Here is a 115,343-nt window from a genome sequence, read left to right on the forward strand (position 1 = left end):
TCAGCATCATTGAGCTTGGCAATCAGGGGTTCAACTGCTCGTGCATCCTTAATTTCCCCTAGTGCCCCTGCTACAGCTTGCTGGACATCGCTATCAGCATCATTGAGCTTGGCAATCAGGGGTTCAACTGCTCGTGCATCCTTAATTTCCCCTAGTGCCCCTGCTACAGCTTGCTGGACATCGCTATCGGCATCATTGAGCTTGGCAATCAGGAGTTCAACTGCCTGCTTTTCACGTTCGTTACCTAGAATTCTGCATATTAGAGCCAATGCTTGTGTATCAGATGTTGGATTTTTGATCAAAGAGATTAATAGTTCCTTCTCTTTTATTGATGGTTGCCAACGCTTGCTATTACTACGAAAATCAAGATTTAATAATCGCAGTACTCTAGCCGCAGCATGGGAAGTTGGGGGGCTATCCGTAAGCATTTCTAGCAACGGATCTACCATTCCAGGCACATCATCAAAAAATATTTGATTAATTGGGAAAAGTATAATTTGCTTCAAAAGTATTTTTTCAATGATGAGAGCTGCCTTTGTTGACTCCTCTTGACTTAACTTAAGACGAGATACTTGTTCCAAATAACATTTATGAATAATTTCCGGTTCGTTTGACATCGATGCTGTAGCAATCATTCCCAAAAGATTGCCACAATCCTCGCGAACTTTTGCTTCTCTTCGTTGAAATTCTTGAAGAAGGATCGAACACAGTATCTCTGTCCACTGAGATTCAGCCAATTCTAAAGCAGCTGTATCTACACTAGTTTCCGAAAACGGTGCATTGCCGTCAGGCTCACCAACATTCCTAACAAACTCTTGTAATATCTCCTGTGCCATTTGTTCACTAACATTAGGTTCATCAGCTAAACACAGAGCAGCCAGCACTGCACGGGGACGAGCCGTAATCTGAGCGTCTTCTGTTTCAAGTGGTTTGAGGATAGCTCGCAAAACATTGTCCACATCATCATCATTGCTTGCAAGAAGCTACGCAAAGACGTAGTGCCTCTCGCCAGTTTTCAGTTACCACTACTTCTTGCTGAGTGCGAACGCTAATAGGATGATCTAATTTCACTTCATTAATTTGGGCAGCAAGTGGGGCTACATAGTCAGCAAGGTTGAGAGAGCGATCGCGGTTAGGAAAATGACCTTGCACAAGTGCCAAGCCTGCCAAGTATTCTTGAAATGTGAGGTGACGAAATTCAAATACAGGAATGTCTCTGCCATTATGTGGAATAACACCCGCTTCTACTAAAATACCTGTGCGACGCTCCAACAAACTCAGAAATTCTTTAGGTGTGTGTTTTTTTACCTCATGAAGATTGGGATACTCTTCTCGGAACTTTTCAAATAACTCTATCACTTCATCTTTGCGAAGCTGCTGTACTCCTCTATCACACATGGCATAGGCAATATACTCTAACTGCGGCCATGCTTCATCTTCATCTATAGGTTCGTCTACTTCAGAGCGCCAATTTAGTAGTACATCTACTGCTTGTGCGTATAACTTATGTCGGCGAGTCGGTAGTTTACCAACTTTACGCTTAACCAACGCCATTGTAGTCAGCAGCATTGGATTCCCAGTAAGACGCTCAATGCGGTCAGCACTATGAATGTCTTGAATCAACTCTGTTTTTGCCTTCTCTTTTCGCTCTGGTAATTCGGTAATATCACACCAGCGACTAGCAAAATCATCTTTATCTTCTTTTATCAGTTCGGCTACTGTAACATGCTCAAACTGCCGCCCTATGCGATGCGCTACTTCATAGCCAGCTGCTCGAATTGGTTCCCCTAATTTTTCGGCAAATTCCTCTTCTCCCTTTGCATGAGCTATGAGAACCTGCTGAAGTATTTTTTTCATTTGATAGCTCTTAGTAAATCAGATATACCTTTAGACCGGTCTTTAATTAAGTCAGCATACTTGATATCAGCCAAAATGGCAGGGGGTTGGCCTCCTGTCAGTAAAACAGGTAAAACTTTAACACCGTGTCCACTGAGTTGCTTCGCCAAAACCGACATCCATTCACGGTTTACCCACGGCGACATATCTGAGGAAGAATAACACAATACTAAATAACTTAGCCCTTCCAGCCCCTCATTGATGCGCTCAACAATTGAATCACCAACATTAATTTTCCATTCAGCAAACCACACTTGATGACCAGTATGGGCAACTTCTGAAGCAAGTTTTTCAGCTAGCTCGGTATCAATTTGTCTATAGCTTATAAAAACGTTAGCCATAACATAATAAGTTAATATTTAATTTATACTTCATACTTAAATATAGTTGGCTAATTTAAAAACTTATATCTAGTCAAATAAATAAAATGTTAAAATTTAAAATAAGCCTTTACTTTCACTTCAACCTTGACGGAAGGCAATTTAGTAAGTAGCTATTTAAATTACAAAATATGTAATTGTACCCCAATTCCCTTACAAGTCCAATCACATCATACTGTCAAGCGATCGCACTTCTAATTCGCAAAGTGCGATCACTGGAAACTTTACACATACACTAATACCAGAAGGCAGCACATGCTCTGTGATATTTGTGGAAGTGAAGGTGTCAAAATCCGCCAAATTACTAGAACCTATTGTAAGGGTAAATAAACTGATACTGTACTGAGAAAGTTTTGGTAAGACTAACTGCAATCTTTGACTGTGCAACGAATGTGCAATACCCATCTATTGCCAAACGTTCTTCTGGTATTGGTGGAACAAAAACCGATGTCCAATTAAAAAATTAAGTCTGTTAGTAGCTGAAGATCAACTGTTTTCAATACTTGTCAAAATTAAGAATCTGATGGAAAGTTGATTTTCACATCTAGGTTTAACAGTTCAATCAAGCTCGCGTAGACTAAATAGCCCTGACAATTGGGCTGAACCAGAAAATGTAACTGTATTGTAACGGTAGCTTTAGCTGCCGTTTTTTGTTGACGTTGCAAAAGTTTACATTTAGAATAGAATCGTCAAAATTTGATAAGTATTTATTCTTATTTATCCTGAAAATTTGACATTTAATGAGTATATGTTCTTAGCTTCATCAAAAATTTAATATTTTATAGTTAAAGAATGTTTACAAAAGTATTAATTACTTAATATAGTTAAATTAAAAGCGATAAGGTAAATTGATTGTCAGAAGTGGTGAATGCTATTGAATTTCCCTGGCTAACAGCCATAATCCTCTTACCCTTGGTGGCTACCTTAGCCATCCCCTTAATCCCAGACAAGGAAGGTAGAACTGTGCGGTGGTATAGTCTGGGAGTTGCGATCGCCGACTTTGCACTGATAATTTATGCCTTTTGGTATAAGTACGACTTTCAGAGTTCAAGACTTCAACTTATAGAAAACTATCCTTGGATAACGCAGTTGGGTTTGCATTGGGCTGTAGGGGTTGATGGTTTATCGATGCCCTTACTGCTTCTAACAGGCTTAATAAATACCCTCGCAATATTCGCGGCTTGGAAAGTTAACACCAAGCCGCGATTATTTTATGGTTTGATGTTAGCGATGTACAGTGCCCAGCTTGGCGTATTTGTTGCCCAAGATTTGCTGTTATTCTTTCTGATGTGGGAAATCGAATTAGTGCCGATTTACCTGCTGATTTCCATCTGGGGAGGACAAAACCGCCGTTATGCCGCTACCAAATTTATTCTTTACACAGCTGCTGCATCAATATTTATCTTGATTGCTGGTTTTGCACTTGTCTTTTCTGGAGATACCGTCACTTTCGATATGGCGACTTTAGGAATGAAAGAATACCCCAAAACCTTGGAATTGTTGGTTTATACAGGTTTCTTAATTGCTTTCGGTGTGAAAATGCCGATTTTCCCTTTACACACTTGGCTACCTGATGCTCACGGTGAAGCATCAGCACCCGGTTCGATGATTTTGGCTGGTGTGTTGTTAAAAATGGGTGGTTATGCTCTGATCCGCTTCAATGTGGAAATGTTGCCCAATGCCCATGTGACTTTTGCCCCAGTGTTAGTAGTTTTGGGTGTGGTTAACATTGTCTACGGTGCTTGCTGTGCCTTTGCTCAAACCAATCTCAAACGCCGCTTGGCTTACTCTTCAATTGCCCACATGGGGTTTGTGCTGATTGGGATTGCCTCTTACACAGAGCTGGGTATCAGCGGTGCAGTGTTACAGATGGTTTCCCACGGGTTGATTGCTGCTAGCTTATTCTTCCTGTCTGGCGTGACTTACGATCGCACCCATACCTTGATGATGGATAAAATGGGCGGTATGGCTAAGGTAATGCCCAAAACCTTTGCTTTGTTTACCATTGGTTCAATGGCTTCTCTGGCTTTACCCGGAATGAGTGGTTTTGCAGGTGAGTTAATGGTGTTTCTGGGTATCGCTAGCAGTGATGTTTACAGTTCCAGCTTCAAAGTTGTAGTCGTGCTGCTGTCAGCAGTTGGCGTGATTTTGACACCGATTTATTTACTGTCGATGCTGCGTCAAGTGTTTTACGGGGAGCAAAATAAAGAGTTGCACTTGGATGCTGTAATATCTGATGTCAAACCCCGCGAAATATTTATTACTGCTTGTTTGTTATTGCCAATCATCGGAATCGGGTTTTATCCAAAATTAGCAACGCAGACTTATGATGTGAAAGCAGTAGAATTAGCCGCCCATGCTCGTCAAGTTCTACCAGTTATTGCTCATCAACAACCATCAAGTCTGTACTCGCGTGTTTTCTCTGCACCAACACTGGCGACTTCTCAAGTTGAAAGTTCGATTAAAATTTCTGAGTAAATTAACTTTCCATTAAAAGGCTGCAAGTAAATTCTAAATATTAGGAGAATAAAGGGGTGGTTTCATAACCACCCCTAAAATTTTGGCATTATTGAGTTGAAATAGATTTTTAGGTAAGGGCAATTCATGTAGACGCATTCCCAAAGCGCCTAGAACGTGAAGAGATTATAGTGAAAGCAAGTGAAGTAGCCAAACAGCAATTATGACCACCAACTTACCTGTAGTCACAGAAATTATACCAATGGTCTTGCAATTGCAACCTGCGATCGCATTAACCGAAGATCAATTTTACGAGTTTTGTCAGTTAAACCCCGACTTTCGTATCGAACGCAATGCTGTGGGAGAATTAATGATTATGCCATCTACTAGTTCCGAAACCGATCAGCACAACTTTGATATTATTGTTCAGTTGGGTATTTGGACAAAGCAAGATGGTACAGGTGTAGGCTTTGGTTCCAGTGGTGGGTTTACTTTGCCTAATAGTGCAGTGCGCTCGCCTGATGCAGCGTGGATAAAACGTGATCGCTGGGAAGCCATACCATTGGAACTGCGAAAAAAATTTGCATCGATTTGTCCTGAGTTTGTGATTGAATTGTGTTCTGAGAGCGACAACTTGCGAATTTTGCAAGACAAGATGCAAGAGTATATTGATAATGGTACACAACTTGGTTGGTTAATTGATAGAAAACAAAACCAAGTTTTTATTTATCGTCCTAATATTCCGATTGAGAAATTAGATAATCCTAAGACACTTTCTGATGAATCGTTATTACCTGGCTTTGTTTTGGATTTAAGTCACATTTGGTAGGATTATCTCTATTTACCTGTTTTTTAAGGGGGTCGCCGCAGGCAGGGGGATCTTATCCGAATCGGATTTTAACACCAAGCGGCATATTAAATCGCTATACTCTTATTTGTTGCCTTGAAACTGCTTAATAATATTGCTAATTAAAGGTAACTGTTCCAGTACAATTTTTGTCAAATCTACAAAAGATTTCTCAGAAAGGCGGTCATCTTGACGGAGTTGTAAAACGCCTATTAAGACGATAAATATTGCTGTACCAATAATTGCTAAAGCTAGATAATGAAACAGTAGCGAACCACCAAAAAATGCAATTAGACAAAATACAACTACAAATACAAATAAGTAGAACATTCCATTTCTAAACGCAAACGGAAGTTTAACTATGTCTTCTGGCTGAGAATTTTCTTCCTGTTTAGATGGTTCTGTCATAAAATTATTCTCTTGCTTTGATGGCTGAATTACATTATTAATTGTTACAACGACATTTTCCCTTCTTGTCTCTGAGGGATTAGGGAGAAAATCACCACTCTTGTGCTGTTCTGCTTTCAGGAACTCCCTTTTATCCATCACATCATCAATTAAGCCTAAAACATCAACCATTTGATAGCTTTTTTGACATTGAATGCCCTCTTGCTTATCGGCTACAAACTGTCGCAATCTCTCAAAAAAGTAAAAGTGTGGCTCTTGGCTATCTTTGCAGGTGTGGCAATTACAGGGGATTAACTTGTTGTACTTTAGTCGTTGGTAGGAGTCATGAATTTTATCGAGTTCATGTGTAACTATGGTCATCAAATCTCTTTTGTGAAGACCTGAAACTCGAATCTTAATCTCCCGCTTGCCGTAATATTCAATTACCTCTGCCTTCGTCTGGTCTTTGCTCAGAACAACGCCGCTTTTCCAGACACATTGTTGTTCATTCATCAACTCATGCATGGCGACGATGAACTGGGTGATGATGCCTTTGGGCATGAACTCGTAGGTGTAACGCAGAATCAGGTTGTTGGTTTCATCCCAGTTATAAAAGGGTTGATTAGCAGATAGCAGCTGTGGAGCAATATATTTTCCTTGGCTTCTAGGAATTTCGTAGCACAGCTTGAAGTTGATCATCAGGCGCAAGAGTTCATCCTGCATTGTGGCGTATTCGTATTCACACCAGATGTTTGCCAAGTCAGAGCGAGAGAAACTGCCCAGATTACGAATTACCTTTTCATTATCTAGCACCTTGTAGACTGCATCAGTTCCCCACTTGGGTTTGAGGATGACGGTTTTGTTCAAAAGTGGGTCTTCCTGAAAGTGCAAGCATACTCCCAAATCGTGCAGATAGCTGCTCAACTGCAATTTGTCATTTCTTTGGGTGAACCCATTTTGTTGGCAGATGTTCAGGTATTCATCTAAGCCGATGTAATTGCGTGCGTCACTCTCCAAAGCTTCCCGGACTTTAACCCAGGTTTTTGGGAGCGGACTGCCAATATGAGGTAGATTTTTAACGTAATGCTTGATTTGTTCTAAAATTTGTTCTAAACCTCTGTTATCAGCAAGGTTTGTTGGTAAAGTCTCCTTCAAATTAGTAAACTGCCCTCGTAACTGGAGTTCATTAATCTCCCGGTGGCGATTTTGCTTCTCATTTTTGATGATTAGCAGTGGACTGTTATCGCTCAACAATTCCACCACATTCAGCCAGTAATCAAAATCTGTGTCTTCCTTGCGATTATCTGCCACTAAAACGTACAGGGAACGCTTGGTTAGGAAAAACTGGTGAGTCGCATGGTAAATTTCTTGTCCCCCAAAGTCCCAGATATTAACTCGAAATTCTCGCCCCTTTTCCATTGGGAAACGCCACTGTATAACCTCAATTCCCTTTGTAGAGTCTTCCTCTCGAAGTTGATAATTTTGGTCTTCAATTTTCTTCGCCAGTGTTGTCTTCCCTGCTCCTCCTTCGCCAACAATTAGTAACTTTGCTTCATACAGATAATCTGTGCCTTCTACTTCCAATTGTCGAAAATAATTCTTAATTGCCTTAATATCTTGTGCAACAATTTCTGGTGGTGGCTTTTCGATGGGGTTATCATTTAAAGTCAGTAAAGTTAAGTTTTGCAGGCGAGTAATGGCTTCTGGCAACGTCGTTAATTGGTTGTTTGTTAAATACAGCGCGGTTAAGTTTTGCAGATGAGTAATGGTTTCTGGCAACGTCGTTAATTGGTTGTTTGTTAAATCCAGTACAGTTAAGTTTTGTAGGCGAGTGATTACTTCCGGTATCGTCATTAATCGGTTGCCACTTAAATACAGCTCAGTTAAGTTTTGCAGGCGGGTGATTACTTCCGGTATCGTCATTAATCGGTTGAAGCTTAAATTCAACCCAGTTAAGTTTTGTAGTCGAGTAATAGCTTCCGGTATTGTCGTTAATTGGTTGAGCCCTAAGTTTAGCCCAGTTAAGTTTGGCAGGCGAGTAATAGCTTCTGGTATCGCAGTTAATCGGTTAGCCCTTAAATCCAGCCCAGTTAATTTTTGTAGGTGGGTGATGGCTTCTGGTATCGTTGTTAATTGGTTGTAGTTTAAATACAATACCTTCAACCATTCCAGTTCAAACACCTCAGCAGGAATCTCTGTTAAGTTTCCCTTTGCACCACCACTTAAATCTAATTCTTTAAGCTGTTTCTCTTTCGCTTCTTGTATTTTTTCAAGGAAATGTTGAGGCGTATTTGCCATACTGAGGTTCACCTGTCAACGAAAGTTATATGTAATGCCCCTGAGTCGCTGGACAATCTCACAACTATTAATATTTTGCTCTAATCCCAGCAACCGCCACAGGTTAGAAACCTATGGCTGATAGCGAAAGTCCTCTTAAGAGGACTAAATTTTTTCCACACTTAGGTTTTAGTCTACTTGAGTGGCTTTGGCTATTGGTTCCTAGAACTTCGAGTTTCAGGCGATCGCAGGTGCTAATTGAGAATGCTACAAGATATCAAAGCAAACTACTATCCTGTATAGCACTACATGAGCGCTAATGATTTTTACGGAATCTAAAAAGAATTTATCATTACCAATGGCTCAGATTTGCTTGTAAACAAGTCTTTAATACTCATTGATGGGGCTATGAACTCCGTTAATGAGTCTTTGATACTCGCCGATGAGTCTTTGATACTTGTGAATGAGTCTTTAATACTCGCGGACGAGTTTTTGATACTCGCGGACGAGTTTTTGATACTCGCCGATGAGTTTTTAATACTCGCGGACGAGTCTTTGATACTCGCCGATGAGTCTTTAATACTCGCGGACGAGTCTTTAATACTCGCGGACGAGTCTTTGATACTCGCTGATGAGTCTTTGATACTCGCGGACGAGTCTTTGATGGTTCTTTTACTTCTTTAGCCGTTTTTTAGGCGACTTCTCCAGCTTGAAAAATCTGTTCAGCAGTTAAATTCAACTCTGGGAACGCTGGCGACTGAATGCGGTCATTTCCCTTAAATTGCCTAACCTGATACTCACCTTCAATTAGTTGGTAAATCGAGATAGTTGATTGTTTAGGATTGCCAATAAAGCGCCTACCACCTAAACCTAGATAATCTACAATCCAATATTCAGGTATTCCAACCTCTTCGTATTTACCTGCTTTGGTAAAATAGTCGTCTCGCCAGTTGGTACTTACCACCTCAATTACTAAAAGAATTGATGCCGCTTGGCTTACAGTAGATTCTTTTTTCCACAGAGATTCATTTACTAAATTAGAGTTATTCAACAACAGTACATATGGTGAGTAAGCTGCTTCGCTCTGAGTCGGTTTAATGAATGCTGTTTTGGGAATGAAATAAGATAGTTTTAAACGTTTGTATTCTGTAACTATTTCCCCAACTAAAAATCCAACAATCTAGCCACCTAAATTACGCGACTTCCCCAGCTGGAAAAATCTGTTCAGCAGTTAAATTAAACTCTGGGAACGCTGGCGACTGAATGCAGTCATTTCCCCTAAATTGCCTAACTTGATACTCACCTTCAATTAATTGGTAAATCGAGATAGTTGGTTGTTTAGGATTCCCAATAAAGCGCCTACCACCTAAACCTAGATAGTCTACAATCCAATATTCAGGAATACCTAAAGACTCGTAATCTTCTAGCTTCAAAGCATAATCATCACTCCAGTTGGTTGAAACAACTTCTACAACCAACTTGACGGAACTACCGCGCGTAATGATAGATTCTTTTTTCCAACGAGGTTCATCCATAACAGCTTGTCTATCAAGAACGATTACATCTGGTTCATAACCTGAATCAGTGTTAACTGACTTGATGACGCATTCTTTTGGGATAAAACAAGGAATAGACAAACGGGTGATTTCAATAAACAAAGAACCATTTATAAATCCAGCTATCTCTGAGTGCTTCCCTGTTGGCTTAGGCATTTCAACAATTACCCCATCATGTAGTTCATAATGCCTGTCTGAAGATTCGGGATACCAGGCGATAAATTCATCAAATGTTACTTGTTTGGTTAAGGCTTGAATCATACTTTGCCCTCTTGTTTTATGTCAAATTTGACCCCTCTCCAAGCCTCTCCCCGAAACGGAGAGGCTTAATCAGCGAACTGAGGTTAAACTTTCGCCACACCAACACTTGGTAAACTGACTTTCAATCGCTTAAACATCGCTTCTCGTGCTTGTGCAGCGAGGCTGTCGTCAAAAGGTGTTAAGGTAATTTCCTGCTGATACTTTAGCCGCAGCGCTGTTTGAATTAACCAATCGGCAACAAAGGGATTTTTCGGTAACAATGGGCCGTGAGAATAAGTAGCGATCGCATTCTGATAAAATGCTCCTTCTGTCCCATCTTCACCATTATTTCCCAAACCGTACACCACTCGCCCCAAAGCTTCCACTTTTCCCAGTTTGGTGCGTCCGCCGTGATTTTCAAAGCCTACTAAATATGGTGTGCTACCTGTCATCTCTTTTAAATCTCGCGCCAGACGAGAAGCTGTCACTTCAATTACTAAGTTGCCAATACAGCGCTTAGTATTTTCACCAGGATGCACAGATACTAAATCGAGTATTCCCAAACCATCAATTCGTTGTCCCAAGCCTGGTTCATAATAATGTCCCAGTAATTGGGGTGAACCACAAGTAAATACTCCTGGTGTTCCATTTTCGATTTTATCGCGCATTGCATCAGCTTTCGCACCTTGCAAATCACGCATGACAATCTCTTGCTGGCGGTCTTGTGCGCCACCACCAACTATGACATCGACAGTTTTAATATCTGCGGCTGTGGAATTTTGATCTAAGGGTAATACTTTCACATCGTATCCCCGCCATTGAGCGCGACGTTCTATAGTAATTACATTACCGCGATCACCATAAGTACTCATCAGCGTCGGATAAAGCCAACCTATCGTTAATTCTAAATTTTGAGAATTCATAATTTTAGTGAATGGGGCATGGGGCATGGGGCATAGGGCATGGGCTAGGAAAAAACTCTTATCCAATGCCCAATCCCCAATGCCCAATGCCCAATTTAAAGAATTTTCCGACCAGTTAGAACTTCTCGCACTTCTAGCATGGCTGAGTAGGTAGGCAGAATATGCAAAGTTTCATTCTCTGGTGTATGCTCTAATGCAGTAGCGATCGCTTGTCGCAAATTTTCTTCGACTATTAAATTTAAGTTACTCTCAGGGGACTTTTGGCTGTAACGTAGACGTAGTGCCATATCGTAGACGCGATCGCCACTCACTACTAAAGTCCCGCCGCGTTCGACTAGTTTCTCGGTATCTACGTCCCAAATCCAGGATACATCAGTGCCATCGGGTGTGCGATCGTTCAATACCAGCAGTGTGGTTTTATCTGTGCTTTGAGTAACTACGCGAATAGTTTCATTTGTTCCCACAGGATTTTTGGATAACAATATTCGCACTCGTTTACCATTAATTACTAAATCTTCAGCCCGACCAAAGGCAGCTTGAAAATTGTTAATAGTATCTCTAATTGTTGCTTCATCAACCCCTAACTCAATAGCCGCAGTTACAGCCGCCAAAGTATTATATTTGTTGTACAAACCAACCAGAATTTGCGACCATTCACTACTTTCGAGAGTCGGTTTACTTTTACTAAAACCACACTTGGGACAAGTAAAATCTCCCAAATGAGACAAATAAACACCCTTATAATCTAGGGAATGTCCACATTTGGGACAGTAAATAGAATCAACAGCGTGAGGAATAGCTTCTAGATAATGTTCTGGTTCATTCAAGCCAAAGAATAACACCTGTTGCGGTAACTGCTGACCGAGGTTAGATAAAGTTGGGTCATCAGCATTGGGAATTACTACCGTTTCTGCTGGTAGGGTAGAAATAACTTTTGTCCAACGCTTACTAATTGTGTCTACTTCGCCGTACCTATCGAGTTGGTCGCGGAACAAGTTTAAACAGAGAATGATTCGCGGTTGAAGTGGGGTTAATACTCTTGGTACAATATTTTCATCAACTTCCAAAATGGCATAATCAGTATTTAGCGTACCTAGTAAGTTGGTGCTTTCTAACAGCGCCGTCATTAAGCCATTTTCCAGATTTGCACCTGTAGAATTATGAGTGATGCGAAAACCCTTGCATTCTAATATCGTGCATAAAAGCAATGCTGTAGTAGTTTTGCCGTTAGTACCAGCAATTAAAATTACTCCGTTTTTTACTTGCTGACTCAATAATTGTAAGAGTCGGGGTTCAATGCGACGAGCAATCGAGCCTGGTAACACACTAGCAGCACCCAGACGCAGCGATCGCACTATAAACGTCACACTTTTTGCCACTGACACCGCGAAACCCAATCGCAGTCTATCTATGAATTGTATTTTTCCCACATCTCTACCCTAGCCTTTTGGCGGTTGCTAATTAAAAGTGCAAATTTAATCTTGTGAGTTTAGCGAATCCTGGCTGAAAAAGCCAGCGATCGCAATTTTGAATTTTTAATTTTAGACTTCGACTTCTCTTTGAGACGCTGTTCGCATTCGCTCAGTTGAACGATTTTGGATTCTTGAGCCTTACGGTTGCACTACTTTATCTCTGTTTTGACTTGCGCGTAGCGATACCAGCCACTTGCGAGAGATAATCTCAGTAAGCGTTATCTTAAAGAATAGTGTGTGGGCGTAATTACATATCTAGCCCCGCTTGCCAAATTAAGCACATCCCAACAAGTAGTAGCTTGCAAGGTTCCTTTTGATGAATAGTACAAAGTTCCTTTTTTTACATAAACAAATTACTGGCTGGCAAAGGTGGTTATCCAAATGCCTGTTGTTGCTTGCAAGTCTTTTCATTATAAGTATGCAACCTGCATCTGCTGGTCTTAATAATGATTTATATGATGGCAATATCTTTGTCGTTTATGCAGGCAATGGTTCATTAGTTCCTCCCAGACAGACATTAGCACAGACTTTAGCGGAACATAAACCCGTATTTTTGGCTTTTTATCTGGATGATAGCAGCGATTCTAAAAGATATGCCATTTCCATTTCACGCGTACAGGAATTCTATGGTCGGGTAGCAGAGATTATGCCGATTAGTGTAGATAATATTCTGCCTAAAGACACCTACGACCCTACAGAACCAGGATATTACTATACTGGCAGTGTTCCGCAAGTAGTGGTGTTAAATAAATCAGGTGAAGTAGTTTTGAATAAAAAGGGTCAAGTACCTTTTGAAGAGATAGACGATCAATTTCGCAAAATATTTGATTTATTACCACGCACTGAAACAGCACAGCTAAAGCGGCGAGCCTTCAATGAGTTCAGTAGTGAGTTAGCTAAATAACTTTTGGGGTAGGCCAAATTGGTCTGCCCTAATTTTTAGTGCTATCTGTTACTACATTTCTGCCGATGCCAAAGCATAATATTAAAATATCTGGGTTAACACTTTAGGAAATTAATTTATAGTCTATAGTCCGTAGTCAAAGCCCAATACCCAATAATTAACTAAAGTGTATTCTGATGTCAAAAGTTTACACCACCCAAGAGCTAATTCAAATTTTGGCAGCCGAACGCCAAGCTTGCCTTAAAGGGAAACGTTTAAAATTAGAAATAACAGTCTCTGGCAATCCTGTAATTGACCAGTTTATCAGAACTGATGGACTGCAACAGTTCACTGCCTATCAAGATTTCAAAACTGCAATTCACGAGTATCAAAGAGAAAATCGAGTTTCTGGTATTATCTGGCGGGAAATGACAGTTAAAGGAAAAAGTTTGCGCTATCCCGAAATAGATACCGAGTTAATTGCCCTCGCTAGTGACTTAGAGATATTAAAAGCTGCTAAGAATTCCATCGTAAAATTTTGGTGTGAAGTCACTGTGGGGATGGATTTATACTTGAGTTTTAATAATAGTAAACAACACCAACAAATTGTCACATCTGATGTTGAAAGAATTGTTCAAAGAACAGAGTGGGCAAGTTTGTGCAAGTGGGAAAATTCTAACTTTTTAGAAATGATTTTGCAGCTAGGATGGGGTAAACCAGAAGAAGCTTATTATAAACGAGGAAGACCGCGATCGGGTAGTGAATATATTCATGCAGTCAATCCCGGAAATCGCCCTATTGGTTGACGTAATAATTTTGTATTTTGGGTAACTTCTCATGTATAGCAAAGTGCTGAGTGCTGTTAGCGTCAGCGGGGCGTTTAGCCTGTGTTGAGTAAAAACCCAGTTTTGTCAAGGCTTTGAGCGATCAACACTGTCCTAACCTATATGACTACGGCTATATAAAGGTGCGTTAACGAAGTGTAACGCACCCCGACATAAATATTCCCGAAATCAGGAAATTGCCCGAAAATAGAAAATATGATTGACTTTTGACTTCTCAATTAGCGACTCTATCTATAATACTGAATAGAAAAGGGAGTATCATTAGAAGCAGAAATGTTAAATGTTAAAAAAATCTTGCATATTATAATGAGATTTTTATCAACTACTTCCCTAAACTTCACGCAATAACGCCCTTTTCAACTATAACTTGATGACCTTGATGAATAATGTTGATTTTTTTGCAAAATACCTTCAGAAAAGCGTCTATGCCAATTTTTGTTTCCTGCCCTGCATCTACGCTGTTGGGAAATTTAAAATCGTAGTCATCAAAAACAATGAGCCCTCCGATCTTGACAAGTCCCCAACCTAAAACAGCATCCGTAAGGACATCACTTGCTAAGTGAGAGCCATCAATATAAAGCATGTCGTAACTTTTAAGAGGGAGCGATCGCATCACATGTTGCGAACTACCAACAATTTTCGTTACTTTCTCTGATACTCCTGTTTGGGAAATATTGAAATCAAATTTTTCCTCAACAGATTTTATGTAACTATCGTTATATTCAAGTTTGTGCTCAATGCTTCCCTCAAAAGTATCTATACACGTGATTCTTGAGGATTTGTGAGTGAGGATGTGATCTAGTAGCCAGCACGCAGACATACCTTCCCAACTACCAATTTCTAGAATATTAATTTCAGGCTTATTAGCTAAGTGTATTAGATACTCTTCCCAGATTGGGAGATTTTGACTAAACCAATCTTCTGTGAACTTATACCCTTTCACTTTTTTCCAGGCTTCACTCCGTGCAATAGCCACATACCCGTACATTTTACGGGCAGACTCAAAGTCAAGGACTCCTTTGTATCTGATAGCTTCTGCTGTTAGCACTTCAACTAGATCTAATGTCCAAGTATTAACTTTTTCTATGTCTGCTTTCTCTAGAATAGATAGCCAAATAGCCATAGCCTCTGATTTTTGTTCCTGAAGCAATAGTGCTAAACATAGATACCAATAATTAGACATTAATGTAGGATCAGTTTCAATGCTTTTCTTATAGAAAGCTATTGCTTCACTATATTTATGTTGAGCTAGATATTTAGCTCCATTTGAAGAATATCTTTCTTCTAAATTATTACTCATATTTTCTAATCTCATCTCTACTATATTTTATGAATTCTGGAATCTATTTAAATTTTTTATATACATTTGTTCTGTTCTAAAATCTTCAGTATAAATTTTGTTGCCTTTTCAGAGTATTCTATTTCTCTAAACTTTTTTTTCCATGCTTCTAATCGCTGCTTTAACAAAAAATCATTTTCTATTTTCTCAATAAAATCCATGATCAGATTAGCAGATGTATTTTTAATGTTACCAACTACACCTAATCTATGATATTCTATTCTTTCTGCATTTTCTGGTTGATCGGAACTCACAGGAAATACTATCATTGGTACTCCAAAAAATATACATTCTTTAATAGTACGTACTCCTCCATGTATGATTGCTAGAGATGCTTTTTCAAGAAGTGCTAATTGTGGTGCTCTATTAACGATTATCGTATTTTCTGGGACAGAGTGAAAGTCTTCAACATTAATATGGTCGCTTGCTGAGACGATTAATTGGTATTCCTTTTTGAGAGATACAGCATCAATTACATTTTGAAAAAATTGTTTGACTTTTTTTATACCTAAAGTTTCAAAAGTTTCTCCTGTAGTTCCCAAAGAGCAATAAATTAGAATTTGATCCTTATTCAGTTTTGACCAATCAAAAGATGGCTCTTCTCTTTGCAAATCTATAGAAGCTTCGGCATAATAGCATCCTTCTCTAAAAGAGTCAGGAAAATCTAGTTCCTCTGGGCATAAAAACAAGTGTGGTAATTTCAAAGGAAGATTTATAGAAAAATCTAACAATTCTAAAGGAATTTTACTCTTAACAGTTGCAAGTTTTCTAATAATATCTTCATCTAAAGTTCTTCCAATCAACCAACCCAAATTTCTTTGAAATGCTTTGCTCCAATTTTGAAATTGATATTTATAAAATGTTTTCAGAAAGTTATTACTTAAATTACTATTTTTCTCTTGCTGGATTAATTTTTTTGGTGGTGGTAATTCTGTAAACATATCTGTTAAATAAATAGTTGATATCTGGCACTCATAAGCTATGAATGCTATCAATGAAGCTTCAAAAGAGCAAGATGTACCTATCAATAGTAAATCAGTATCTATTTTTTTTATTACATTATGTATTTCTCTATTTTCCCCTTTGTATAAGGAATAAATTAAAGAATTTATAATTTTCGTGTATTTTCTGTACTCTAATAATAACCTTAATCCGCTAAAGTTTAGTTTATTATAGTCTTCTTCTTGGTAAAATCCTTTGGGAAACCATTTTTCTAAAATTGGTAAAAATGAAAAGCCATATTTAATAACTTTTTCTTCTGAATCTAGCATTCCTAAATAAAATATTTTGTGCCCAAGTGATTTGAGCGTTTTTGCTAGCTTGAGAGTACTATTAAATTCGTTTTGTAAAAAACTAATATAAAATACAATATTTGCCATGTTCATAACTCCAGTAAAACTATTTTTATTATCCTGAAAGCTGGTGCTTAACCAAAAGCTATTGATGCACTAAAAGTAGATAAAAGCTTGATATTTAATATGTCTAAAAATTATGTTTCAACGTCACTTTGACTAAACGACTGACGCAATACTGCTTAACTTCCTCTAAAGATAGCTGAGTACCTAAGTTCCAAGCTGCCATTACAGAACTGTTTACCTTACAGCAGAAATGGCAATTAGTTAGAGAATCTTGGGTAATCATGTTCACTTCCTTGAAAACGATTTAAAGTTTCTGTTACACTCAGCCACCGACTACTCTGCATCGGCATCATAATCTGGCAAGATGATTTCTACCTCACGCAACACACGAAAGGCATATCCACCTAAGCCAATCACTAACATGCATAGCGAAGAAATGACATACAGCAGTGCTATGCCTGCACCACTTCCCGTGCCAAATATCCAACCCAAGATGGGGGCAAGAGTACCATTAGGCTTCATTGCTGGTTCAAAAACACCATCAGCTAGTGGCCCAGCTATCAAGTTTGCTAAGGCCCTACTAATCGGCATCACCATAGAGCGAATTGCGAAAACACGTCCCTGTAACTCAGGTTTTATCTTGCTTAACCATATAGAGTCGTGGGCACTGCCCATTATTGGGAAATTGAGAGATGAACACAATTGGGCAGGAAACCAAATTAACGGTACTCTCCCCAGACCAAACACTGTTTGGCTCAAACCAGCACCCGCCATAGCTAGCAAGATTGCATGTATTCGGGGCTGGAAATTACCCCTAACGCTTACGAGCAACGCTCCAATAATGCCGCCCAACCCTGCTATCGAAAATATAACACCTAATACTTTAGTATCATTACCAGTGCGTGCCAGAATTAAGGGAGTAACAAGTGATTCGACTAATTGATCGGCAAAAACGAACAGCAACACTAATATTAGCATAGCAAGCAGTCCAGGGCGCACGGCAACATAGCGCCAGCCAAAATAGAGATCCTGCTTCAGCTTTGTGCTATCATGCATACCCGCTTTTGTGACCGTAGGTTGCGGGATATGTACTAGTAGCAATGTAAGTAAAGCGATCGCAAAAGTAGTGATATCGATAATTAAGATGCCAACAAGACCAATGACTGCGTAGAGGGCACCTGCCAAGGCTGGTGCGATGATAGTAGAACTAGAAGTTGCCAGGAAGCTGATGCTGCTAGCGCGACTGTACTGATGCTTTGGCACCATCATTGATACTGATGCCGAGAATGCAAGTGTTTGAAATTGCTGAAAAGTCCCTTTGATTCCTACAGCTAAGTATAAATGCCATAATTGCAAATTATGAGTTATGTAAAGCAGTAAGACAATTATGGTCAACAGCCCGCTTACTGTGTCACCAACCATCATTAAATATTTACGGTTAAAGCGATCTACAATCACCCCAGCTATGGGAATAATAAAAATTTGCGGTACTTGTGCAAATAAACCAAACAAGGCTAAAGACGTAGCCTGACCCGTCAGTTCCCACACCCAAATAGTGAAAGCAAATCCGGTCATGTTACTGCCAACGATAGAAACTATTTGACTGAGCCAGACGATAATGAGAGTACGCACTTGTATCAATTTTGGATTATAGATTTGCGGTGATTAGCTATCAGTTAATTTCAAAGCTTCTTTGATAGTTTTAAGACAGGATCTCTTCTACTAGTACAGCAAGGCGGAAATAACTATAGCAATCCTAAATCATTTGTGAGAGAGTAAAAGGCTGAAAAGCGTATAAATACGTATTTTTAATCTCCGTATTTTCTCACAATTCAATTCGGATTGCTATATCTAGTTCCAAAAGGTTAAAAGGAGAGTGTTAGAGTGGGATCAAAAGGTCACTGAAATTGTGCCCTGTAGCGTAAATGGTGCTTGGGGGAAGACAAGAGAGTCGTTTGATTCGTAATATTTGACATTGAAGATATTTTTAAAGTTGAGCGCAGCCTGCCAATTATCCCGTTTGTAAGCGATTAAGGCATCGATTGTGACATAAGACGGTAGAGTAAACGGATCATCGAGGTTGGCAGTGCGATCGCCTTTAAAGAACAATCCCCCACCCAACTGTAATCCTTGCAAGTTACCCTTTTGAAATTCATAAGTTGTCCAGAAACTCGCGCCATGATAGGGTGCATTTGTCAGATGGCGACCTTCGGGAAGTCCGGCATAACCTTTGCTAACATAAGCATCATTGAGAAAACCAGAGGCAATCACTTTCCAACCCGGTAAAATTTCCCCGGCTACATCCAGTTCAATTCCTCGACTTTTCACTTCTCCGATTGCGATTGAGAATTGGTCGTTGTTAGGGTCTGTAGTGGGGATACTTGTTTTAGCAATGTCATAGTATGCAAGGTTTACTGAAAGTCGCTTGTCTAAAAGTTCAGCTCTGATGCCAGCTTCATACTGTGTACCATAGGAAGGCTCTATTTGAATCCGGCCTACCTTTAGAGTCCCTAAGTTGGATGCAAAAGAGCGATTGTAGCTGGCGTACAGCGAAATTGGTTCGATTGGTTGATAAACGATGCCTACACGCGGTGAAAAGGCTTCAGAATTAGCACTAGACTTTTGCGGTTCGTCAGGGTTACTTAAATCTTCACTGCTTGTGTCAAAATAGTCATATCTCCCGCCTAGAACCAACTTCAGATTGGGCAACAATGTTATCTGGTCTTGCAAGTAAATTCCTATGCCGTTACTTGCGCTGTTACTATCGCTATAGATGCGCTCAGGCAGTGGAACGTCATAGTTTGGCTCAAAAATATTTATCGAAGGAAAATCATCAATATAATAGCCGCTGCTATAAGATATATTCCGGTTCCAGTCCACACCTAACAACAGTTTATGGGCGATCGTACCCGTGTTGAATTTCCCAATTAAGTTGGTTTGCAGAGCATAACTTTGTAAATAATTCGGACCATCACCAAACTGTTCTCGCGGCAAAGTTCGACCATCCTCTAAAAGATCAGCGCCGATTTGGGTGACTTTTTCACTATTTTCATCAAATTGTGCGGAAAATCTACTTCTCAACCGCCAATTTTCACCAAACTGCTGATTGAGTGTTAGCCCGACACGATGGCTTTCAGTATTGAAAAAATCGTCGGGTTGATTTAAAAGGCGATTTCTGGGCAATGTAAAATAGGTTGCTGGTGGTCTAAATATAAAGCCTCGGTCGAATCCTTGTTTAGAATTTAGATATTCATAGGCGAAGTCTAAGGTTGTGGCATCATTAATTTTGTAGGTGATAACTGGAGAGAGATATAATATATCGTTTTCAATGTAATCCCGATAGCTGCCAGAATTTTCATAGGAAACATTCAAACGATACAATAACTTTTTATCGGTCGTTAGTGGCCCAGATAGGTCGATTGCAGGATTATAGTAATCGTAACTGCCAGCCGTAAAAGTAGCAGAATAATAGGGGGTGTCTAAAGGTTTTTTCGTTACATAATTTATTAGACCACCCGGATCTCCTTCTCCATACAACACTGAAGCTGGACCTTTAAGCACTTCTACCTGTTCAATATTGGCACCATTGGCAGGAAGTAAACCAGCAAATCCATCTACTAATTGACCGCCACCGAAACCGCGAATTCTGACTTCACCGAAAACATTGCCATAGCCTGCTCCGATCTGAGTACCAGATACATTGCGAACCGCATCCACAATCCGCGTGATTCCTTGATCCTTGATTACCTGTTGGGGAATCACCTGAATCGACTGAGGAATATCACGTAAAGGTGTATCAGTTAAAGTTGCAGTACTTGCATCTAACACAGTGTATCCATCTTGTTCGCCCGTCACTACAAGCTCAATCGGCTCATCACTTTCTGCTGATGGTTGACTAGGCTGCGTCTGAGTTGATGGCTGCTCTTGCGGCGTTGGTTGCGTTTGAGGCTGTTGTGCAGAGGGTGCAGAACTAGCCACAGAAAAGATAATACCCTCATCCGGACTGTCAAACAACTCAACAATCGGTACACCTGCCTCACCTGTCACACTCACCCGGATAGTCTGAGCATCAAAGTTCGTTACCGTTATTTCGCTAACACCTGCAATTGGAGAAGTTGAGCGAAATGTAAAAGCGTCACCATTGGGTAAACGCAGTTGAGCATTGGGAATATCAGCAATAAAGTTATTACCCGAACTGCGATTGACTACTTGTAATTGTTGCCCAAGGGATGTCTGTAAAATCACCTCCACACCCTTAGATGTGGAGTTTGCCTTGACTGAAGTCACTTGTATAACTTCACCCCCTTGATTTTGGGCTGGTAAAGGGAGATTCTGCTGTTCTATTTGAGCAAACCATTCTTTGACTGTTTTTGCAGAACGGTCTAGTTCTTGCACACGATAAATTTCAGTTACTTGCTTTGCCTGAGTTGGTTGTATAACCACAGCAATAAAAAACCAGGAAATAAACAGCGATCGCAACACTTTCATCACTCCACACACCTAATAGTACTTCTTAAAACAAAGCCGACCACTGTATTGATCCAGATAGACATTGCTCATGCCGTATTCCTCCCTTTCTTGGGGAAGCTTCATCCATAATCGCAGAGGCGCTTTCGGATCTGTCGTTAAGTCAATGCTCTGCAATGCTCCGTCGGGTAGGGCAAGTTGAGCCGTTTTTATCTGCTGGCTCAGAGGTAGAGGAGATTGACCTGCTAACGGCACAGAGAGAAGCTCAGGCAGCGAAGGACTGAAGGTAATGGTACGAATCAGAGGGTCAATATAGCCCAAATTCCAGGCAAATCCAGTGAAAAATGTGAACAGTAAAAATATGGCGGTAGTAATAATTGCCCCTGTATAAGGATTGACGTAGACTTCTATCCAATCGTTGCCCAAAATTGAGATCACGACATTAAAGAAATCATCCAGTTTAGTTGGGAAATAAACACTTTGCAATGCCATTTCTGGCAGATTGGCATAGGCGGCTTTGACAATATCCAGAACAACTTCCAGAGATATGCGATCGCCCTGAAAAATAATAGCGCTAAACTGTTGATGCAGTTGAAACTCGTTGATTTCACGCTGGAAGACGATCAGACTCTCAGTTATGCCAACTAGGATGGCAATTAATCCGATCGCAAAACCCAGGATGCGATGCAGAATAAAGGTCAGATGACGGAGCTTTTTCGCGGACATGGTAGAGACTACTTGAGCAAAAACAACAGCATATTAACCAGCAGAAATCAATAGTCAGCAAAACCTCACGGTTACTGAATCTGATAATCGTAAACTTGCACGATTTCTTCAGAAGACGCTGTTTATTATGTTGGCGACTGCACTAATAACAATTGGTCGCTCTTGGCTGGATTCTCTATCTCACTTACTTGCCGAATTTGTCGGATTGCTTCAACAGTCTGCTCTTTGATAATCAGGCGTTTTTGCTGAATAAAGCCTTTGTTAGCGTCGGTGGACACTGTACTTTTATGAACTAGAAGTGATGATATTTCCTCACTTCTAGTAGGTTCTGTCACCAACACCACGAGTGTACCTGTCAGCAATAGACCGAGAACAAACTGTTTAGACTTCATTATTATTTTTTGACTCCGTTACACCACTCAATATCTAGTTGACAACTACTAGCATTTAAAGAGTATTGAAATCTATTTGCATTAAAAAAGCAAGCTTAATAAAATAAAAACAAATAATAATTTACACAATCAAAGGAAAATTTCAACAATTCAACTGCTAATAAATAGTATTAATTTATACAAAAAATATTGTAGTTTCAAGCTATATTTTGATATTTTGTACCTAATCGTATATAGCGATCGCCTGAATCTATAACTAGCAACGTTGGGTTAATAGCTGCTTTAGTGACTACAAAGTTATCTCTCCCAGTTATCTCCTGCTAACAGATAGACATTATTCTTGCACAAAAAATGTAGCCTTATCTCCTTGACTTGGCTCCTTATCTTTTCAGTCTACTAGGACGTGTGATCAATTAGGTAAACTGGAATCAGAACTGCTGAAAAAGAATACCGACAACGAATATGCGATGATTGACAAGGGCGGTTGTCCGCGCCCATCAACACAGCGCTGGTGCTCTGCATGGGGGATCCGTCTACAGAAGCCATTGGTCGCAGCAAAGGCGGATTAAGTACCAAGATTTATGCTGTGGTCGATGCCTTAGGGAACTCAGTAAGCTTCCACTTGACACCTGGCCAAGCCTGCGACCTTGATGGAGCCGACCAACTGCTACCCAAGATTGTTGCTAACACAGTGTTAGCAGACAAAGGCATCAGATGCGGATGAGCAAGTAATTGAGCGGCTGATTCGGCACAGAGTAAAACCGCAGTGATTCCCCCCAAGCGTAACCGTAATAACCCTCATGACTACGACCGGGATTTATACCAAGCCTGTCACCTGATTAAAAACTTTTTTGCCAAACTCAAGCAGTACCGAGCGATCTCTATATCTCTACAACGGGCTATGACAAACGCGTTGCAAACTTTCTAGGTGCAATTTATCTGGCTGCTTCTGTCATTTGGCTCAATTGATGACACGCCCTAATTCTGGTTATCATTTACGATAATAGACGTTTCTGAGCCACAATGAATAGAGAGCTTCCAAAAGGTTTGTATGAGAAAAATCTATTTTCAAACACTGTTAATCGATATAAAATCTCGTTAATAATGAAATGAGGTAATGAAACATCAGAGGAAATCTTTTTTGTTCCATATCGGAGTCGAATACGTTGTACGGCTCGAACGATATAAATGAGCGGGGAAAGGAGAAATGGCCAAAACAGAGTTGTGTGTATTGAGAACAGATGAGACGGGAAAAACGTAGGAATATCGTTTTGATTTACTCTCGTCGAGATACCAACACTTATATCATGAATGCCACGAAATGCTTGCCCTGAAGGAAGATTGCAGAGTACATATCCGTTTGGAGTTAACGCGTTGTAAAACTGATGAGCAACATCTTCTCGCTCGGTTTGAGAGAGAAAGTAGAGCACATCATTACAGATAATACGGTCGATCGATTGAGGCGCAATTCGTTGTGACATCTCTTGTAAGCTACTAAGCTCAAGCGAGATACCTTTCCTTCGCGCATAGTCGATAGCGTTGGGAGATATATCAAATCCACGAAGCTGATAGTATCCATGCTGCTTCAGAAAGCTGAGCAGTCCTCCTGTTCCTGCACCTGCATCGAGAATGGTAACTCCTCTATCGTTCGATAACTTTAAAAGTGCAGTGAGTACCAATTCATGGAGCGCTCGATACCACCAGAGAGTTTCCTCTGTTTCGGACATCTTTTGATATTCGATCTCATTTTCAATCATACGTAAATGGCAGTAGAACTTATCTCAAAAGCCTCTAAAACAAATGGTAGCGGCTAGTTGTACGAAAGCGAGGAAGTTTTCAGTGTAGTAATCGTATCTTTCATTAAAAATACATTAGATTCTCTTATCACTCTCATGACATCTTCATTGTTCATATGGGAACCTATGGGTAGACTCAGAACATCTTTAGCCATTTGTTCTGTAATAGGAAAACTGCCTAAATGCTGTTCTTCTATATACGCATCACATAAGTGAGGTGGAACAGGATAATGAATTAAAGTGCCAATTCCCGAATCTTTCAGGTGCTTCTGGAAATCAGAACGTTTTGAATGACGTACTACAAACAAGTGCCATACTGGCTCTGCCCAGGCAGGAACAAAAGGTAGGGTTAAATCTGTTACAGTGGAGAGTTTTTCAAGATATTGGTTAGCTACCCAAGCACGGCGAGCATTCCACTCATCAAGCCTAGTTAGCTTCATCCTTAAAAAGGCAGCTTGTAATTCGTCAAGCCTGCTGTTAAAACCTTTAATTTCATTAAAATATTTAACACGAGAACCATAGTTTCGGAGCAGATTAATTTTATCTGCTAGTTCACCATCATTTGTTGTTACTGCTCCACCATCTCCTAATGCTCCCAGATTCTTCGTTGGATAAAAACTAAAGCCTGCTGCATCTCCTAAACTACCAACTCTTCTACCTTTGTAACGTGCGCCATGAGCTTGTGCAGCATCTTCAATTACCTTAAGTTCATATCGTGCAGCAATCTCGTTAATCGAATCCATATCAGCAGGTTGACCATAAAGATGAACTGCTAAGATTGCTTTTGTTTTAGAAGTAATTGCTACTTCAATATTCTTTGGTTCAATATTGTAAGTTTTTTCATTAGGTTCTACAGGAACTGGTGTAGCTCCTGCATGAGAAATTGCTAGCCAAGTCGCAATGTAAGTGTTGGCTGGAACAATTACTTCATCACCTAAGCCAATATTCATTGCTCTTAATATCAGATGTAGTGCATCCAAACCGTTTCCCACACCAATACAATACTGGACATTACAATAAGAGGCGAATTCTGCTTCAAAAGCTTCTAACTCTTGCCCAAGAATGTACCAGCCGGACTCTATAAATTTTCTATAGGCTTCGTCTAATTCTTGTCTTATTTCTAAACAAGATGTCTTTAAATCAAGAAACGGTATTGTCATGATATGCCTTTTATAGCTTTCATAAAATCTTTATAGTTGCGATAATAATCAGATTCATCATAGAAATCTGATGCCAAAACCATACAAACTGCTCCCGGCGAAAAATTCTCAATTTGGCACCAGATCATCGAGCCGAAATAAAGACCAGAGTGTGAGCAATTCATGTGATATTTTTTCTCTTGATAACCGTCATTGATTTTTATATCGAAGCTACCTGATATTGCCACTAAAAACTGCTGTAACTCACGATGAGCATGTCCGGCTCTTGCTGCGCCAATAGGCACATCATAAAGATAAAAAACCCTTTTGATTTCAAAAGGAATATGTTTATTCGCTTCAACAAAAGTCAAATTGCCACGAGGATCAGTAATTTTTGGCAAATCAATCAATCGATATTGCTGAATGCTAGTCTGATTTTCTTTCAAATCGCCTGTAACTTTCATTGTCTCGTTACCTCCCTGAACGGTTACTTAAATATAACCTTGATGCACTGCTGTCCTTACTATCCGAATACTGTCTAATAATATATAGTGGTCTTCTTTTTGTCTCATCAAAAGTTTTTCCTAAATAAAGACCAATGATTCCTAAAAAAGCAATAATAATTCCGCACAGAAAATACAAAGAAACAATCAGGCTAGTCCAACCTGTAACGGTTGTTCCGTAAAGTAAGGCAGAAATCAAAGTATAAGTACCATATAGAAAAGCTAGTAAAGATATTAATAAACCCAGCTTGATTGATAATCGCAGAGGTTTATCAGAATAGGCAACTAAAGTTTCGCTTCCCAGTTTCCACAATTTCTTAAAAGTGTATGTACTTTTTCCGGCGAAACGACTACCATGTTCAACGTCAATACTAGCAGTGGGAAAACCAATCCATTGTACCAAAAGACTAAAAAATCTTAGTTGTTCACGCAAGACACGAAAACTATCTACAACTTTCCTAGAAACAATACGAAAGTTGTTAACTTGTCCATCGTAATTAATATCTGCTAGATAGTTGAAAACTTTATAAAATAGCGAGGAAGTAAGGCGCTTCAAAATGTGGTCTTTTCGCTTACCTCTCCTAGCCAATACTATATCATAGCCTTCTTGTGCTTTAGCGTATAAACGAGGAATTTCTTCAGGACGATCCTGCAAGTCACAGTCCATAATTACAACCCACTCTGCATTACAGTGATCTAAGCCAGCTGTAATACCATATTGCTCACCAAAGTTGCGACTAAATTGAATTCCTTTAATTCGTGGATCTTTATTAGCTAACTCTAGTATGATTTCCCAGGAGCGATCGCCTCCACAATCCTCAACTAAAATTATCTCAAAGTCTTGAGAAATCATTTCCAGAGATGCTTTTAACCTTTGATAAAGCTCATGTAGAGAATCTTCAGCTTTATAGACAGGTATGACAACAGAAATATAAGTCAATGTTAAATCCTCCGTATTTTTTTCTTTTGCAAACAGTATTTTGATAATTTATATTTTTTCTTCGTCTTATTTACTTGTTGGAAAAGTAAATATTTATTTAATATATATGATTATAAGTTAAAATGAAAATTTCTACTACAAAAATATTATTTTTATAATTTAAAACTTATTTTAATAAAAATACTTATAATAAGTAAATAATAGCATAAACTCATATAAACTTAAAAATTAAAGTGTTATTTTTGTTTTAAAACCTATGAAAACTATATGTTTAAAGTTAAATAATACCCTACACATAGTTGATGTAAAAGTGCAGCTTTCATAGCTGATATTTAGCAAAATTAACAGAGTGAATATCAAGTAGCCAAGAAGTGTATTTATTTCCCCTACTATCAGGAATTTTACAAACATTGTTGAAGGATAATACATAAGCTTAATTCAAGAAAAACTCATCCTGTTACTAAATATCCGGCGAGCCAACCAACTATTATTTCTTTGATAGCTAACGCTAACTCTAATTGTGCCACTTTAAGATGCATTGCTCGTGCATTTACTTCAAGACAACGTCTTCTGGAACGCTAATATATAATGATTCATCCCATTTATCATCATTCAACCATGGTACTTCACCATAAACCCAAGGCTTAATAAAAACAACTTTATACCCAGGTATGTGAAGATCTTTAATTGAAAGTATGACTGCCTTTTTTTCATTAATTATTTTCTGAATTTTGTTAGCTTCATTAGGGTATGCTTGTTCAAGTTTAGGGAAATACAATGATGATATTTGAACTCTTTGTAAATTGTTAATAACCATAGCAACAGAATCTCCTGTATAATTTACTATGTAAGGTACATAATTATTTTCTGATATTGTTTGATAGACTTCTTGATAAAAATCATAGTATTTCTTACTCAAAACTTTTCCTTTAAAAATACTAATTTCAGTTGTCATAACTCCTTTTCCTGTTAAAACATCCAATTTCCACGGGAAATATACAGAGCTGGTTTCTGAAAAAATAATACTATTTCCCCAAATAAAACAGATAGAAATTAATGGTAATAGAATGATTAGTTTAACTTTCCGATTAAGCCGTTGAGACATTCTAAAAATAGTATAAATAATAACTCCAATACCAAGAGACGAACTATTGACTAATCTGAAAACTTCATAGAAATGAATTGCATTTAAGTATCCAAAAATCGTAACTAAGCAAAATACTATTAGAATACTTTCGTGTTTAGTTAAAATTTTATTTAATAATAGTTGATACAAAATATAAAATAGTGTTGCAAGATTCCATAAAAAAATAATTGTAAAGAAAAATAGTCTGGAATCAGAATTAAAAGTCTCTCCATTAAGTGTAAAAATAGTTGTTAATAGTCTTGGTAAAAAATTTAAAATTGTAATGTTTCTTTTCGAGTATGACAACATAACTTGATTTTGAATTAAAAAGTCGTTTAAGGCATTATGATTAATTAAAAAGAATAAAAATAACAAGAGCGGAACTAAAAATCCTAAACTAAAAAATAAAATTTTTGAAAAAGTATCTTTTTCAGTTTTTTTGAAAATAACGTTATAAACAAAAAAGAATAAAAACGGAGGTATTATCGCTATACTTGATGAGTTTCTAGACAATAAAGATAATCCTAGAAATAATCCGGCTAAAAAAATATATTTTTTTTTGTTAGTACTAAAACTTATTAATAAGGATAATAATAGAAATGTATATGAATAGTAATTTGACCATGGATAGATAATATATGCATGCAATAGAAAAATCAAAAAAACTGATAAGTAAGCTAAATATTTAGGTAGGATTTTCAAAAATAACTTATATGAAAACAAAATACTTGTAGCATAAAAAATACCAGTCATTATCCCTATAGATATCATTCTTTCTCCAAAAAAAGATAGAGAAATATTCTGAATCAAACTTGTTACAATTCCATAAGCATTGAATGTTTCTTTATAGGGAATTAAGCCTCTTTTTATATCTAGGGCTTGTACATACATAAATCCCCAATGATGGCTATCAATATTAACGCTTGATTCAATACAGCTAAATCCGAAACTTAAGCAGCATATTAGCAATACTGTAAAATCAAAAACTTTACCATTTCTGAAATTTATAAATTCAAATTTTTGTCTATATTTGTTAAAAGCGATTTCAGAATGAGTCATAATTTACATCTTCCTTAAATTTTCACTTTTACTTTGAATGCAAATTAAACAGACTGGAGTTGGAAAGCAAGTATATCAATACCAAAATGACCATATGACAAACAGTAAACGCAGAGTATGAAATGCGACAACAACCAAAAGAAGTTAAAAAGCTTAAGTTCTCAGCGTTGATGGCAACCTCCTAGTTGTCGCGTTGGTAAAACAGAGCCGCATCGAATCTGTTATAGGCAGATATCTTGTAGTCGTGCGGAATAAATTTACTACCACAGTGATCTAAGCCAGCTGTAATACCATATTGCTGACCAAAGTTACGACTAAATTAAATCCCTTTAATTCGTGGATCTTTTTTAGCTAGTTCTACTATAATTTTAAAGCGATCGCCTCCACAATCCTCAACTAAAATTATCTCAAAGTCTTCAAAAATAATCTCAATAAAGGCTTTTAACCTTTGATAAAGCTCATGTAGACAATCTTGCACTTTATAGACAGGAATGACAACAGAAATATAACCCAATGTTAAGTTCTCCGTAATTTTTACTTTTTGCAGATGGTATCTGGATAATTCACCTTTTTCTTTGTTCAAGTTTGGAAAAAACAAATATTTTATTTAATGTATATGAGACTAAAGCAAGAGGAAGTAAAATTAAAGCTTCTGCTACAAAAAGATTAATTTTGTAAGACAATAATTGTTTTAGAAAAAATAATTGTAAGAAGTATATCATAGCATAAACTAATATAAATTTAAAAATTAGTTTATTATTTTTGTTTTTAAAAACGAAAGTTCCTATAGTTTTAAAATTAAATAATACTCCGCACATAGTTGATATTAGTACTGCAATTTCATAACGAAAATTTAGTAAAATTAACATAATAAATATTGAGTAACCAAAAAGTGTATTGATTCCCCCTACTATCAGAAACCTTATAAATTTTTTTGAAGGATAATGCATAAACTTAATTCAATATATTTTTTCATAATTAACGGTTGAGTTTTCAGATAGTCACCTTTTCAGATGAAACTGGAATAACTTTCTCAGAACTTTCCCAAATGGGCTGTATAAAGGGTGGGTTATTTATAAGTAAGGGGTGAGTTAAATACTCAATAACATGAGTAGCTGGAGTTGCCATCAAAAGTGGACAAAATTGTTTTGATCGAGATGTTACCCATAAGTCTTTAATAATTTGCTTTCGATTATTTGAAGGATAGAGTCTCAATCTGAATGTAAAATGAACTATCGGCTCTTGTACTTGTTGTTTAAGTAAGATATACAACAAAGCACCCAGTGGCATCCAAAGTGCAATTATTCCTAGACAAAAATGCAGGACTTCAACGACATTCCATTGAATTGACACTAAGTAATAAAATATTGCAATTAGAGTAATAGTAACGGTAGTTATAGTTAAAAAACTTGATTGCTTTTGAGAGATTACCATGACAAAACCTCACTTTCAAAAATAATGTTGTTTTGAGGCTATCTATTGATTTCCCAGATAGTTACCTTTTCTGATGAAGCTGGAACAACTTTCTTAGAGCTTTGCCAGATGGACTGCATACAGGGTGGGTTATTTATCAATAAGGGACGAGTTGAATACTCAATAACATGGGTTGCTGAAGTTGCCATCAGGAGTCGGCAAAATTGTTCTGATTGAGATGTTGACCATAAGTCTTTAATAACTTGCTTTCGATTATCTGAGGGATAGGCTTTCAATGCTAGCTCGCTTAGATCCTCAAACGTGTGTTCTAGATAAGCTGCCCTTCCTGTAAGACTGGTGAATAAGAAATTAGACTGATCAACATACTTATCCGTTAAAATAACAGAGTTTTGTGGCGTATTGTCATGAATATAAGCCAGAGCCATTTGTTCGCTAGCATTTATTGTAACTCCAGCAGAATATACATTAGTCATCCATAAACTTGGTCTAGCAAGCTGTTGAGCAGCTAGAGATAGCACGACAAAAGCGATTACTAAACTAATCTGCGTTGGTCTAGTTAAGGATATATGAGACCGTAAAAAACAATAAACCTGATATAGTGCAGGAATCATTAATAAAAATAGATACCAACGTGGTGGAAATAGCATTTGTCCCCCAACGTCGAAATTTTCATAACCAGTTGCCAGACACATTGCACCTATAGTTGATACAACTATCATCCATACAATCAGACTCGTAAACAGGATAAACTCTTGGCGTGCTGGTTTGCTTGAGAGGTAAATACTAGTGATAACGAGCAAAGGAATACCTATCATATTCAAGGCAACAAAAGCAGACATTGATACTATTTGCCAAACCCATTTAAATACTGTCGAGTTATGAATTAAATGGCTTAGTAAGTCATAGATTTTTGTAGAAAATGGCCAAGCATTAATCCAGTTTGTCCATTCTTTGGGATCTGTTAAATTATTGAAGCTTAACTTGAGACTCGCACTACCAGCTAAATAGTATGATGATTTCATCTCCAAACAAATTACTAAACTTAAAGCCACAGCAAGACCAGCAGCAACAAGGTATGCCTTTTGCTTAGTGCGTTTCCAACTGTAGGCTGTCAATAACAAAAAACCTGGTAGCATTGGTAAAAATATATGAATCCGAAAGCGGCTCATTGCCGCTACCATGATTGCGGTAGTCATGAGAACTACACCTACAGGTTGTTTTCTGTAGTAACGAATAGAAATGAGTAAAATTCCTAAAAGAATTCCATAAGCGACTAACATTCCACTATACGCTTGTGGGCTGCCTTGAGCGCTATGATCTATTCCACTACTAACATGAGGAAACAAAGTAAAGTAAAACAAGCCCCCAAACTTGTCTTCTATCAAAGGGGGATATGGGATAGCTGTAACATACATTGCTGCTGTTGCAAGATATGTGGCGACTCTACTGTTCGTCAAAGTTTTGACGATGCTATATAGTGCCAGACACATCCCAATTTCGATAATCATGTAATGATAAACAGCGTGTACTCGTAGCATATCTGTCTGACCTGTGAAGCGCGAGAACAACATAGTTGTCAGATGGGGAAACATGTGATAAGCGCGTTCAGGTGTTCCGGCTCTGCTAGGTTGCTGTAGAGGTGGTACGTGTCTGGCCAATTCGTATGCCTCACCCACAAAGTAATAACGATCCTCATACAATGTCGATTTATAGGTGTTAGTTGTCGGGTTATATTCCCAAGCTATTTGGTAAGGAATATTAACTACTAAACTCACCGCAATCAATAAAGCGAGTACCCAATCAAACTGCCGCCAGATCAAAGAACTATTCTGAATGTTTAACCAAAACTTTTTGCGGATTGAGTAAATAATCAATCCGATAAAAATCGTAGCTTGCCCAATATAAAATAATAGCTCTGAATGAAATACAGCTAATCCAAAATAAATTAAAGTTGTCAGTGTATAGCTAGCGATCGCACTGAATGTAAAACGAACTATCGGCTCTTGTACTTGTCGCTTTAACAATAGATAAAACAACGCACCTAGAGGCATCCAAAGTAAAACTGAGCCTACACAAAAACGCAGAAATTCGACGATATTCCATTCAGTTTTAATTAAGTAATAAATTATTGCAATTACAGTAATAGTAACGGTAGTTGTAGTAATAAAAGTTGATTGTTTTTTAAAGCTTGTCATCACAAAATCTTAATTTAAAAATTATGCTTTTTCTAAATTATCTATTGATTTTCCAGATAGTTATTTTTTCAGATGAAGCTGGAATAACTTTATTAAAGCTTTCCCAAATAGGCTGTATACAAGGCGGGTTATTTACAAGTAAGGGATGAGTTGAATACTCGATAACATGAGTCGCTGGAGTTACCCTCAGGAGTCGGCAAAATTGCTCTGTTTGAGATGTTGCCCATAAGTCTTGAATAACTTGCTTTCGATTATCTGAGGGATAGGCTTTCAATGCTAGCTCGCTTATCTCTTTAAACGTGTGTTCTAGATAAGCTACCCTTCCTGTAAGACTGGTGAATAAGAAATTAGACTGATCAACATACTTATCCGTTAAAATAACAGAGTTTTGTGGCGTATTGTCATGAATATAAGCCATAGCCATTCGTTCACTAGCATTTATCGTAACTCCTTCAGAATACACATAAGTCTTAGTTATAGTTGGTATAGCAAGCTGTTGAGCAGCTAGAGATATTACGACAAAAACGACTACTAAACTAATCTGTGTTGGTCTAGTTAAAGATATTTGAGGCTGGAAAAACTTGTAAATATAATAAAGTCCAGGAATCATTAATAAAAATGTATACCAACACGGAAAAAACAGCATTTGTCCCGCCACGTCGTAACTGTCACCATAATCAGTTAGACACATTGCACTTAAAGTTGACACAACTGTCATCCATACAATCAGGCTCGTAAACAGGAGAAACTCTTGGCGTGCTGGTTTGCTTGAGAGGTAAATACTAGTGATAATGAACAAAGGAATGCCTATCATATTCAAAGTAACAAAAGCAGACATCGATAATATTTGCCAGACCCATTTCAATACTGTCGAGTTATGAATTAAACGGCTTAGTAAGTGATAAACTTCTTCAGAAAATGGCCAAGATATAAACGGCCAACTGAAACCCCACTTTTGGGGATCTGTTAAATTATTCCAGCCTAACTTAAAACTTGCACTACCAGCTAAATAGATAGGAGATTGTATCTCTAGATAAACTAATAAACTTAAAGCCACAGCAAGACCAGCAGCAACAAGGTATACTCTTTGCCTAGTGCGTTTCCAACCGTAGACTGCTAGTAAAACAAAACCTGGCAGCATTGGTAAAAATATATGAACTCGAAAGCGGCTTGTTGCCACTATCATGATTGTGGTAATGATCAGAACTACATCTATACGTTGTTTTCTGTAACAACGAACAGAAATTAGTATAACTCCCAGAAAAATTCCATAAGCGACTAACATCCCACTATATATTTGTGGGCTAGTTAGAAGAGCTGGCTCTATAGCATTGGTAAAATGTGGAAACCAAGTAAAGTAAAAATGATCAAAATCGTTTTCCACCAAAGGTGGATATGGGATAGCTGTAATGTACATTGTTGCTGTTGCTAGATATGCGGCTATCCTACTGTTAGTCAATATTTTAACGATGCTGTACAGTGCCAGACACATCCCAATTGCAATAATGATGTAATGATAAACAATTTGTACCCTCTGCATATCCATTTGACCTGTGAAGCGCGAGAGTAACATCGTTGACAGATGGGGAAACATGTGATAAGCGCGCTCAGGTATCCCTGCTATGCTAGGTTGCTGTAGAGGTGGTACGTGTCTAGCCAGTTCGTATACCTGACTTGTAAAGTAATGACAATCACTAAACAAAAGTGATTTATAAGTGTTAGTCGTGGGGTTATACTCCCAGGTTATTTGGTAAGGAATATGAACTACTAAACTTACCGCAATCAATAAAGCAAGTACCCAGTCAAACTGCCGCCAACTTAAGGAATGAATCTGAATGTTTAACCAGAGTTTTTTGCTGATTGAATAAAAGCTCAACCAAATAAAAATTGCAAATTCTCCAAGATAAAACAATAACTCCAGATGGAATACAGCTAAACCAAAGTAAATTAAAGTTGTCAATGTATAGCTGGCGATCGCGCTAAATGTAAAACGAAATATCGGCTCTTGTACTTGTCGCTTTAACAACAAATAAAATAATCCACCTAGAGGCATCCAAAGCCCAATTATTCCAATACAGAAGCGTAGGACTTCCACAACATTCCATTGAGTATTAATTAAGTAATAAACTATTGTAATTACAGTAATAGTAATAGTAGTTATAGTTATAAAACTTGATTCTTTTTTCAAGGATGTCATAACAAAATATCTCTTCAGTAGATAATGCTTTTTGAAGCTATCGATTGATTTTCCAGATAGTAACCTTTTCTGATGAAGCTAGAATTTTATTAGAGCTTTCCCAGATAGACTGCATACAAAATGGATTATTTATAAGTAAGGGATGAGTTGAATACTCGATAACATGAGTCACTGGAGTTGTTGTCAGAAGTCGGCAAAATTGCTCTGATTGGGATGTTGTCCATAAGTCTTTAATAACTTTTTCTCGATTATCTGAGGGATAGATTTTCAATGATTGTCGATTTAAAGGATCTTCGTCGCTCGTCAATTCTAAATAAGCACTTCTCCCAGTAATACTACTTGCTAGTACACTATAATCATGAATATACTTATTAGTTAACATAACAGAATTTTGTGGCATATTGTCATGAAGATAAGCAAGTGCTAGCTGTTCGCTAGCACTTATCTCTAACTTCTGAGAATTGTACGTCATACCTAATTTATTTGGTTTGGTAAGCTGTTGAGTAGCCAGAGATAAGACGACAAAAGCAACCACAACACATATCTGTATTGATTGAGCTAAATATAGATTAAGCTGAAAAAATCGATAAACTTGATAGAGTCCAGGGATTATTAGTAAAAATAGATACCATCCTTGTACGATCAGTAATTCTGACCCAAGTGAGGAACCGTCATAATCATTTGTTAGACATATTGCGCCTAAAGTTGATGCAACTGGCATCCACACAATCAGACTTGTAAAAAGAAGAAACTCTTGACGTGCTGGTTTGCTTGAGAAGTAAATGCTGGAGATAATCAGCAAAGGAATACCTATTATCATTAAAACAACAAAAGCAGACGTAGATATTATTTGCCAAACCCATTTCAATACTGTTGAGTTATGAATTAAACTGTTTAGTAATGCATAAATATTTGTAGAAAATGGCCAATCATTAATCCAGTTAGTCGAATATTCAAAGTTAGTTATATTATTAAAGCCTAGTTTTAAACTCGCACTACCGCTCAAATAGATAGGCGATTGCATCTCCAGAAACATTACTAAACTTAAAGCCACGGCAAGACCAGCAGCAATAAGATATACTCTTTGTCTAGTACGTTTCCAACTGTAAGCTGTTAGTAACACAAAACCTGGCAGCATTGGCAAAAATACAATAGCTTGAAAACGGCTTGTTGCCACAACCATGATTGAAGTAACAAGCAAAACTATACTTACAGGTTGTTTCTTGTAGTAACGAACAGAAATCAGTAAAACTCCTAGAAAAATTCCATAAGCAACTAACATTCCACTATACATTTGTGGACTAGTTACGATGGTGAACTCTATTGAATTAGTAAACTGAGGAAACAAATTAAAATAAAAGTGAAAATAGCCAAGTGCTTTTTCTATCAAAGGAAAGTATGGAATAGCTACAATATACATTGTTGCTGTTGCTAAATATCCAGCGACCTTACTGTTAGTTAAAATCTTGACGATGCTGTACAGTGATAGACACATCCCAATTTCAATAATGATATAATGATAAACAAGTTGTGTCCGTAGCATATCTGTCTGACCTGTGAAGCGTGAGAGCAACATGGCTGTCAGATGAGAAAACATATGATAGGCTCGTTCAGGTATCCCTGCTCTAGTGGCTTGTTGTAGAGGTGGTACGTGTCTGGCTAATTCGTAGGCTCGACCGACAAAATAATTATAATCAAAATTCAGTAGCGATTGATAGGTATTAGTTGTAGGACTATATTTCCAAGTTATTTGGTAAGGAATGTTAACGACTAAACTCGCTGCAATCAATAAAGCAAGTACCCAGTCAAACTGTCGCCAACTCAGAGATTGAATCTGAATATTTAACCAATTTTTTCTGCGAGTTGAGTAAATAATCAATCCGATAAAAATTGCAATCTGTCCAATATAAAATAATAATTCCAGATAAAATACCGCTAAACCAAAGTAAATTAAAGTTGTTAGTGTATAGCTAGCGATCGCGCTGAATGTAAAACGAACTATCGGCTTTTGTACTTGTCGCTTTAACAACAAATAAAACAAAGCACCTAAAGGCATCCAAAGGAAAATTACACCTAAACCAAAGCGCAATAATTCAACGACATTCCATTGAGTTTCCCCTAAATAATAGACCAAAGCAAACAAAGTTATAGTAGCTAAAATTATAGTAATAAAAGTTGATTTTTTTTGAGTTATCTTTTCTGAGATTTCAAGCATCTTTTTATTTTTTTCAGAAATAAATTGCTTATTAATTATTTGTGAAGCCAAATGGTATAACCTAGTGGATCATCTTTAGAACCTAAGCTTAAAGCTAACGAAATATGTCCGACGATAATACACAAAATGAGAAATGGAAAAATAACTAAGCTTAATATAATTTTTAAAAGCCATGATATAAATTTTTTTGGAGATAATAAACCTCGAAAATAGACAACGATAATCTTAGAGACGATCACGGTAATATCTGTCCCTCTAGATATAATTTTAATTGATGAAAAATCTTGAAAGAGAATAGTGAGTGCGGAGGGTGTAAATCTATAATAGTCATAAGGAATATAGTGATATCTCGCTGACCAAGGTACTGTAACTATACCTAACCCTCCGACCTTTAAAACTCGATAAATATCAGCAATAAATTTTTCTGGCTCTTTTACATGTTCAAGAACTTCTGTACAGATGAAACAATCCATTGAACTATCAGCTAACGGAATATGTTGGCCATCAAAATGGATAATTTGAGAATTGTCATAGTCAAAATTTTTAGCTGCATCTTCGATATCAAGTCCGTAATATTGAGTCTTCTGACTATTCAGAAGATGCTTGTAGGGACTTTGTCCACAACCAATATCGATTACTTTACCTTGCATTTTGGGCAGAAATTCTTGCAAGTGCCGATATACAGTCTTCGTCTGAAAATCTAAAACTAGTCTCGCTTGAAATTTTAACTTATTGATAAAACTATCAGGGGGTGTATTGCTAACTGGTTTAAACCCTTCTTGCCTCTGAATCTTTTCATCATACATAATTCAGTCCTCAATTGACTTAAGTTTTAACACTATCGTAAGCGGATCTAATTTCTCCATTCTTAATAATAGTGCGACGAATAAAATGGGGTCTCTGCTTCACTTCTTCAAATATTTTGGCAATATACTCAGCAATAATACCAAGACCGAATAGATTAACTGAACCAAAAAATAATATAGTAATCAAAACAGTAGTTATGCCTCTAGGAGCCAAACCAGGAAATAGAATTCGACTAAGAATTTGCATAATTGCTAACAAGAGTGTAACTAGCAATAATACCGTTCCTATAAAACTGAGGATAGTTAAAGGAGTATAGCTAAAAGATAAAATTCCTTTCTTAGCCCAAGCAATGTTTTTTGCTAAATTATTAGTAGTTACACCAAACATTCTTTCTGGTCTTACATAATCTATCCCAATCTGTTTAAAGCCTACAAATGCCCTGACTCCTCGAAGGAATAAATCTCGCTCAGGAAACTGCAAAACCGCCTGAACAACTTTTTTATCCATCAAAGAAAAATCTCCTGCATCATGAGGAATTGAAAGATATGAAAAATAATCAAAAATCCTGTAGAAAGCTTTATAGGCAAGTTGCATAAAAAAAGGAGCTTTGCGTTTCTTACGACGACCATAGACGACATCATATCCTTCACGCCATTTTTCAACAAACTGTTCAATTAATTCTGGTAAATCTTGAAGATCGCCATCGAGTAAAACGCAGGCATTTTTAGTCGCTATTTCCATGCCACTTTTGAAAGCAGCTTGAGAGCCAAAATTACGGGAATGAGAAATTCCAATTACTCTTTTATCAATACGTGATATTTTCTGAACTATTTCTTCAGTATTATCAGGACTACAATCATTAACAAAGATAATTTCATAGTCTATTTTGAGTTTTATAAATGTCTCTTTTAGACGCTCATACATAATAGGAATCGCTTTATTATCCTTATAACAAGCGATGATAGCTGTTACGCTATATATGGTATCTAAGCCAAACTTTTTAGAACTTTGATGATATCTTTCTTTATCTTCTAATCCTTTATACCACTCAGTCGTCTTTAACAGACCATCTTTAAAGCTTGTCTGAGGTTTCCAAACCAAAAGCTCTTGGGCTTTTGTAACATCAGCATACCAATCAATAACATCCCAATGGCGATTTGCCATTGAATTATAAGTTGGCTCTCTATTAATGTTAAATATCTTGCTAGCAAAAACTGCTACATCATTAATAGTCATTTTTTGACCACTACCAATATTAAATGATTCTCCATAATCTTCCTTTTTTAAGTTCAATGCAGTATCAATAAATGCTTCACATGCATCATCAATATAAACAAAATCTCTAGAAATATCAGGACTAACAAAATTAGGATATTTACTTTCAAGCCCGCAGCGAATCAAATTCGGAATTAGCCTCGACGAATCTTCTAGGGGACCATAGACAGAATACAATCTTAAATTCGCACAAGGTAGTTGCCGTTTTTTTCCATAGAAATACAATAGATTGGCACAAGCAATCTTAGAGACTGCATAATCACTATTAGGGGCAGGTAGCTCAGTTTCACTCGGTCCAGCAGATTTGTCTCCGTATTCAGAAGAACTTCCAGCATGAACGTAACAGGATATCTGGCGAGAGGCTAATCGATCTAAAAGTTTGGCAGTTAGGTTAAAGTTGGTTTCATAGATCAATTGGCTATCTTTTTCAAAGGAATAAGCTCCAAAAGCTACGCAGTTAAATATTGTTCGCGGCTGAGTTTTATCTATTAAAAAATCAAGGTTGGAATCTACTAGCAAATCAACAACAATAACATTCTTGTTACTCAGTCCCTCTAATCGCCAAGCAGGGAAGCGAGAAGTAGTGCCAAAGACATCTTCCCTAACTTTGAGTAATTGCTTGAGTAAGTTGGCACCAATAAAGCCACTACCACCAAGAATTAAAATTGGGCCCTGTAGCCGCCTAATTTTCTGGTCTAAATCCATAAATTACCTCTTTAACTCTCTAATAAGGTTCGCAGCATCTAAGCCACATTCTTGACGATGAAAATTCTGAGAGCCATAAAGTCCAGATACATACCCTAAAGCATGGCGATGTGTGAACTGCGGTGGTGCACAATCCATCTCCAAAAGACAACGGGCAATTATCTGACCAACACTTCCCTGAGCCACATGTTCTTCAACTACAAACAAATGACGTGATTTTTGTAAGTCATCAAGGAAATCTTTTGGGATTTTAGCCGCCTCAATTGGCAATTCAGTTAAAACCCAAATGTCTGGACGATGACACTCACTTAAATGCTTTGCCGCCTCAAGGATACTTCCAGCCAAAGGTCCAATGGCTAAAATCGTGGCTCCTTCACCTTTTATCAATCGCCGCCAAGAAGAATAGTTAGGAAGTTCTAAATCCTTTGGTTTTTCACACCTACCGAGGCGTAAATAAGCAGGATGCTCAAAATTAGTAAGCTGATTGATAATCTCTGGAACGTCTGCGGCAAAAGCTGGCACAAAGACATGCATATTGCTTAAACAGAGCATAGTCCCATAGTCTTCAAGCGCATGATGCGTTGCTCCCATCACTCCATAGCCATAACCACCTCCATTACCAACCAGCCGCACAGGAAAATCATGCATACAGACATCATTGCGGATTTGCTCAAAAGGTCGGGCATAAACAAAGGGAGCAATACTATAAACCCAAGGTTGAAAACCTGCTTGAGCTAAACCGGCAGCCACAGATACCATATTTTGTTCTGCTACACCTGCATTAATAAAACGTTCGCCCAAACTTTCTTGCAAAGGTTCTAGAGCTTTGTATCCCAAGTCACCACTGAGAAATATCAACTTAGGATTAGTCGCACACTTGACAAGAGTTTCACAAAAGATGTTTCTCATATCCCCACCTCTTTTAGCGCCTGTTGATACTGATCTGGAGTCATTGGTAGATAGTGCCACTCCATCTTGTTCTCCATGAAGGAAACACCATTCCCCTTCTTGGTATGGGCAATGATGACGTGAGGCTTCTTATGAGTAGATGAAAGAGCTTCTCTAATGGCATCTAGATCGTGACCATTAATCTCAGTTACAGCACAGCCAAAAGCACGAAACTTTTCTGCCAATGGTTCTAAATTAGCTACTTCTTGCGTAGTCCCAAAACCTTGCAACCCATTACAGTCAATAATCATTGTTAATTGATGCAGCTTTTGATGCACAGCAAAAATGAGAGCTTCCCAATTAGAACCCTCATTCCATTCACCATCCGATAGTAAGCAAAAGATTCTTCCTGATTCACTCTTTAACTTCTTTGCTAGAGCTAATCCATTCGATAAAGACAAGCCATGACCCAAACTTCCTGTGGCAAACAGAATTTCAGGCATCCAACCGACAGGGGGATGTCCACTTAGCTTTGTGCCATCTTGATGAAACTTTTGTAGGTCTTCATCAGTTAAGCGCCCCAAAGACCATAAAGTAATATAAAATGCTCCAGCAGCATGACCTTTAGAGAGAACAAATGCATCACCTTCATTCAAAAGTTTGTGGTACAAAACCATTAATAAATCCAGTGATGACAAGTTCCCGCCAATATGACCAACACTACTTTCAAAGTGCATTCTAAGTAATCGTACTTTAGCTTGGCTAATAATCTTTGTTAGTATTTTGTTACTGCTTTGAGATGGTGTAAGCAAAACTACATTAGGATTAAATGTGTTCGACATTTTGTTTAGTTGATTGAGTTTTATAATCAGAAAATAGATTTGTATAAAATTAAAAATAAGCCATTTTTTTTGGACTATTTCAAGAAAATTGCCAAAGAATAATCAAGCCAAAAGCTAAACAAAATTTAAAACAAATGTATACATAATAACTCCAATAGCAAAAGATGCACTATTAACTAATCTGAAAACTTCAGAAATATGAATTGCATTTAACTATCCGAAAAGAGTTACTAAGCAGACTGGAGTTGGAAAGCGAGTATATCAATGCACCAAAATGACCATATAACATACAGTAAACGCAGAGTATGAAATGCGATAAGAACTAAAAGAGGCTAAAAAGCTTAAGTTCTCAGCGTTGATGGCAACATCCCAGTTGTCGCGTTGGTAAAACAGAGCCGCATCGAATCGGGTATAGGCAGGTATCTTGTACTCGCACAGAATAAATTTACCACCCAGGCGATCGCTGACAAAATATTTACTTAACCCAAAGCCTAAAATTCACTACTTGCAATTGTTGTCTTTTATCAGTCTATAAAATTATCCCCATATCCTTAAAGGTTGGGTTTGCCTTCACCCCCCCTAACTTGCACGATTTCTTGGGAAGGCGCTGTTTGTTGTGCTGGCAATTGCACTAATAACAATTGATTGTTCTTGGCTGGATTCTCTATCTCACTTACTTGTCGAATCTGTCGGATTAGTTCAACAGTCTGTCTTTTGGTAATCAGGCCTGTTTGTTGAGTAAAGTCTTCCTTAGCGTCGGTGGACACTATACTCTTATGAACTCTAACTCTAAGTGATAATATTTCCTCACTTCTAGTAGGTTCTTTCACCAACACCACGATCGCACTTGTCAGCAATAGACCGAGAACAAACTGTTTAGACTTCATTCTTGTTTTCTGACTCCGTTACACCACTTAATATTTAGTTGACATATACTAGCATTTAAAGAGTATTGAAATCTATTTGCATTAAAAAAGCAAGCTTAATGAAATAAAAACAAATAATAATTTACACAATTGAAAAAAAATTTCAACAATACTACTACTCTTGATTAGTACTAATTCATACAAAAAACTTTATAGTGTCAAGTCGATATTCTGATATCTTGTACCTAATCGTATAAACCAAGACTAGGCTAAAAGTAGCGCGATCAAGTTACATTGCTTTTTAAACTTTTTTGATAAATTAGGGGTTTTAAGGCTAATACTGAGTAATTAAAATATGTAATATTTGGGGCAAGATGCCAGTATTAATAAAGCCCTCATCATACACATTCATTTTTATTTACCATGATACACAAAAAATTTTATCGAATAGTGGCAGCTAATTTATTAGCTATTATTGATAAGTATTCTTTATTATGAGCAAGTTGCTAAAGGCAGTAAACTTGCTATATAGTGCTAGTGCTAATTAAAAATAACTTTCAATATACCTGAGCCAAGATTTAGGTGACCGACCGAAAAGGAGGGCACTTGAAGTTGGGTGACTTAGGGAGGCAGGGAGAGAAAACTCTCCCTAGGCGATCGCAGAGCAACTAAATTTATTTATGGAAAAAGGAAAAAGGAAAAAGGATTTGAACCGAGATTGGTCGCAACGAGCTTTCTTGATGTCTTTTTACTGAGCCGCCTAGATTTATCAATGGGGTTTTTCCCCCTGCTTCGATCTGGATTTCCCTGATTTCACCATTGTTTACGTGCATCTGATTGCTTGAGGCGGAAAATGTCTTCAATTCTCAATAGATTTCCACAAATTTCCGATCAGTGTACGACAGTCGTTGATCTTCTGCGGGATCGCAGTTCAACACAGCCGCACACACAAGCGTTCACTTTCCTCGAAGATGGAGAAACTCAGGAATCAACGCTAACTTACCATGAGTTGGATCGTCGCAGTCGGGCTATAGCATCTCAACTCCAAGCTTTTGGTTTAAGTGGAGAACGTGCTATATTGCTCTATCCTCCGGGACTAGATTACTTAACAGCATTTTTCGGTTGCTTATATGCTGGAGTAGTTGCAGTTCCGGCTTACCCGCCGCGCAATCAACGTAATACGCCCAGAATTCAGGCAATTATCGCAGATGCACAAGCAGCAATTATTTTAACGACAACAACGCTCCTCCCTAACGTCAAGTCTTTATTGACAAAACACACAGACCAGGGAAATTTACGTTGGCTGACAACTGACAACCTAGCCCAAAGCATAGAAGATTCTTGGCAACAACCTGCAATTGATGCGCAGAGACTAGCGTTTCTGCAATATACATCTGGTTCTACAGGCACCCCTAAAGGTGTCATGCTTAGTCATGGCAACCTACTACATAATGCTGCCGTGACTTACCAAATCATGGAACATTCACCTGAGAGTCAGTTTGTCTCTTGGCTACCCGTTTACCATGACATGGGACTGATTGGTGGAATACTGCAACCATTATATGGAGGGTTTCCTTGCATCTTGATGTCTCCCACCTCATTTTTACAACGTCCATATCGATGGTTGCAGGCAATTTCTCACTATCGGGGTACAACTAGTGGTGGCCCCAACTTTGCCTATGAGTTGTGCATTCAGAGGATTACTCCTGAGCAAAGGTCTACTCTTGACTTAAGTAGTTGGAATGTCGCCTTTAATGGTTCTGAACCCATCAAATTAGAGACTCTAGAGCGATTTTCAGCCACTTTTACTGAGTGTGGCTTTCGTCCAGAAGGGTTCTATCCTTGTTATGGTATGGCAGAAGCAACTCTAATGGTTTCTGGTGGGATCAAGAAAGCTTTACCTCCTTGCAAAACAGTTGCAAAGTCTGCATTGGAGAAGCATCAAGTCATTGAAGCAGCCACTAGTGATGATATTCAGACCTTTGTCAGTTGCGGTCAAAGTGTACCACAACAGCAAATTGTCATTGCACACCCAGAGACTCTTAAGCGTTGTCAACCCGACGAAGTGGGCGAAATCTGGATATCAGGACTCAGTGTTGGTCAAGGTTATTGGAATCGTCCTGAGGAGACAAAACAAACATTCCACGCTTCCCTCAAAGACCCAGATTATAGGCTATTTTTACGCACAGGTGATTTAGGTTTTTTGGACAACGGAGAACTATTTATCACAGGTCGAGCCAAAGATTTAATCATTATCCGTGGTCGCAACCTTTATCCGCAAGACTTAGAGTTGACTGTAGAACGTAGCCATTCATTATTGCGTTCAGGTAGTGGTGCAGCTTTCTCAGTTGAGGCAGAGAATGAAGAACGCTTAGTTGTGGTGCAAGAGTTAGAGTTTCGCGCCAAACCAAATATTGAGGAAGTCATTGTAGCAATTCGTCAAGCTGTGGCTGAGGAGCATGAGGTACAAGTATCCGCAGTGGTGCTGATTAAACCAGGCACTATTCCCAAAACCTCTAGTGGTAAGATTCAACGCCGTGCCACAAAAGCCGATTTTCTGACGAACAAGCTGGAAGTCGTTGGTAGCAGTATTCAGAAAACTGTTAATAATATTGATGGAAACGAAAATAGGTTACAGCGTGAAGCTCTTTTAGCCCTCAGCCCACGCAAGCAACAGCCGCTGTTAGAGTCTTATCTTCAAGAACAGATAGCACGGGTACTTGCAATTCCACTGTATGAAATCAACCTTCAACAGCCACTAAGCTCCTTAGGACTTGATTCTTTAAGAGTCATTGAGTTAAAAAACAGGATTGAGGATGATCTGCAAGTTACCGTACCCATAGCAGACTTTTTTGAAGGTATTCACATCACTCAGCTAGCGACAAAGATACTTGCCAAACTGACAACGGCAGCTTGTATACCGTCAGTAACCCTTACCCAAATCCGGAAACTCACCGACTTTCATCCTCTATCTTTTGCCCAACAGCGACTGTGGTTTCTTAACCAATTGCAGCCAGGCAACCCTTTCTACAACATTTCTGTTGTCATGCACTTCAAAGGTGTACTCAACGTAGCGGCGCTAGAGCAAAGCTTCAATGAAATCGTTCGACGACATGAAGCCTTGCGAACGGCGTTTACTACTGTAGATAGGAAGCCAATGCAGGTGATTCGCCCAAATTTCACCTTAACCTTGCCTGTGGTAAATCTGCGGGATCTTCCTGAAATTCACCGTGCAGCCGAGATGCAGTGGCTAGCCACTCAGGAGGCTCGGCAGCCTTTTGATTTGACACAGGGATCATTGCTACGAGTGACTCTTCTACAATGCGGCGAGCAAGAACATCTGATGTTGTTGACAATGCACCACATTGTCTGTGACGGCTGGTCTATGGGAGTTCTCTTTCGGGAACTGACAATGCTCTATGAAGTTTATTCTAAGGAACAGCCCACGCCTTTACCTGAGTTGCTCATTCAATATGCAGATTATACAATCTGGCAACGCCAGTGGCTAGAAGGGGAAGTATTGGAGTCGCAACTAACTTACTGGAAAAAACAACTGAACAATCTCCCGATACTACAACTGCCCACTGACCATCCTCGACCAGCAGTTCAAACTTTCCAAGGTAGACGGCAATCTCTAATGCTGTCTAGGTCGTTGACGGATGCTCTCAAGGTGTTGAGTCAGCAGCAGGAAGTGACGCTGTTTATGACATTGCTAGCAACCTTTAAAATGCTGTTGCATTGGTACACAGATCAGGAAGAAATTGTGGTCGGTACAGATATTGCAAACCGCAATCAAGCGAAAACTGAGCCACTAATCGGTTTTTTTGTCAACCAACTGGTATTACGTATTAACCTGTCTGGAAACCCCACTTTTGAGGAGTTATTAGAGCGAGTGCGCGAGGTAACTATAGGGGCTTACGCACATCAGGAGATGCCCTTTGACAAGTTAGTGGAAGTATTGAACCCACAACGCACTTTAAGTCATACGCCCCTATTTCAAGTCAAGCTTGTGCTACAAAATGCACCCATGCCGCCTTTAGCGCTTTCAAGTTTAACTGCGAGTGTCACGGAGGTTGATAGTCAAACTGCAAAGTATGACTTGCTGCTGAATTTGACGGAGACAGAGCAAGGTTTAATCGGTTGGATGGAATATAGCACAGACTTATTTGAGGCTGTTACTATCACACAGTTGTTGTCACATTTTCAAACACTTTTACGTACTGTTGTAGTTCAACCTCATCTTAGGTTGAACGTCCTCAAAGAAATTTTAGTTGCAGCAGACAGAGAAAAACAAATTGTCAAAGAACGAGAAATTAAACAAGCTAGTCTTCAGAAATTTAAAAATGTGAAGCGGAAAGCGATTGAGGAAGAGTTGGCATTAGAGAAAAATTGAATCTCAAAAGTTTGAGGTTAAAGAGTTACCACCTTATTAATTGTAGTGTGAATTCCTAGTAGTTAGTAATTATGAAAAAATCTCCAACCGACAAGTTTGAGATCAAAAAGTTGCCAAGCTTAAGGCGGCAAGCTATGAGCTTGTCCCAAGATGGATTAATCAAAACAGAATTTCTTCAGACTGGAGGGTTGTTGCCTTTAATAGTCCAGCCTACTGTTGAAGGAGTCAATCTCGCAGTTTGGGCTATACGCAATCGGTCTTTTATCGAAACAGAATTGCTGAAATGTGGAGGAATACTTTTTCGTAACTTCAAGGTAAATGGAGTGGCTGAGTTTGAGGAGATCATCGGCTCTATATCGGGAGAGTTATTAAAGTATCAAGAACGTTCCTCCCCCCGCAGTCACGTAAATGGTAATATTTATACATCAACTGATTACCCTGCTAACCAAAGTATTTTCCTACATAATGAAAATTCCTACCAGCATACATGGCCTTTAAAAATATTCTTTTTTTGTATCACACCGCCGCAGCAGGGAGGAGAAACACCAATTGCCGACGTGAGAAAAGTTTTTCAACACATCAACCCAAAAATTAGAGAACTATTTATTCAAAAGCAGGTGATGTATGTTCGCAACTTTGGCAATGGATTTGGTCTTCCCTGGCAAACAGTTTTTCAAACCACGGACAAGCTAGAAGTCGAAGAATACTGTCGCAAAGCTGGCATTGAGACTGAATGGAAAGACAGTAATTACTTGAGAACAAAACAAGTTCGTCAAGCTGTTACAAAGCATCCAAAAACTAATGAAATGCTCTGGTTTAATCACGCTGCTTTTTTTCATATATCTAGCTTAGAATCAACGATGCGTGAGTCCCTTTTAGCAGAGTTTAGAGAGTCAGACCTTCCCCAAAATACCTATTATGGTGATGGCTCGACTATTGAGTCTTCGGTGTTAGATGAGATTCGCTCTTGCTATCAACAAGAAACGGTGACTTTCCCCTGGCAGGAGGGAGATATTTTAATGCTAGACAATATGCTAGTGGCTCATGGACGTGCGCCATTTGTCGGTTGTCGAAAAATTGTGGTGGGAATGGCTGAACCCTATAGTCACAGAGCCATTTAGGGCAAAAAATACAGGCTAGAGATATGCAAAAGAAAGTTATCAGAGGTTTTCGACTTTCACCACAGCAGAAGCATCTATGGTTGTTACAGCAAGAGGAGGCAATGCTACCTTATCGTGCTCAGTGTGCTATCCAAATTGAGGGAAATTTCAACAGAAAAATTTTTGAGACGGCTTTAGAGAATGTCTTAAACCGACATGAAATTTTGCGTACTACTCTTGGTTGTTTGCCGGGTATGGATATTCCCCTGCAAATTATTAGCGATCCGCTACCTGTGGGAACTGTTGGTAACGATCGTGATCGCATATTTCCATCAATTCATGAGTATAATTTTAGGAGTCTGACTCCGCAAGCACAAGAAGTTAAAATTGAGGCACTTTTTCAGGAAGTAAGTCAGCTAACTGGTGATTTTGAGCAAGGTTCACTTTTGCATCTGACCTTGGTTAAGTTGTCTGATAATAGATATACGTTGCTGCTCAGTTTGCCTGCCCTCTTGGCGGATGCCGGAACGCTGAAGAATTTGGTGCGTGAAATCGCTGTTTCATACGCAGCTTGCTTACATGGCGAACAGCTATTTGATGAACCGATACAGTATGCTGATGTATCCGAAATTCTCAATGACTTACTGGAGTCAGAGGAGACAAAAGCTGGAAGAGAGTATTGGTGTCAGCTAGATTTTTCTGATCTTTTAACTTTAAAGCTCACAAGCGAAAATCAGCCTCCGGCCGAACCAGGATTCTCACCTAAGTTTGTCATCGGTGCGATCGCCGATCAGTTAGCAGCAGAGATTGCAGCGATCGCCCAGAAGTATGAAACTACGACAGAAGTCGTTTTACTAACTTGCTTGGCAATTTTGCTCTGGCGACTCACACAGCAGTCAAAAATTCTGATTGGTACTGCCTGTGATGGTCGCAACTATGAGGGATTAGAGTCAGCTTTCGGGCTGTTTGCGAAATATTTACCGCTTGTTTGTCATCTCGAAGAAAATTGGACATTTAGCGAGATTTTGCAGCAAGTTAACGAATTTAGCCGTCAGAATGCTGAATGGCAGGAATATTTTACCCCAGAACAGACTGCGGAAACTACTTCTTTCTTCCCCTTTTGTTTCGACTTTGAACACAGACAACCAAAGTATTCTGTAAACAACAATTTATCACTTTCCGTTTATCAGCAGTCCGCATATATTGACAGATTTAAAGTAAAACTCTCTTGTCTGTGTCGGGAAGATTCTTTGGGTTACGAATTTCACTATGATTCCAATCTATTCCCAACTGAGGATATCAAACGTTTGGCGGAGCAATTTCAGACTTTGTTAGAAAGCGTTGCCAACAATCCTCAAGCAGTAATTAGTCGCTTAGAGATTTTGAGCGATCGCCAGCGGCAGCAATTACTGATTGAGTTCAACAATACAAAAACCACTTATCCAAATGACAAGTGTATCCACCATTTGTTCCAAGAACAAGTAGAGCGAACTCCAGATAACATTGCCGTGATATCTGCGACGGAGCAACTAACTTATGGTTCGGTCAACACCAGAGCAAATCAACTCGCGCACTACCTACAGCGACTGGGAGTCGGGCCAGATGTACTGGTGGGGATTTGCGTAGAGCGATCGCCACTGATGATAGTTGCAGTGTTGGGCATTCTCAAAGCCGGTGGAGCCTACGTGGCGATTGAACCAACCTATCCACTGGAGCGACAAGCCTACATCATAGCAAATAGTAATGTACCGATACTGTTGACCCAGCAGCATCTAGCAGCGAGCTTACCTACAGATGGAACCAAAGTCATTTGCCTAGATATTAATTGGGAAGACATAGCCCAGGAAAATACAGCCAACCCGGTCAGTCAAACAATCCCTGAAAACTTGGCCTATGTCATCTATACCTCTGGCTCCACTGGTAAGCCCAAGGGAACATTGATTCCCCACCGAGGGCTAGTCAACTACCTAAGTTGGTGTATGCAAGCTTATACAGTTGAGCAAGGAACAGGGACGCTAGTTCACTCACCTTTAGGATTTGACCTCACAATCACAAGTCTATTTTCACCCTTACTAGTGGGTTGTCAAGTAAAACTGCTGCCAGAAAACCAAGGCATTGAGACGCTTTACACTGCTTTGAGTCAAAGCTCCAATTTAAGCTTAGTCAAACTTACACCTGCTCACTTGGAATTGCTTGGTCAGCAGTTCTCTCCTCAAGAAGCAACCGGTCGCACGCGAGCTTTCATCATCGGGGGCGAAAACCTATTGGCACAGAACATTGCCTTCTGGCAGAAGTTTGCTCCTGACACCATACTAGTGAATGAATACGGACCAACAGAAACCGTAGTTGGCTGCTGCATTTACCAGGTAAATGACAAGCAGCAGTCAGGCTCAATTCCCATTGGTCGCCCAATCGCTAACACCCAGCTTTACGTATTGGATCGACACTTGCAGCCAGTAGCAATCGGTGTGGTGGGTGAACTGCACATTGGCGGCCAAGGAATGGCACGAGGTTATCTGAACCTACCTGAGCTGACAGCCGAAAAGTTTATTCCCAACTCCTTCAGCAACAAACCAGGGGAGCGTTTATACAAAACAGGCGACCTGGCTCGTTATCGTTGTGATGGAACTCTTGAGTTTCTGGGACGGATTGATAACCAAGTCAAGCTCCGAGGTTTCCGCATTGAACTAGGAGAAATTGAGGCGACTCTTTTAGAGCATCCGGGTGTGCAAGAGTCTGTAGTTGTGGTGCATGAAGATGCTTCAGGCAACCAGCGTTTAGTTGCATATATTGTTTTGAGGGCAGATTTATCCACTTCCATCAGCGAACTAAGTCAATTTCTCAAACAAAAACTACCTGAGTACATGGTTCCCTCAGCTTATTTACAACTAGATGCATTACCATTAACCTCTAATGGTAAAATAAATAGAAAATCCCTCTTGGTCGTGGAAGAGTTTCGACCAGAGTTGAAAGTTACTTATTCACCACCCACTACTGAGGTGGAACAAACAATTGCTGCTGTTTGGCAAGAGGTACTTCACTTAGAAAAGGTGGGTATTCATGACAACTTTTTTGACATAGGTGGTCATTCGTTGTTAATTGCTCAAGTTCATAGCCAATTGCAGGAACTGTTGCAGCAAGACTTATCAATCATTGAACTGCTTGAACACCCAACTATACATTCGTTGGCGAAATATTTAAATGAGGGAAAAGACGCACAGCTAGAAATCAAGCAAGTTCGCGATCGCGCTGGGAAGCAAAAAGAGGTGATAAATCGCCAAAAACAACTTCGCACAAAGAGATAGAGATTACTCATGGAATTTATGCGTCAAGCAACAATTTTTTAACGAACCACCAAGGATACCAAGAGCGCAAGGAAAGAAGCAAAAAGTCACTGTAAAACATTAAAGGAGTGAAAAATGTTGGTATTAGGGTTTTGTGGAGGACCAGAACTCATTTACGAAAATCTATACGGATTTCCAACCTCAGCATCTCATGACTCGGCAGCAGTTTTAATTGAAGATGGAGAAGTTGTTTTTGCAATCGAAGAAGAAAGGCTCAATCGAATAAAACATACAAACAAGTTTCCTACTCAATCATTACATTTGTGTTTAAAGAACCACGGCGTCAAATTACAGGACATAGACTTGATTGCCTTTTACTGCTCAAAGGATTACTTAGAGCAATGGTTGAAGGGACTTTTTTTGGAATCTACTCAGGTCAAAACAATTGACTCTATCACTTTTTTTCAGGATCTTTTTCGTAAAGGATTAAACTCTGAAATAGATCCAAATAGGCTGTGTTTTGTTCCTCATCATCATACACATGCAATGAGCACACTAGCACTTTCTGGTTGTGAAAGTAGCCTTGTGATCACATTCGATGGAGAGGGGGATAGTAGTGCTGGTACAGTTTGTGAGGGGGAGGGGACAATGCTGAGGCAAATAGCCGAGATTCCCACCTCGAAATCTCTTGGCCATTTTTATAACCACATAATAGCTTTTTTGGGGTATAGCAACTTTGATGAATACAAAGTTATGGGACTAGCTCCTTATGGTAATCCAGAAAGATATAGAAGTTTATTTCAAACACTATACACATTACTTCCCAACGGAGATTATGAGATTCACCACGACAAGATCATCTCACTTTTTGATTTAGGGATGCCGCGTCGAAGAGGAGAACCATTTACGCAAATGCATAAAGACATTGCCGCCTCCGTCCAAGAAGCTTTGGAAAATATAGCTTTTCATATTATTCGATTTTATAAACAAGAAACTAAGCATAAAAATTTATGTATGGCCGGGGGAGTAGCTCATAATTGTACTCTTAATGGAAAAATACTGCGCTCTGGAATGTTTGAAAATGTATTTGTACAGCCTGCGGCTCATGATGCAGGATGCGCTTTAGGAGCAGCTTTATATGCATACTATAAGGCAAAACCTACAGCTAAGAAGCCTTTCAAATTAGAGCATGTATATTGGGGAACAGATATTGGCGGTGCCTTCTTAGTGTTGAGCCAATTGAGGCGATGGCAGGATTTTATTGCTTTCGAGCAATTAATTGATGTTGCCGGACAGACAGCAGAATTGCTCGCAAGTGGTTATGTTGTGGGATGGATTCAAGGACGTTCAGAGTTTGGGCCTAGGGCTTTAGGGAACAGAAGTATTATTGCAGATCCTCGTCCAGAAGAAAATAAAAAGCGTATCAACAAAATGATAAAAAAACGGGAAGGCTATAGACCTTTTGCACCATCAGTTTTAGAAGAGGAAGTTGATGAATTCTTTGAGGTTCCGCCTAATCAAAAACATTTTCCATTCATGAACTTTGTGGTCAATGTTAGAGAAGAAAAACGTAATCTTTTGGGAGCAGTGACCCATGTTGATGGATCAGCAAGAATACAAACTGTATCACGGAAAGTTAACGAAAGATATTGGGATTTGATTCACTCATTTCAAAAGTTAACAGGTGTTCCAGTTTTGCTCAACACATCGTTCAACAATAACGTTGAACCAATTATAGATTCTGTTGAAGATGCAGTAGTTTGTTTTTTAACTACGGGACTAGACTATCTCGTTGTGGGAGAGTATTTGATTAACAAGAAGGAGGTATCTTGGCGTAATTATCTATCTCTTAGGCTTTCACTCCCCCTTTATATTTCGTTACATCAAGTTAAGAAAGTTAGTTCAGACGATAAGTTCAGCAATTTCTCTTATATTGGAAATAGCTACAATGCAGAGTCTCAGGTTGGAGTATCAGCCGAAGTATTTCGTTTTTTGACGTTGGCGAACAGTGAGAAGACTATAGCGAACATTCTTGAGGAGGATGGCGTAACTGAACAAGGAATCGCTCAAAGAATTGTTCAGGAGCTTATAGAATTATGGTCGAGGCGTTTGATTGTACTACAACCATAAACTCAAAACCTAGTGAACAATATTGATAAGTTTTAGTAAGTTGAGTTACTTATCCAAAAACCCGAATCACATTTCAAAATCATTAGTGTTTGTTGCTGTATTAAAAAATAAAAATTTAAAGAGATTTTTCCTGCTCATTAATCCAGCAAAATTGGATTACTCCTAGTTGAAAAGAGATATGCGTATTACTATTGTTACAGGTGGTTCCCTTGGCGATCTTCAACCTTATGTTGCATTAGGACTGGGATTGCAACAAGTAGGACATGTAGTAAAGCTAGTGGCTTTTACTAATCAAGCTCGTCAAGAGTTTATCAGCCAATGGGGTCTAGACTGTGTTTGTATGGATATACATGTTGAAGAATTTTTGACAGAGCCATTCTGGAAATGGCTCCATCCTAACCCCGCTTACGTCTTTGATAATATTAGGAGTGTTCTGCAACCTCTTGAAGACAGCTACTTGTCTCAACTCCTCGATCTTTGCCAGGGAGCAGAGGCAATTATCTTGGGTCATTTTGCATTGCTGGGTTATGATATCATCGAAAAGTTGGGTGTACCTTGCTATGCAGCCTGTATCCCACCAATTAGTCCAACAAACGCTTTTCCTCACCCTGCTGCACCAATCGAATTGCGTTTAGGTGGAATCTACAACAGGCTAACCTACTTCTTGTTTGATAAACTTTTATGGCGATCTGTTAGACAGCCGATAAACCAGTGGCGACAGGAAGTCCTAAAATTAACTCCTATTGCTTGGTGGTTAAGCCCAGTTCATCGTCTACATCGGCAAAAACTACCTTTTCTTTATGGCTACAGCCCATCTTTACTACCTAAACCGTCTGAATGGCCTGATTGGTTGCACGTTACTGGCTACTGGTTTATAGATTGTCCTGAAAATTGGCAGCCACCTGTAGATCTAGTAGATTTTATTGCAATTGGGTCACCGCCAGTGTACGTTGGTGTTCGTGGTTTAACAGACTTGGAACTGAAACTGGTATTGTCAGCGATCGCCCAGACAGGTCAAAGGTGCATCTTACAAGTACCAGGAGAACTCAATGGAGAAAACAGCCTCAGTGAGGATTTCGATTTATCAGATAAAGTCTTTAAACTTTCTGAATGGGTGCCATTTGATTGGCTATTCCCGCAAATGGCAGCACTTGTGCATCATGGAGGTGCTGGTACATTAGCTTATGGCGTGCGATCGGGTGTACCTTCTATAAGCATACCAAACGGAGATGACCGATTTTTTTGGGCGCATCGTGTAGCAGAGTTAGGTCTAGGTCCAAAGCCGATTTTGCCACACCAATTATCTGCCCAGCGGTTAGCAGATGCGATTCGACTAGCCACCAATGATCAGTCAATGCAAGCTTGTGCAGCTGCAATGGGGCGAAAGATCCAAGCAGAAAACGGAGTGGTTCGAGCGATCGAGGCTTTTCATCGCCATTTGCCAAATAAAGTATAGAAATCAACTTTTCCTACAGATAATTTTTAGAGGAGTAATAACAATGAACCTAAACAGTAATCAAAAAAACTTCTTCAAAAAATTACAGCGTCAAGTTGTGCCATTCGTCTACCGCAATAACTTAATGAAATTGGCGACTTATTATGGTACTGATAAATGGAATTCTCATTGGTATGCTCAACATTATGCAAGGCATTTTGCTCCATTAAGACTCAAAAAACTGAAGATTCTTGAAATTGGTGTAGGCGGTTATGACGACCCCAAATCGGGTGGTGAATCTTTAAGAATGTGGAAGTCATATTTTCCTAATAGTATGATTTATGGTATAGATGTTGTAGATAAAACTTATCTTGAAGAACATCGCATAAAAATATTTCAGGGAAGTCAAGATGACGAAGATTTTTTAAATAAAGTTGTAGCAGAGACTGGAGAATTAGACATTATTATTGATGATGGTAGTCATGTTAATGAACATGTAATCAAATCATTTAATATACTTTTTCCTGCACTCAAAGATAGTGGTATATATGCAGTAGAAGATACATTGACTTCTTATATACCAAATCTGGAAGAAAAACGATTAAAAGCTGGCAGCAGAGGTGTTTTAGAAAATTGGCCAAGAGTTGGTGGCAGCTTAGAGCTAAATGCTCCTAAAACGACGATGAATTTTTTCAAAAAACTAGTTGATTGCTTGAATTATCAGGAAATTTTGAGACCAGGGTACTCTCCCTCTTATTTTGATCAGCATATTGTTGCTATGCACTTTTACCATAATCTAATTTTTATCTATAAAGGAAACAATGATGAGGATGGATATTATCTAGAAAACAACACAATTAAGCCATACTTATTGAATTATCTGAGTATAAAATCAGTCGAGGAACTGGGTATATAATTTTTCATTCTTGATAAATCAACATAATACACACTATTTTTAATCATTAAGTTTTGGAGTACAACTATGACGATTCAAATTGATTCACTAGAAACCAGCACCAAAAAAATTATATATAGTGATAAATGCAAAGATATTCTTAGCCTCTCTGTTGCGGAAATTCAGGAGTTGTTTAAGTCATCTGGAATTCTTCTTTTTCGAGGTTTTGGAGTCACTCACGAGCAGATGAAGGCGTTCTCAAAACAATTTAGTTCTAGATTTACCCGAGAGACTAACAGAACCCGCGTTGATTCAAGAGAGGGCTTTGTCTCTTTGGTAGCGCAAGGAACGCACTTTATTGAGCCTCATTGTGAAAATGCTAATACTCCCTTTCGACCAGATGCTGTTTGGTTTTGCTGTGGTGTTCCACCTGCACAGGGCGGTGAAACTTTATTCTGTGATGGTGTCCAAGTGTGGGAACAACTGAGTGAAGAGTCAAAACAATTGTTTCTTTCTAAAAAAATCAGGTTTGATTTTATTTACTCTGCCGAGCAGTGGAAGCATTTTCTTGGAGCAGAGGCTACTCTAGCTAATGTGAAGCAAATGCTGGAAGGTCTAGAGGGAGTAAGTTACTTTATCAACGAAGATGAGTCTGTCTCATTTGCATATGCTTGTCCAGCCGTAATTAAAACCAAGTATAGTAATCAAGATGCATTTGCCAATAATATCCTAAATGCAAAAGAATCAGTATTTTTTGAAAATGGTTCACCGATTCCCGATACAATTATTTCCGAAATTGAGGAAGTAACGGATAGGTTAACTGAAGAAATACAGTGGCAAGTTGGTGATCTAGTGATGATTGATAATTCAAGATTTTTGCACGGTCGTAGATCATTTAGCGATAACCAACGGTTGATTTTCTCTATCTTCAGTTACCTAAATTTTTGATATTAGTACAATCTAGGTGAATTACTTAAAAACTTTTAGGAAAATCAAAATCATGGAAACTAAATTAGAGAATGCAAATTTAATGTATGAAGAACCAAATAACTTACCCTACTATGATGCTTTAGCTTTTTGGTACAACGCAGGTTCAGCAACCAGCCAAGCTTGGATGGCGTTTTTAGAAAAATTTATCCTCCCATCTCTTCCGGAAAAAGCACATTTTTTAGACATTTGTTGTGGTAAAGGAGAATTAATACAACAACTGATAATGAGAGGGTATCAAGCAACTGGACTTGATTTCTCTAAAGAGATGTTGCACTATGCTCGTGAGAATGCACCCAATGGTGAATTTATCCAGTGTGACGTACGCTTCTTTAAATTGCCGCCTACCTTCCATGTAGTTGTCTCAACACAAAATTCCTTTTCAAATGTCACGAGTCTTGAAGAATTGACAAGTGTTTTCCAGAACGTGTATGCAGCAATGCTAGAAAATGGGTGGTTTGCGTTCGACTTGAGTCAGGAAGAAGAATATATTTTAAACCCTAATGATTCGTATAGCGATGTTCAAGATGATTTTGCCTTTAATTTATTATCTAGAAACTATTATCCTGAAGAAAAAATATATCGGAGAAATGTAGTATTATTTCGTTTATTCAATGGAAACTGGCAGCGCTCGGATGTGACTTTAGTAGAAAGACCTTATTCTCCCGAACAAGTTAAGTCAGCTTTAGAAAAAATCGGGTTCAAGGAAGTGAAAGTTTATGATGTCAATCGGGAGTTGGCAGCAAATGAAAGTGAATTGACAGGAGAGTTAGATGGACTCGTAAAAAATGGAAGGATGTGCTATGTCTGTCGCAAGTAACGAATGAGATAGATAGTCCTAGAAAAATATATTTATAAAGTGCAGACTAAAAAGCCCCATTACCTGCACGTTATATAGAAAAGGTGTCAAGATTCATGAGTATTTCAGAAACTATTAATTCGAAAGAAGACATAGCTGTGATTGGCATGGCTGGTCGTTTCCCCAAAGCCAAAAATATTGATCAATTTTGGCAAAGTCTTAAATAACTAACTTTCCTACTAAATGATTTTTTACGGAGTACTACTAATGAGCATAAACAGCCATCAAGAAAATTTGTTCAATAAATTACAGCGTCAAGTCCTGCTATTTCTCTACCGGAAAGACTTAATAAAGTTGGCAACTTTTTATGGCTGTAATAAATGGAGTGAGCATTGTTATGCTCAACATTACAATAAGCATTTTGCTCCATTAAGACTAAAAAAATTGAAGATACTTGAAATTGGTATAGGTGGTTATGATGATCCAAAAGCTGGAGGTGAGTCTTTAAGAATGTGGAAAGCCTATTTCCCAAATAGTATGATTTACGGGATAGATATTGTGGATAAAAAGCCTTTGGAAGAACCTCGCATTAAAATATTTCAGGGTAGTCAGGATGATGAATCCTTCTTAAAGAGAGTGATATCTGAGACTGGCGGATTAGACATCATCATTGATGATGGTAGTCATGTAAATGAGCATGTTATCAAATCATTCAACACCCTTTTCCCTGCACTCAATGATAATGGCATTTATGTAGTGGAAGATACTTTTACTTCTTATTTACCAAGTTTTAGTGAAAAATGGCAGTTAAAAAATTTTGGTTCTTTACCATTAAATATTTCTACAAGATTAGGTGGAAGTCTTGACTTAAATGACCCTAAAACTATGATGAATTTTTTTAAGAGATTAGTTGATTGCCTAAATTATGAAGAATTTTTGAATCCAGGCTACTCTCCCTCTTATTTTGACAAACATATTGTCGCTATGCACTTTTATCATAATCTGGTTATTCTTTATAAAGATAATAATAACGAAGTCAGTAGTTTTTTAGAAAACAACACATTACGACCAGAAATTATGAAAATACTGGGAATAAAATCCTTAGAAGATTTGGATATAGGGATACCAACTCTGATGAACGCTTTGAGGATTTTTAGAAGAGTGCTACCAGTGAGCAGAATTAGTCAAGGAGAAAATTAATCAAAAAATTACAGCCTTAAATTCAACCAATTAATCTACTGTTTGGACTGGAATAATTTTGACAGAATAGCTTTGTGACTCCTTTTGCTCCACGATTTTTTTGAAATAATTTTTATTACAACACAGAAGATAGCCGATGTTTGCTAATGATGCTCTCAGAAATGAGATTACGCAGGGGATAGCTGTGATTGGTATGGCAGGTCAGTTTCCCGGAGCCAAAAGTATTAATGATTTTTGGCGAAACCTCAAAGATGGTGTGGAGTCAATTTCTGTCTTAACAGATGAAGATATATTAAATTCAGCAATTGACCCAGCTATAATGAATAACCCTCGCCATGTAAAAGCTGGGGCAGTATTAGAAGATATAGAATTATTTGACGCTGCATTCTTTGGTTTTAACCCCAGAGAAGCAGCAATTATGGATCCTCAACACCGTTTTTTCTTGGAGTGTGCGTGGCAAGCTTTGGAAGACGCTGGCTATGATTCTGAAAGATACGCAGGCGAAATTGGCACTTATGCAGGTATGGGCTGGAACAGCTATTTGTTATTTAACATTGCTGCCAGCCGCAACAACTTACTGAATTTAGAAATTGGTCAACAAACGCTGCTGGGTAATGAAAAAGATTTCCTAACTACACGCACCTCTTACAAATTAAATTTAAAAGGCCCAAGTATTAATGTGCAAACTGGCTGCTCCACATCATTAGTTGCAATCAACTTGGCTTGCCAAAGTTTGCTTAGTTACCAGTGCGATATGGCTCTAGCTGGTGGTGTGGCTATAAATGTCCTACAAAAAGCTGGTTATTTACATCAAGAAGGGGGAATAATGTCTCCCGATGGGCACTGTCGTACCTTTGATGCCAAAGCTAGAGGAACTGTAGGTGGTAGCGGAGTTGGAGTAGTAGTTCTTAAGCGCTTGGAAGATGCTCTAGCCGATGGCGACTGCATTCATGCCGTCATCAAAGGTTCTGCTATTAATAATGATGGAGCTTTAAAAGTGGGTTACACAGCACCTAGCTTGGTTAGGCAAGCCCAGGTGATCGCACAAGCTCTTGCTGTAGCCGACATTGCGGCTGAGACAGTCAATTATGTAGAGTGTCATGGTAGCGGTACAGTTCTAGGAGATCCTGTGGAAATCAAGGCTTTAACAAAAGCCTTTCATACAAGTACTCAGAAAAAAAACTTCTGTGCCATTGGTTCGGTGAAGACAAATGTTGGACATCTAGACGCAGCGGCAGGTATAGCTGGCTTCATTAAGACGGTTCTGGCTCTAAAACACAAGTTGATTCCACCCAGTTTACACTTTGAGCAACCCAACCCTGAGATCGATTTCAACAACAGTCCTTTCTATGTAAACACCAAGTTGTCTGAATGGAAAACCAATGGCACCCCCCGTCGTGCTGGAGTTAGTTCCTTCGGTATTGGGGGAACCAATGCACATATAATTCTGGAGGAAGCCCCAGTTAGGGAGCAGGGGAGCAGGGGGGACTCGGGGTCCCCTCTGGGGATAGGGGGGAGAGGGGAGCAGGGGAGGAAATATCAGCTGTTGGTTCTTTCTGCGAAAACGGAATCAGCACTCTTATCAGCTACGGCAAATCTGGTTAATCACCTGAAACAGCATCCCAATTTAAACTTAGCTGATGTGGCTAATACCCTGAAGGTGGGTCGCAGGGCTATGGGCTATCGACGGGTGGTTGTTTGTCAGGATGTTGATGATGCAATAAATGCACTGCAAGATCCAAAACGAGTTTTGACCAGTATTCAACAGACAAGCGAAAACGCTGCATACACGCCCAGTCCTGCGGACGGGTTGGGCGATCGCCCCGTCGCTTTGATGTTTCCTGGACTGGGAACTCATTACATTAACATGGCTCTTGAACTTTACCAAGTTGAGCCGACGTTTCAAGAAGCAGTTGACAGATGTTGCCTGTTGCTAAAACCTCTGCTTGGTTTGGATCTGCGGGATGTGCTGTATCCCAAAAATAGTTCTCAAAAACACAACCCACCGAAACCCGGTCTAGATTTGCGAAAGATGCTTGGTCGTGGTGAAGAACCAGCAGATGAAGCCACACAAAAAATAAATCAAACCTTTCTCGCTCAACCAGCCATCTTTATTATCGAGTACGCTTTGGCTCAGTTGTGGATCGAGTGGGGAATTCGTCCTGTTGCCATGATTGGCTATAGCATCGGTGAATTTGTAGCGGCAACTTTAGCAGGAGTTTTGTCCCTGAAAGACGCTCTGACTCTTGTTGCCAAAAGAGCGCAAATGATTCAAGAGTTGCCAGCAGGGGCAATGCTTGCTGTTCCCCTGACAGAACAAGAGGTGCAGCCTTTTCTTAGTGAGAAACTTTCTCTCTCAGCAATCAACGGCTCATCTCTTTGTGTAATTTCGGGTTACACCGAGGCTGTGGATGAATTAGAACACCACCTAACCCAAAAAGGTTTGGCCTGTCGGCGGATTGTTACTTCCCATGCTTTTCATTCAAAAATGATGGAGGCGATCGCACCCGCCTTACATAATTTAGTCAAAACATTCAATCTCCAACCACCTAAAATTCCCTATTTATCCAACGTCACAGGAACTTGGATTACAGCAGAGCAAGCAACAGATCCCAACTACTGGGTTAAGCATATGTGCCAAGCTGTGCAGTTTGCTTCGGCAGTGCAAGAATTGTCCAAAAAACACAATCCGGTTCTGTTAGAAGTTGGGCCCGGACAGACATTGAGCAGTTTAGCACTCAGTATTTTACAGAGCGATCGCCTAGCAGATCGAGTTGTGCTGCCATCGCTGCAACATTCTTACGAGCGTCAGTCAGATATTGCCTTTTTACTAAATACACTAGGTCAGCTTTGGCTTGCAGGAGTGCAGATAGATTGGGCAGGATTTTATTCTCATCAGCGTCGCGCTCGTTTGCCTTTACCGACCTATCCGTTTGAGCGTCAGCGTTATTGGATTGAACCACACAAACAAACACAAGTTATCGCCATCTCGCAGACATGCTCACCAGAACGCTTTCAAGGCGGCGAAGCACAAGAATATCAATTGCCAACGAATAGCGAAACAGTATCAGAGCTTTCGCTACATTCGCGCCCGCACTTACGGAATTCTTATGTTGCTCCTAGCAGTGAACTCGAACACAAAATTGCTAGCTTCTACCAACAATTGTTGGGTATAGAGCAAGTAGGTATATATGACAACTTCTTTGAATTGGGGGGAAATTCCCTGATCGGTATTCAGGTGATTGCCCAACTTCGTAAAGACTTCCAACTAGAAGTATCTCTTCGTGCCCTCTTTGAAGCACCCTCTGTAGCTGAGTTGGGTTTATTTATTGAAGAAATGATTATAGCAGAGTTAGAAGAATTAACTGAAGATGAAGCTGAGAAGCTTGTATCTGTTGTTACTAAAAAGGAACAAGCACCGATAACAGTCAGCCGAGCAAAGCTACAGATTGCCGAACAATCTAGAGATTGTGCATCTGGGCAAAACAGAAACTGATTACTTCTACAAGGACATTTTGGAAAATTAAGTCTATCTCAAGCACGGAATTACTCTCAACAATGGGGACTGGATTTTTGATGTCGGCTCTCACATTGGTTTGTTTACGCTGTTTGTCAATCAGCAATGCAAAAATGCCAGAATTGTTACGCATTTGAGTCGGCTTTGCCTCTGTAGGAAATTTTACGCACTAATACAAAACGCTATGGGGTGAATGCCAAACTGTTCAATTGCAGATTGTGTGACAAGTCAAAAGCTGTAGTATTAACGTTTTATCCCAATAGTTCTAGAATGTCGTCATTCTATGCTAATTGAGAAGAAAAGTCAGTCTTAAAAGCGATCGTGCTCAATCAGTTGCAAGATGATCTCAAGAGCAGGGAAAACCTGATACAATATTCTGGTGAATTGCTAGAAGAAAGATTTAAAAGTCAGGCTTTTACTTGCCAGGTAAGAACCCTCTCTGATGTCCTTGGCGAGCAAAATGTCAAACGCATAGACTTACTAAAAATTGATGCGTATAAAAGCGAACTCAATGTCATCAAAGGCATCAAGAATGAAGATTGGAAAAAAATCAAGCAGATTGTCATAGGAGTTAGGTGATAAACAGGGGCAGCTAGAGCAAATTACTGACTTGCTTAAAACGAAAAGTTATCACGTCGTAGTAGAAAAAGAAAACTTGTATGAAAACTTAGTGATGTACTATGTTTACGCCAAACGAAAATGAACAATGAAATTATAAAAATAGGTAGCAATGAGAGAAATTCAGACAGTTGGTGTTGCGGGAGCGGGTGTTATGGGAATCGGGGTTTCACAAAACCTCGCTCAAACAGGTCATCAGGTGATTTTAGTAGATATTTCAGAAGATATTTTGGATCATGCTAAACAAGAAATTAGAAATAATGTCCGTTTTCAGGGTTTTTTCCAGAAAAACAGTGAAGCAGAGAGTCCTAACGACATACTACATCGAATTAAGTTTTCAATTAACTATAAATTCCTTGAAGATGCAGAATTTGTAATTGAGAATGTCACGGAAAAGTGGGATATTAAAAAGGAGGTCTACGCACAGCTTGATGCCATTTGTCCAGAGAAAACAGTATTTGCAGCTAATACATCAGCTATCTCAATTACCCGCATTGCTTCAGTGACCAAGCGAACACCACAAGTCATTGGTATGCATTTTATGAACCCTGTGCCAATGAAACCGATGGTTGAAATGATTCGTGGGCATCATACATCTGATGAAACAATCGAGACAGCAAAAAAATTGTTGGCTCAAATGGGCAAAGAATGCATCATCGTTAATGACTCACCGGGTTTTGTTTCCAACCGCGTGTTGATGTTGACTATTAACGAAGCTATTTTTATCCTGCAAGACCAAGTTGCTTCAATAGAAGAGGTGGATAAAATCTTTAAAACCTGCTTTGGTCACAAAATGGGGCCACTGGAAACAGCCGATTTGATTGGTCTAGATACGATTTTATTTTCCATCGAAGTTTTGTATGAAAGTTTCAACGACAGCAAATATAGACCATGTCCATTGCTTAAGAAAATGGTAGATGCGGGATTGCATGGTCGTAAAAGTGGCAAAGGGTTTTATACATATAGCAATCCTAAATGATTTGTAAAATTATTTTTTATTTCCTCTGATTATATATCAATAAATGAGAATATGACTATGAATTAAAATCACATAAATAGCATTAAATTATGAAAGAAACCACAACACGAATTAAAACCTTCCTTTCCCGATTTTTTGGTGACCATGACTTGCAGTTAGATGAAGATATATTTAGTCTCGGTTTTGTTAATTCAATGTTTGCCATGCAACTAGTCTTATTTTTAGAACAAGAATTTCAAATTACTATTGAGAACGAGGATCTGGAGTTTGATAACTTTAAGACAATAAATGCTATGAGCAGTTTAGTACAACGAAAAACAGCTTTATTTACTTACAAATAAACCAAAAATTGACGGTATTTATCTACCTCAGTGATCTGATGAAACTAGAATTAACTCCTCAGCAAAAAAACGCTCAGGCTGAATTTAGAGAATTTGTATATGCAGAGGTTGTACCTCAGGCAAATCAATATGATCAACAAGAACGTACCCCTCCAGATCTAGTTAAAAAATTCGCTCAAAAACGATATTTAGGTGCTGTTTTACCTAAAGAGTTCGGTGGCGAAGCTATGGATATGATTACTTATGGCTTGCTGAACGAAGAAATTGGACGCGGGTGTTCTTCGCTGCGGAGTTTGCTGACAGTTCATTGCATGGTTTCTCATGCTCTTTGCAAGTGGGGCAATAAGTTTCAAAAAAACTATTGGCTTCCTAAATTAGCCTCTGGTGAAATAATTGCTGCTTTCGCTTTGAGTGAACCTAACGTGGGTAGTGATGCCAAAAGTGTGGAAACTACGGCAACACTTTCTGGGGATGCTTACATCTTAAATGGACACAAGAAATGGATTACCTATGGACAAATTGCAGATGTCTTTTTAGTGTTTGCTCAATGTGAAGGAAAACCCTCTACTTTCTTAGTTGAAAAGAATAGCCCTGGACTCTCGATCAAACCAATTTTTGGGATGCTAGGTGTCAGGGCTTCGATGTTAGCAGAATTGCATCTAGATGACTGTCGCATTCCACAGGAAAATCTTGTAGGTAGGCAGGGTTCTGGTTTCTCTTATGTGGCATCCTCTGCACTGGATTATGGCAGATACAGTGTAGCATGGGGGTCTGTAGGCATTGCACAAGCTTGTTTGTCGGCTTGCATTCGCTATACAAGCGATCGCAAGCAGTTTGGCGTTTATTTAAAAGAACATCAATTAATTCGACAAATGATTACTAACATGATTGCCAATGTCAAAGCCGCAAGATTGCTATGCTATCAAGCTGGCTATCTCAAGGATATTGGCGATCCTAGCTCCATTATAGAGACCTCAATTGCTAAGTATTTTACATCCACAATTGCTTCTCAAGTAGCAAGTGATGCCGTACAAATTCATGGTGGCAATGGTTGCAGTAGCGAATACCCGGTTGAAAGGTATTTGCGAGATGCCAAAATCATGGAAATCATTGAAGGTAGCACTCAGATCCAACAAGTTACTATCGCTGAGTACGGTTATCAGGAGTACCTATCACCACGCACTGGCGCTGTGAGGGTGCAAAACTTAGCAGCAAGGATATAAATACATGATTAGCACTCAAATTGAATCTTCAAATAATAAGCAAGAAGACAAAAAAATTGTTAAGTGCGTCGTTTGGGATTTAGATGACACGCTATGGCATGGTATGTTATTGGAGGATAAACAAGTTTACTTGCGAGATAATATCGTAAATATCATCAAAACTTTAGATAGTCGCGGAATATTACAATCGGTTGCAAGTAAAAATGATTGTGTTCTTGCTATGGACAAACTTCAAGAGTTTGGTTTGCAAGAGTATTTTCTGTATCCTCAAATCAATTGGAATTCCAAGGCTGCTTCTATTCAAGAAATCGCTAAATTAATTAATATTGGGAAAGACGCGATCGCCTTCATTGACGATCAGCCATTTGAACTGGAAGAAGTTAACTTTTCCCTGCCGGAAGTCTTTTGTATCAATACATCACAACTGGCGCATCTACTAGATATGCCAGAAATGAATCCGCGTTTTATTACAGAAGATTCTAAAATTCGAAGATTAATGTACATTAGTGATACAGAGCGTCAAAATGCTGAAAAAGAATTTGTTGGGACACCAGAAGGGTTTTTAGCCACCCTCAAGATGAGTTTTACCATATCTTCGGCAAAAGAAGAAGATTTGCAACGAGCAGAAGAATTAACAGTACGTACTAACCAATTAAATACCACTGGTTATACATACTCTTATGATGAACTCAATCATTTTCGTCAATCAGAAAATCACAAACTTTTTATTGCTAGTTTAGATGATAAATATGGAAGTTACGGTAAAATTGGGTTAGTTCTGATAGAGTGCCAAGAAAGCATCTGGACAATAAAACTTCTGCTGATGTCCTGTCGCGTTATGTCTAGAGGTATCGGCACGATTATGCTGAACCATATTATGAATCTAGCTAAAAACAACAACGTTCGGCTATGCGCTGAGTTTGTTTCCAATAATCGTAATCGGATGATGTATATCGCTTATAAATTTGCAGGTTTCAAAGAAATTGAAAAGCGGGGTGAACTAGTGACTATTGAAAATGATTTAACGCGGATTCAACCTTTTCCAGACTATATAAAAGTACAGATTCTGAATTAGAAAGAATTGAAATTTTTAGGCAGATATTGCTCAATAGGATATTGAGTTAAACAAATGACTTTTCGGAACGATAGTATAAGCTTTGAGCAAAAAAAAGATGAACTTTCCCAGCGACGTTCTCAGCTTTCCGTTGTCAAACAAACGCTGCTGAAAAAGCGGTTGTGCGGAAACTTTGAATCTAATGCTCAACTACAACTTATTCCTCGACGTTCCCAGTCCGGATCAGCGCCTCTATCCTTTGCCCAGCAGCGGATGTGGTTTCTCTACCAATTAGAGCCAAACAGCGCTGCTTATAATCAAGCTGCATCTATACACCTGTCGGGTTCACTCAACATAAGAGCACTGGAGCAAAGCCTGAATGAAATAGTACGCCGTCACGAAGCTCTACGCACCACCTTTGCGATCATAGAAGAAGAATCGGTTCAAATCATTGCCCCAGCCTTGACGATGACTCTGCCAATCATAGACCTCAGGAAGTTGCCGGAGGTTGAGCGTGAACAGGAGGTTCAGCGACGAACTACTCAGGAAGTTCAACAGCTTTTTGACTTAGAACAAGGCCCATTGCTGAGGAGCATCGTACTGCATCTGACTGAGACAGAATATTTGCTGCAAGTCACAATGCACCATATTATCACTGACGGTTGGACGTGGGGCGTACTCGTTGGTGAATTGGTCGCGCTTTACGAGGCTTTCAGTATTGGTAAGCCCTCTACACTGCCTGAGCTCCCTATTCAGTACGCAGACTTTGCTGTTTGGCAGCGGCAGTGGCTGGCGACAGAAGTATTAGAGACTCAACTTGCTTACTGGAAGCAGCAACTGTATGATCTTCCGACATTGCAGCTGCCTACTGACCGCCCCCGACCTACAGTTCAAACCTTTCAAGGGGCTAGACAAACTCTAATGTTACCAAAGGCTTTGTCCGAAGAGCTAAAAGTCCTGAGCCAGCAGTCAGGGATAACGCTGTTTATGCTACTGCTAGCGACCTTTAAGACTCTGTTGCACTGGTACACAAAGCAAGACGATATAGTTGTAGGTACTGATGTCGCCAACCGCAATCAACCAGAGGTTGAAGGATTGATCGGGTTCTTTGTAAATCAACTGGTATTGCGGACAAACCTCTCAGGAAATCCGACCTTTCGAGAGTTGCTTGGACGGGTGCGCGATTGTACTTTGTCAGCGTATGCCCATCAGGATTTCCCGTTTGAAAAACTGCTGAACGCTTTGAAACTGGAGCGAACTCGAGGCCGTATGCCACTGTTTCAGGTCAAGCTTGTTCTCCAGAATGCCCCTCTACCACCTTTGGAGATTACTGGTCTAAGCGTGAAGCTCTCGGAATCAGATATTGATGCTGAAAGAGCAAAGTTTGATTTGCTGATGAATCTGATGGATACAACTGAGGGACTGAAGGTGCAGTTGGAATACGACACCGACCTATTCGATGCTGTCAGCATGAAGCAGATGTTAGGATACTTTGAACAACTTCTGTGTACTGTTGTTAAACAGCCCCAAACTCAGCTGCATGTTCTAGAGGAAATGCTCACTGAAGTAAGCAAGCAACAACAAATTCTGAATGAAAAACAACTCAAGGAGGCGCGTATTCATAAATTTAAGAACATTAAACGTCGAGTTATTTAATAAACAGAAAGTTGGACTTGTGAGCAGCAAATGATGCCCAAAAATAGAAAAATAAATTACATGTTTGTAGGATAAATATCATTTTCTTGCAAGTAACTGAGGAGCAAATATGGAAAAAGAAATTATTAGGGGATTTCGACTTTCACCACAACAAAAGCATTTATGGTTGTTGCAAAAAACTGACAGTAGCCAGCATTATCGTGCTCAATGTCAAATCCTGATTGAGGGAAATTTCAATGTAAGAAAATTTCAGACTGTTTTAGAGGATATTGTCAATCGGCACGAAATACTGCGTACAAACTTTCCTTGTATGCCAGGAGTAGATATACCACTTCAAGTCATAACTAATAACTACATTCCGTTTATTCAAAAATATAATTTAATTGCTCTGGAACCGTTTAAACAAGAACTTAAACTAGAGGTAATTTTTAATGAATTAAGCCAACAGCCTTTTAACTTTGAGCAAGAACCACTTTGGTATTTAGCCCTAATTGAGCTATCGTCCGACAAGCATATATTGCTTGTCAGTTTGCCTGCCCTCTTGGCGGATACAGCAACGCTCAAGAATTTAGTGCGAGAGCTCGGCTATTCATATAATGCAGCACACTTGCAAGATGTGATCTCAGATGAACCAATACAGTATGCTGATGTCTCTGAAATTTTCAATGAATTAATTGACTCAGAGGAAACGGAATTAGGAAAAGAGTATTGGCACAAACAAGATATCTCTGCTCTTTTCACTTTGAAGCTTCCTTTTGAACACCAACGTCCGGAAAAACTAGAATTTACACCTAAATTTATTACCCAAATAATTAATCCCGAACTAGCGTTTAATATTGAAGCGATCGCACGGACATATAATACTTCTACTTCTATATTTTTTCTGGTTTGTTGGCAGGTGCTGCTCGGACGACTCAGCGGACAATTAGACGTGATTGTTGGTACTGCTTATCATGGACGGACGTATGAGGGACTTGAGGAAGCGTTAGGGCTATTTACGAAATATTTACCTGTTCATTGTCATCTAACAGACAATTCCAAATTCAGCGATATTTTGCAACACGTTAACGAATTGACTAGCAAATTATTTGAATGGCAGGAGTATTTTACTTGGGAACAGATTGTCAAATCAACCAGCAATGAAATAGAGTTGTCATTCTTTCCGCTTTGTTTTGAGTTTGAGGAACATTCAAAGCAGTATTCTGGGATGGATGTATCTTTTTCTATTTCCAGACAATACGCTTGTCTTGATAGATTCAATCTGAAACTTCGCTGTGTTAGTCTTGATGATTCTCTGAGCTACGAACTTCACTATGATGCCAATATCTTCTTGGCAGAAGATATTCAACGCTTGGTGGCTCAGTTTGAGACTTTGTTAGCCAGCATAGTCAAAAATCCAACTGGGGCGATCGCTACTTTCAATATTATTAGCGATAATGAGCGTCAACAACTTTTAGGCGAATTCAACAATACCCAAACCACTGTTTTACCCTACCAGTGCATCCACCATTGGTTTGAGTTACAAAGCGGTCGCACACCTGAAAACATCGCCGTCAAATTTCAAGCCCAGCAACTAACTTACTTTGAACTCAATGCTCGTGCCAATCAGCTAGCTCATTACCTACAAAAACAGGGAGTTGGTCCCGATGTGCTAGTAGGCATCTGCATAGACAGATCTTTAGAAATGGTCATAGGAGTTCTAGGTATCCTCAAAGCAGGTGGAGCTTATGTACCAATCGACCCAATTTATCCCCAGGAACGCCAAACCTTCATTCTCAAGGATACTCAGACTCCTGTGCTACTAAGCCAGCAAAGTTTAGCAGCCGACATCCCAATACAAGGAATTCAAGTCATTTGTTTAGATAGCGATTGGGAAGTTATAGCCCAGGAGTGTACAGAAAACCCAGTCAGTCAGACAACGGCTCTGAATCTAGCCTACGTCATCTACACCTCCGGCTCCACTGGCAAACCCAAAGGAACATTAATTCCTCATCAAGGTTTGGTCAACTACTTGCACTGGTGTACGCAAGCCTATACAGTCTCTCAAGGAGAAGGAACGCTAGTTCATTCCTCTCTAGCATTTGACCTCACAATCACTAGTCTGTTTTCACCTTTACTGGTAGGGGGTCGAGTAGAGCTACTCTTGGAAGACAAAGGTATCGAGACCTTAAGCAATTCCCTACGTGATTATTCCAATTTAAGTCTCGTTAAAATCACGCCTGCTCATTTAGAATTGCTCAACCAGCAGATATTACCAGAAGAAGCTGCTAAAATAACTCGCGCCTTCATTATCGGAGGCGAAAACTTACTGGCACAAAATATTGCCTTTTGGCAAAAGTTTGCTCCCAATACCATGCTCGTCAATGAATATGGGCCAACAGAGACGGTTGTAGGATGCTGCATTTATAAAGTGCCAACTCACCAACATTTATCAGGATCAATTCCAATTGGTAACCCAATCGCCAACACCAAGCTCTATGTGCTCGACCAATACTGTCAATTAGTGCCGATCGGTGTGGTGGGTGAGTTGTATATTGGAGGTCTGGGACTAGCTCGCGGATATCTGAATCGACCGGAACTGACCGCAGAGAAGTTTATTCCCAATCCTTTGGGCACCGAAGTTGGAGAACGTCTTTATAAAACTGGCGATTTAGTTCGTTATCAACAGGACGGGACGCTGGAGTTTCTGGGGCGTTGCGACGATCAAGTAAAGATTCGAGGCTTCCGTATTGAGCTAGGAGAGATTGAAACCGTACTACATGAGTATTCAGGATTACAAGAATCAGCAGTTTTGGCGCGGGAGGATGTTTCAGGCAACCAGCGTTTAGTAGCATACATTGTTTGGCGGCAGGAGTCACCATCACTCGAAGAACTACGAAGTTTTCTCAAACAGAAACTACCTGAATACATGGTGCCCTCAGCCTTTGTATCGCTGAAAGCACTGCCATTAACTTCTAACGGTAAAATAGATCGGCGATCGCTGCCAGCACCGGATACAGCCAGACCTGATTTAGACGCAGCTTATACACCACCGCGTACTACTATTGAGGAGATACTAGCTAATATCTGGAGTCAGGTACTTGGTCTTGAGCAGGTAGGCATTTACGACAACTTCTTCGACTTAGGCGGAGATTCTATTCTCAGCATTCAAGTCATCGCTAAAGCCAAGCAAGCTGCTATACAGCTAACTACCAGTCAAATTTTTGATCATCAAACGATCGCTGAATTAGCACCGATGGCAGGTATTACCGCAACAATTCGGGCTGAACAAGAAGCGATCGTTGGTTCATTACCCCTGACACCCATCCAGACGTGGTTCTTAGCGCAAAATCAGCCTGATTCACACCACTGGAACCAAGCAATCGAGCTGGAAGTAAAGCAACAACTCGACCCGTTGCTCATCAAGCAAGCGCTACAGCAATTGCTTGTACATCACGATGCCTTACGTCTGCGTTTTGTGCAAAAAGAATTCAGTTGGCAACAGTTCAATGCTGGGTCAGATGAGGCTGTATCTTTTATCTGGCTAGATTTGTCAGCGCTGTCACTAGACCAACAAGAATTTGCGATTGAGGCAGCAACCGAGACAGTACAGGCTAGTCTCAACTTGTCGTCCGGACCATTGCTGAAGGTGGCCTTTTTTGACTTGGGTGTGCAAAAGCCAGCGCGAATGCTGGTGACTATGCACCACCTAATCATTGATGGTGTCTCTTGGCGGATTTTGCTGGACGCTTTACATATCGCTTGCCAACAGCTGACTCGGGGTGAAGCAATCAGGCTGCCACTAAAAACAACCTCGTTCAAGCGGTGGTCACAACGACAACAGGAGTATGCACAGTCAGCAGAACTTAAGCAAGAACTACCTTACTGGCTATCAAATTCACGGAAATACGTTGCTCCTCTGCCAGTAGATCATCCTGATGGTGACAACTTAGTGGCTTCTGCCCAAATTGTGTCAGCTAGACTCACTGTGGAAGAGACTAAAGCATTGCTTCAGGAGCTTCCTCAAGTTTACCGAACCCAAGTTAATGATTTGTTAATAACTGCGGTTGCCCAAACTTTAGCACAGTGGACTAGAAAGCAAACGCTACTGATTGATTTAGAGGGTCACGGGCGAGAAGATATTTTCGACGACGTGGATCTATCACTCACTGTCGGCTGGTTTACAACTATCTTCCCAGTTCTTTTAAAACTGGGTGAGGCAATCCATCCAGAAGATACTTTGAAACTAGTAAAAGAGCAGCTTCGCCAAATTCCAAATCAAGGTCTTGGCTATGGTGTGCTGCGCTACATGAGCCAGGATGCAGAAATAGTTGAGCAACTGCAAGCCCTTCCTCAAGTCCAAGTTATTTTCAACTACTTAGGTCAGTTGGATCGAATTATCCCTGAGGATTCTATGTTTCGACTATCTCATTTGACTCCTGGTCTTAGCCGTAGTCCACAAGGAAGCATGAGCCATTTGCTGGAGTGTAATGGATTCGTTATGGGTGGTAAGTTGCAACTGGATTGGATGTATAGCAAGAACAATTATCAACGTGCCACAGTTGAGCATCTGGCTCAAGGGTGCATAGAAGTGCTGCGGGCCCTGATTGTTCACAGTCAGTCTGCTGATGTATTTGGTTATACTCCTTCTGACTTTCCTGATGTCGAACTGAGCCAAGAAAAATTAGAAAAGGCTTTTGCTGAAATAGACTTTTCTTAAGTGGAGGATGAGGTGAACAAGAAAAACATTGAAGCAATTTATCCCCTTTCGGCTCCACAGCAAGGTATGCTCTTCGAGACACTGTATGCTCCAGAGTCAGGCATCCATATTGAGCAATTGACTGGTGTTGTTGAGGGGAAATTAGACATTTTTGCCTATGAGCAAGCTTGGCAACGGGTGATAGACCGCCACCCCATTTTAAGAACATGCTTCGTCTGGAAAGAACAGGATGAACCACTTCAGGCGGTGCTTCTCCAAATCAAAGTCCCTCTAGAACAGCTAGACTGGCGACATCTTACATCCTCCGAGCAGCAAAAGCAACTAGAAGCTTTCTTGCACTCAGAGCGAAAACAAGGCTTAGGACTTGCCAAAGCCCCACTGATTCGTCTGACGCTAATTCATCTCGCTCAAAACCATTACCAATTTATTTGGACTCATCACCACATTCTCATCGATGGGTGGTCTGGTTCTTTGATCTTCAAGGAAGTTTTAGCTTTTTACGAAGCGTTTTCTCAAGGTCAAGATTTATATCTAGAGAAACCCCGTCCATACAGAGACTACATTGCTTGGCTAAAAAAGCAAGATAGTTCCGCAGCAGAGGCATTCTGGCGGCAGACTCTACAGGGTTTTACCAGACCAACCCCACTGGGAACGATCGCAGAGCCAACTGGTTTCTCTGACCAAGAACAGCCCTACGCAGAACGAAGAGTTTTCTTGTCAGCCGCCGCCACAGCAACACTGCAATCTTTGGCAAGACAACACCGCCTGACCTTGAACACGTTGGTTCAGGGAGTCTGGGCGCTGCTCCTGAGTCGTTATAGCAGTGAAGAAGATGTAGTTTTTGGCATCACTGTCTCTGGTCGTCCGTCAGAACTAGAGGGGGTTGAATTGATGACCGGACTCTTCATTAATACTTTACCAATACGGGTAAAGGTTTCTCCTGAAGCATCCTTCTGGTCTTGGCTCAAAGACATCCAGACTTATAACTTAAAGCTACAGCAGTATGAATATAGCCCCAGCGGTCAAGTCCATCAATGGAGTGAAGTGCCTGGAGCATTACCCCTTTATGAAAGCCTTTTAGTTTTTGAGAATTTTCCGGATGTATCAATTCTCCGCTCTTCTGATTTAAGTCTTAATATCTGTCAGACTAGTTTTAAAGGCTCGCAAACAAAATATGCTTTGACTTTGCTCGTAGTTCCAAGTTCAGAACTCATAATTGATATCATCTATGATCAACGCCGCTTCGAGCAATCTGACGTAATTCTGATTCAGGAGCAATTCCTAAGTTTGCTAATTACCATAATTGGTGACCCAGAACCACAGATAGCAACACTTTTAAACAGAATTCCAGTCTGTCAAATTCCCAAGTTTAGTTCACCTCAGAAATATAAGCAACAGGAATTTGGTCTTGCCTATGTAGCACCCCGTAATTCTGTTGAGGAAGTCCTGGCCGGAATCTGGAAGCAGATTCTTGGTGTTGAGCAAGTAGGAATAGACAACAACTTTTTTGAACTGGGTGGACATTCCTTACTTGCCACTCAAGTTATGTCCCGCGTGCGCGATGCTTTCTGCCTTGAACTCCCCCTGCGTCACTTATTTGAATCACCCACTATCGCTAGCCTAGCTAAACAGATAGAAATAGTGATGAAACTGGAACAGAAGCTAGAAACTCCTGCCATTGTCCGGGTTTCCCGATCTGGCAATTTACCATTGTCGTTTGCTCAAGCTAGATTGTGGTTATTGGAGCAACTATACCCTGGCAGCTTAACCTATAACGATCTATCTGGTTTACGCCTCGTGGGTTCCCTAAATCTAGTTGTGCTGGAGCAGAGCTTACAGGAAATAATCCGTCGTCACGAAGCGTTGCGTACTACCTTCTATATGGTAGATGGGCAACCATTTCAGGCGATCGCTCCCAGCCTAACTATCAGAATACCAGTAGTAGACTTACGTGAGTTACCAGAAGCACAGCAAGAAGCTGTTGTTCAACAACTGATTACAGAAGAATCGCAACGCTGTTTTGACCTAGTGCAAGGGCCATTACTAAGATGTACTCTCCTGCGTATCCACGAGCAAGAACATATAGTATTGTTCACAATCCACCATATTATCTCAGATGGCTGGTCAATGGGTGTGTTTGTTCAAGAATTAGCAACACTGTACCAAGCCTTTTGTGTCGGAAAACCTTCTCCACTACCAGAACTACCGATACAGTATGCAGACTTTGCAATCTGGCAAAAACAGTGGTTGCAGGGGGAAGTATTGGAAAAACAACTGAGCTACTGGAAAAAGCAATTAGGAAGCAACCTTCCTGTACTACAATTACCTACAGTTCGCCCACGGGCAGAAATTAAAACTAGCCCTTGTGCAACTCAATTCTTCGACATTCCCTTTAACCTATCTCAAGAGTTGCAAGTGCGATCGCGCCAAGAGGGTGTCACTTTATTCATGACCCTACTGGCAAGTTTTCAAATATTACTACAACGCTATACCCAGCAGGATGACATCATTGTTGGCACTGATGTTGCTAATCGTAATCGAGCCGAGACAGAATTATTAATTGGTTTTTTTGTCAATCTGCTGGTTTTACGCACTGATCTGAGCAAAAACCCTAGTTTCCGTGAATTACTTGGGCGAGTACGCGAGGTAGCATTAGGAGCATACTCCCATCAGGATTTACCCTTTGAGAAATTAGTAGAAGCTTTGCAACCTGAGCGAAACTTGAGTAACGCATCGCCACTATTTCAGGTATTGTTTGTCCTTCAGAATGCCCCAATGCCAACCTTAGAATTGCCAGGACTGACCTTAAGTCTGTTGGAAATTCAAAACAAAATAGCCAGGTTTGATTTAGCACTATTTTTAACAGAAACAGAGCAGGGAATTTTGGGTAAGTGGCAGTATAATGCTGAACTTTTTGATGCTGCTAGCATCACTCGGATGACAAATCACTTCCAGACGCTGCTTAACAGCATTGTGTCCCAACCTGATGTGCGCATTGGTAATTTAGAAATGCTGACTGAAGTTGAAAGAAAACAACAAGTTAGGCAAAAAAGAGAGCGCAAAGCATTTAATCAGGAAAAGCTAATCAGTATTACTCCTAAAGCTGTTAGCTCGTTGCCAGAAAAATTAGTCAAAACTGATTACTTCCAAACAGGACAAACATTTCCTTTAGTAATTCAGCCTGCTAGTAACGATATTGATTTGATTTATTGGTCTAAACTTAACCAGGAATATTTAGAGAGAGAATTATTAAAACATGGCGCAATTTTGTTTAGAGGTTTCAATGTAAAATCAGTATTGGAATTTGAAAATTTTGCCCAGGTAATTTCTCCAGACTTATTTGATGAATATGGTGATTTACCCCGGACTGGAGAGGGTGGTAAAGTTTATGGCTCTACTCCTTATCCGTCTGAAAAAGCCATCCTTTTTCATAACGAAAGTTCTCACTTACATCAGTGGCCTCTGAAAATTTGGTTTTTCTGCATCCAAGTAGCACAACAAGGTGGAGAAACACCGATTATAGACTGTCGAAAAGCTTATAAAATAATCAATCCCACACTGAGAGAAAGATTAGCTAAAAAACAATTAATGTACGTCCGCCACTATACCAAGGGTCTGGATGTAAGCTGGCAAAATTTCTTTCGTACCAATGACAAATTAGTTGTCGAAAATTATTGCCGTCAAGCTAGGATTGATTTTGAATGGTATAATGATAATAGTCTAGTTACTCGCCAAGTTCGTCCAGCTTTGGCAGTACATCCAAAAACTAGTGAATCTGTATTTTTCAATCAAATTCAGTTACACCATATAGCCTATTTAGATGCAGAAGTTAGAGAATCTCTATTGTCTACATTTGGAGATAAACAGCTACCGCGTAATGTTTATTACGGAGACGGCACTCCTATAGAGGACTCAGTTATTGCAGAAATTAATGAAGTTTATCAGCAATCTAAAACAAGCTTTGCTTGGCAGCAAGGCGATATTTTGATGTTAGATAATATGCTGATTGCCCACGGACGAAATTCTTATGTGGGTTTTCGTAAAATTGTTGTAGCAATGGGCGAAATGATTAAAGAAATATAATTAATGAGTTTATTAAAAGGATAAAATTAGCTTATATGTAGTTAAGCATTCAGGATACTTAAGACCAACTGTTACGAGTCTCTTAATCTACTATCTCTAATATATAAGGATTATTTTAAATTCGATTATGCAATTGAGATAAATTTTTAGCCTATTAATCGTTGTCAAAGGAGGATAAATATTATAATAGATTCAAAACAAGGCAATACCAATCATGATACTATAGCTTCTATGTATGACTTTAAATCTAGAGAGCATCATACATAGATAGCATTTATGATAAAAACCGTTATTTAGGAGTAGTACAAGAGTCTGATACTGCTGTTTTTAGTTTGTCGTAAACCGTTAAGTGAGTAGACAATATGCCAAATCAAATAACTCAAGGATTTCGGCTTTCTCCTCAACAAAAGCATCTTTGGTCATTACAGCAGCATAGTAGTTTAGCTTACTTTGCTCAATGTGCCCTTCTTCTTAAAGGCAATCTCAAACCAGAAGCGTTAAAAGCTGCTTTAGAGCAAGTCGTTATTCGACATGGAATTCTGCGTACAACTTTTCACCACCTACCTGGAATGAAAATTCCTGTGATGGTTTTAGTAAATAGTAATATTCTATCGTGGCATGACATTGACCTGAGTCATTACGAACCAAAAGAACTCTCAAGCAAAATAGACTATTTATTCCAAGAAATACGCGGTTTTTCTTTCGATTTTGAGCAAGGTCCACTGTTGCATCTATCTCTAGTAACGCTATCAATAAATAAGTACATTTTACTTATCAGTCTGCCTTCACTTTGTGCTGATACATGGACACTCAAAAATTTGGTAACTGAAATCAGCAATTTCTATTATGCTTGCCTACAAGAAAAAGTAGTATCAGAAGAAGTTGTACAATATCTACAATTTTCAGAATGGCATAATCAATTACTCGAAGATGAAGATGCAGAAACAGCTAAACAATACTGGGATGAGCAAAAGATTTCGACCTTTGCCTCTTTAAAGTTGCCTTTTGAGAACAAACTATTACAGCCATCAAAGTTTGAAGTAGACTATTATCGCTTAGATATTACCCCTAACATAACAGCCAAGATTGCCACCTTAGCTCAAAAGTATAATACTTCCGTTGCTGTCGTTTTACTAGCTTGCTGGCAAACGCTGATTTGGCGACTTACAAGACAGCCAGATATCGTCATCGGCATGGCTAGCGATCGCCGAGATTATGAAGAACTACATAACTTATTAGGACTTGTTGCTACTTGGTTGCCAATTAAAAGTTATTTGACACCAGATTTACGTTTTAAAGAAGTTGTAGAACTAGCTAATCAGACTCTAGAAGCTAGTGCAGAATGGCAAGATTATTTTGTGCCAGAATCCATAGAAAATAATCAACTGGCTTTTTCCATCGGTTTCGAGTTTGAACAACTACCAGAAGAACTTGTTGCTGGCGACGTACTATTTTCTCTGGAGCAATATTACAGTTGTATCGAACAGTTTAAAATAAAACTTACTTGTACTCAACGCGAGCATTATTTAACTACAGAATTTTACTACGATATCAATTATTTATCAGCTGATGCTATTGAACGTATAGCCAGACAATTTCAAACTTTATTAACCAGTGTAACTGCTAATCCAGAAGAGAAAATTAGCCTAGTAGAGATTCTTAGCCCAAGCGATCGCCAACAATTATTAGTTGAATTTAACCAAAGAAATATTGATAGTATACAAGATAAATGCATTCATCAACTATTTGAAGCACAAGTACAAAAAACACCGAATAAAATTGCTGTTGTCTTTGAAAACCAGCAATTAACCTATGCACAGTTGAACAGCAAAGCCAATCAACTTGCTGACTATTTGCAGCAGCAAGGAGTCAAGCCGGAAGTTTTAGTGGGACTTTGCACAGAGCGATCGCTTTTGATGATTATTGGACTTTTGGGCATCCTCAAGGCTGGTGGAGCCTATTTACCGCTAGATCCAACTTTACCCAAAGAGGGTTTTGCCAACCGATTGCAGAATACCCAAACACCAGTAATCTTGACACAACAGCGATTAGTAAATGCCCTACCGACGCACACAGCACAGATAGTCTGCTTAGACACAGATTGGGATACCATTGCTCAACACAAAGATAAAAATCCGATCAGTGAAGTGACGACTGAAAATTTAGTTTATGTTTTATTCACCTCCGGTTCTACTGGTAAACCCAAAGGAGTGGTGATCGAACATCAACAACTTCTAAATTACGTTACCGGAATTACACAAAGGTTAGACTTATCAGCAACAACCAACTTCGCCACTGTTTCTACCTTGTCCGCAGACCTAGGTAATACTGGAATCTTTGCTGCTCTTTGTACTGGTGGATGTCTGCATGTGTTGTCTGCCGAGTGTGCTACTGACTCAGCAGCCTTGGCAAAATACTGCCGCACACATCCTATCGACTGTCTGAAAATTGTCCCTTCTCACCTTGCCACTCTTCTTGCAGCTGCACCATCCGATTCCATCTTGCCTCGCCAGCAATTAATTCTGGGTGGTGAAGCCGCAACCTGGCAACTGATTGAACAGATTCAGCAGCAAGCACCATCTTGCTTAATTTTCAATCACTACGGCCCTACAGAAGCCACCGTGGGGGTTACTACCTTCGCAGTTGATCGGCAAATTAGTTATGCACAGACAGTACCCCTTGGTCGTCCACTTGCCAATACGCAGATTTATCTACTGGATGAGCAACTTCAACCTGTACCCATTGGTGTACCAGGTGAGTTGTACATCGGCGGTGCAGGATTAGCTAGGGGTTATTTGGATCAACCTGATTTAACAGCAGCACAGTTTATTCCCAATCCTTTTGTAGAGACAAGTTCGCGTTTATACAAAACTGGTGACATGGCTCGTTACTTACCTGACGGTAATATTGAGTTTCTTGGACGAGTCGATCACCAAGTAAAAATTAGAGGCTTCCGCATTGAACTAGGAGAAATTGAAACTACACTGTGTCAACACCCACAAGTGCAGCAGGCTGTAGTTTCAGTTCGAGAAGAGGAGTTTGGCAATAATAAATTCTTAATAGCCTACATTGTTCCTAAACAAATACAAACACACAGTGTTAGCGAACTACAAAGATTTCTCAGAGAAAAACTCCCGGAATACATGATGCCTGCAACTTTCATTATGTTAAAAGCTCTGCCACTGACACCTAATGGTAAAGTGAACCGTAGAGAACTCCCAGAATCAAATGGCGATCGCCCAGAATTGGCAGCAACTTATGAGCCACCCGAAACTGAGGTAGAGCAAGCGATCGCTAATATTTGGCAACAGATGCTTCATGTTGAAAAGGTGGGCATTTATGATAATTTCTTTGATCTCGGTGGTCACTCATTACTTCTTGTTCAAATTCACGCCAAACTACGAGAAATTTTTCCTCAAGATATATCAGTAATTAACCTATTTGAATATCCAACCATCAACTCATTAGCTAAATATTTAACACAAAAACCAACTGAAACATCCTCTTTTGAGGAAAGCACTCAGCGTGCTGAGAGCCGTACTGCTTCTAGACAGTCAAGAGCGCAATATAGATAAATGTTTCTAAAAATGACTTAAACCTTCACTAATGAAAAATGAAAAATGATAACCTTCAACAAAATCAAATAGGCGATTTAGACATAGCTATTATTGGTATGTCTGGACGGTTTCCTAAAGCTAAAAATCTTGATGCTTTTTGGCAGAATTTACAAGAAGGTTTGGAATCAATTTCATTTTTCTCAACCGAGGAACTAGAGTCTATAGGGATAGATCCGACTACACTTAACGATCCCAACTATGTCAAAGCAAATGCTGTATTGGAAGATGTAGAATTATTTGATGCTTCATTCTTTGATTACTCTCCCAAAATAGCAGAAATAATGGATCCACAGCACCGTCTGTTTTTGGAGACAGCATGGGAGGCTCTGGAAAGTGCTGGTTATGATTCTAAAACCTATAAAGGTCGGATTAGTGTTTATGGTAGTGCCAGTATTAGTAGCTATTTTTTATTCAATCTTTTTTCTAACGGTGAACTGATAAAATTAGTTGGTTTAGACCAAATTAGACATAACAATCGTACAGATAATCTAACTACAAGAGTTGCTTATAAATTAGACCTGAAGGGGTCAGCTATCACTGTTCAAACAGGATGTTCTAGTTCCTTAGTTGGTGTTCATTTAGGATGTCAAAGTTTAATAGATTGGGAGTGCGATTTAGTCTTAGCAGGTGGAGTTTCTGTAACTACCTTACAAAAGATCGGCTATTCTTATCAAGAAGGGGGAATTTTGTCTCCCGATGGACACTGCCGCGCCTTTGATGCCCAGGCACAAGGAACTGTTGGTGGTAATGGTGTAGGTATAGTTATTTTAAAACGATTAGCAGATGCTCTCGCTGATAGAGATTATATTCATGCTGTGATTAAAGGTTCAGCCATTAATAATGATGGTTCAGCCAAAATTGGCTATACAGCTCCCAGTATCGATGGTCAAGCTAAAGTGATTGCAGAGGCTCTTGCTATCAGCAGAATTGAACCGAATATGGTTAGTTATGTGGAGGCTCATGGTACTGGCACAGTTTTAGGAGATCCGATTGAAATTGCAGCGTTAACTAAATCTTTTGGCGCCAAAACTCAGAAAAAGAATTTCTGTGCCATTGGTTCGGTAAAGACGAATATCGGACACCTAGATACCGCAGCTGGTGTTGCTGGTTTAATCAAGACAATTCTTGCACTCAAACACAAGCAAATACCACCCAGCCTACACTTTCAAGAGCCTAATCCCCAGATTAATTTTGCTAACAGTCCCTTTTATGTTAACGACAAGCTTTCAGAATGGAAGTCAAATGGACATCCTAGACGCGCAGGGGTTAGTTCTTTCGGTATTGGCGGCACCAATGCCCATTTGATTTTGGAGGAAGCCCCGGTTGTGGAGAGGCAGGGGACAGAGAGCAGGGAACAGGGAAGAGGATATCAGCTATTAGTTCTTTCTGCGAAAACGGAATCAGCACTCTTATCAGCTACGGCAAATCTAGCTAATCACCTCAAACAGTATCCTAATTTAAACTTAGCTAATGTGGCTTATACCCTTGGGGTGGGTCGCAGGGCTTTTAACCATCGGCGGATAGTAGTTTGCCAAGATGTTGATGATGCAGTCAAAGTTTTAGAGACAAAAGACCCACAACAAGTCCTCACCCACTATCAAGAATTATGTGAGCGAGAGGTTGTGTTTATGTTTCCTGGTCAGGGTGCCCAGTATGTAGAAATGGGTCGAGAACTGTATCAGAGTGAACCAATTTTTCGGGAACAAGTTGATGATTGCTGTGAACAACTAAAACATATTTTAGGGCTAGATTTAAGTACTATTCTGTATCCCAGTGAAGAAGAAACTGAATCGGCAGCACAACAGTTGCAACAGACTTATATCACCCAGCCAGCGCTGTTTGTAATTGAGTATGCACTAGCTCAATTGTGGATAGCTTGGGGAGTACGTCCTTTTGCAATGATTGGTCATAGTATCGGAGAGTATGTAGCTGCAACCCTTGCTGGCGTGTTTTCTCTAAAAGATGCATTAACATTGGTAGCAGCCCGTGGACAACTGATGCAGCAAATGCCTGCTGGCGATATGCTGGCTGTACCTCTACCAGAGAAAGAAGTGCAATCAATGCTTGGTGAGGAACTGGATTTAGCTGCAATCAACGGGTCATCTTTGTGTGTGGTTTCCGGACTAAAGTCGGCGATTGATAAATTGCACAACAGGTTGACTGAGCAAGGAATTGACTCTCGCCGTCTGCATACTTCCCATGCCTTTCATTCCCAGATCATGGACTCAATCATTGAGCCATTCATGGCACAGGTGAAAAAAATTCACCTGAAGGCTCCGCAAATTCCCTTTGTGTCCAATGTCACTGGCACATGGATTACCGCCGCAGAGGCAATTAATCCCAGTTATTGGGCCAAGCATCTACGGCAAACAGTACGCTTTGTTGAGGGAATTGCCGAGTTACTGCAACAGCCGCAGCGAATTCTGTTAGAAGTTGGCCCAGGGCGGACTTTGACTACATTAGCTAGACGATATTCAGGTAAAGCGGCTGAACAAGTTATGTTAACTTCGTTACGCCATCCCCAAGAACCCGGCTCAGATGTAGTATTCTTGTTAAATACATTAGGTCAGCTATGGCTAACTGGAGTACAGGTGGATTGGTCGGGATTCTATACTGATCAGCAGCCCAGTCGCCTGCCTTTGCCGACCTATCCCTTCGAGCGTCAGCGTTACTGGATTGAACCGGAAAAACAAACAAAAACTATCAAGACAGATGTAGAGAGTTTGTCAGCAAACTCTCTACGCAAAAACCCGGAAATAGCAAATTGGTTCTACATTCCATCTTGGAAACGCTCCCCACTATCTACTAGTCAACCAAGTAAAAACCCAGTTTTATCCTGCACTCTTGTGTTTATTGATAAATGCGGCTTGGGTGAAGAACTGGTGAAACGACTCGAACTTGAGGCGCAAGATGTGATTGCTGTAAAGATTGGGTCAGAATTTTCTAAGCTCAATGATCGCAGATACACTATCAATCCTCAACAAAGTCATGACTACGAAACTCTGCTGAATGAACTTCTAGCACAAAACAAGTTCCCAACAACGATCGCTCACTTATGGAGCGTGACACCTCTTGAAACCACATTAAGACTGGAAACAGCTGACACTCAAGAAACAGGATTTTACAGTCTGCTTTTTCTCGCACAAGCACTTGGAAAGAATTTTACTGATGAACTGCAAATCATTGTTGTCTCCAACAATATGCAGGAAGTAGCAGGCGATGAGTTACTGTGTCCAGAAAAAGCTACTTTACTTGGGCCTGTTAGGGTGATTCCTCAAGAATACCCAAACATTAACTGTCGTAGCGTTGATGTTGTTATTCCTGAATCTGTTAACTGGAATGAGCAAAAACTCGTAGACCAATTGCTTGTTGAACTACAAACTCATACTTATGAGCGAGTGGTTGCTTACCGTGGTTTTCATCGTTGGGTGCAAAACTTTGAGCCGATGCGATTGGATGAATCGCCGCTAGAAACACCAAGATTACGCCAAGGAGGAGTTTATCTAATTACAGGTGGACTCGGAGGTATTGGACTTGTGCTGGCTCAACATTTAGCTGGTACTGGCACTAAACTGATTTTGACTGGACGCTCAGCTTTTCCTGCTAAAAACGAATGGGAACAATGGTTGACCAGTCACGATGAGCAAGACATAATCAGTCGTAAGATTCGGAAAGTGCAGGAACTTGAACAACTGGGCGCAGAAGTTTTAGTGATCGCTGCTGATGTCGCCAACTCTGAACAAATGCAACAAGCGATCGCTCAAGCACAAGAGCAATTTGGTCAACTCAATGGTGTGATTCATGCAGCAGGGGTTGCTGGTGGCGGCGTGATTCAGCGAAAAACACCGGAAATGGCAGAAAGTATTTTAGCACCTAAAGTCAAAGGTACTCTGGTTATTGATAGTATCCTCAAGGATGTTCAGCTAGATTTCTTTGTTTTATGTTCAGCACGTACTGGCATACTAGGGGGATTTGGGCAAGTAGACTATGTTGGTGCAAATGCCTTTCTTGACGCCTTTGCTCATCATAAAACTAACCGAGATGGCATATTTACCGTATCCATTGACTGGTGTGCTTGGCAGGAAGTGGGGATGGCAGCAGAAGCTGCTGTGCAACGATCTAAAACTTCAGAGATTTCCCAAACTCGTCAATCCAAAGAAGTCACCCACCCTTTATTTGACCAATGTACAGTTTCTCCTATTCTGTCTTCAGCGAGTTCTGGCTTATTCAAAAAACCAGCAGCATCTACAAACAGATTTCCCAGACAACTTCTCAAGGAAGAACTATTACCAACAGAAGGAATAGAAGTTTTTCGACGAATTTTAGGGAGTACTCTATCTCAGGTTATCGTATCAACCTACGAGCTACAGAGTCGTGATTTTCTAATTGAGGATAAACAGGATAATGGTTTTAAAGCGAAATCTTACCCTCAACTGTTAGAGACGGCTAACCTATCGAAACCAAGACAACAACGACCATCACTGATTAATCCTGATGTTGCTCCCAAAACTAACACTGAACAAACGATTACTGAAATTTGGCAAGAACTTCTGGGGATTGAGACGATCGGAATTCATGATAACTTCTTTGAGCTTGGTGGCGATTCACTTCTGATTGTCCAGGTTCGTAGCCAACTCCAAAAAAGACTCAACGTAAATATCACTATATCTGATTTATTTGAATATCCAACTATAAATTCTTTGACAGAATCTCTCATCCATAAAGAGAATGAACAACCCGCCTATCAGCAAGCCTCTAAGCGTGCCAACAAGCAAAAACAGGCTATTGAGGAAAACAGCCAACTGATGAAGCGAAAATTAATCAAGCAAAATAAGAAGAAAAATGGATAATAAAGAACTTAACAATTCTTTAAAAGGAATAGCTGTTATTGGGATGGCTGGTCGTTTTCCTGAAGCCAAAAGTATTGATGAGTTTTGGCAGAATTTGTCCCAAGGACGGGAGTCGATTTCATTCTTTACTGATGAGGAGTTACTGTCAAAAGGTGTAAACCCGACTTTGCTGCGTGACCCTAACTATGTAAAAGCAGGGGCTTGGCTATCAGACATAGAAATGTTTGACGCTCCATTCTTCGGCTTCACGCCTAGAGAAGCCGAAATTATGGATCCACAACACCGTCTTTTTTTGGAGTGTGCTTGGGAAGCTCTTGAAAATGCTGGTTATAACCCTGAAACATCTGAAGAATTTATCGGAGTTTACGCAGGAAGTAGCCTAAGTACTTACCTACTGAATAACCTGATATCAAATAATGACCTCCTCAAATCGCTAAGTGGGACAATCATTACTAGTGGTAATGATAAAGACCATATACCTACACGAGTTTCTTACAAATTGAATCTCAAGGGACCAAGCCTTAACGTCAGTACTGCTTGTTCCACGTCATTGGTAGCAGTTCACCTAGCATGTCAAGGATTGTTGAGTTATCAATGTGACATAGCACTAGCAGGTGCCATTACAGTAGGAGTTCCGCAAAATATAGGTTATTTACATCAAAAAGACGGAATGGCTTCTCCCGATGGTCACTGTCGCACTTTTGATGCTAAAGCACAAGGCACAGTTTTCGGTAACGGTATGGGCATTGTTGTGCTAAAGAGGCTAGAGGAAGCACTGGCAGATGGCGACCATATCTATACTGTTATCAAGGGTTCAGCCATTAATAATGACGGTTCTTTGAAAGTAGGCTATACGGCACCCAGTGTAGATGGGCAAGCCGCAGTGATTGCTGAGGCTCAGGCGATCGCCGAGTTTGCTCCTGAGACAATTACTTATATAGAATGCCACGGAACTGGTACAGTTATGGGCGATCCTATTGAAGTTAGGGCGCTGAAAAAGGTTTTTAACAGCAGAACTAACAAAAAGGGTTTCTGTGCCATTGGCTCGGTAAAAACCAATATAGGACATCTGGATCGGGCAGCTGGTGTTGCAAGCCTAATCAAAACTATTCTGGCTCTAAAACACAAGCAGATACCACCTAGCCTGCACTTCGAGCAACCCAATCCCGAAATTGATTTTGCCAATAGTCCTTTTTACATCAATACCACACTGTCTGAGTGGAAAACCAACGGCACTCCTCGCCGTGCAGGAGTAAGTTCTTTTGGCATTGGTGGGACTAATGCTCATCTGATTCTTGAAGAAGCCCCAGTAGTTGAACCATCTGGTACAACTCGTCCCTGGCAGTTGTTGTTGCTGTCTGCCAAAACTAGTACAGCACTAGAAACCGCCACAGCTAACTTAGCTGTCCACTTAAAACAGCATCCTGATTTAAATCTCGCTGATGTAACTTACACCCAGTGTGTCGGTCGTCGAGATTTTGACCATCGCCGGATACTGGTGTGCCAAGATATTGAAGATGCGGTGAAAGCACTATCAACTCTAGATCCTCAACGAGTTTTCACTCACTATCAAAAGCCCTGTAATCATTCTATCGTGTTCATGTTTCCTGGACAGGGCGCACAGTACGTGGAGATGGGTCGAGAACTTTACCAGAACGAGTCAATTTTCAGAGAACAGGTTGATCAATGCTGTGAACTACTAAAACCTCACTTGGGAATTGATTTGCGCTCTGTGCTGTATCCAAGCGAAGAACAGTTGCAAGAAGCAACACAGCAGCTGACACAGACTGCGATTGCCCAACCAGCACTGTTTGTGCTTGAGTATGCTCTGGCGCAATTGTGGATGACGTGGGGGGTACGTCCAGAAGCGATGATTGGTCACAGCATTGGGGAATATGTAGCAGCTTGCTTGGCTGGAGTGTTCTCTCTAGAAGATGCATTAGCATTGATAGCAACCCGTGGACAACTGATGCAACAAATGCCTACTGGCGACATGTTGGCTGTACCACTACCGGAGAAGGAAGTACAATTGCTGCTGGGCGAGAATCTTTCCTTGGCAGCAATCAACGGACCATCTCTGTCTGTGATTTCGGGGTCAAGCTCAGCAATTAGTGAGTTACAAAACCAACTTACCACGCAAGGCATGGACTGTCGTCGTCTGCACACTTCTCATGCCTTTCATTCTCAGATGATGAACCCAATCATCGAGCTGTTCCTCGCACAGGTTAAAAAAATTAACCTGAAAGCTCCGCAAATTCCTTTTGTGTCCAATGTAACAGGTACTTGGATTACTGCGGCGGAGGCAACCGATTCAAGCTATTGGGCGAGGCATCTACGACAAACAGTGCGCTTTGCTCAAGGAATTGCCGAGTTGCTGCAACAGCCGAAGCGAATTCTATTGGAAGTTGGCCCAGGGCGAACATTGAGTATCTTAGCCAAGCGGTCTCAAAAAGAAGAATTGGCGACGCTGACATCACTCCGTCATCCGCAGGAGCAACAGTCAGATGTAGCATTTTTACTTCATACTTTGGGTCGGCTGTGGCTTTTTGGTGTCCAAATTGATTGGTCTGGTTTTTATACTTATGAACAGCGGCATCGCTTGCCCTTACCAACATATCCCTTTGAGCGCCAGCGCTATTGGATTGAACGACAACAAATAGCACCTTTAGAAAAACAGTTCAAGCCAAGCTTAACAGCATTAGAGCTTTGGAAATCTCTAATGGAAACTACTCAGATAGAAGCAAGTGATGGAATTAAAGATTTTGATCACCAAACTTATCTGGAGAACAAACAGTGGTTAGAGCGCTTATGCACTGCTTACATGAACCTTACCCTCAGGCGTTTAGGTGCTTTTAGCAACCCTAACGAAAAGTATTCTACAGAGAAGTTATTTCACCAATGCCGAATTATTCCTCGCTACCGACAATTATTATGTCGCTGGCTAGATGTACTGATAGAGCAAGGTCATTTGCAGCAAGATGAAGATATCTTTACAAATCTTCTTCCATTTTCAACAAACTCTGTTACTGCTCTTATAGAAGAAGTTAAAATCAGAACGACAGACATACTGCAATTAATAGACCAAGTCCAAACCTGTGGCGAAAATCTGGCAGCCGTACTAATTGGTGAAAAAGAACCATTAGAGTTGTTTGTTGGTCTAAAATATAAAAAATCAGAAAATTCAAGTCCAAAATTTACCTTGGATAACTACTACAAGGTAATCATGCAGACAATTCTGCAACAGATGGTAAGGTCATTGCCAGAGGACGTGAACTTAAGAATTCTGGAAGTCGGGGCTGGACAGGGGATGCTCACAGCAGAATTGCTACCTCTGTTGCCGTCCGAGCAAACCAATTACACCTTTACTGATGTGGGCGTTTTGTTCTTGGACGAAGCCCAACAAAAGTTTAACGCTTATCCATTTGTTGAATATCGCTTGTTAGACATTGAACAACCTCCTCAACAGCAAGGGTACTCTAGCCATAGTTTTGATGTAGTGATAGCCTACAACGTACTGCACGTAACCCAGAACATGGGAAAAACCCTTGAGCATGTTCGCTCTTTATTGGCTCCTGAAGGCTTTCTCTTAATCTGGGAATTAACTCAACCTACGCCATCCTTCGACATCAGTTGGGGTCTGCTGATGAATCCGTTAGAGGATGAAGAACGTAGCCGAGGTAATCCATTTTTATCAAAGGAGAAGTGGTATCAAGCACTTCGTAATCATGGGTTTGTTGAGGTGGCAGCTTTCCCTGAAACTGAAGCTTTGGGACAGCATATTTTGGTAGCTCAAGCTTCTTCGTCGTCAGTGCTACCAGCAGCTTCAGCATTTACCGCGACTTTTGGGCAAAAAGATGCCGACAAAACATCTCAAGTGTCATTAGATAAAAAGCCAGACATTGCCAACTGGTTCTACATCCCCTCTTGGAAACGCTTAATGCCGCCTCAGCCGTATAACTTCAAGGTTCAGGCAACTCGGACGGGATGCTGGTTAGTATTTGTTGATGAGTGTGGCTTAGGTGATAAAATGGTGCAACGACTTGCACTTGAGGGTCAGGATGCAATTGCCGTTAGGATTGGAGAGCAATTTGACCGCAATGGCGAATATCCTACCGATAGGAGAAGTCTGTCGGGGAAACTGCGCGAGCACCAACGCTCATATACAATTAACCCTCAACAACGGGATGACTACAACGCCCTACTTCAAGAACTTCGCGCACAGGGCAAGATCCCAAAAACAATTGTTCATTTATGGAGTGTTACGCCCGACATTCACGCTGAATCAGCAATTGAGTCATTGGAAAAGGCTGAAGCTTTAGGCTTCTACAGTCTGCTATTTCTCGCTCAGGCACTTGGTGAAAATAATCAGACAGATTCCGTTGAAATTGGAATTGTGTCAAACAATATGCAGGAATTGACAGGCTCAGAGGTACTGTGCCCAGAGAAAGCATTAGTTCTCGGACCTGTTAAGGTGATTCCCCTAGAGTACCCGAATATAACCTGTCGCAGCATTGATGTTGTTATTCCCGCAAAAGAAAGTCGGCAAGAGAAGCAACTTATAGAAGTGCTGCTAGCGGAACTTATAACCCAAACATCTGACCAAGTTATAGCTTACCGTGGTATTCATCGCTGGGTGCAGGATTTTCAACCTGTTCGATTGGAAGGAGCTTCTTCTGAGAAAAGCCGATTAAGAGAACAGGGAGTATATCTAATCACAGGTGGATTAGGAGGCGTTGGTCTAGCACTGGCAGAATATTTAGCACAAACGGTGCAAGCAAAACTGATACTATTAGGGCGATCGCCTTTTCCTGAGCGAGATGAATGGTCAAAATGGTTATCCACTCATGATCAGCACGATAGCATTAGCTTTAAGATTCAGAAATTGCAGGCTCTAGAGGCGTTGGGTGCAAAAGTTATGGTAGTCAGTGCCGATGTTGCCAACCTAGAGCAAATGTCTACAGTACTTAAACAAGTCAATCACCAATTTGGTCAGATCCACGGAGTCATCCATGCAGCCGCAGTTTACGGGGGAGGTATGATTCAACTCACAACAAAAGAAGCCGCAGGCAATGCTCTGGCTCCGAAAGTCAAAGGAACACGAGTACTAGAAGCTCTTTTCAAAGATACAGAACTGGATTTATTTGTACTGTGTTCATCACTTTCTTCATTTTTGGGTACACCGGGAATGATGGATTATACTGCTGAAAACGCCTTCTTTGACGCCTTTGCTCACTACAGCGCTTCTGCGGACACTGTTACCAGATCTATAAACTGGGGTTTATGGAATGATTTAGGCATGGCAGTTGCCGTAGAAGCACGGCATCAGCAGATAACAGGGGAAGAACTGACGACAGGTATGACCTCTGAAGAGGGTGTTGAGGCATTTAGACGTATTTTGCACAGTAGTACAGTACCTCAAGTCATAGTATCAACACAAGATTTCCAGGCTATGATTCAGCTGCAAGAATCTCCTAAATCTTTGGAAGAGCGATTAGTGCAGGTGAGTCGAGCAAAATCAACTCACCCTCGTCCAAGTTTAGGAAATGCTTATGTAGCTCCCAGTAACGAGGTGGAATGCACCTTAGTTGACATTTGGCAACAACTCTTTGGTCTTGACAAAATAGGCATTCACGACGACTTCTTTGAGTTAGGAGGAGACTCTTTATTTAGTACTATATTTGTTTCTCGGTTACGACAAACCTTCGAGCTAGAACTGTCTTATCAGATCATCTTTAATGCGCCCACTGTGGCTGAGTTGGCTGAGATTATTATACAAGGACTAACTGAGAAAGCAGATAATCAAACACTTGCTCAGACGTTAGCAGAAATCCAGAAACTATCGGAGGATGAGGCGCGGACAATACTTGCCTCGCCAGAGCAGTTCATTGAGACAGAGGATTCAAATGAATGAGTGAGCTTTCCCAACAAATCGCTGAGCTTTCTCCAGAAAAACGTCAGCTTTTTCTGCAACGGCTCAATCAGAAAAAAAAGAATGTATTCTCAAAAACACAAATAAAGCCTCAAAGTCGAAACTCCAACTCTTTTGCTCTGTCCTTTGCTCAAGAACGCCTGTGGTTCCTCGACCAGTTGCAACCTGGTCAATCCTTATACAACGAACCTTATGCTTTCCATTTTGAGGGGTCGCTTAATGTGACCGCCTTGGCACAGAGCCTCAATGAAATCGTGCGGCGTCACGAAGTTTTGCGTACCACTTTTGCGATGGTGGAACAACCGCTCCAATTTCTCATCCCAGCCTTGACTTTGGCTCTACCAATAGTAGATCTACAGTCGCTGCCAAAAGATCAGCAAGAGGCAGAGGTAGGATGCCTGATAACGGAGGAGCAAGCGCGACCTTTTGATTTGACAAATGAACCACTGGTGCGAACCACTCTGTTGCAATTGAGCAAAGCCCAGTACGTGTTGCTGTTCACAATGCACCACATAATTTGTGACCAATGGTCTTTTGGGATACTCATCCGAGAAGTGGTAGCGCTTTATGAAGCTTTTAAAAACGGTCAGCTTTCGCCACTCCCAGAACTTCCAATCCAGTATGCAGACTTTGCTGTTTGGCAACGGCAGTGGCTTCAAGGAGTAGTGCTAGAATCTCAGTTGTCTTATTGGAAACAACAACTGAGCAATGCTCCGACTGTACTAGAGTTATATACTGATTATCCTCGCCCAGCAGTTCAAACCAATCATGGCGCGAGGCAATCTCTGGTTTTGTCCCAACCCATAACCATCGGGCTTAAAGCTCTAAGCCAGCAAGAGAAGACTACGCTATTCATGACACTGCTGGCAATCTTTAAGACGTTGCTCTATCGTTACACTGGGCAGGATGACATTGTGGTAGGTACTACTATCTCTGGTCGCAACCGAGCTGAAATTGAAGAGCTAATTGGATTCTTTGTCAACACCTTAGTAATGCGTACTGACCTTTCAGGTACCCCAAGTTTCCGGGAGGTTTTGCAGCGAGTGCGAGAGGTGGCGCTAGGGGCTTATGCTAACCAAGACTTGCCGTTTGAACAGCTTGTGGAGGAACTACAGCCTGAGCGAAACCTGAGCTATACACCGTTATTTCAGGTGATGTTTCAACTCGATAATACCCCTACCACAACTTTAGAGCTACCAGGTTTGACCTTAAGCCCCTTAGAATTCCACAACGAAACGGCGAAGTTTGATTTGACTTTATCCATGATGGACACTGAGCAAGGGCTGATTGGAAGCCTGGAATACAACACCGATCTGTTCAACACTGCCACCATCACGCGGATGCTAGAGCATTTCCAAACTTTGGTAGAAGGCATTGTCGCTAATCCTAACCAGCGAATTTCCGACTTGCTGCTGTTGCCAAAAACAGAACAGCATCAGTTGCTCGTGGAGTGGAATAACACTCAGACTGAGTATATTCAGGATAAAAGTTGTATCCATGAGTTATTTGAGGCTACGGTTACGCGATCGCCTGATGCCATTGCTGTAATTTTTGAAAATGAGCAGCTGACCTATCAAGAGCTAAACCACCGCGCAAATCAACTGGCAGATTATTTGCGTTCAGCAAAGCTGTCGCGTAGCGATTCGCTGGGGGTCAAACCAGAGGTCTTAGTGGGAATCTGCGTGGAGCGATCGCTCGAAATGGTAATTGGAATTCTGGGCATCCTGAAAGCTGGAGGGGCATACGTGCCGTTAGATCCATCTTACCCAAAAGAACGGCTAGCCTTAATATTAGATGATGTCAAACCTTTAGTATTGCTTACCCAAAAGCATTTGGTTGCAGAACTCCCCACATCTACGGCTCAGGTTGTGTGCCTAGACGAATGGCAACTGTACGCCCAGCACAGTCAGGAAAACCCTAGTAGCAATGTAACAGCCGAAAACCTGGCTTATGTAATTTACACTTCCGGCTCTACAGGAACACCCAAAGGCGTTTTGATTACGCATCAAGCTTTAGTAAACCACAGTATTGCTGCTGCTAAAACCTATGAACTGCAACCAGAAGATCGCATTTTACAATTTGCTTCTGTGAGCTTTGATGTCGCAGCCGAAGAGCTGTTTTCGTCATGGTTGAGTGGTTCAACTGTAGTCATCCGACCCAACGAAATACTATTGTTTGCCCACTTTGCACAATTTTTGGTACAAAAAAAACTAACTGTCCTCAATTTACCAACAGCCTATTGGCATGAGTGGGTATCATACTTAGCTCAAACCAAAGCATCATTACCGCCGACGCTGCGCTTGGTAATTGTCGGAACTGAGCAGACTTTACCAGAGAAACTCGCACTTTGGCAGAAACTAGTAGGCGATCGCTTTGCGCATCCGCGCATCCGTTGGCTGAATGCTTATGGCCCAACTGAGGCAACTATTGGTGTCACAATTTATGAACCACCAGAACCAGCTACCTGCCAAAAAAACCAACCTGCTGATTATGTGCCTGTTGGTCGTCCCATTGCTAACACCCAGGTCTATTTATTAGATAAACATTTGCAACCTACACCTATGGGTGTACCAGGTGAGTTGTATATTAGTGGTATTGGTATTGCTAGAGGCTACCTCAATCACCCTGAACTAACTGCCGAAAAATTTATTCCCAACCCTTTTGGCGAAAAATCAGGGATGCGCCTGTATCGCACTGGCGATTTAGCCCGTTACTTACCCAATGGGGATATTGAACTATTGGGACGCATCGACGAGCAAGTGAAAATTCGAGGCTTCCGCATCGAACCGAACGAAATCTCAGCGAAATTACAGCAACACACTAAAGTACGCGAAGCTGCGGTAATAGCTAGAGAAAACAAGCATGGTGACCTGTACTTAGTGGCTTATGTCAGCCTTGATTCAGAACAAAGCGTAGTAAACACTGAACTGCGTAGCTTTCTTCAGGATAAGCTACCGCAATACATGGTGCCCTCAAGTTTCGTCATCCTGCCAACCTTGCCCCTGTTGCCAAACGGTAAGCTAGATAAGCGATCGCTACCTGCACCAGAAACACTGCGCCCAGAGTTGACAGCTGGTTTTGTGATGCCACAAACACAGATGGAACAAACCATTGCTACTGTTTGGCAAAAGGCTCTCAATCTTGAAAATATAGGTATTCACAATAACTTTTTTGAACTCGGTGGTCATTCATTACTTATGGTGAAAGTTCATAGCCAATTACGTGAACTATTCCCAATAGATTTATCATTGCTCGATATGTTTAGATACCCGACCATTAGCTCACTGGCAGAGTTTTTTAATCAAACTAAAAATCAAAAATTATCTTTAACCAAAACTAATATTCAAATAGAAAAAATTACAAGTGGTAAATCTCAACAAAAAAAACGTCTACAAAAAATGAAGTCAATGATGAATAATCAAGGAGCTAATGAAGAATGAGTATCCCCATAGAAATTGTTCATCATAATGGTTCGGAAATAGCAATTATTGGCATGGCAGGGCGATTTCCTGGAGCTAAAAATATTGATGATTTTTGGCAAAATCTCCAAAGTGGTATAGAGTCAATATCTGTTTTTACTGATGAGGAACTGTTAGCTTCCGGGGTAGATGCAGCTACACTCAATAACCCAAAATTTGTCAAAGCACGAGCTATATTAGAAGATGTAGAACTTTTTGATGCTTCATTTTTTGGTTTTAATCCCAGAGAAGCTGAAATTACCGATCCACAACATCGTCTCTTTTTAGAATGTGCGTATATTGCTCTTGAAGATGCTGGCTATGACTCAGAAAATTACAAAGGTTCTGTTGGAGTTTACGCAGGAGCTAGCTTAAGTAGTTACTTACTTAATATTTATTCAAACGAAGATATTATTAAATTTATCGATTCTCACCAACTTGCGATCGCAGGTGACAAAGATTATTTGACTACCCGCGTTTCTTACAAACTTAATTTAGAGGGGCCAAGTTACACTGTTCAAACCGCCTGCTCAACTTCATTAGTTGCTGTTCATTTAGCTAGTCAAAGCCTACTAAATGGGGAATGTGATATTGCTTTAGCAGGTGGTGTTTCCATAAATTCTTCCAAAGGCTACCTTTACAAAGAGGGGGGAATTGGTTCTCCTGACGGGCACTGCCGCGCTTTTGATGCTCAAGCACAGGGAACTGTTGGTGGCGAAGGTGTAGGCATTGTGGTTTTGAAGAGATTAGACGATGCTCTAGCAGATGGAGATACCATCCATGCGATCATTAAAGGTTCTGCTGTCAATAACGATGGATCTTTCAAAGTTAGTTACACAGCACCGCGTATAGACGGTCAAGCCAAGGTGATTAGAACTGCTCAAGTTGTTGCTGAGGTTGAACCCGAAACAATTACTTATATTGAAGCTCATGGAACAGGAACATCATTAGGAGATCCCATTGAAATTGCGGCGTTAACACAAGCTTTTCGAGCCACCACAGAGAAGAAAGGCTTTTGCGCCATTGGCTCAGTGAAGACCAACATTGGACATTTAGACGCTGCTGCTGGGGTCACAGGTCTGATCAAAACCGTCCTAGCCTTGAAACATCAACAGATACCACCTAGTTTGCACTTTCAAGAACCATCACCGCAAATTGATTTTGCCAACAGTCCTTTTTATGTCAACACCAAGCTTACCGAATGGACAACAAATGGTATTCCTCGCCGTGCAGGAGTCAGTTCTTTCGGGATTGGTGGGACTAATGCCCATGTAATTCTGGAAGAAGCCCCAGTTGCAGACAGGCAGGGGGAGCAGGGGAGGAAATATCATCTGTTGGTTGTTTCAGCCAAAACGGAATCGGCACTAGAAAAAGCTACGGCAAATCTAGCTAATCATCTCCAGCAGTATCCTGAGTTGCACCTTGCTGATGTGGCTCATACCCTTGGTGTCGGTCGTAGAGCTTTCGAGCATCGCCGGATGGCAATCTGTCAAGATATGAATGATGCGGTGAAAGTACTTTCTACTTCAGATCCACAACGAGTATTCACCCACTACCAGCAGCCTCGCAATCGACCTCTAGTATTTATGTTTTCTGGGCAAGGAACACAGTACGTAAATATGGCTAGAGATATCTACGATAGTGAGCCAACTTTTACACTTGCAGTTGATCGTTGCTGTGAACTGCTGCAACCACATCTAGGTTTTGATCTACGTCATATACTGTATCCAAATGAGACACAGAACGCCAAAGCAACGGAGAAACTCCAACAAACATCTGTTGCCCAGCCAGCACTGTTTGTCATTGAGTACGCCCTAGCTCAATTGTGGATGGCATGGGGTATACAGCCAGAGGCAATGATTGGTCATAGTATCGGGGAGTATGTGGCTGCTACTTTAGCAGGAGTTTTCTCATTAGAAGACGCCTTAGCGCTAGTCGCAATTCGAGGACGACTGATACAGCAACTTCCCAGTGGGGAAATGCTCTCTGTGCAACTTCCCGAACAAGAGGTACAACCCCTGCTAGATAGAGAACTGTCTTTAGCCGCAAGCAATGGGCCTTCGTACTGTGTGGTTTCTGGTGTAACTGAAGCAATTAATAGATTACAACAGCAGCTAGAAGCCAAAGGTGTAGCCTGTCGGAAGTTGCATACTTCCCATGCCTTTCATTCTCACTTAATGGAGCCAATTCTCCAGCCATTTACAGAGCAATTACAAAAACTCCAGCTTCATCCTCCAAAAATTGTGTTTGTGTCTAATGTCAGTGGCACTTGGATCTCTGTAGCTCAAGCAACAGACTCCAAATATTGGGTAAAGCACTTACGGCAGACAGTGCGCTTTAGCGAAGGAATGACTGAGTTGCTCAAAACACCAGAGCGGATCTTTTTAGAGGTAGGACCTGGAAGGACTTTAAGTACTTTTGTCAAGCAACATCACAAAGATCAATTGGTGGTACTGACTTCAATCCGTCATCCACAAGAGCAACAGTCGGATGTAGCATTTTTACTTAACTCTTTGGGACAACTCTGGCTATTTGGTGTCAAAGTAGACTGGTGTGGTTTTTATGCTAACGAGCAACGCGATCATATTCCATTGCCGACCTATCCATTTGAGCGCCAACGTTACTGGATTGAAGTACAAAAACAGCTACGTTTAGGAGGACAATCTCAACCAAGACCAACCGCAACTGAGTTGATAAAATTTGTCGTAGAAGCTTGCAGGGTAAAGGCTCGTGCTAGCAGCGCCACACTCGACGAGCAAACCTATTTGCTGAATAAAGAATGTTTGGATCGTTTGTGTGCTGCCTATATAAACCTTGCTCTCCAGCGTTTAGGTGCTTTTAGCAACTCCAATGAGCAGTATTCTTTAGAGGAGTTGTGTGAGCAATTTCAGATTATTCCTCGCTATCGGCAATTGTTGTGTCGTTTTTTAGATGTACTCGTAGAGCAAGGTTATCTGCAACAAAAACAAAAATTATTTACAAACCTTGTTCCTTGTTCCACAGACTCTATTAATACTCTGAGAGAAGAAGTTAAAGTTAGATGCACAGATACACTGCATATTCTACATATCGTCCAGGAATGTGGCGAGAATCTGTCATCTGTACTGATTGGCGAAAAAGAACCGTTGGAGTTGTACTTTGCCGTCAAAGACAACAAACCTGAAATTGCAAATTCAGAATTGCCTTTAAATACCCATTTAAAAGGGATCATGCGAGCAAGCATGGAACAGGTAGTAAAATTATTACCACCAGATGTAAATCTGAGAATTCTAGAAATTGGTGGTGGACAGGGTATTGCGACGACAGAATTGCTCCCTGTATTGCCCTCTGAACGCACCAACTACACTTTTACAGATGTAGGGGGTTTGTTTTTGAATCAAGCTAGACAGCAGTTTAGCGTTTATCCGTTTGTTGAATATCATTTTCTAGATATTGAAAAACCGCCAACTGCACAAGGGTTCAACAACCACAGCTTTGATGTGGTAGTAGCCGTTAATGTGTTGCACGTAACCCGGAACATGACAAAAACCTTGGAGCATGTGCGATCGCTATTGGCTCCTGGAGGATTCTTGCTATTGTGGGAGATCACTCAACCACAATTAAACTTTGATCTCACTGATGGTCTGTTAATGAATCCGTTAGAGGATGAAGGACGCAGCCGTGGTAATCCATTTTTGTCGCAGGAGCAATGGCAGGATGCACTACGTTCTCATGGGTTCGTTGCGGTAGAAGCTGTCTCGCAAACTGAAGCTTTCGGCGAACAGATTTTGGTAGCTCAGACTGCTGTGTCAGAAACTGACTCAGTACCTACAGCATTTAGCGTCACCTTGAAACAAAAAGATGCTAGCGAAAAGTACCAAGACTTATTGGCTAAAAAGTCAGATATTACTGACTGGTTTTACATTCCTTCTTGGAAACGTACCATGCCACCGCAGCCTTTTCAACCTGGACTTGGGGGAACAGGATGCTGGTTAGTGTTTGTGGATGAGTACGGCTTGGGTGAAAGGTTGGTAAAACAATTAGTACTTGAGAACCAAGATGTTATTACCGTTAAACTTGGAGAGCAATTTCAGCAAAGTAGCGAATATCCTCAATGCACATATACGATTAACCCTAAAAAAGAAGATGACTACAATACCCTGCTCAGAGAACTTCGGACTCTAGGTAAAATTCCAAAAAGGATTGTTCATCTGTGGAGTGTGACACCAAATAGTTACACAAACTCAGCAATTGAAGCTTTAGGCTGGTCGAGTTTATTATTTTTGGGGCAGGCGATCGCAAAAAATAATCAGACAGATGCTTTAGAAATTAGCATTATCTCCAACAATTTACAGGAAGTAACAGGTTCAGAAATACTGTGTCCAGAAAAGGCACTAGTTCTCGGAACTTGTAAGGTTATGCCACTGGAATATCCAAATATAACCTGTCGCAGTATTGATGTTGTAGTTTCTGTAGAAAGTGGACAAGAAGAACAACTCATCACAGCGCTAATAGCAGAACTGGTGACCCCCACATCCGAGCAGATTATTGCTTACCGTGGGCGTAATCGCTGGGTACAAGATTTTGAACCTGTTCAACTACATCAAAGAAATTTCCATCTCAGAGAAAAGGGAGTATATCTAATCACTGGTGGATTAGGAGGTGTCGGTCTGCTGTTGGCAGAATATCTAGCACAGACCGTACAGGCAAAACTGATATTAGTGGGGCGTTCAGCTTTTCCCGACCAAGATGAGTGGTCTGAATGGTTATCAACTTATGACCAACAGGATAGGGTCAGCCAAAAGATCCAAAAATTGCAGGCGATGAAAACATTAGGTGCAGAGGTAATGGTAGTTAGCGGCGATGTTACCAACCTTGACCAGATGTCAGCAGTGCTTAAAAAGGTTAATCAGCGATTTGGTGAGATTCATGGAGTAATTCATGCAGCCGCAGTCTACGGGGGAGGAATGATACAACTCACCACAAAAGAAGCTGTAGCAAGTTCTATAGCACCGAAAGTACAAGGAACACGAGTACTTGAAACTCTCTTCCAGCAAAGCCAGCTAGACTTCTTTATACTTTGCTCATCACTAAGTTCGTTTGTTGGCGCACCTGGAATGGTAGATTATACTGCTGCAAATGCCTTCCTAGACACCTTCGCTCACTACAGTGCATCTAAATATGAGACATGGAAATTCATTAAGTCTATCAACTGGGATAGGTGGAACAGTGTAGGAATGGCAGTCGCTGTTGAAGCACGACATCAGGAAGTCACAGGAGAAGAGTTGACAGGAGGAATGACCTCTTTTGAAGGCATTGAAGCGTTTAAACGTATTTTATGTAGTAGCACAGTTTCTCAGGTTATCGTCTCAACACAAGATTTTCCCAGCCACCTAATTAAGCCAAAAGAATCTACTCAGTCCTTAGACGAAAAATTAGCCCAGTTGAGTCAATCTAAACCAACTCATCCCCGCCCTAATTTGGCGAATGCTTATGTTGCTCCTGGCAATGAAATTGAGCGAACCCTTGCTGAAGTTTGGCAACAACTTATGAGTATTGAACAGGTGGGTATTCACGACAACTTTTTTGAGTTAGGAGGAGACTCTTTATTTGCTACTCAATTAGTTTCTCAACTGTGCAAAATTTTCCAAATAGAACTTCCTTATGCAAGCTTCTTTGACAGCCCAAATATAGCTGAGTTAGCTGAAGTTATTATCTCCAAACTGACTGAGCAGATAAATTCACAAGAATTGGCTCAAGCTTTAGCAGATATGGAACAACTATCAGAAGATGAGGTGCAGGCAATAATTGCTTTGCAAAACTAAGTAATTTATTAGACTTTATCTAATTATGCAATTACTCTATTATTTTTCTAACCCTCTTGGATTTAGTCTGATCGCAATTACGTTGTTTTTTGTTACAGGTTTAGTGATCTATGTGCTGAAAATCTTGTGGCAAAAAAATAAATGTCAGCTATTATGGACGCCGATTGATTCTGTTGAGTATCGCAGTAACCTTTCGTATGATGAATTTATCCTTGAGTATGCGTCTGTTGGTAAACCTGTTATCATCGCTGACGCAATGAAAGACTTAAAAATCTCAACCAAATGGAACTTTGATTTTTTCAGGTCAGAGTGCGGGTCAATCGAGGCCATAGTCAAAGAAAACAGTTCGGAGATTCACTCATTTATGACTGTTGCTGATTACTTAGATTACATAACTACCCGTGAAAGCAACCAATATCTGTATATCGCCGATTGGAATATTTGTAATTATCCTCAGCTTTTTAATGACTACAAAGCTCCTGTTTATTTCCCAGATTGGTCAAAAGGGCTACCCAACAAGTTTATAGAAAAATATCAATTCCCTAATGCTAATATTTTTATAGGCCATAAAGATACATCGATAGGTTTTCACAAAGATCAATACAATGCATCTGCATGGATAGGGGTAATTTGTGGATGCAAACAAATTGTCTTGTTTACACCTGACCAAGAAGAACTTTTTTATAAGGGTAAAGTTGATGTCTTTAACCCAGATTTAGAAAAGTTTCCGCTGTATGCAAAGGCCAACCCAGTAGAAGCCATATTAAGACCAGGAGAAGCTATGTACATACCATCGGGTTGGTGGCATCAAGTGAAAAATCTCGAAGATACCATTGCAATTGGAAGCCTCTTGATAAATAGATGTAATTCAGAACTAGTTTTCCAAACTCTTCGTGAGCTAAGTCCAATAAAAGGTCGTCTTTTTCCCTTAATTTTTAAATTTCCGTGGTTGGGCAAACTTTTCTTTTCTATCGGTTTAATTTAAAGTTTTTATTAAACTACTGAATTACAAGCGACAGTTGTTAAAAAATATTTGTAAAACAGATTACATTATGCACCCCAATTCAACAAAAACTATGTTATTTCTTTCATTGTTGAAAGTAGTAAAATTTTTATATCCAAAAGGAAAAATTTATCGTGTTGAAGAAATAATTAAGTTAATGACCAGACCACTGAATTCAAATAGTAATAAAATCAGATTTGTCTATCCTGATATTACTCATAAACCCTGGTACGAATCTCATGATTATGATACTTTAAATTTTGTGTCAGAAACACTAAAAAAAGGACTCTATGATATAGAAAATGAGTGCTTGAGTTATTTATCATCTGTCTGGGCATAATATTATTTCAAAACACAAGCCAAGTGAAATATTTGGAGAATCATTCAAGGATAAAGATGAAAGCTGGAAATATAATTTAATTTGGAGACAGGGTAAATTTACAGAAGCCGCTTTGTCTCTTTTTCCCAAGACAGTAAATATTGTGACCAAGCTGACACCTTTTATATATCCTTTAGCTGGAGAAGTGGCACTTTTTATCATGGAACCTGGAGTTGTCATACCACCACATGCTGATTCTGAAATAAATCTTTCTATCAACTGTCATTTTGGAATAAAAACCCCAGATGGTTGTAGTATAAAAGTTGGAGGTGAAACACGAAGCTGGACTAAAGGAGAGACTTTATTCTTTGACAATAGTTTTACGCATGAAGCTTGGAATAAAAGTCAAGAAAATAGAGTAGTTTTAATGTTAGATATCTATCATCCTGAACTGACAAAAATTGAAAAGACCTTATTCAAATTAGCAATCAAGGATTTCAATTTACTAGGAATAGAAGGTGGATACAACCAAATACAAGATTCACAGAACTTAAATCAATTATTAAAAAATTTCAAATAACTTTATCATTAGACCTGATATGACTATAGAATCTATTGCTTTTTTAGAAATTATTAAGTTGAGCTTTGTCTTAATTACATTGTTTGTTGCCATACGCCTAAGCGTTTATCTCCTTAAGAGGATGTGGCAAAAGAAAAAATACAAGTTGATATGGACACCCATTGATTTTATTGAGCGTCGTAGTAACCTCTCATATGATGAGTTTGTCAAAGAGTATGTATCTGTTGGCAAACCTGTTATCATCACTGACGTGATGCAAGACTGGAAAGCATTAAAAAAGTGGACTTTGGATTTCTTCAAATCACAGTACGGCTCAATTGAGTACCTTGTAAAAGACGACAAAAAGCAAGAGCGGGGTATCATGAGTATTGCTGATTATATTGACTACATGAATGTCAATGATGGTGAAGATCGTCTATACCTAGCTAATTGGGTAGTTTCTTATTACCCTGAACTTTTAGAAGACTACAAAGAACCTGTTTACTTTCCTAATTGGTTTCAAAAGCTGCCAAGAAAAGTTTTACAAAAATACGAATATGACAACCCAGAAATATTTATAGGTTATAAGGGTACATCGGTCGGTCTTCACAAAGACCCTAGTAGTTGTGCCGCTTGGTTGGGACTTATTTCGGGACGTAAAAAAATTATTTTCTTTACACCAGAGCAAGAAAATTTTTTGCATGATGGTAAAGTTGATGCTTTCAATCCTAATTTAGAAAATTTTCCACTCTACACTAAAGCAAAGCCAGTGGAAGTCATACTTGAACCAGGAGAAATTATTTATATTCCACCAGATTGGTGGCATCAAGTAGAGAACCTAGAAAATAGCATTGGAATGGGAAATCTTTTTGTGAATGAATGGAACTCAGAATTAGTGTTTCAATCTTTTGCTGAACAGAATTTTATCAAAGGTTCTCTTTTACCATTAATTTTGGAGTTTCCTTGGTTAAGTAAATTTGTGCTTGCTGTTGGTTTACTTTAAATTCAATACTTTTCAAACAATTAGCACTTTCACATTTATTTAGATATTGGTTTGTGTAAATGAGTGACCTTTCCCAAAAAATTGCTGCCCTGACTCCAGGAAAACGTCAACTTCTCCTGCAAAGGCTTCATAACAAAAAAGGGGGGGTTTCGTTGCGATCGCAAATAGTTCCTCAAAGTCGAGAATTAAACTCATTTCCTCTATCTTTTGCCCAGCAGAGGTTGTGGTTCCTCGACCAGTTACAACCTGGCAATAGCGCCTACAACATCTCTGTGCCCATGCGTCTTGGAGGATGGCTGAATGTGGCGGCGCTGGAGCAAAGCTTCAAAGAAGTTGTGAAACGTCATGAAGTTTTAAGAACTACATTCACAGTGGTTGATGGACAACCTCTCCAAGTTATTGCTTCGAGTTTGAGGTTTACATTACCAGTAGTAGATTTACAAGAACTCCCTCAAAATCAGAGGGAGGCTGAAGTTCTGCGACTGGCAAGTGAGGAAGCCCAACAGCCATTTGACTTAGCCAGAGGGCCTTTGTTGCGAGTTACTCTACTGCAACTGGCGGCGGCAGAATATGCATTATTATTGACGATGCATCACATTGTCGCGGATGGCTGGGGTATAGGTGTGCTGATTGGTGAGATCGCAGATTTGTACAAAGCTTTCTCTGCTGGCAAACCATCACCGCTTGTAGAACTATCCATTCAATATGCAGATTTTGCTGTTTGGCAACGACAGTGGTTACAGGGACAACTAGAAACTCAACTTGCTTACTGGCAGCAGCAATTAGGCGGTATACCTGTTGTGGAACTCCCTAGCGTTAGCGAAGCTCGCTGTAGGCATCGCCCCCACTCAACAATTCAGACTTTCTCCGGAGCAAGGGAAGCCCTAGTATTACCTAAAACCTTATCAGAGAAGCTCAAAACTCTGAATCAGAGGCAAGGCATCACATTATTTATGGTACTGCTGGCAGCATTTGCGACTTTACTGCACTGGTACACCGATCAAGAAGATATTGTTGTCGGTACTGATATTGCTAACCGCAATCAAGCCGAAACTAAAGAATTGATTGGTTTCTTTGCTAACCAGTTAGTATTACGTACAGATTTATCAAAAAATCCTACTTTTCTAGAATTCTTAGAACGAGTCCGCAAAATGACTCTGGAAGCTTATGCTCACCAAGATTTGCCCTTCGACAAATTAGTAGATGCATTAAATCCGAAACGGGAGTTGAATCGCACACCGCTATTTCAAGTCAAACTTGTTTTAGAAAATACTCAAACTCCATCTTTAGAACTTCCAGGTTTAACTATCAGCCCATTAAAAGTCGAAAAAAAAACAGTGCAGTTTGACTTGCTATTGGAGTTGGAAGAGACAGATCGGGGACTATTTGGGATATGGGAATATAGCACTGACTTATTCGAGCGAGGCAGTATTGTTCGGTTATCAGAAAATTTTGCCACGCTTCTAGCTGAGATTGCTACACATCCAGAAGCTAAATTGAGCGAGTTAAAAGCAGTTCTAAATCAAGCAGATAAGCAACAGCATCTTGCTAAAGAACAAGTTTATCAAAATACTATTCAACAGAAATTAATAAACGTTAAGCGCAGAGCTAATACTAGACAATCAACATCAGGAGAGACAAATCATGACAAAAATTGAATCTCTAGGTTCTGTGAAACGTAAAGCTGTCAATATATCTCCAGAAGAATTAATCAAAACCGAATTTATCCAATCAGAAAATAACTTTCCTTTAGTCATCAAGCCTAATGTGAAAGGAGTGGATCTGCAAAACTGGGCAAAGAACAATGGAGAATTTTTGAAAACTGAATTATTACAATATGGAGCAATACTGTTTCGGGATTTTAAAGTAAAGTCAATAGAAGAATTTGAGCAAATCATCGCCGCGATTTGTCAAGAAGCAATGGAGTATCGTTATCGGGCATCTCCACGAACTCAAGTAGGTGGAAGAATTTATACTTCAACTGACTACCCTGCAGAGCAAAGTATTTTTCCTCACAATGAACACGCTTACTCTCCTACCTTTCCGTTGAAAATCTTCTTTTTTTGTATGAGTCCAGCAGCAGAGGGAGGAGAAACTCCAATTGGTTCTTGTCGAAAAGTTTTTGAGCGGATTCACCCAGATATACGCGATCGCTTCATTCAAAAGAAAGTCATGTATATGCGTAACTTTGGCGATGGATTTGGTCTTCCTTGGCAAACTGTATTTCAAACAACAGATAAAACTAAGGTAGAAGAGTACTGCAAAACCAATGGAATTGAGATTGAATGGAAAGCAGGCGATCGCTTAAGAACTCGCCAAGTTGGGCCAGCTATTCTCAAACATCCTCAAACAGGTGAAATGGTCTGGTTCAATCACGCAACTTTTTTCCACGTCTCCACATTAGAATCAACAATCCGCGATTCCTTATTGACAAATTTGCCAGAAGAAGACCTACCGACTAATACATATTATGGGGATGGTTCTGCAATCGAGCCATCAGTCTTAGCTGAACTACGAGCAGCTTATCAACAGGAAATGGTCACTTTTTCTTGGGAAAAAGGAGATGTATTGATGCTAGACAATATGTTATCAATACATGCTCGTCAGCCATTTGTCCCTCCCAGAAAAATTTTAGTCGGAATGGCCGAACCTTATACACCCCTAAGCATTTAATTAATATAGAGGTATAAATATGCAAGTAGAAAATATGGAGGGGTTTAGACTTTCACCTCAGCAAGAGCATCTCTGGTTACTACAACAAATTGATCAAAGTTGGGCTTATCGTAGCGATTGTGCAATTTTGATTGAAGGTAATATTAATATTAAGAAGTTAGAATTGGCATTGCAAGATATTGTTGATCGCCATGAGATTCTTCGCACCAGTTTTATATGTCTACCTGGAATGAATATTCCAGTGCAAGTAATTACAGATAGCAAAATAAGATTAGAAAAAAATCATGATATTAGTAATTTGAAGCCTCAAGAACAGGAGGCAAAAGTTGAATTAGTTTTTCAAGAATTAAAACAACAACTTTTTGATTTTGAAAAGGGTTTAAATTTATATACATCTCTAGTAACTATTTCATCAAAAAAATATTTATTATTTATCAGTTTGCCTGCTCTCTGTGCAGATAGCGTCAGCCTCAACTGTTTATTGCGACAACTGACTATTTCTTACTTAGGAAATTTGGACGAAGAATTATCTGAAGAGCCACTACAGTATGCAGATTTTTCGGAATGGCAAAATCAAATACTGGAAGCAGAGGAAACCCAAATAGGAAGAAAATATTGGCAACAGCAAGATTTATCTGCTGTTACACATCCCAAGTTATCTTATGAAAAACAGATATTTGAAAATCATAAATTCCAACCGAAATTAGTAAATTTAATTATTGCCCCGGAATTAATAGCTAATATTGAAGTATTAGCCGAGAAGTATAATACTTCTACTTCTATATTTTATCTAACTTGTTGGCTAGTTCTGCTCCAGAGACTGAGCGGACAATCAGAGATGATTGTTGCTACAGGAGTCGATGGCAGAAAATATGAAGAACTCAAAGGAGCATTAGGACTTTTTGCCAGATATTTACCACTTCATTGTAATTTAGAAGATAACTTTCGATTCAGTCAAATTTTGCAGCAACTTCATGAGTCTGTACAATCTATCTCCAAATGGCAGGAGTGTTTTACTTGGGAACAAATATTAGGAATAGATCCTAAATCAGATATTTTGCCTTTTGTACCTGTGGGCTTTGATTTTTCTGAAGAAAATACGAAGCATTGTGCAGGAAATCTATCATTTTGCATTCACAAGCTTTATACCTGCACTGAGCGTTTCAACATTAAACTCTCTTGTAGACGCAAGGATGATTTTTTAAATGCAGAGTTACATTATGATTCTAATCTATTTTCTGAACATGATATTGCCGATTTAGCAGAGCAGTTTCACAAGTTATTAGAAAGTGCTACGTATCATCCAGAAGCTGCAATCAGTGAATTAGAAATTTTAAGCGATCGCACCCGACATCAACTTCTAGTTGAGTTTAACCAAACACAGGCTGATTATCCTCAAGACAAGTGTATTCACCACTTATTTGAAGAACAAGTAGAGCGGACACCAAACAATATTGCCGTTACATTTTCTGGACAGAAACTTACTTACTATGAATTAAACGCTCGTGCCAATCAAATGGCTCACTACCTCCAAAGGTTAGGAGTTGGAAAAGAAGTACTAGTGGGAATTTGTGTAGAGCGATCGCTCGAAATGATTGTTGGTATCCTGGGCATTCTCAAAGCTGGTGGAGCTTATATTCCACTCGACCCTAATTATCCATCAGAGCGTTTAGCCTTCATATTAGAAGATACCAAAACACCAGTCTTCTTGACTCAGCAACGACTACTTTCGGTTTTACCAACCCACAACGCCCAAACAATTTGCTTGGATACAGCTTGGGAAATTATTGCTCAGGAGAGTCAAGAAAATCCCCCGATTAAAACGCATAGTGAAAACTTAGCTTATGTCATTTACACTTCTGGTTCTACAGGTAAACCTAAAGGAGTGCAGATTGCACATCGCCATTTAGTAAACTCTACGACTGCTCGAATTACTTACTATCAAGAACCTGTTAGCAGCTTCTTATTACTTTCTTCCTTTGCTTTCGATAGTTCTATAGCGGGTCTTTTTTGGACTATTTGTTCTGGAGGAATTCTTTGTCTTCCCCAAGAAGGGTTGCAATTGGACATCCCAAAACTATTAGAGTTAATCGTTCAAAATCATGTCTCGCATCTATTAAGCCTTCCATCTCTGTATACTATTTTATTGCAAGAGGCAAAACCTGAACACTTAATATCACTTCGCACCGTCATTGTTGCTGGTGAATCTTGTCCAGCAGAGTTAGTAGAACATCATTACCAATTGCCATCAAAACCATCTTTCTTTAATGAGTATGGGCCAACAGAAGGCACAGTTTGGAGCAGTGTATATCATTGTTGCTCTCAACAACTCAAAGGGCAAGTATCGATTGGTCAACCCATTGCTAATACGCAGATTTATTTACTTAACTCTCATTTGCAACCTGTTCCTGTTGGTGTTATCGGAGAAGTTTATATCAGTGGTGATGGTTTAGCTAGAGGCTATCTCAACCAAGCTGTCCTAACTAGCGAAAAGTTTATTCCTAACCCATTTAGCGATCGCCCAGGAATGCGCCTTTATAAAACGGGAGATTTAGCTCGTTATCTGAGCGACGGAAACATTGAATTTCTGGGAAGGCTTGACCAGCAGGTTAAAATCCGGGGTTATCGTATTGAACTGGGAGAGATTGAGGCGGTACTAAGTCAACATCCAGAGGTGCGGGAAGTTGTAGTTATAGCCCAAAAGGACGAACTTCAGGATATGCGCCTCGTGGCATATCTGGTTGCTAACCAGCAGCCAGTTTCTCTCATTAGTGAACTTCGCCGCTATTTATTGGATCAGTTGCCTGAATATATGGTACCGTCAGCCTTTGTTCTGCTTAAGGAAATGCCACTGTTACCTAATGGCAAGGTAGATCGTCGAGTGCTACCCGATCAGCCACAGCTGAATCTAGAAGAAAACTTTGTGGCTCCTGAGACTGAACTTGAACAAACTATTGCTATAATTTGGCAAGAAGCACTTCATGTCGAGAAAGTAGGTATTCATCACAATTTTTTCGATCTTGGCGGTCATTCATTGCTGATGGTTCAGATACACAGCAAACTGTATCAAACTTTGAATAAAGATATATCAATTATTGAAATGTTTCAATATCCAACTATTAGTGCGTTAGCGAAACATTTAAGTCAACAGTTAGCAGAAAAACCTGATTTGCAACCAAGCGATGATTTAGTTAAGACTCGTAGAGAATCAAGGAAGCAACAAAGACAACTCCGACAAAAACATCAAGAAACAAGCCAGTAGGAGGAGGCTATGATGAATCAAATAAATGCATTTGATAGCCTCGATGAAATTGCGATTGTTGGCATGGCTGGTCGTTTTCCTAGAGCCAAAAATATCGAACAATTTTGGCAAAATCTCCGAGATGGTGTCGAGTCAATTTCTTTTTTTAGCGATCAAGAATTGTTGTCTTCTGGGATTGACCCAGCAACGCTAAGTCAACCTCAGTATGTAAAAGCAGGATCTGTATTAGAAGATATTGAGTTCTTTGACGCTGCATTTTTTGATTTTTCTGCGAAAGAAGCCCAAATCACTGACCCACAACACCGTTTATTCCTGGAATGTGCTTGGGAAGCTCTGGAAGGCGCTGGCTACGATTCTGAAATATATGCAGGTCGGATTGGTGTTTACGCTGGTGTCAGTCTAAACACTTATTTTTTATCGAAACTTTATACACAAACTCAAATTATAGAATCAGTGGGCAGTTACCGAATTTCGATTGGAAATAGTCCAGATTTTCTGCCTACATATATCTCATATAAATTAAACCTCAAGGGGCCAAGCATTAACGTCCAAACTGCCTGCTCTACTTCATTAGTTGCCGTTCATTTAGCTTGCCAAAGCTTACTGAATGGCGAAAGTGATATTGCTCTGGCAGGTGGTGTTTCGATCCAAGTGCCACACAAAACTGGTTATCGCTATCAGCAAGGGGGAATTATGTCTCCCGATGGACACTGCCGTGCTTTTGATGCCAAAGCCCAAGGAACTATTAGCGGCAACGGCGTAGGTATTGTAGTTCTCAAGCGATTAGAAGATGCTTTCGCCGATGGAGATTGTATTCATGCTGTGATTAAAGGTTCAGCTATTAACAATGATGGGTCTTTCAAAGTTGGTTTTACGGCTCCTAGCGTAGATGGGCAAGCAAAAGTAATTGCCGAGGCACTGGCAATGGCTAGGGTTGAATCTGAGACGATTAGCTATGTAGAGACTCATGGCACCGGTACAGTTTTAGGCGATCCCATTGAAATCGTCGCGCTGACACAAGCTTTTCGCCCCACAGATAAAAAGAACTTTTGTGCGATCGCTTCAGTAAAAACTAATATCGGACACCTAGATGCGGCAGCTGGTGTTGCTAGTTTAATCAAGACTGTTCTCGCACTCAAACACCAGCAGATACCACCCAGCTTACACTTTCAGCAGCCCAATCCCCAGATTGATTTTGCTAACAGCCCCTTTTATGTTAACCACAAGCTTTCAGAATGGAAGTCAAACAGTACTCCTCGCCGTGCGGGGGTTAGTTCCTTTGGAATTGGCGGTACCAATGCTCATGTGATTCTTGAAGAAGCTCCTACTGTTGAAACTTCTGGTTCTTCCCGCCCTTGGCAGCTATTGCTGCTCTCTGCTAAGACCAGTTCTGCACTAGAAACTGCAACAGAAAACTTAGTAAAGTACTTAAAGCAACATCCTGAACTTAACTTAGCCGATATTGCTTACACCCTGAAACTGGGTCGAAGGGGTTTTAGCGATCGCCGAATATTAGTTTGTCAAAACCTTAATGATGCAGTCACAGTCTTAGAAACGCCTGTTTCGGAACGGGTTTTCACCAAATTCACCGAACCTTCTGGACAACAAATTGCATTTATGTTTCCCGGACAGGGTGCCCAGTATGTGGACATGGGTAGAGAATTATATGAGACTGAGACAATTTTCCGCAAACAGGTTGATTACTGTTGTGAATTTCTCAAATCTTATCTGAGGTTAGACCTACGAACATTATTATATCGGCATCAGCATACACAAGCGGCAACACAGCAACTACAACAAACTCATATTACCCAAAGCGCAGTATTTGTAGTTGAGTACGCCTTGGCTCAGTTGTGGATGGCTTGGGGTATACGTCCTTCTGCAATGATTGGTCACAGCATTGGAGAATATGTCGCAGGCTGCATTGCTGGTGTGTTCTCCTTAGAAGACGCATTGCTACTCGTAGCCAAGCGAGGACAACTGATGCAGCAACTTCCATCGGGAACAATGATCGCTGTTTCACTACCAGAGCAAAAAATCCAACCCATGCTAGGGGAAAAACTCTCTCTAGCTGCAATTAACGCCCCAGGTATGTGTGTAGTTTCTGGATTAGAGCAAGCGGTTGATGATTTAGAAAACCGATTAGCCGAGCAAGGTGTAGACTATCGCCGTCTGCATACTTCCCATGCTTTTCATTCCCCAATGATGGACTCGATTCTGTTGCCATTCCAGGAACAGGTTAGCAAAATTAGCCTTAATTCTCCAAAAATTCCTTTTGTGTCTAACGTCACCGGCACTTGGATAACCCCAGCACAAGCAACAGACCCGAAATACTGGGCAAGACATTTACGCCAAACAGTACGCTTTAGCGAAGGGATCGCCGAATTGCTGCAACAGCCAAAGCGAATTCTTTTAGAGGTTGGCCCTGGACGGACATTAAGTACCTTAGCTAACAAGCAAAAAACAGTCCAGCAGGTAGTTCTTTCTTCACTAAGACATCCACAGCAGCAACAATCGGATGTGGCGTTTTTACTAAATACATTGGGCAGACTCTGGCTGGAGGGAATAAATGTGGATTGGTCAGAATTTTATGCCGATGAAGAACGTCATCGTATTCCCTTGCCAACATATCCTTTCGAGCGAAAAAGATACTGGATTGAGCCTATTTTAGCTAATGATGACAATCCATCGCCTAAAAAGGAAATTTCTGTGTCTCAACCACAAGATGTCATAACCAACTCAATCAAAGCTCCAGATACGCAAGCAGTCAACCAAAAAGACGAGAAACCCATAGCAAATACAGCCATTGAACAGATCATTTCACAGCATCTTCAGGTGATGTCTAAACTGGTAGACTTATTACCAAAAGGAAGTTTGCCCAGAGAAGTTTTGCCTTCATTGGAAGCTATCCAACCTCTTCATCCAGATGGGCAGATTGCTCAAACCTCAATTAATGGTGCGTTTAGTGTAAATCACTCTACATCTACTAACGCAGACTCTGAGCAACAAATCAAAGACCAAAAAATTGCTCCTACACCCAAAGTTCCTTCCCAACAGATCGAGAAAGAATCGATGGTGTTGAGTCTCCGCCAGCAGAAACATTTGGATGCGTTAATTGCACGTTTTGTCAAGCGTACTCAAGAATCCAAAAGACTCACTCAAGCTTATCGTTCTTGCCATGCCAATAGTAGGGCAGTATCAGGGTTCTTTCCCTTTATTAAGGAAATGATATATCCAATCCATGCAGAGCGTGGAGAGGGTGCTAGACTCTGGGATGTGGATGGCAACGAATATGTAGACATTTCAATGGGGTTTGGTACGCTTTTATTTGGTCATTCGCCATCTTTTGCGATCGCAGCCATCCAAGAGCAGAGCAAGCAAGGGATACTAAATGGCCCACAATCGCGTCATGCAGGTCAGCTAGCTGAATTAATTTGCGAGTTAACAGGTGCAGAACGGACAGCTTTTTGTAACGATGGCACAGAAGCAGTGATGGGGGCAGTACGCATAGCACGTTCTGTTACAGGACGCTCAAAAATTGCTTTATTTGCTGGTTCTTATCACGGCGGTTCTGACGGAGTTTTGGTCAAAGGAATAACAACCAACGACGGAACGCTGCGTTCTGTCCCGATAACGTCAGGTATTCCATCATACTTGGCTGAGGATGTGATGGTGCTGGAGTATGGTACTCCCGAATCTCTGAATATTCTTAAAGACCATGCTCATAACTTAGCAGCAATTTTAGTTGAGCCGATACAAAGCAGTCGACCAGATTTGCAGCCCAAAGAGTTTCTATTTCAGTTAAGACAATTAACTCAAGAAACTGGAACTGTTTTAATTTTCGATGAGGTGGTTACTGGTTTTCGGATGCACCCAGGCGGCATTCAAGCTTTATGGGATATTCAAGCAGATATCACGACTTATGGTAAAGCTGTTGCTGCTGGCATCCCTATTGGGGTAGTGGCTGGCAAAGCTGCTTTCATGGATGCATTGGACGGAGGTATGTGGAACTATGGAGATGAGTCTTACCCCCAGGTGAAAACAACTTTTTTCGCTGGTACTTTTTTCAAGCATCCTCTGGTTATGGCTGTCGCCTGGGCTGCACTCAATCACATCAAGAACAGTGGTTCCAAACTTCAGGAGGAGTTAAATCAACGGACAACACAATTAGTCGAAACTCTCAATAGTTACTTTGAACAAAAGCAAGTACCGATTCAAGTCGTTAATTTTGGCTCTCTCTTCCGTTTTAATTGCCAGACTCAACTTAGTAATTTACTTTTCTATCACTTGCTTGCAAAAGGGATTTATGTCTGGGAAGGACGCACCCTTTATCTATCTACCGCTCATACAGATGAAGATATTGAACAGGTGATTTTGGCGGTAAAGGAAAGTGTAGTTGAAATGCAAGAAGGGGGATTTTTTCCATCTGAACAGATTTCAAAAAATGGCAAACAGATGATGAGCAATCCAACTTTGACAGGCTCATCCTTAAACTTAGTTACTGAATCTCTCTCGGTTACTTCAAACGCAAAGTCTGCTGATGATTTGTTTGAAACCCTGGTTGAGCAAATGCCTGATGCTTTGGAGAATACCTATACCGCTTCCCGTAAAAAGCTTGAGAAAACTATTGCTGACATTTGGCAAGAACTCTTTGGTTTTGACAACGTGAACATTCATGACAATTTCTTTGAGTTAGGAGGTGATTCTCTAACAGCTCTTCAAGCTATTTCTTTGTTAAATAAAAAATTAGACGTTGACATTCCTATAGAGAGTATTTACGAAGCACCAACCATTAACTCCCTTGCGAATATTATATGCCCTGAACAGAATGAAATACTTTCTGCTAAACAAAGTATTTCCCGTGGTCAAAGACGAAGGGAGAAAAGAAGTGAAAGATAGTAATATATATAAAATAAAAAATAGTACTTAATAATTAATAATTAATAAAAATATAAAATAAGATGAACAAATTAGAAAAAAATTATGACGTAGATGAGGCAGATGTAGCTGTTATTGGTATATCTGGACGGTTTCCTAAAGCAGAGAATCTTGAGCAGTTTTGGCAGAATCTGCGAGACGGAGTAGAATCAATTTCATTTTTTTCTGCTCAAGAATTAGAATCTGCGGGTATAGACTCTACTACGCTCAGTGACCCCAACTATGTAAAAGCAGCAGTTCCACTAGAACATATAGATTTGTTTGATGCGTCATTCTTCGGCTATAACCCTAGAGACGCTGAAATTATGGACCCCCAACACCGCATTTTTTTAGAATGTGCGTATGGTGCGCTTGAAAATGCTGGCTATGACCCCCAAAGATACTCTGGTTCAATAGGGGTTTACGCTGGTTCAACTATAAGTAATTATTTGTTCAATCTTTATTCAAACCCTAATATTAGAGAATTAGCGAGTGATGTAGAAATTAGTCTGGGAAATCATCCCGATTATCTTCCCATGCGCGTCTCTTTCAAATTAAATTTAACTGGGCCAAGTTATGCAGTCCAAACTTCCTGTTCTACTTCTTTAGTTGCTGTCCACGTTGCTTGTCAAAGCTTGCTCAATTACGAATGTGATATGGCCTTGGCAGGTGGCATTTCGATATTGGATATGCAACCAAAAAGTGGCTATCTCTATCAAGAAGATGGGGTTTTGTCTCCTGATGGACACTGCCGCGCCTTTGATGCTAGAGCAAAGGGAACTATTTTCGGTAGCGGTGTAGGAATTGTGGTTCTCAAGAGGTTAAAAGATGCTCTTGCTGATGGCGATCGCATTCATGCAATAATTAAAGGCTCTGCCGTCAACAATGACGGTTCTTTGAAAGCTGGATTCACAGCTCCTAGCGTAGAAGGTCAAACGGAGGTGATTGCAGAAGCCATAGCCGCTGCTGGGGTAGAAGCCGAGACTATCACTTACCTAGAAGCACATGGGACAGGAACACCATTGGGCGATCCTATAGAAATTAAAGCTCTGACAAAAGCTTTTCGTACCAGTACACTCAAGCGCGGCTTCTGTGCTATTGGTTCAGTGAAAACCAATGTTGGG

69 protein-coding genes and 2 pseudogenes (1 of these 71 running past the window's edge) are annotated in these 115,343 nt (G+C 40.1%); 39 read left to right on the forward strand and 32 right to left on the reverse strand.

The window, feature by feature from the left end:
• The 4 genes from V7K89_RS22470 to V7K89_RS22485 form a co-directional block, all read right to left on the reverse strand.
• The coding region (locus V7K89_RS22470) for a HEAT repeat domain-containing protein (RefSeq protein ID WP_335191060.1) at positions 1-959 on the reverse strand (959 nt) is incomplete at its 3' end.
• Between the two features lie 7 nt (positions 960-966).
• Positions 967-1,857, reverse strand: a complete 891-nt coding sequence (locus tag V7K89_RS22475) for an NACHT domain-containing protein (protein ID WP_335191062.1) — start codon at positions 1,855-1,857, stop codon at positions 967-969.
• Positions 1,854-2,237 carry a toll/interleukin-1 receptor domain-containing protein gene (locus V7K89_RS22480; RefSeq protein WP_335191064.1) on the reverse strand — a complete coding sequence of 128 codons (384 nt, stop codon included), beginning with the start codon at positions 2,235-2,237 and terminating at the stop codon, positions 1,854-1,856. Before V7K89_RS22480 ends, V7K89_RS22475 begins: the two co-directional genes overlap by 4 nt.
• A gap of 204 nt (positions 2,238-2,441) precedes the next feature.
• Complete coding sequence (locus V7K89_RS22485; protein ID WP_335191066.1) at positions 2,442-2,681, reverse strand: hypothetical protein; 240 nt, start codon at positions 2,679-2,681, stop codon at positions 2,442-2,444.
• 459 nt (positions 2,682-3,140) lie between these two features.
• Between V7K89_RS22485 and V7K89_RS22490 the strand changes: the two genes are divergently transcribed.
• Positions 3,141-4,754, forward strand: coding sequence for an NAD(P)H-quinone oxidoreductase subunit 4 (locus tag V7K89_RS22490; protein ID WP_335191265.1), 1,614 nt, complete (start codon positions 3,141-3,143; stop codon positions 4,752-4,754).
• A gap of 202 nt (positions 4,755-4,956) precedes the next feature.
• The gene (locus tag V7K89_RS22495) at positions 4,957-5,562 is read left to right on the forward strand and encodes a Uma2 family endonuclease (RefSeq protein ID WP_335191068.1); all 606 of its coding nucleotides are present in this window, start codon (positions 4,957-4,959) and stop codon (positions 5,560-5,562) included.
• 102 nt (positions 5,563-5,664) lie between these two features.
• Here V7K89_RS22495 and V7K89_RS22500 read toward each other — a convergent pair whose 3' ends face one another.
• Positions 5,665-8,265, reverse strand: coding sequence for a COR domain-containing protein (locus tag V7K89_RS22500; protein ID WP_335191070.1), 2,601 nt, complete (start codon positions 8,263-8,265; stop codon positions 5,665-5,667).
• Positions 8,266-8,652: 387 nt separating this feature from the next.
• Between V7K89_RS22500 and V7K89_RS22505 the strand changes: the two genes are divergently transcribed.
• The gene (locus V7K89_RS22505; protein WP_335191072.1) at positions 8,653-8,928 is read left to right on the forward strand and encodes a hypothetical protein; all 276 of its coding nucleotides are present in this window, start codon (positions 8,653-8,655) and stop codon (positions 8,926-8,928) included.
• A 7-nt stretch (positions 8,929-8,935) separates the two neighbouring features.
• On the opposite strand, the pseudogene V7K89_RS22510 reads toward V7K89_RS22505, so the two are convergent.
• From V7K89_RS22510 to V7K89_RS22525, 4 genes and pseudogenes are all read right to left on the reverse strand, one after another.
• A pseudogene (locus V7K89_RS22510) lies at positions 8,936-9,424 on the reverse strand (Uma2 family endonuclease); the annotation flags it as partial.
• A gap of 13 nt (positions 9,425-9,437) precedes the next feature.
• Positions 9,438-10,061, reverse strand: a complete 624-nt coding sequence (locus tag V7K89_RS22515) for a Uma2 family endonuclease (protein ID WP_335191074.1) — start codon at positions 10,059-10,061, stop codon at positions 9,438-9,440.
• Between the two features lie 83 nt (positions 10,062-10,144).
• Complete coding sequence (locus V7K89_RS22520; RefSeq protein WP_335191076.1) at positions 10,145-10,963, reverse strand: type 1 glutamine amidotransferase; 819 nt, start codon at positions 10,961-10,963, stop codon at positions 10,145-10,147.
• 95 nt (positions 10,964-11,058) lie between these two features.
• Complete coding sequence (locus V7K89_RS22525) at positions 11,059-12,393, reverse strand: Mur ligase family protein (protein ID WP_335191078.1); 1,335 nt, start codon at positions 12,391-12,393, stop codon at positions 11,059-11,061.
• Positions 12,394-12,751: 358 nt separating this feature from the next.
• Between V7K89_RS22525 and V7K89_RS22530 the strand changes: the two genes are divergently transcribed.
• Positions 12,752-13,339 (forward strand): thylakoid membrane photosystem I accumulation factor, encoded by a 588-nt coding sequence (locus V7K89_RS22530; RefSeq protein WP_335191080.1) that lies wholly within the window; start codon positions 12,752-12,754, stop codon positions 13,337-13,339.
• A gap of 176 nt (positions 13,340-13,515) precedes the next feature.
• Positions 13,516-14,124: a hypothetical protein gene (locus tag V7K89_RS22535; RefSeq protein WP_335191082.1), complete on the forward strand. Its 609-nt coding sequence runs from the start codon at positions 13,516-13,518 to the stop codon at positions 14,122-14,124.
• A 376-nt stretch (positions 14,125-14,500) separates the two neighbouring features.
• Here V7K89_RS22535 and V7K89_RS22540 read toward each other — a convergent pair whose 3' ends face one another.
• From V7K89_RS22540 to V7K89_RS22570, 7 genes are all read right to left on the reverse strand, one after another.
• Positions 14,501-15,478, reverse strand: a complete 978-nt coding sequence (locus V7K89_RS22540; protein ID WP_335191084.1) for a class I SAM-dependent methyltransferase — start codon at positions 15,476-15,478, stop codon at positions 14,501-14,503.
• Between the two features lie 41 nt (positions 15,479-15,519).
• Positions 15,520-16,881 (reverse strand): glycosyltransferase, encoded by a 1,362-nt coding sequence (locus tag V7K89_RS22545; protein ID WP_335191086.1) that lies wholly within the window; start codon positions 16,879-16,881, stop codon positions 15,520-15,522.
• Between the two features lie 103 nt (positions 16,882-16,984).
• Positions 16,985-17,143, reverse strand: coding sequence for a hypothetical protein (locus V7K89_RS22550; protein ID WP_335191088.1), 159 nt, complete (start codon positions 17,141-17,143; stop codon positions 16,985-16,987).
• A 50-nt stretch (positions 17,144-17,193) separates the two neighbouring features.
• On the reverse strand, positions 17,194-18,492 hold the full coding sequence (locus tag V7K89_RS22555) for an MFS transporter (RefSeq protein ID WP_335191090.1): 1,299 nt from the start codon (positions 18,490-18,492) through the stop codon (positions 17,194-17,196).
• A gap of 258 nt (positions 18,493-18,750) precedes the next feature.
• Entirely contained in the window at positions 18,751-21,348 is a 2,598-nt protein-coding gene (locus V7K89_RS22560) for a TonB-dependent siderophore receptor (RefSeq protein ID WP_335191267.1), read from the reverse strand.
• A 12-nt stretch (positions 21,349-21,360) separates the two neighbouring features.
• Positions 21,361-22,053, reverse strand: coding sequence for a PepSY domain-containing protein (locus V7K89_RS22565; protein ID WP_335191092.1), 693 nt, complete (start codon positions 22,051-22,053; stop codon positions 21,361-21,363).
• A 125-nt stretch (positions 22,054-22,178) separates the two neighbouring features.
• Positions 22,179-22,445 (reverse strand): hypothetical protein, encoded by a 267-nt coding sequence (locus V7K89_RS22570; protein WP_335191094.1) that lies wholly within the window; start codon positions 22,443-22,445, stop codon positions 22,179-22,181.
• A 520-nt stretch (positions 22,446-22,965) separates the two neighbouring features.
• Between V7K89_RS22570 and V7K89_RS22575 the strand changes: the two genes are divergently transcribed.
• Both V7K89_RS22575 and V7K89_RS22580 read left to right on the forward strand, forming a co-directional pair.
• On the forward strand, positions 22,966-23,169 hold the full coding sequence (locus tag V7K89_RS22575) for a hypothetical protein (RefSeq protein WP_335191096.1): 204 nt from the start codon (positions 22,966-22,968) through the stop codon (positions 23,167-23,169).
• A gap of 42 nt (positions 23,170-23,211) precedes the next feature.
• On the forward strand, positions 23,212-23,373 hold the full coding sequence (locus V7K89_RS22580) for a hypothetical protein (RefSeq protein WP_335191098.1): 162 nt from the start codon (positions 23,212-23,214) through the stop codon (positions 23,371-23,373).
• Between the two features lie 67 nt (positions 23,374-23,440).
• Here the strand turns inward: V7K89_RS22580 and V7K89_RS22585 are convergent, their stop codons facing one another.
• The 16 genes from V7K89_RS22585 to V7K89_RS22655 form a co-directional block, all read right to left on the reverse strand.
• Entirely contained in the window at positions 23,441-24,202 is a 762-nt protein-coding gene (locus V7K89_RS22585; protein ID WP_335191100.1) for a class I SAM-dependent methyltransferase, read from the reverse strand.
• Positions 24,203-24,255: 53 nt separating this feature from the next.
• Positions 24,256-25,401, reverse strand: a complete 1,146-nt coding sequence (locus tag V7K89_RS22590) for a DegT/DnrJ/EryC1/StrS family aminotransferase (RefSeq protein ID WP_335191102.1) — start codon at positions 25,399-25,401, stop codon at positions 24,256-24,258.
• Positions 25,398-25,844 carry a sugar 3,4-ketoisomerase gene (locus V7K89_RS22595; protein ID WP_335191104.1) on the reverse strand — a complete coding sequence of 149 codons (447 nt, stop codon included), beginning with the start codon at positions 25,842-25,844 and terminating at the stop codon, positions 25,398-25,400. The genes V7K89_RS22590 and V7K89_RS22595 overlap by 4 nt, the downstream gene beginning before the upstream one ends.
• Positions 25,845-25,851: 7 nt before the next feature.
• Entirely contained in the window at positions 25,852-26,823 is a 972-nt protein-coding gene (locus V7K89_RS22600) for a glycosyltransferase family 2 protein (protein WP_335191106.1), read from the reverse strand.
• Positions 26,824-27,373: 550 nt separating this feature from the next.
• Positions 27,374-29,008, reverse strand: a complete 1,635-nt coding sequence (locus V7K89_RS22605) for a hypothetical protein (protein ID WP_335191108.1) — start codon at positions 29,006-29,008, stop codon at positions 27,374-27,376.
• A 319-nt stretch (positions 29,009-29,327) separates the two neighbouring features.
• On the reverse strand, positions 29,328-29,591 hold the full coding sequence (locus V7K89_RS22610; protein WP_335191110.1) for a glycosyltransferase: 264 nt from the start codon (positions 29,589-29,591) through the stop codon (positions 29,328-29,330).
• Positions 29,572-29,958, reverse strand: a complete 387-nt coding sequence (locus V7K89_RS36015) for a GtrA family protein (RefSeq protein WP_442941738.1) — start codon at positions 29,956-29,958, stop codon at positions 29,572-29,574. The genes V7K89_RS22610 and V7K89_RS36015 overlap by 20 nt, the downstream gene beginning before the upstream one ends.
• A gap of 43 nt (positions 29,959-30,001) precedes the next feature.
• Positions 30,002-30,442, reverse strand: a complete 441-nt coding sequence (locus tag V7K89_RS22615) for a hypothetical protein (protein WP_335191112.1) — start codon at positions 30,440-30,442, stop codon at positions 30,002-30,004.
• A 38-nt stretch (positions 30,443-30,480) separates the two neighbouring features.
• Complete coding sequence (locus tag V7K89_RS22620; RefSeq protein WP_335191114.1) at positions 30,481-32,637, reverse strand: hypothetical protein; 2,157 nt, start codon at positions 32,635-32,637, stop codon at positions 30,481-30,483.
• Between the two features lie 37 nt (positions 32,638-32,674).
• Positions 32,675-34,834, reverse strand: a complete 2,160-nt coding sequence (locus V7K89_RS22625; RefSeq protein ID WP_335191117.1) for a hypothetical protein — start codon at positions 34,832-34,834, stop codon at positions 32,675-32,677.
• Between the two features lie 37 nt (positions 34,835-34,871).
• Entirely contained in the window at positions 34,872-37,049 is a 2,178-nt protein-coding gene (locus V7K89_RS22630) for a hypothetical protein (protein ID WP_335191119.1), read from the reverse strand.
• Between the two features lie 35 nt (positions 37,050-37,084).
• Positions 37,085-37,855 carry a class I SAM-dependent methyltransferase gene (locus tag V7K89_RS22635; RefSeq protein WP_335191121.1) on the reverse strand — a complete coding sequence of 257 codons (771 nt, stop codon included), beginning with the start codon at positions 37,853-37,855 and terminating at the stop codon, positions 37,085-37,087.
• Positions 37,856-37,874: 19 nt separating this feature from the next.
• A complete protein-coding gene (locus V7K89_RS22640) occupies positions 37,875-39,836 on the reverse strand; it encodes an NAD-dependent epimerase/dehydratase family protein (protein WP_335191123.1) in 1,962 nt (653 codons plus the stop codon).
• A 3-nt stretch (positions 39,837-39,839) separates the two neighbouring features.
• Positions 39,840-40,745: a transketolase family protein gene (locus tag V7K89_RS22645; RefSeq protein WP_335191126.1), complete on the reverse strand. Its 906-nt coding sequence runs from the start codon at positions 40,743-40,745 to the stop codon at positions 39,840-39,842.
• Positions 40,742-41,566, reverse strand: coding sequence for a transketolase (locus tag V7K89_RS22650; RefSeq protein ID WP_335191128.1), 825 nt, complete (start codon positions 41,564-41,566; stop codon positions 40,742-40,744). The genes V7K89_RS22645 and V7K89_RS22650 overlap by 4 nt, the downstream gene beginning before the upstream one ends.
• 551 nt (positions 41,567-42,117) lie before the next feature.
• Positions 42,118-42,453 carry a hypothetical protein gene (locus V7K89_RS22655; protein WP_335191130.1) on the reverse strand — a complete coding sequence of 112 codons (336 nt, stop codon included), beginning with the start codon at positions 42,451-42,453 and terminating at the stop codon, positions 42,118-42,120.
• A gap of 832 nt (positions 42,454-43,285) precedes the next feature.
• Here V7K89_RS22655 and V7K89_RS22660 point away from each other — a divergent pair.
• From V7K89_RS22660 to V7K89_RS22815, 32 genes and pseudogenes are all read left to right on the forward strand, one after another.
• Positions 43,286-46,825, forward strand: a complete 3,540-nt coding sequence (locus V7K89_RS22660; RefSeq protein WP_335191132.1) for a condensation domain-containing protein — start codon at positions 43,286-43,288, stop codon at positions 46,823-46,825.
• Positions 46,826-46,896: 71 nt separating this feature from the next.
• Positions 46,897-47,946, forward strand: coding sequence for a TauD/TfdA family dioxygenase (locus tag V7K89_RS22665; protein ID WP_335191135.1), 1,050 nt, complete (start codon positions 46,897-46,899; stop codon positions 47,944-47,946).
• Between the two features lie 23 nt (positions 47,947-47,969).
• Positions 47,970-51,230, forward strand: a complete 3,261-nt coding sequence (locus V7K89_RS22670; protein ID WP_335191138.1) for a non-ribosomal peptide synthetase — start codon at positions 47,970-47,972, stop codon at positions 51,228-51,230.
• Positions 51,231-51,344: 114 nt separating this feature from the next.
• Positions 51,345-53,339 (forward strand): carbamoyltransferase family protein, encoded by a 1,995-nt coding sequence (locus V7K89_RS22675; RefSeq protein ID WP_335191141.1) that lies wholly within the window; start codon positions 51,345-51,347, stop codon positions 53,337-53,339.
• A 178-nt stretch (positions 53,340-53,517) separates the two neighbouring features.
• Entirely contained in the window at positions 53,518-54,795 is a 1,278-nt protein-coding gene (locus tag V7K89_RS22680) for a glycosyltransferase (RefSeq protein ID WP_335191144.1), read from the forward strand.
• A gap of 43 nt (positions 54,796-54,838) precedes the next feature.
• On the forward strand, positions 54,839-55,690 hold the full coding sequence (locus tag V7K89_RS22685; protein ID WP_335191146.1) for a hypothetical protein: 852 nt from the start codon (positions 54,839-54,841) through the stop codon (positions 55,688-55,690).
• Between the two features lie 66 nt (positions 55,691-55,756).
• Positions 55,757-56,617 carry a TauD/TfdA dioxygenase family protein gene (locus V7K89_RS22690; protein ID WP_335191148.1) on the forward strand — a complete coding sequence of 287 codons (861 nt, stop codon included), beginning with the start codon at positions 55,757-55,759 and terminating at the stop codon, positions 56,615-56,617.
• 52 nt (positions 56,618-56,669) lie between these two features.
• On the forward strand, positions 56,670-57,476 hold the full coding sequence (locus V7K89_RS22695) for a class I SAM-dependent methyltransferase (RefSeq protein WP_335191150.1): 807 nt from the start codon (positions 56,670-56,672) through the stop codon (positions 57,474-57,476).
• Between the two features lie 95 nt (positions 57,477-57,571).
• Entirely contained in the window at positions 57,572-57,682 is a 111-nt protein-coding gene (locus V7K89_RS22700) for a beta-ketoacyl synthase N-terminal-like domain-containing protein (RefSeq protein ID WP_335191152.1), read from the forward strand.
• 40 nt (positions 57,683-57,722) lie between these two features.
• Complete coding sequence (locus V7K89_RS22705; protein ID WP_335191153.1) at positions 57,723-58,655, forward strand: hypothetical protein; 933 nt, start codon at positions 57,723-57,725, stop codon at positions 58,653-58,655.
• 136 nt (positions 58,656-58,791) lie between these two features.
• A pseudogene (locus tag V7K89_RS22710) lies at positions 58,792-62,016 on the forward strand (beta-ketoacyl synthase N-terminal-like domain-containing protein); the annotation flags it as partial.
• 477 nt (positions 62,017-62,493) lie between these two features.
• The gene (locus tag V7K89_RS22715; RefSeq protein WP_335191156.1) at positions 62,494-62,751 is read left to right on the forward strand and encodes an FkbM family methyltransferase; all 258 of its coding nucleotides are present in this window, start codon (positions 62,494-62,496) and stop codon (positions 62,749-62,751) included.
• Positions 62,752-62,902: 151 nt separating this feature from the next.
• Entirely contained in the window at positions 62,903-63,769 is an 867-nt protein-coding gene (locus V7K89_RS22720) for a 3-hydroxyacyl-CoA dehydrogenase family protein (protein ID WP_335191158.1), read from the forward strand.
• 89 nt (positions 63,770-63,858) lie between these two features.
• A complete protein-coding gene (locus tag V7K89_RS22725; RefSeq protein WP_335191160.1) occupies positions 63,859-64,110 on the forward strand; it encodes an acyl carrier protein in 252 nt (83 codons plus the stop codon).
• A 38-nt stretch (positions 64,111-64,148) separates the two neighbouring features.
• Positions 64,149-65,333, forward strand: a complete 1,185-nt coding sequence (locus tag V7K89_RS22730) for an acyl-CoA dehydrogenase family protein (protein WP_335191162.1) — start codon at positions 64,149-64,151, stop codon at positions 65,331-65,333.
• A gap of 4 nt (positions 65,334-65,337) precedes the next feature.
• Positions 65,338-66,408 carry an HAD-IIIC family phosphatase gene (locus V7K89_RS22735; protein WP_335191164.1) on the forward strand — a complete coding sequence of 357 codons (1,071 nt, stop codon included), beginning with the start codon at positions 65,338-65,340 and terminating at the stop codon, positions 66,406-66,408.
• Positions 66,409-66,462: 54 nt separating this feature from the next.
• Complete coding sequence (locus V7K89_RS22740; RefSeq protein WP_335191166.1) at positions 66,463-68,043, forward strand: condensation domain-containing protein; 1,581 nt, start codon at positions 66,463-66,465, stop codon at positions 68,041-68,043.
• Positions 68,044-68,152: 109 nt separating this feature from the next.
• The gene (locus V7K89_RS22745) at positions 68,153-72,742 is read left to right on the forward strand and encodes an amino acid adenylation domain-containing protein (protein WP_335191168.1); all 4,590 of its coding nucleotides are present in this window, start codon (positions 68,153-68,155) and stop codon (positions 72,740-72,742) included.
• A gap of 12 nt (positions 72,743-72,754) precedes the next feature.
• Positions 72,755-76,825, forward strand: coding sequence for a condensation domain-containing protein (locus tag V7K89_RS22750; RefSeq protein WP_335191170.1), 4,071 nt, complete (start codon positions 72,755-72,757; stop codon positions 76,823-76,825).
• 362 nt (positions 76,826-77,187) lie between these two features.
• Positions 77,188-80,400: a non-ribosomal peptide synthetase gene (locus V7K89_RS22755; protein ID WP_335191172.1), complete on the forward strand. Its 3,213-nt coding sequence runs from the start codon at positions 77,188-77,190 to the stop codon at positions 80,398-80,400.
• Positions 80,401-80,438: 38 nt separating this feature from the next.
• Positions 80,439-85,292: a type I polyketide synthase gene (locus tag V7K89_RS22760; RefSeq protein WP_335191174.1), complete on the forward strand. Its 4,854-nt coding sequence runs from the start codon at positions 80,439-80,441 to the stop codon at positions 85,290-85,292.
• Positions 85,285-91,203 carry a beta-ketoacyl synthase N-terminal-like domain-containing protein gene (locus V7K89_RS22765; RefSeq protein ID WP_335191176.1) on the forward strand — a complete coding sequence of 1,973 codons (5,919 nt, stop codon included), beginning with the start codon at positions 85,285-85,287 and terminating at the stop codon, positions 91,201-91,203. Before V7K89_RS22760 ends, V7K89_RS22765 begins: the two co-directional genes overlap by 8 nt.
• Complete coding sequence (locus tag V7K89_RS22770; RefSeq protein ID WP_335191178.1) at positions 91,200-94,661, forward strand: non-ribosomal peptide synthetase; 3,462 nt, start codon at positions 91,200-91,202, stop codon at positions 94,659-94,661. Before V7K89_RS22765 ends, V7K89_RS22770 begins: the two co-directional genes overlap by 4 nt.
• Positions 94,658-100,483, forward strand: coding sequence for an SDR family NAD(P)-dependent oxidoreductase (locus V7K89_RS22775; protein WP_335191180.1), 5,826 nt, complete (start codon positions 94,658-94,660; stop codon positions 100,481-100,483). The genes V7K89_RS22770 and V7K89_RS22775 overlap by 4 nt, the downstream gene beginning before the upstream one ends.
• Positions 100,484-100,508: 25 nt before the next feature.
• Entirely contained in the window at positions 100,509-101,468 is a 960-nt protein-coding gene (locus V7K89_RS22780; protein WP_335191182.1) for a cupin-like domain-containing protein, read from the forward strand.
• Positions 101,469-101,854: 386 nt separating this feature from the next.
• On the forward strand, positions 101,855-102,385 hold the full coding sequence (locus tag V7K89_RS22785; protein WP_335191269.1) for an aspartyl/asparaginyl beta-hydroxylase domain-containing protein: 531 nt from the start codon (positions 101,855-101,857) through the stop codon (positions 102,383-102,385).
• A gap of 19 nt (positions 102,386-102,404) precedes the next feature.
• Complete coding sequence (locus tag V7K89_RS22790) at positions 102,405-103,367, forward strand: cupin-like domain-containing protein (protein ID WP_335191184.1); 963 nt, start codon at positions 102,405-102,407, stop codon at positions 103,365-103,367.
• A 59-nt stretch (positions 103,368-103,426) separates the two neighbouring features.
• Positions 103,427-105,025 carry a condensation domain-containing protein gene (locus V7K89_RS22795; protein WP_335191186.1) on the forward strand — a complete coding sequence of 533 codons (1,599 nt, stop codon included), beginning with the start codon at positions 103,427-103,429 and terminating at the stop codon, positions 105,023-105,025.
• Positions 105,012-106,040 carry a TauD/TfdA family dioxygenase gene (locus V7K89_RS22800; protein ID WP_335191188.1) on the forward strand — a complete coding sequence of 343 codons (1,029 nt, stop codon included), beginning with the start codon at positions 105,012-105,014 and terminating at the stop codon, positions 106,038-106,040. The genes V7K89_RS22795 and V7K89_RS22800 overlap by 14 nt, the downstream gene beginning before the upstream one ends.
• A gap of 19 nt (positions 106,041-106,059) precedes the next feature.
• The gene (locus tag V7K89_RS22805; protein WP_335191190.1) at positions 106,060-109,302 is read left to right on the forward strand and encodes a non-ribosomal peptide synthetase; all 3,243 of its coding nucleotides are present in this window, start codon (positions 106,060-106,062) and stop codon (positions 109,300-109,302) included.
• Positions 109,303-109,311: 9 nt separating this feature from the next.
• Positions 109,312-114,201, forward strand: coding sequence for an aminotransferase class III-fold pyridoxal phosphate-dependent enzyme (locus V7K89_RS22810; RefSeq protein ID WP_335191192.1), 4,890 nt, complete (start codon positions 109,312-109,314; stop codon positions 114,199-114,201).
• Positions 114,202-114,263: 62 nt separating this feature from the next.
• Positions 114,264-115,343, forward strand: partial view of a beta-ketoacyl synthase N-terminal-like domain-containing protein gene (locus V7K89_RS22815; RefSeq protein ID WP_335191194.1) — the beginning only. 4,359 nt of this gene lie beyond the right edge of the window; only the first 1,080 of its 5,439 coding nucleotides appear in the window; it begins with the start codon at positions 114,264-114,266; its stop codon lies beyond the right edge, outside the window.

Source organism: Nostoc sp., assembly GCF_036917515.1.
GTDB lineage: Bacteria > Cyanobacteriota > Cyanobacteriia > Cyanobacteriales > Nostocaceae > Nostoc.

Excerpts from the sequence above, each read along its gene's own strand:
- V7K89_RS22680 (WP_335191144.1), top strand. The coding sequence starts at position 53,518 with ATGCGTATTACTATTGTTACAGGTGGTTCCCTTGGCGATCTTCAACCT.
- V7K89_RS22590 (WP_335191102.1), bottom strand. The coding sequence starts at position 25,401 with ATGACAATACCGTTTCTTGATTTAAAGACATCTTGTTTAGAAATAAGA.
- V7K89_RS22780 (WP_335191182.1), top strand. The coding sequence starts at position 100,509 with ATGCAATTACTCTATTATTTTTCTAACCCTCTTGGATTTAGTCTGATC.
- V7K89_RS22795 (WP_335191186.1), top strand. The coding sequence starts at position 103,427 with ATGAGTGACCTTTCCCAAAAAATTGCTGCCCTGACTCCAGGAAAACGT.
- V7K89_RS22520 (WP_335191076.1), bottom strand. The coding sequence starts at position 10,963 with ATGAATTCTCAAAATTTAGAATTAACGATAGGTTGGCTTTATCCGACG.
- V7K89_RS22540 (WP_335191084.1), bottom strand. The coding sequence starts at position 15,478 with ATGAGATTAGAAAATATGAGTAATAATTTAGAAGAAAGATATTCTTCA.
- V7K89_RS22505 (WP_335191072.1), top strand. The coding sequence starts at position 8,653 with ATGAACTCCGTTAATGAGTCTTTGATACTCGCCGATGAGTCTTTGATA.
- V7K89_RS22585 (WP_335191100.1), bottom strand. The coding sequence starts at position 24,202 with ATGATTGAAAATGAGATCGAATATCAAAAGATGTCCGAAACAGAGGAA.
- V7K89_RS22650 (WP_335191128.1), bottom strand. The coding sequence starts at position 41,566 with ATGTCGAACACATTTAATCCTAATGTAGTTTTGCTTACACCATCTCAA.
- V7K89_RS22545 (WP_335191086.1), bottom strand. The coding sequence starts at position 16,881 with ATGGCAAATATTGTATTTTATATTAGTTTTTTACAAAACGAATTTAAT.
- V7K89_RS22790 (WP_335191184.1), top strand. The coding sequence starts at position 102,405 with ATGACTATAGAATCTATTGCTTTTTTAGAAATTATTAAGTTGAGCTTT.
- V7K89_RS22810 (WP_335191192.1), top strand. The coding sequence starts at position 109,312 with ATGATGAATCAAATAAATGCATTTGATAGCCTCGATGAAATTGCGATT.
- V7K89_RS22665 (WP_335191135.1), top strand. The coding sequence starts at position 46,897 with ATGAAAAAATCTCCAACCGACAAGTTTGAGATCAAAAAGTTGCCAAGC.
- V7K89_RS22670 (WP_335191138.1), top strand. The coding sequence starts at position 47,970 with ATGCAAAAGAAAGTTATCAGAGGTTTTCGACTTTCACCACAGCAGAAG.
- V7K89_RS22575 (WP_335191096.1), top strand. The coding sequence starts at position 22,966 with ATGGGGGATCCGTCTACAGAAGCCATTGGTCGCAGCAAAGGCGGATTA.
- V7K89_RS22630 (WP_335191119.1), bottom strand. The coding sequence starts at position 37,049 with ATGCTTGAAATCTCAGAAAAGATAACTCAAAAAAAATCAACTTTTATT.
- V7K89_RS22500 (WP_335191070.1), bottom strand. The coding sequence starts at position 8,265 with ATGGCAAATACGCCTCAACATTTCCTTGAAAAAATACAAGAAGCGAAA.
- V7K89_RS22635 (WP_335191121.1), bottom strand. The coding sequence starts at position 37,855 with ATGTATGATGAAAAGATTCAGAGGCAAGAAGGGTTTAAACCAGTTAGC.
- V7K89_RS22745 (WP_335191168.1), top strand. The coding sequence starts at position 68,153 with ATGGAAAAAGAAATTATTAGGGGATTTCGACTTTCACCACAACAAAAG.
- V7K89_RS22685 (WP_335191146.1), top strand. The coding sequence starts at position 54,839 with ATGAACCTAAACAGTAATCAAAAAAACTTCTTCAAAAAATTACAGCGT.
- V7K89_RS22655 (WP_335191130.1), bottom strand. The coding sequence starts at position 42,453 with ATGAAGTCTAAACAGTTTGTTCTCGGTCTATTGCTGACAAGTGCGATC.
- V7K89_RS22530 (WP_335191080.1), top strand. The coding sequence starts at position 12,752 with ATGAATAGTACAAAGTTCCTTTTTTTACATAAACAAATTACTGGCTGG.
- V7K89_RS22690 (WP_335191148.1), top strand. The coding sequence starts at position 55,757 with ATGACGATTCAAATTGATTCACTAGAAACCAGCACCAAAAAAATTATA.
- V7K89_RS22550 (WP_335191088.1), bottom strand. The coding sequence starts at position 17,143 with ATGATTACCCAAGATTCTCTAACTAATTGCCATTTCTGCTGTAAGGTA.
- V7K89_RS22765 (WP_335191176.1), top strand. The coding sequence starts at position 85,285 with ATGGATAATAAAGAACTTAACAATTCTTTAAAAGGAATAGCTGTTATT.
- V7K89_RS22565 (WP_335191092.1), bottom strand. The coding sequence starts at position 22,053 with ATGTCCGCGAAAAAGCTCCGTCATCTGACCTTTATTCTGCATCGCATC.
- V7K89_RS22570 (WP_335191094.1), bottom strand. The coding sequence starts at position 22,445 with ATGAAGTCTAAACAGTTTGTTCTCGGTCTATTGCTGACAGGTACACTC.
- V7K89_RS22625 (WP_335191117.1), bottom strand. The coding sequence starts at position 34,834 with ATGACATCCTTGAAAAAAGAATCAAGTTTTATAACTATAACTACTATT.
- V7K89_RS22805 (WP_335191190.1), top strand. The coding sequence starts at position 106,060 with ATGCAAGTAGAAAATATGGAGGGGTTTAGACTTTCACCTCAGCAAGAG.
- V7K89_RS22535 (WP_335191082.1), top strand. The coding sequence starts at position 13,516 with ATGTCAAAAGTTTACACCACCCAAGAGCTAATTCAAATTTTGGCAGCC.
- V7K89_RS22735 (WP_335191164.1), top strand. The coding sequence starts at position 65,338 with ATGATTAGCACTCAAATTGAATCTTCAAATAATAAGCAAGAAGACAAA.
- V7K89_RS22620 (WP_335191114.1), bottom strand. The coding sequence starts at position 32,637 with ATGACAAGCTTTAAAAAACAATCAACTTTTATTACTACAACTACCGTT.
- V7K89_RS22770 (WP_335191178.1), top strand. The coding sequence starts at position 91,200 with ATGAGTGAGCTTTCCCAACAAATCGCTGAGCTTTCTCCAGAAAAACGT.
- V7K89_RS22640 (WP_335191123.1), bottom strand. The coding sequence starts at position 39,836 with ATGGATTTAGACCAGAAAATTAGGCGGCTACAGGGCCCAATTTTAATT.
- V7K89_RS22800 (WP_335191188.1), top strand. The coding sequence starts at position 105,012 with ATGACAAAAATTGAATCTCTAGGTTCTGTGAAACGTAAAGCTGTCAAT.
- V7K89_RS22700 (WP_335191152.1), top strand. The coding sequence starts at position 57,572 with ATGAGTATTTCAGAAACTATTAATTCGAAAGAAGACATAGCTGTGATT.
- V7K89_RS22705 (WP_335191153.1), top strand. The coding sequence starts at position 57,723 with ATGAGCATAAACAGCCATCAAGAAAATTTGTTCAATAAATTACAGCGT.
- V7K89_RS22645 (WP_335191126.1), bottom strand. The coding sequence starts at position 40,745 with ATGAGAAACATCTTTTGTGAAACTCTTGTCAAGTGTGCGACTAATCCT.
- V7K89_RS22475 (WP_335191062.1), bottom strand. The coding sequence starts at position 1,857 with ATGAAAAAAATACTTCAGCAGGTTCTCATAGCTCATGCAAAGGGAGAA.
- V7K89_RS22740 (WP_335191166.1), top strand. The coding sequence starts at position 66,463 with ATGACTTTTCGGAACGATAGTATAAGCTTTGAGCAAAAAAAAGATGAA.
- V7K89_RS22675 (WP_335191141.1), top strand. The coding sequence starts at position 51,345 with ATGTTGGTATTAGGGTTTTGTGGAGGACCAGAACTCATTTACGAAAAT.
- V7K89_RS22725 (WP_335191160.1), top strand. The coding sequence starts at position 63,859 with ATGAAAGAAACCACAACACGAATTAAAACCTTCCTTTCCCGATTTTTT.
- V7K89_RS22760 (WP_335191174.1), top strand. The coding sequence starts at position 80,439 with ATGAAAAATGATAACCTTCAACAAAATCAAATAGGCGATTTAGACATA.
- V7K89_RS22480 (WP_335191064.1), bottom strand. The coding sequence starts at position 2,237 with ATGGCTAACGTTTTTATAAGCTATAGACAAATTGATACCGAGCTAGCT.
- V7K89_RS22595 (WP_335191104.1), bottom strand. The coding sequence starts at position 25,844 with ATGAAAGTTACAGGCGATTTGAAAGAAAATCAGACTAGCATTCAGCAA.
- V7K89_RS36015 (WP_442941738.1), bottom strand. The coding sequence starts at position 29,958 with ATGCATTATCCTTCAAAAAAATTTATAAGGTTTCTGATAGTAGGGGGA.
- V7K89_RS22660 (WP_335191132.1), top strand. The coding sequence starts at position 43,286 with ATGTCTTCAATTCTCAATAGATTTCCACAAATTTCCGATCAGTGTACG.
- V7K89_RS22775 (WP_335191180.1), top strand. The coding sequence starts at position 94,658 with ATGAGTATCCCCATAGAAATTGTTCATCATAATGGTTCGGAAATAGCA.
- V7K89_RS22495 (WP_335191068.1), top strand. The coding sequence starts at position 4,957 with ATGACCACCAACTTACCTGTAGTCACAGAAATTATACCAATGGTCTTG.
- V7K89_RS22515 (WP_335191074.1), bottom strand. The coding sequence starts at position 10,061 with ATGATTCAAGCCTTAACCAAACAAGTAACATTTGATGAATTTATCGCC.
- V7K89_RS22615 (WP_335191112.1), bottom strand. The coding sequence starts at position 30,442 with ATGGTAATCTCTCAAAAGCAATCAAGTTTTTTAACTATAACTACCGTT.
- V7K89_RS22755 (WP_335191172.1), top strand. The coding sequence starts at position 77,188 with ATGCCAAATCAAATAACTCAAGGATTTCGGCTTTCTCCTCAACAAAAG.
- V7K89_RS22730 (WP_335191162.1), top strand. The coding sequence starts at position 64,149 with ATGAAACTAGAATTAACTCCTCAGCAAAAAAACGCTCAGGCTGAATTT.
- V7K89_RS22605 (WP_335191108.1), bottom strand. The coding sequence starts at position 29,008 with ATGACTCATTCTGAAATCGCTTTTAACAAATATAGACAAAAATTTGAA.
- V7K89_RS22695 (WP_335191150.1), top strand. The coding sequence starts at position 56,670 with ATGGAAACTAAATTAGAGAATGCAAATTTAATGTATGAAGAACCAAAT.
- V7K89_RS22720 (WP_335191158.1), top strand. The coding sequence starts at position 62,903 with ATGAGAGAAATTCAGACAGTTGGTGTTGCGGGAGCGGGTGTTATGGGA.
- V7K89_RS22560 (WP_335191267.1), bottom strand. The coding sequence starts at position 21,348 with ATGAAAGTGTTGCGATCGCTGTTTATTTCCTGGTTTTTTATTGCTGTG.
- V7K89_RS22485 (WP_335191066.1), bottom strand. The coding sequence starts at position 2,681 with ATGGGTATTGCACATTCGTTGCACAGTCAAAGATTGCAGTTAGTCTTA.